Consider the following 112,043-nt stretch of genomic DNA (forward strand, 5'->3'; position numbering starts at 1 on the left):
CAAGGACGTGCTGAGAAGGCCTGATGAACAAGCAGAAGCGACTGGAAATTCTGACCCGGCTGCGCGACAACAACCCGCACCCGACCACCGAGCTGGTGTACACCACGCCATTTGAACTGCTGATTGCGGTGCTGCTGTCTGCGCAGGCCACCGACGTAAGCGTCAACAAGGCGACCGCCAAGCTGTACCCGGTCGCCAACACCCCCGCCGCCATGCTGGCGCTGGGGGTTGATGGCGTCAAGGAGTACATCAAGACCATCGGTCTGTTCAACAGCAAGGCCGAAAACGTGATCAAGACCTGCCGCATGCTGCTGGAGCTGCACGGCGGCGAAGTACCGGAGGATCGCGCCGCGCTGGAAGCACTACCGGGCGTCGGCCGCAAGACCGCCAACGTGGTGCTCAATACTGCCTTCGGCTGGGCGACCATCGCCGTCGACACCCATATCTTCCGGGTGTGCAATCGCACCCACTTCGCGCCGGGCAAGAACGTCGATCAGGTGGAAGAGAAGCTGTTGAAGGTGGTGCCCGCCGAATTCAAGGTCGATTGCCACCACTGGCTGATCCTGCATGGGCGCTACACCTGCATCGCGCGCAAACCGCGCTGCGGTTCCTGCATTATCGAAGACCTGTGCGAGTATAAAGAAAAGGTTTATCCGGAATCCTGAGCCTGTTGGGTGCGGCAAACAGCACCCGTCGCTTCCTCTCCCCCCGCCAGCGCCTCTTTTTTATCGGAAATGTGATATTGCGCAGCAGTAACCCCGGTGTTATCACGGTTTTCAGTGAAAAACTCAGTGCCGTGTTATTTTCAAGCGAAATATTAGTCGAAAATTGCGGTGAACGTCACGCTTTCAGGATCACAAGGCGTTCACAAATGCCAGCCCCGTTTTCTTAAATTTCTATAATTTTACAAAATGCGTCATATGCACAACATTCCAATGGATTAATAACCACGCATACACTGATGCGCTAAAAAATAGCAATTCAGCAGAATATATCCCTGTTTAAAATCCGTATAGCTTTTAATCAAAACAAAAAATCGGCAAATCATTAAAACCCGAAAGTTAATACTGCATAACATTTGCAACATCGCAGCATAATCCTGCGAGCGTTAAATGTAACCGAATATGACAAACTGCTTGCCACGTTGACAAAGATAGTGAACATTAACCGCCGTCCCCATCCTATAACAACGCAAAAGGATGCCGTTCCGCATCAACTTTTGTACTTTCCCGTCCTCCAAAGACGGGCTGCGAAAAAACAGAGGTACCAGTGTCAACAGCAAACAACCAACACCCGGAGAGCGTTAGCCTTAACGCGTTCAAACAACCGAAAGCGTTCTATCTGATCTTCTCGATCGAACTGTGGGAGCGTTTCGGCTATTACGGCCTGCAGGGCATCATGGCGGTTTATCTGGTCAAGATGCTCGGCATGAGCGAAGCCGACTCCATCACCCTGTTCTCTTCCTTCAGCGCCCTGGTATACGGCTTCGTCGCCATCGGCGGCTGGCTGGGCGACAAGGTGCTGGGTGCCAAACGCGTGATCGTGCTCGGCGCACTGGTGCTGGCCGCCGGTTACGCCATGGTGGCCTACTCCGGCCACGACATCTTCTGGGTCTACATGGGTATGGCGACCATCGCCGTGGGCAGCGGCCTGTTCAAGGCTAACCCGTCCTCCCTGCTGTCCACCTGCTATGAGAAAGACGATCCGCGTCTCGACGGCGCCTTCACCATGTACTACATGTCGGTGAACATCGGTTCCTTCTTCTCCATGCTGGCCACCCCGTGGCTGGCAGCGAAATACGGCTGGAGCGTGGCGTTCTCCCTGAGCGTGGTCGGCATGCTGATCACCCTGGTCAACTTTATGATGTGCCACAAGTGGGTGAAGGAAAACGGCTCCAAGCCTGACTTCAAGCCGCTGCATCTGCCGAAACTGCTGATGGTGCTGGTCGGCATCGTGGCGTTGATCGCCGTGTCCAGCTGGCTGCTGCACAACCAGGTGATCGCGCGCTGGGCGCTGGCCCTCGTTTCCGCCGGCATCGTGCTGGTGTTCGCCAAGGAAACCTTCGCCCTGCACGGCGCCGCACGCCGCAAGATGATCGTCGCCTTCCTGTTGATGCTGGAAGCGGTGGTGTTCTTCGTGCTGTACAGCCAAATGCCAACCTCACTGAACTTCTTCGCCATCCACAACGTGGAACACAGCATCTTCGGCATCGCCTTCGAGCCTGAGCAGTATCAGGCGCTGAACCCATTCTGGATCATGCTCGCCAGCCCGATTCTGGCCGCGCTGTATAACAAAATGGGCGATCGCCTGCCGATGCCGCACAAGTTCGCTTTCGGTATGATCCTGTGCTCCTGCGCCTTCCTGGTGCTGCCATGGGGCGCCAGCTTCGCCAACGAACAGGGCATTGTGTCGGTCAACTGGCTGATCCTGAGCTACGCGCTGCAGAGCATCGGTGAGCTGATGATTTCCGGCCTGGGTCTGGCGATGGTGGCACAGCTGGTGCCGCAGCGTCTGATGGGCTTCATCATGGGTTCCTGGTTCCTGACCACCGCCGCCGCCGCGCTGATCGCCGGTAAGGTTGCCGGTCTGACCGCCGTCCCAAGCGACATCAACGACGCGCACGCTTCGCTGGCCATCTACAGCCATGTGTTTATGCAAATCGGCATCGTCACCGCCGTCATTGCTATCCTGATGATGCTGACCGCGCCGAAACTGTACCGCATGACGCTGGATACCACCGAAGACGCCAATCAGAAAGCGCAGGAAGCCACCGCGGCTCACTGATCGTCGGCAGATTGGGCGTAAATAAAAACACCGAGGTTAACGCCCCGGTGTTTTTTTATGCCCGCAATAAACGGGTTTACGCTGATTTGGGTTTATCGCTCAGGTTGGCCCACATGAATTCGCTTACCAGTGCGCTGTGGAATGCCGCCTGTTGCTTGTCGGCGGCGGCGCTGTGCCCGCCTTCGGTATTTTCATAGAAATAAGCCTGCTGATACCCCATCGCCTGCATGCGCGCCGCCATTTTGCGCGCGTGGGCCGGGTTGACCCGATCGTCGCTGGTCGCGGTATAGAACAACACCGGCGGATAGGCCGTCTGCGTCTGAATGTTGTGGTACGGCGAGAAGGTCTTGATGTAGGCCCACTCCTCCGGCTTGCTCGGGTCACCGTATTCGGCGATCCACGACGCGCCGGCGGAAAGCTGCGTATAGCGCTGCATGTCCAGCAGCGGCACTTCGCAGACGATGCAGCCGAACAGCTGCGGATACAGCGTCAGCATATTGCCCACCAGCAGGCCGCCGTTGCTGCCGCCGCGCGCACCGAGATGCGGCGCCGAGGTCACCTGGCGTGCGATGAGATCTTCGGCCACGGCGGCGAAATCCTCGTAGGCGCGATGGCGGTTCTGCTTGAGCGCGGCCTGGTGCCAGGCCGGGCCGTATTCGCCGCCGCCGCGGATGTTGGCCACCACGTATACCCCACCGCGTTCCAGCCAGGCCGGCGCCTTGCCGCCGAGATAGCCCGGCAACAGCGGCACTTCAAACCCGCCGTAGCCATACAGCAGCGTCGGCGTGCTGCCGTCCGGTTTGAGATCTTTGGCGGCAATCTGGAAATACGGCACGCGGGTGCCGTCCTTGGAACGCGCAAAATGCTGGCTCACTTGGTAGCCTGACGCGTCAAAATCCTGCGGCGCTTGTTTCAGCAGCGTCGCCTCACCGCCGTCGAGGTTGCCCATATACAGCGAGGTCGGCTGCAGGAATCCGCTGATGGTCAGGAAATAGGCGTTGCTCTCTTCGTCGATGCCGCCGGCGGAGATGGTGCTGATGGCGCCGGGGTTGCCCAGCGGACGACGTTGCCAGCTGCCGCCCTGCGGCGTCAGCACTTCCAGACGGTTGACCACGTTATCCATGATACTGAGGATCAGATGATCGCGGGTACCGCTGTAGCCGCTCAGCGCCTGCTCCGCCGTTGGGGTAAACAGCAGTTGCAGCTCGCGCTTACCCGCCAGATAGTCATCGAAGTTGGCCGCCAGCAGCGCGCCGGACGGATAGCGCTTGCCGCCCACCTCCCAGTCGCTGCTCGGTTTGATCAGCAGCCATTCCCGATGCGTATCCAGCTCGGCGTCGGCCGGGATATCGATTTTTTTCTGCCGGCCGTCCTGCATCAGCAAGAAATAGTCGCGGCGGTAGAAGTCCAGGCTGCGGCCGACGAAATCGCGCTCAAAACCCGGTGTGCGGTCGTGATAGGCGAAGACCGCCATGTCCTCGGGCTGCGCTTCGTACAGCGTTTCGGCGGCGCTCAGCGGCGTGCCGCGCCGCCAGCGCTTGGCGATGCGCGCGTAGCCGGACTGGGTCATCGAGCCGGGGCCGAAATCGGTGGCGATGAACAGCGTATCCCGATCGACCCAGGAGACCCGACTTTTCGCCACCGGTACATTAAAACCGTCTTTGACGAAGCGTTTGGCCACCAGATCGAATTCGCGGATCTCGGTGGCGTCACCGCCGTCCGGCGACAGCTGCATCAGGCAATAACGGTATTCCGGCGCCAGCGGTTGCGAGCCCTGATAGACCCAATCCTTGCCCTCCGCTTTGCCCAACGCATCGATATCCAGCACCGTCTCCCAGGCCGGTTTGGCCTTGCGGTACTCGTCCAGCGTGGTGCGCCGCAGCAGGCCGCGCGGGTTGGCCTGATCCTGCCAGAAGTTGTAATAGTACTCGCCGCGCTTGCTCACCCACGGGATTTGGGTGTCTTTATTGAGGATATCCAGCACCTCGCGCTCAATGCGCTGAAAGTCTTCGCCCTGGCCGAAACGCGCCACGGTGCGCTGATTTTCCTGCTGCACCCATTGCAGCGCTTTTTTACCCTGCAGCTCCTCCAGCCACAGGAAGTCATCGCCGGCGGCCGCGCCGCCCTCCGCCGCCATCGCCAGGCGGATACTGTTAGGTAATGAAGTCATCGCGAATACGGCTCCTGCGGTTTGCGCACTGAGTTTAATGAACTGACGTCGATTGGTGACCGGCAAAATCAAGCTCCTTTTGAGTCGGCTACAACGCCGCCCCGTCATGGGCGACAGCCTGTGAAATAAGAGTCATTTTCAACAAGGTAGGCGTTTGGCGGCGCGGAGTCAAAGCCCGCGGCCACCGCGTTGAGTCAGGATTGAGGATAGTGGATCAGATCGTGGATGCGCACCGTTTGTGAACTGGCGTTGCGGTAGGCGTGCGGCCGATCGGCCTGAAAGCGCATCGCTTCGCCGGCCGCCAGGCTGTGCCATTCGCCGTCGATCGCCAATTCTAGTCGGCCGCTGATCACGATCACATGCTCGATCACGCCCGGCTCATGGGGCGACGATTCGCTGAGCGCGCCCGGTGCGAGATCGATGACGAACATATCGAAACCCAGCTGGCGGTCGTAGGGAAACAGCGGCACCACGCGCATATCAGCATTGTCCTGATCGTACACCGGCAGTTCACCGTAGCGGTGCAGCGTCGCCTGTTGCTGAGCGGGCGACGCCTCAAGAAAGGCGGAGAACGCCACGTTGAAGCCGGTGGCGATCTTCCACAGCGTCGCCACCGTCGGGCTGGATTCACCGCGTTCAATCTGCCCGAGCATCGCTTTGCTGACGCCGGTGTATTCCGCCGCCTGCGTCAGGCTCCAGCCGCGCTGTGTGCGCAGCGTGCGAAGGGTGTGCGCCAAATGGCCGGCAAGTTCCTGCATCCTGTTCTCCTCTGCGTATCGTGCCCGATTATACCCGCTTGTGCGCTATAGCGCACGGTGCTATGCTGATTTCTTGTCGTGCGTTATAACGCACAATTACCGATTGGAGCTCCTCATGCGCCCAGCCCTCTCCCTGCGCCATCTGACCCTGCCCGCCATCATGGCCGGCTTTGTCGCCGTTCTGGTGGGTTACACCAGCTCTGCCGCGATCATTTTCCAGGCCGCCGCCGCCGCAGGCGCCACGCCGGCGCAGATCGGCGGCTGGCTGAGCGCACTGGGGATCGCGATGGGTGTCACCTCGCTCGGGCTCTCGCTTTACTACCGCACCCCGATCCTCACCGCCTGGTCGACGCCCGGCGCGGCGCTGCTGGTCACCAGCCTGCCCGGCACGCCGATCAACGAGGCGATCGGCGTGTTTATCTTCGCTTCCGGTCTGATCCTGCTGTGCGGCGTCACCGGGCTGTTCGCCCGCCTGATGGACTACATCCCGCAGGCGATTTCTGCGGCGATGCTGGCGGGGATCTTGCTGCGTTTCGGGCTGGACGCCTTCGCTTCGCTGCAGCTCAATTTCCCCCTCAGCGCCGGCATGGGGCTGGCCTATCTGCTCAGCCGCCGTTATCAACCGCGCTACGCCATCGTGCTGACGCTGGCGGTTGGGCTGGCGATCGCCGCGCTGCAGGGCAATATCCAGCTAACGCAGCAAGCGCCGGCGTTCGCCATGCCGGAATTTATCGCGCCGCATTTCAATTGGCCGACGCTGCTCGGCATCGGCGTGCCCTTCTTCGTGGTCACCATGGCTTCGCAAAACGCCCCCGGCATCGCCACGCTGCAGGCGGCGGGCTACCGCGTCCCCACCTCACCGCTGATCGCCTGGACGGCGCTGACCGCACTGCTGCTGGCGCCGTTCGGCGGCTTCTCGGTGTGCATCGCCGCGATCACCGCCGCCATCTGCATGGGGCCGGACGTGCATCCCGATCCGCAGCGACGCTATATGGGCGCGGTGGCCGCCGGCGGTTTCTACCTGCTGGCCGGGCTGTTCGGCGGCGCCATCGGCCTGCTGTTCAGCGCGTTGCCGGTCGCCCTGATCCACACCATCGCCGGGCTGGCGCTGCTCGGCACCATCGGCGGCAGCCTGCAACGCGCCCTGCATGATGAAAAGCAGCGCGACGCGGCGCTGATCGCCTTCCTCATCACCGCCTCCGGCGTCACGCTGCTCGGCATCGGTTCGGCCTTCTGGGGCATTGTCGGCGGCGCCATCGCCCATCTGCTGCTGTCGCTGCCGCGGCGAACCACCGAGGCGTAACGGGCGGTCTACATTGACAAGCGACGCCGTGGCGCCTTCACTTTCTCTGTCGTCTGAATGTCAATCCACCTAATAAGTGACGCCGTCACCAAGGAAGCTTATGACCGAGAAAGCCGCGCTGTTGGCCCAGCGCCTGATACGCAATGTCGAACAGGTAGAGATGAAGCATGACCGGCGGCCGCCGCTGTATGACAGCGTCGGCGCTCGTCTCGGCACCGGCACCGCCGCCGACAAGCTGGGCGCTTCTTTCGATTGTGTGGCGCCGGGCATGCGCTCCTGCCCCTACCATTTTCACTACGCTCAGGAGGAAATGTTCATCATTTTGGAAGGCAGCGGTACGCTGCGCGTGGCCGGAGAAATGCTGCCGATCGTCAGCGGGGATGTCATTTTCATTCCGCCTGGCCCGGAATACCCGCACCAGATCATCAACACCTCCGATGCGCCGCTGAAGTACCTGTCCGTCAGCACGCGCGAACAGCCGGAAGTGGTGATGTATCCGGACTCAGGCAAATACCAGGCGATGGCGCGCGGCAATGACGGCGAACAGGTGCGTTATCTGCAACGCCCTTCAGCCTCGCTCGATTACTGGCAGGATGAACCCTGAATCGCCGGCCGGCAACGGGAGATCCAACGCGCGCGCCGCCAGCTCGGCCACGCGGAAGTCGATATCCGCCGCCTGCCCGTCTTCCATAAACCAGGCGGCGGAGAGCCCCGCCCAGGCCAGGATCCATTGCAGCAAGCGCCGGCGTTCCAGCCCGGCCAAGCGACAGACCTGTTCTACGCGCCGCTGGAAAATGGCCGGATCGGTGGCGATGCCGTAGTTGGGATTACAGAAGATATTGGCGTAATCGAAGCCCCGTTCGCCGTACAAACGCTTGGGATCGATCGCCAGCCAGCCGCGTTCGCCGAAGTCCAGCACGTTGTCATGGTGGATATCACCGTGCAGCACGCTTTCATCTCGCGGGCTACTCAGCAATTCCGCCGCCGTCGTGGCGCTGAGACGCAGCATGCCGCCGTGCGCCTGCGCCGCCGGCCACAGCGAGCTGAACCACTCTTGCAACGGGATCAATTCGGGCAGCGGTGCCGCGCGCGGCGCATGCAAGGCGGCGATCGCCCGGCACAGGATCGCCGTGGCCTGCTCATCGTCGCCGTCACGCACCAGCTGCGCCAACGAGCTTTCGCCCTGTGCGCGCTCCAGCAGAATGCCGTCTTCGTGCCACGCCAACACCTGCGCGGCGCCTTCCCCGCGCCACCAGCACATCAGCTGGCCGCCGAAGCGCTCCTCCTGCTCGCGGGCGATCTTCAGCATGGCGGCCTCGCCCCGGTAACGCACCGGCATCAGCAGGCTGCTGTGGGTTTCGAAGGCTTTACCGTCCTGTTCCAGTTGCCAGCGTTGCAGGTAGGGAGTAAAAAGCGGGTTCATCGTCTCATGCGTCCTTGTGGCCGATCTGCGCCGCACTGTCACATTCGGGTGAGAGACGACGTATAAAATAAAGAGGGATGATACGCTCATATATCATCGGTGTGCGGCGTCTGGCCGCCGTTTCCTCAGTATCCTAACCAAGTTTGTCGCTTTTATTAACCGGTCTTGCGCGGGGTTTGATCATGACATCATTAAAACGCACGAATTATCCGCAGTTGCCTACGCCGGGCGGCCCCTATGTGCATGCGGTGCGCCACGGCGATCGCCTGTATGTGTCGGGCTTGACGGCCTTCGCCACCGACGCGCAAGGCTTAAGCGCGCCGGAACAGACGCAGGAGATCCTCGAGCAATTGGCGACCATCGCCGCCAGCGAAGGCGTGAATCTCAAGGCCTTGATTAAAATCAGCGTGTTCCTGACCGACATCGCCGATCTGGCGGGCGTGCGCCCGGTGCTGTTTGACTATTTCGACGGCGCGCTGCCGGCCTGTTCACTGATGGCGGTCAGCGCGTTGTTCTCACCCGCAGTGTGTGTGGAAATTGAGGCGGTGATGGCGTTGCAATAAGGCGCGGCTAGAGCACAATGCTGATTCAGTTAAGCGTTTTTCTGCAGGCGTTCGTGACATTTTCGGTCGATAAAAGTGAGATGCCTCATGTGGCTCACGCACCTCGACCGAGCCAGGGGCCAAAGGCGCGGCCCCTGGCAACCCGCGCCTTTGCCCTATCAGACGGTTGGCTTTGCCAACTGCCCTCTCTCCGCCATAGCACATTGAGGCCGGTTGCGACAGGCGTCCCTGCCTGTCTCACCTGAAACCGCCGTCCATGGCGGTTTCTCCTAATGCGCTATGCCTGCGTTCGGCGTCTTCAAGGGCGCCCAACACCGCGCTCATCTCCAACTTCTCTGCCATAACCTCATCAGCGGCAGATTTCCCGGTAGCTGCCAGCTCGGGTGTTGACCTTTAACGCGCATCACCGGCTGCCGAGCAAGGCGGCGTTGTCAGGGGCAACCGGCCAGGGAAGGCCGGTTGAGGCGAGACTAACAGGGACGTTTGTCGCAGCCGACCCGCCCGACAATGCAGACACGGCGAGGGTATCCGCGCAGCGGACAGGCGGTGTTAAGCAAAGGCGCGGGTGTAGGGGCCGCGCCATCGGCCCCTACAATTGCCGTTCATGTTGGCCACAAAGAAATGCGGAACATTGACGGCAATTCCCCTGCACAGAACGCCCAGAGGCTGGATAAGAAAAATGCCACTCAGGCTTAAGTGAGCGGCATTGCGGCTAGAGCGCACCTTCATCCGGCATGCAGGGGCCGATCTTGAACCAGGCTTTGGCGATCTGCCCCTGTTCCACTTCGTAAATGGCGATGACATCCATTTTGCCGCGCCCCTGCGGGAAGTTGCGCGTCACCACTTCCTGATCGACCACCATATTCCCCACCGCCATGCGTTTTATCCGTTCGCCATACAGACTCGGCTCCTGGAAACGCACAAGATGTCGTTCACGGATCGCCGCCTTGCCGCTGGCCAGCAGCGTGTCGGGATGCTCGTAATACTGCGCGTCGTCCGCCCAGCAGGCCATAAAGGCCTCGATGTCGCGGGCGTTATAGGCGTCAAGCTGTTGTTGAACCACATCCTGCGGGCGTGCCGTTTTATCGTTCATCACATCCTCCTGCCGAAGTTAACCGCCGCATACGTCGAACCCATCACGTTAACCGCCCAGTGCTGCAGCTTGATGACACGGCGAGTTTTGAATAAAAAACCAAAAATAGCGAATAAATAACCTATCACGCCCGATGGTTAATTCAAGCGCCCGCGCATAAATTTTCTGCGCCGCGCCAGGGGCGATGAAAACCGCATAACGCCACGCGTTAATCTTTGCGGCGGTTAGGGAAATTCTGCTAATTTAGCGTGAACAGCCTGATGATAACGAAACGCTATGCAGCAAAAACCGGTGTTGGACGAAGCCAGACAGTTAAAACGACTCAACGCCGCCACGCGGCGCCAATCCCATATGTACAAATGGATCGCGCTGATTGCGGCGCTAGATGCGCTGTTGGTGTTTTGGTATGACCGGGATATGCGCAACGTCACCTTCTCGGGAGCGGTTGCGCTGGTGTGCGGCTATTTGTGGATCCGCGATCGCAACAAGGCCCGGGGTTACCGGCGCGAGTTCGACCGCAAATTCGGCAAGCGCAGCGGCGATTAAGGCTGCATTGCTTCCAGCACTTTAGCGCTGTCGACGATCTGCACGAACTTCACGATTTTTCCGGCGCGAAGCGTATAAATATGCGCAAAGGAGGCGCTGAAGGATTTGCCGGTGGCCCGGTAAGTGCCGTGATAAAAACCCTGAGCGATCACGTTGTCGCCGGCATCGTAAAAGTGATCGACGTCGGCGCGGTAACCTTGCCATTCGCTGCCCAGGCGCTGATGCACGTTCTTGATGATGTTCTCCGGGCCGATATAGGTACCGGCGTAAGGGAAACCCGCGGCTTCGGTCCACTCTGCATCGGGGGCCAGCGCCGCCAGCAGATTGCGGCCGTTTTCTTCGGAGCTGCCTTCATAGGTTGCGCGCACTATTTCAAGAGGGGTTGGCATGTCTCTTCTCCAAATGGCTGATGAGGATATTCCGGCCATCCCCGCGGACACAGGCTCTCACCAAGCGGAGACGGCGGAATGCGGCTATTCTAGGTTGCTTGTTTCGCTGCAAAAACCGCAGTTATGACAATAGTGGGTTGCACTTTAGTAAACAATAACCATTTTTCTGTCATTTTCCCGGCATCCGACACGGCTATGCTGATTGACCGATTTTCCCCAACAGGAGCTGAACGTGTCTTTACCCTCGCTGACGCAAGAGTTGTTACAACCGTTTTCCCCCTACCAAACGCTGGCGCAAACGCTGTTGCCGCTCACCCTCGAGTCGGACGACGGTTCGCATGACGTGGCGCACCTGCATCGAGTCTGGAAGAACTGCCGCCACATCAGCAAGCTGGAAGGCGGCGACCGGCGCATTCTCTGCGCGGCGGTGCTGCTGCATGACGCCGTGGCGGTGGAAAAAAACTCGCCGCAGCGCCATCTGGCCTCGCGCATGGCGGCGGAGCAAGCCACGCTGACGCTGACCCGGCTGGAATGGGCGCCGGCGGACATCGCGGCGGTAGCCCACGCCATTGAAGCGCACAGTTTTTCCGCTGGCATCCCCCCGCAAACGCTGGAGGCAAAGATCCTGCAGGACGCCGATCGTCTCGACGCCATTGGCCTGATTGGCGTGGCGCGCTGCTTCTATATCGGCGGCCGCATGCGCAGTGCGCTGTACGACGCCGCCGACCCGCGGGCCGAACATCGCCAATACGACGACAAACGTTTCAGCCTGGATCACTTCGAAACCAAGCTGTTCAAACTGCAAGACGGCTTCCAGACTGCCGCCGGGCGGCACATGGCCGAGCTTCGCACCGAACGCATGCGGCGTTTTGTCGATGATCTGCTGGAGGAGGTGTAATGCCGGCCTACGGGGCATTTTCGTTATGCCCATAACATTTTCGGTCACATAACACCGTTAAACTGAAAGCCAACTTCACCGAACGGGCGGCACAGATGAAAAAGTTGACGTTGAAAGAGATGACGGAAAGCGAGCAACGGGAAGTCAAAACCGAGCTGGACAAAGCGCGTAAAAGCCACGGCCGGCCGCTGACCAACGCCGAACAGCACAAGGTCAAGGATGAAGTGGTGGCGCGCATCATGGCCGCCAGAGCAAAGCTCGCCAAGGCAGAGCGTGCAGAACGCAAAGCCAACCGCTACCGGCCAAGCGGCGACACCTTCAGTTGGTCCGCCACTATCGGCTCCCGCCCGCCGCGCTGAGCCAGTCAAACCCTCCCCGCCGCGGCGGGGATTTTATTTATTAGCCAAACTCATCCCTGCTGATGAATCATGAATAACAATGTTATCAATCTGTTGTAAATTGACAGCCTGATGAAGAATATTCATTATCACCCCACTTCCCCTTTTCACGAGACTGCCATGGCCTACCCACGCAACGCTGATATTCTGATGACACCTGCGTTGTCCGTTGGCGGTTTGGCGGCGGTTAAATCGAAGAAACAGACGCTCATTTGACCGGGGCGCGCTGTCCCGTCAGATGAGCTGACTGGATGGCCTGCAACGCCCCGCCTTCAATTTTCTCATCTGGCTTCTCTGTCGGTCACACAGAAGGAATATTTTATGGCCTCATTTTCGGGTATTTGGGTGGCGATGGTTACCCCTTTCAATCAAGATGCCGTCGATCTGCCGGCGGTTAAACGCCTAGCGCGGCACCTGCTCGACGCCGGCATCGACGGCCTGGTGGTCTGCGGCTCTACCGGTGAAGCCGCCGCGCAGAGCAAGGAAGAACAGCTGGCGGTGCTCGACGCCGTGCTGGAGGTGGCGCCCGCACACCAGGTGGTGATGGGCCTTTCCGGCAATAACATGGCCGCCACGCTGCAGATGCAGCAGGCCATTCAGCTGCGCGACATCGCCGGCGTGCTGATCCCGGCGCCTTACTACATCCGCCCTTCGCAATGCGGCCTGATCGACTATTTCACCCAGTTGGCCGACGCCTCCACCGTGCCGGTGATCCTGTACAACATTCCGCAGCGCACCGGCATCGCCATGGAGCTGGCCACGCTGCGCCGGCTCGCACGTCACCCGCGCATCACCGCCATCAAGGACTGCGGCGGCAACCCTGACGCTACCATGGCGCTGATCGCCGACGGCGAAATCGATGTGATGACCGGGGAAGACAATCTGATCCTCACCACGCTGTGCCTCGGCGGCACCGGTGCCATTTCCGCCGCCGCGCATGTTCACCCGGAGCGTTTCGTCCAGCTGGTACAGCAAGTCGCCACCGGCGATCTGGCCGCTGCGCGCAGCAACTTCTATGAGCTGCTGCCGATGATCCACCAGATGTTCAGCTTCCCGAATCCGGCGCCGGTCAAGACGGTACTGGCCCAACAGGGGCTGATCGCCAATGAGTTACGTTCGCCCATGCAGGTGGCGCCGCAGGCGCTGCAACAGCAGATCGCCGCAACGCTGGCGCAGCTGCAGACAACCGAGGCGCTCATCGGTTAAATTTGTAAGCTAAGCCGCTGTAATTTTGGCGCTATGGGACTACGATGAGAGGTTAAGCATGCCCGTCATTCGTCATCAACAAGGAGCTTCCGATGAAACTGTTCTATAAAGCCGGCGCCTGTTCGCTGTCCCCGCATATCGTGCTGCGCGAGGCAGGGCTGGATTTTACGGCGGAGAAGGTCGATCTGGCGCAGAAGAAAACCGAGAGCGGCGCCGATTACCTCGCCATCAATCCCAAGGGACAGGTCCCGGCGCTGCTGCTGGACGATGGCAGCCTGCTGACCGAAGGCGTGGCGATCGTACAATACCTGGCGGACCGCGTGCCGGACCGCAACCTGATCCCGGCGGCGGGCACCCTGTCGCGCTACCACGCGATCGAATGGCTGAACTACATCGCCACCGAACTGCACAAAGGGTTCAGCCCGCTGTTCAACCCGAAGACGCCCGAGGAATACAAAACCATCGCGCGCGCCAGGCTGGAGCAGCAGTTCAGCTATCTGGATTCGGTGCTGGCGAAGCAGCACTTCCTGTTGGGGAGCCGTTTCAGCGTGGCTGACGCCTACCTGTTCACCGTGCTGCGCTGGGCATTCGCCCTGCAGTTTGACGTGCGCAAGCACGCCCATCTGGCGGCCTGGTTCGATCGCGTTGCGGCGCGCCCGGCGGTAGATGCGGCGCTGAACGCCGAAGGATTGAAGTAAACACTCGGCCCCGGTGGCTATCGCCGGGGCCCGTTGCACTTACAGTTTTACCGCTTTGAATTCGCTGCGCGGCTGCACGATCCGATCCTGCGCCGCCACCACCTGCAGCTCGTATTCCCCCATCTCCTGAGTCGTCAGCATCACCTCATACACGGCGGCGGTCACGTGCTCCAGCGCTTTATCCAGCGCCTCGCCCTTCAGTAGATCCACCAGCAGCAGACCGCTGGTCAAATCGCCGACGCCGACCGGCTGACGCGCGCCGAAGTCCACCAACGGCCGGCTGATGTGCCAGGCCTCGTCCGCTGTCACCAGCAGCATTTCGAAACAGTCGGCGTGATAGCCGGCGCGGGCCAGGTGCTTGACCAGCACCAGCCGCGGCCCTTTGGCGATCAGCACGCGGGCGGCCTGCACCGCATCGGCCACGTTGGCGACGGCCATCTGGCTCAGCATTTCCAGCTCCAGCAGGTTCGGCGCCACCATGTCGCTGCACGGCAACGCCTGGCGGCAGTGAAACTCGGCCACGCCCGGCGCCACGATGCAGCCTTTTTCCGGATGTCCCATCACCGGATCGCAAAAATACCAGGCGTTCGGGTTCGCCTGCTTAACCTGACGCACGATCTCCAGAATATGGTCACCCTGCTCCGGCGAACCGATATAACCGCTCAGCACCGCATCACAGCGCTTCAGTTGATCGATATTGGCGATTCCCTGCGCGATCTCAGTCAGGTGACTGGCCGGCATGACGCAGCCGGTCCACTGGCCGTATTGCGTATGGTTGGAGAACTGCACCGTGTTCAGCGGCCAGACGTTGACGCCCATGCGGCGCATCGGAAACTCAGCCGCACTGTTGCCGGCGTGACCAAACACCACGTGCGACTGGATAGAAAGAATGTTTTTCATCGACAGACTCGTTCTGAATACGGCAGCCGGGCGGCTGCCCAAAAATAAAGGGGCCTCCAGGGCCCCTTACCGTCATTATTCGCTTACTGCCAATCCACCAGGCAGTAGTGTTTCTTGCCGCGACGCAGCAGCGTGTAGCGGCCGAACAGACGATCTGAATCGCTGAAGCGGTATTCGGCATCGGACTGTTTCTCACCGTTGATGGTCACCGCGTTGGAGCCGATCATGGTGCGCGCCTGGCCGCGTGACGGCACCAGTTCGGCATTCACCAACGCCTGCTGCAGATCGGCGTCGCCATCCAGTTTGATGGTCGGCATACCGTCCTGCGCCAACTGGGCGAAGTCCGCTTCGGTCATGTCATGCAGCGCTCCGGAGAACAGGCTCTGGGTGATACGCTTGGCGGCCGCCAGGCCTTCCGCACCGTGCACCATGCCGGTCACTTCTTCCGCCAGCACGTACTGGGCGCGCGGCGCCTTGCCGCTGTTCTTGTCTTCTTCTTCCAGCGCGTTGATGTCTTCCAGGCTCATGAAGGTGAAGAACTTCAGGAAGCGGTAGACGTCGGCATCGGCGGTGTTGATCCAGAACTGGTAGAACTTGTACGGGCTGGTTTTTTCCGGCGCCAGCCAGACCGCGCCGCCTTCGGTTTTACCGAACTTGGTGCCGTCTGCTTTGGTGATCAACGGCACGGTCAGACCGAACACCTGCTTCTGGTGCTGGCGACGGGTCAGATCGATACCCGAGGTGATGTTGCCCCACTGATCGGAACCGCCGATCTGCAGCTCCACCTGGTGGCGGTTGTACAGCTCGGAGAAATCGAAGCCCTGCAGCAGGTTATAGGAGAACTCGGTAAAGGAGATACCGGAGTCATCGCGATTCAGGCGCTGCTTGACCGCTTCCTTGTTGATCATCTGGTTGACGGAGAAGTGCTTGCCGATGTCACGCAGGAAGGTCAGCACGTTCATGCCGCCGAACCAGTCGTAGTTGTTGGCCGCGATGGCGCTGTTGCTGCCGCAGTCGAAATCGAGGAACGGGGAAACCTGTTTGCGGATCTTCTCGACCCACTCGTTCACCGTATCGGTGGTGTTCAGCTTGCGCTCCGCCGCTTTGAAGCTCGGATCGCCGATGAGGCCGGTGGCGCCGCCCACCAACGCAACCGGCTTGTGGCCGGCCAGCTGGAAGCGCTTCAGGCACAACAGAGGAACCAGATGGCCCAAATGCAAGCTGTCAGCGGTCGGATCGAAACCGCAATACAGTGCAATTGGCCCTTGCGCCAGTCGCTCCGCTAACGCTTCCTCATCCGTAACCTGGGCAACGAGGCCCCGCTCTTGCAGTTGTTTAATCAAGTTGCTGCTTGCCATCAATGACTCCATGTATAAACGAATGCACCTTTGCCGGTACACGGCCTTTCGCCCAGTGGCGAAATAAAAATTCAGGGTAGCGCATAGAATAAAGCGCCGGCGGCGTCAGCACCAGCGCTTAGAGGGGATTTTACGTCTTCAAGGTGCCAGTCGGTCAATTTTCCAGTCATTCCCGTCCCGCTGATACAGGAAACGGTCATGCAGGCGATGGGCGCCGCCTTGCCAGAACTCGACGGAGTCAAATTTCACGCGGAATCCGCCCCAGAAACTCGGCAACGGCACTTCGCCCTGCTGGAACTTTTGCTTCAACTCGAGGAATTTGCTTTCCAGCACGCCGCGCGCGGAAATGCGCGACGACTGCTGCGACACCCAGGCGCCGATTTGGCTGTCCTTCGGCCGGCTGTTGAAGTACTTCAGCACGTCGAGGGTCGACAGGCGCTCCACCTGCCCCAGGAAAATCACCTGACGGTCGAGCATGTGCCAGGGGAACAGCAGGCTGATATGCGGATTGCGCGCCAATTGCTGCGCCTTACGGCTGCCGAGGTTGGTGTAGAACACCAGCCCCTGCTCATCGAAATGCTTCAGCAGCACGATGCGTTGATAAGGCTGGCCGTGTTCATCGACGGTCGCGACGCACATAGCGGTGGGATCGGCCAGGCGCGCGTCGCAGGCCTGTTTCAACCAACGCTCGAACAGTTCGAGCGGGCTGGCGGTCAGATCGTTGCGGCGCAGGCCGCCTCGGGTGTATTCACGGCGCAGGTCCGCAACATCAAACTCATTCTTTTCAATCATCTGGGTTATCGACCAACTGAAAAATCCGTCGTTACATTCTGCGCCTGCGGCGTCAGGAACTCAATCGCTCCGACGCCGCCGTGACCGTCACTCCGTCAACACGCAGTCGCTCATGACTACCTTGCCGTTGCGCTCAAGATAGGCGTTACGATCTTTCGACCAAAAAGTGTATTTACCGTCGCTGTATTTGGCACCGGTCAGCGCCAGCACCTGCTTAAGATGCAGCTGCTCGCCGTCCATCAGCAGGCTGACTTCGCTCGCCTTGCCGTCGAGCCCCACCGTCAGCGGCGTAGTGCCGCACTGGTAGTGCATCGTCTGGCTGCTCTGCGGCAGGATGTAGCTGCAGCCGGACAACGCCAGCGCGCCGGCGACGAAAATGACTTTTTTCATGCTGTTGCTCCTTAGAGAAATCCTTCACAGGTTATCCTAACAGAGCTAACGGCCCCTCAACGGCAAAACCGGATAAATCCCACCCAGCACCGTTTCACGGCTGGCGCCGGTGACCGAAGGCAGGTTGCCGGCCTGGCCGGACAGCGTGCGAAACGCCAGCCAGGCAAAGGCCAGCGCCTCCATGTCGTCTCCGCTGACGCCGCAATCGTCGGTCAGCCCGACCTCCGTGCCCGGCAACAGCGCCGACAGGCGCGCCATCAGCAGCGTGTTGCGCGCTCCGCCACCGCAGACCAGCAGGCGCTCGCACCCGCCGGCCAGTTGTACCTGTTCGCTGATGCTGACGGCGGTCAGCTCTGTCAGCGTGGCCTGCACGTCGACCGGCGCAATCGCCGGCAATCCGGCCAGCTGCCGCTCCAACCAGGCGATATTGAAATACTCTCGGCCGGTGCTTTTCGGCGCCGGTAGCGCAAAGTAAGGGTCCGCCAGCATTTGCTGCAACAGCGGCAAGCAGACTCGCCCCTGCATCGCCCAGCCGCCGTCCTGATCGTAAGGTTGCGCACGGTGACGCCAGACCCAGGCATCCATCAGCATATTGCCCGGCCCGGTATCGAAACCGCGCACCGGCGCACCGGGCAACAGCAGAGAAAGGTTGGCAATGCCGCCGACGTTCAGCACCATACGCCGCTCGACGGGATGCCCCAGCAGCGCCTGATGAAACGCAGGCACCAGCGGCGCGCCCTGCCCGCCGTAGGCCATATCGCGCCGGCGGAAATCGCCGACGGTGGTGATATTGGTCAGCGCGGCGATGCGGTTGTTGTCGCCGAGCTGCATCGAGAAACGCGCGTCGCCTTCCGGTTCGTGCCACACCGTCTGGCCGTGGCAACCGATGGCGGTGATCTGCTCGGCGTCGATGCCGGTTTGCTTCAGCAGGCCAAGCACCGCATCGCCAAACAGCGTGCCCAGCCGTGCGTCCAATCGGCCGACGGCGGCCAGCGTGGTCTGCTGCCCCTGGCACATCCCCAGGATCTCTTTTTTCAGCGCGATCGGCATCGGATGGCTATAGCTGGCCTGCTGCGCCACCATGCGATCGTCGATCGCGGCCAATACCACATCGATTCCGTCCAGACTGGTGCCGGACATGACGCCTATATAGCGGCCTGACTTCATAGCAACATCCTCTAACCCGCGCGGTAAGCAAATTTCATCCTGACAAATAAACCAGAATTGCCGGATTAACGCCATGAATTATGATGCTTTTTTTACAGGCCGTGAGCCAGGTGCGCCGCGGTGGCACATTTCATGTGTTAAACCGTGCGTTAACCGGCAACGGAATGTCGGTGAGGCTGTCATAAAGGTAAACCGCGGTTTATTATTGGTTGAACAGAGAAAAGTTAAGCTGCGTGCAGCGATGAGGCATGGCGCTGTATCAACTTTCAGCCATACTTTGTCTATCATTTTCACTGAATCTTGCCTGGTGAGCATTGCCAGGTTATGGACTACTACCATCAGGAGTTTTATATGATCAAGCGTCTTCTCGTCGTTGCCGTCGCCGCCGTTACGTTGGCTGGGTGTGCCAATGAATCCATGTCCGGCGATGTCTACTCGTCCTCGCAGGCCAAACAGGTGCAGAACGTCACCTACGGGACGCTGGTTTCCGTGCGTCCGGTGAAAATTCAGGGCGGGGAAGGTTCCAACGCCTTGGGGATGATCGGCGGCGCAGTGATTGGCGGGCTGTTGGGTAACACCGTTGGCGGCGGTACCGGTCGTACGCTGGCTACCGCGGCGGGCGCTATCGCCGGCGGCGCAGCAGGCAACAGCATCGGTGAAGTGGCCGGCCGTACCTCAGGCTACGAGCTGGAAATCAAAACCGACCAGAAAGAGAACATCGTCGTGGTGCAGAAAGCGGGCGACACCAAGTTCAGCCCGGGCCAGCGCGTGCGCATGGCGCGTATGGGCGACACCATCACCGTCTCTCCGCTGTAAGTCAGCCGGCGGCACACGGCAAACCGGAGGCAATCGCCTCCGGTTTTATTTCTGATGCTGTGAAACTGTAATCGTAGAAAATAAGAATATTATTATTTGTTCTGCAGTTCGGTGATATTTTGTTCTAACTTGCCAATCAGCCCTACCAACAGATGCACTTCGTCGGCGGTAATGCCGCTTAAAATCTCACTGCGCGTAGACGTGATCACACTATCGACTTCTCTGATGATCGGATCGGCCGCTTCGGTCAACTTGATGCGCTTCGCGCGGCGATCGTTGGCACAGGTGTGACGCGTGATAAGCCCCTTCTCCTCCAGTTGGTCCAGCGTGCGAACCAGTGACGGTTGCTCGATACCGATCGCCTTGGCCAGCTGGATTTGCGACTGCTCCGGCGGCAAGCGATTGATATTGTGCAACGTAACCCAATGCGTTTGGGTCAACTCCAACGGCTTGAGCCGGTGATCGATGAGCGCTCGCCAAACACGAACCAATCGTGCTAAATCTGAACCTAATGTTGACTCCACTTACCCCTCCTTATAATTAGCATGCTAACATTACCTCCCAGAGCTTAGACTATTTTGGGTAACTCACATTAAAAACACAAATGTATATAATGTATATTGTGGAAATAACCACTATTTTTAGCCGCTATTGTTTAATCGTTATGCAAATATTCAACATATTCACCCTTAGGGATTGTTAATGTGAATACATCATGGTTACACACCTCATCCCCCTTACCCGATTTGGTCCTGGGGGCATCGCTTTATTTTCCACCTATATTTAAAGCTTTTTTACTAGGACTGGTCTTATGGCTGCTGATTCATCAGCTGCTGAGAGACTGGATGTATTCCGGTGAAATCTGGCATCCCATGTTGATGGACCTGTCCATTTTCGTTCTGACCGTCAGCGGTTCCTTATGGATTTTAGCGAGTTGGTAACCCATGCAGCATAAAACATTAAAATACTTCTCTACGGTGATCGTCTGCGCCATTGCCGTCTGCGCCGGTTGGTGGCTCTGGAATTATTATATGCAATCCCCATGGACCCGTGACGGAAAAGTGCGCGCAGAACTCGTCAATATCACCCCTGAAGTCTCTGGAAGATTAGAGAAAATAAGCGCGAATGACAATCAGTTCGTACCTGCGGGAAGTCTGATTTTTACCCTCGACCCGGTGCCCTACCAGATTGCGCTGGACAATGCCGAGGCCGCGGTGGCAAAAGCGCAATCCGATCTGGCCAAAGCGGACCATGAGGCTGCCCGCCGCCGCGGTTTACCGCGTAACGTTATTTCCGCTGAAGACTTGGACGAGTCCAATTTAGCCGCTCAGGCAATGAAGGCCGCCTATAAAGCGGCCCTGGCCAACCTGGAACAGGCCAAATGGAATTTGAGCAAAACCAAAATTTATGCGCCAACCGACGGTTATATCACCAACCTGCAGGCACGCGTCGGAAACTACGCCAACGCCGGCACGCCCCTGGTGGCGTTGGTGGATGTGCATTCGTTTTATGTGCTCGGATATTTCGAAGAAACCAAGCTGAAGCATATAAAAGAAGGCAATAAAGCGGACATCGTTTTATATAACGGCAACACGCCGCTACAGGGGGAAGTAGAGAGCATCGGACGCGCCATTTACGATCAGAGCGTCGACAGCAGCAACGATCTATTAATGGACGTTAAGCCCAATGTTCCTTGGGTACGTTTGGCCCAGCGTGTGCCGGTGCGGATAAAATTGCTCAACGTGCCCGCCGATTTGACGCTGGTCGCCGGTACCACCTGCACCATTTCGATTCATCAGCGGAACTAAAGTGTGAACCTGCCTTTTCTGGAGTGGAGCCGTACCCCCTGGGGTAAGGCGACCGGCGGCCAATGGCGCTATGCGCTGCGCAACTCGCTGGCGATGTGTCTGGCGTTGTGGGTGGCGTTCGTGCTCGAGCTCGACGAACCCTATTGGGCGCTCACCTCCGCCGCGGTGGTGAGTTTCCCCACCATCGGCGGCGTGATCAGCAAAAGCATCGGCCGCATCTTCGGCAGCCTGGTGGGCGCCGCCGCCTCGGTAGCGATCGCCGGCCACTGTCTGAACGATCCCTGGCTGTTTACGCTGTTCATCGCCGCCTGGATCGGGCTGTGCACCTACGTCTCGAATCATTACCAAAACAACGTCTCTTACGCCTTCGCGCTGGCGGGCTATACCGCCGCCATCATCGCCTTCGGTACGGTCAACGTCACCGATACCCAGCAGATATTCGATATCGCTCAGGCGCGGGTTTGCGAAGTGATCACCGGTATTCTGTGCGGCGGGTTGATGATGATGATCCTGCCCAGCACCTCCGACGGCGAAGCCTTGCTGACCTCGCTGCGGCGCATGCAGCTACGCCTGCTGGAGCACGCCGCCATGCTGTGGCAGCCGGAGGTCACCGCGCAGATGCGCACCTCGCACGAGGGGGTCATCGGCCAGATCCTGACCATGAACCTGCTGCGCATTCAGGCATTCTGGAGCCACTACCGGCTGCGGCGGCAAAATAACCTGCTCAACTATCTGCTGCACCAGCAGCTGCGCATTACCAGCGTCATTTCCAGCCTGCGCCGCATGCTGCTGAACTGGCCGGATCGCCCTGCTAATCTGATGCCGGTGCTGACACAGCTGCTGGACGAGCTGCGCGATCCCGCCACCGATAAATATCGCTTGGCGCGTCTGCTCCAGCAGATCGCCCCGCAAGATGCGACGGACTACCGCCATCGCGCCTTCTGGCTGCGGTTGCGCGATTTCTGTTGGCTTTACCTGCGCTGCAACCGCTGGCTGCTGCGGTTGGAAAGCGCCACGGCGGTCAGCGATCTCCAGCCGCCGCACGTCACCTCACTGGCGCGCCACACCGACAGCTACGAAGCCGCCTATAACGGCCTGCGCACCTTTTTATGCATCGTGATCGGCTGCGCCTACTGGATCAACACGCAGTGGGACGCCGGCAGCGCGGCGCTAACGCTCACCGCCATCAGCTGCGTGCTCTACTCCTCCACGCCTTCGCCGATCAACAGCGTCAGCACCTTGCTCAAGGCGGTGCTGCTGCTCTCGGTCGCCTGCTTCGTGGTGAAATTCGGTTTGATGATCCAGATTGACGACTTCTGGGTGTTCTGCGCCTTCCTGTTCCCTATTCTGGTGACCATGCAGATGCTCAAGCTGCAGAATCCGCCTTATGCCGCGCTCTGGGGGCAGCTGATCGTCTTCATGGGCTCGTTTCTGACCGTCAGCAACCCGCCGAGCTATGACTACCAGTCCTTTATCAATGACAACATCGGTAAAATCGTCGGTGTATTGCTGGCCGGGTTGGCGTTTCAGATCCTGCGCCCCAGTTCGGACAAGCGAAAGAGCCGCCGTATTATCCGCGCGCTGCGGCGCGATTTTATCGATCAGTTGAGCAAAAAGCCGCAGCAGAGCGAAAGCCAGTTCGAATCACTGATCTACCATCGCATCAGCCAACTCAATCAGAGTCAGGATCAGGAGGCTCGCACCTGGCTGCTGCGCTGGGGCGTGGTGCTGCTCAACTGCAGCCATATCGTCTGGCAGCTGCGCGACTGGCAGACCCGTTCCGATCCGCTGTCGGCGGTGCGCAACGTCTGTATCCACTGCCTGCGCGGCATTATGACGGAGAAAGGCGTGCAGCACAGTTCGCTGGACGCCACGCTGCAGGAGCTGCTGCGCATGAGCAACGCGTTGGCGCACCACCCGGAACAGGCGGCGCGCGATCTGGCCGGCCTGATCTGGCGGCTCTACTGCTCACTGCAGCAATTGCAACAGGCGATGGGGCAGCCCGCCGCCGCACCGGCCGTTAGCGGCGGATGATCACTTGACCACGCCGCAGGCGAAGCGTTCGCCGCCACCGCCGAGCGGCTGTGGATGATCCGAATGGTTATCGCCGCCGGCGTGCACCATCAGCGCCTTGCCCTCTATTTCGCTGATTTTTTTCAGCCGCGGTGCCAGCACCGGGTAGTTTGCCATGCCGTCGGCGGTCACATAGATGGCCGGCAGATCGCCCAGGTGCCCGTCGGCGTACGGCCCGAGGTGTTTCCCGGTCTTTTGCGGGTCAAAATGCCCACCGGCCGCCAGCGCCGCCACCGCCTTGCCGTCCTTCATACCCGGCTCGCAGCTGCCTTTCTCATGCACGTGGAAACCGTGCACCCCGGCAGGCAACGCTTTCAGGCTTGGCGTGAACAGCAAGCCGTACGGCGTTTCGCTGATGACCACTTTGCCGATATCCTGACCGATACCCTGCCCGGTCACCAGATGCATCTCAACGTCAGCTGTCGCCGCCTGAGCCGCGCCACACGCCATCAAGCCGAGCGCCGCATACCAATAACGTTTCATCAATCAGTCTCCTTAATGACTACATCGAGCTATCAGTATAGGAGAGCCTGCGCCGGCACTGTTAACCAACGCACAATCTCGCTAATTTGATTCGCAGGCCTAATATTTAGCACTAATAATAATTCTACCGATGTTGGTCCTCTGACCAGCTGTCGTTCGGCTAACGTTGTTTCCCTGTTTCCACCGCCGACGCATGAGAGTTCACTCCCCGGCCAGGCGGCATACTTCATAAGGAACTGATATGGGCATCTTTAGCTATAAGGATCTGGACGAAAATGCGTCGAAGGCGCTGTTTTCCGACGCCTTGGCCATCTCTACCTACGCTTACCATAATATCGATAACGGCTTCGATGAAGGCTATCACCAGACCGGTTTCGGCCTCGGTCTGCCGCTGACGCTGGTCACTGCGCTGATCGGCAGTACCCAGTCGCAGGGTGGCCTGCCTGGCCTCCCTTGGAATCCCGACTCCGAACAGGCCGCGCAGGAGGCGGTAAACAATGCCGGCTGGTCGGTGATCAGCGCCGCGCAGCTCGGTTACGCCGGCAAAACCGATGCGCGCGGCACCTACTACGGCGAGACAGCCGGTTACACCACCGCGCAGGCCGAAGTACTGGGCAAATATGACAGCGAAGGCAATCTCACCGCCATTGGCATCTCATTTCGCGGCACCAGCGGCCCGCGCGAGTCGTTGATCGGCGATACCATCGGCGATGTGATTAACGATCTGCTGGCCGGGTTCGGGCCGAAAGGCTATGCCGACGGCTATACGCTGAAGGCCTTCGGCAATTTGCTGGGCGACGTGGCGAAATTCGCTAAGGCCCACGGGCTGAGCGGTGAAGACGTGGTGGTCAGCGGCCACAGCCTCGGCGGGCTGGCGGTCAATAGCATGGCGGCGCAGAGCGACGCCAACTGGGGCGGCTTCTACGCGCAGTCCAACTATGTCGCCTTCGCCTCGCCGACCCAGTACGAAGCCGGCGGTAAGGTGATCAACATCGGCTACGAGAACGACCCGGTGTTCCGCGCGCTCGACGGCACCTCACTGACCCTGCCGTCACTGGGCGTACACGATGCGCCGCACGCCTCCGCCACCAACAATATCGTCAACTTCAACGACCACTACGCGTCGGACGCCTGGAACCTGCTGCCATTTTCCATTCTCAACATTCCGACCTGGCTGTCGCACCTGCCGTTCTTTTATCAGGATGGCCTGATGCGGGTGCTGAACTCCGAGTTTTATTCGCTGACCGACAAGGACTCGACCATCATCGTCTCCAACCTGTCGAACGTGACGCGCGGCAATACCTGGGTGGAAGACCTGAACCGCAACGCGGAAACGCACAGTGGGCCGACGTTTATCATCGGCAGCGACGGCAATGATTTGATCAAGGGCGGCAAAGGCAACGACTATCTCGAGGGCCGCGACGGTGACGATATCTTCCGCGACGCCGGCGGCTATAACCTGATCGCCGGCGGCAAAGGCCACAATATCTTCGATACCCAGCAGGCGTTGAAAAACACCGAGATCGCCTACGACGGCAACACGCTTTACCTGCGCGATGCCAAGGGCGGCATTACGCTGGCGGACGACATCAGCACCCTGCGCAGCAAAGAAACCTCCTGGCTGATTTTCAGCAAAGAGGTGGATCACCAGGTGACAGCGGCCGGATTGAAATCGGATGCGGGCCTCAAAGCCTATGCCGCCACTACCACCGGCGGCGACGGCGATGATCTCCTGCAGGCTCGCGGCCACGACGCCTGGCTGTTCGGCAACGCCGGCAACGACACGCTGATCGGCCACGCCGGCGGCAACCTGACCTTCGTCGGCGGCAGCGGCGATGACATCCTGAAGGGCGTCGGCAACGGCAATACCTTCCTGTTCAGCGGGGATTTTGGCCGCGACCAGCTGTATGGCTTCAACGCCACCGATAAACTGGTGTTTATCGGTACCGAAGGCGCCAGCGGGAATATTCGCGACTACGCCACGCAGCAAAACGACGATCTGGTGCTGGCCTTCGGGCACAGCCAGGTCACGCTGATCGGCGTCTCGCTCGATCACTTCAATACCGATCAGGTGGTGTTGGCCTAAGGATCAGCATAAAAAAAAGCCGGGCGCTTTCGCCGCCCGGCTTTCCTCTTTCTGCTCCGCCTTAGGGCACGTCATACCCCAGCGCCGCCTTGCGAATGCGGAACCACTGCTGGCGGTTCAACACCAGTTTCTGCGCCTTCAGCGCCGAGCGCACCCGCTCAATCTTGCCGGAGCCGATAATCGGCAGCGGCGAAGACGGCAGGCGCATCACCCAGGCGTACACCACCTGCTCGATGGTCTCGGCGCCGATCTCTTGCGCCACCCGCTGCAGCTCGTCGCGCAGCGGCTGGAACTCAGCATCGTTGAACAAGCGGCCGCCGCCCAGGCAGGACCAGGCCATCGGCTTGATGCGCAGCTGCTGGCACTGGTCGAGCGTGCCGTCCAGGATCGCCGGTTGGTGAATCGGCGAGATCTCCACCTGATTGGTGACCAGCGAGAACGGCAGGCGCGACTGCAGCAGTTGGAACTGCGCAGGCGTAAAGTTGGAGACGCCAAAATGGCGCACCTTGCCGCTTTTGTGCAGCGCGACAAAGGCTTCGGCCACGTCGTCAGCGTCCATCAACGGATCCGGGCGGTGGATCAGCAACAGGTCCAGGTAGTCGGTATGCAGATGGCGCAGCGACTGTTCCGCGCTCTGTACGATATGATCGCGGTCGGTGATGTAGTGGCCGATCGGGTTGCCGGGCTTGGCGGTGGTGGCGATGCCGCACTTGGTCACCAATTCCAGCGACTGGCGCAGCGCCGGCTTCAGGCGCAGCGCATCACCGAACGCCTGTTCGCAGGCATAGCCACCGTAGATATCGGCGTGATCGGCGGTGGTGACGCCCAGTTCGACATGCTGTTCGATGAACGTCAGCAGCTGCTGCGGCGACATGCCCCACTCCATCAACCGCCAGTAACCGCAAATCATGCGGGAAAATTCAGGCCCCTGCGGCGCGAGACGAATACGTTCTACCATTGCGAAAACCTCATGACATTAGTTGTCAGTCAGCATACACAAGCCGGTGAGGCACAGGGAAGCGGTAAGCCACACGAACGTGCGGCAGATCAGGAAAGGTTAAAACAGCGACGGCTGCTCAGGCAGCGGCTCGTCAGGCGCTTTATTGGCACGCTGCAGCCGCAGGAAGCGTTGACGGCACAGGCGCAGCACCTCGCGCTTTTGCGCGTCGCTCATGTTCATCCAGCCGAAACGCTCCTCGCGGCTGCGTAGGCAGCCACGGCAGAATCCGCGATCGTCAGCCTGGCAAATGCCGCGACACGGGCTGGGAATGTCGAAAAACTCAAGCTGCTGCGCCACGGGGCTCCTCCTGCGTTCTCTTGCTAATTGAAGACGCCATCGCCGCCGCTGGCAAGTCCCTTTTCGCCATTGCGGCGAAAATAGTCGCGCAAATAGCGCAGCGCCTGGCGGCTTTTCTCCGGCATAGTGCGTTCGAGCGTCAGCGCGTTCAGCCGCAGCGGCGCCGGCCGCCACTCCGGCAACAGCAGCAACAGCTCGCCGCGCTGCAGCTCATCGCCAATTTCATACAGCGGCTGAACGGAAATGCCCAGCCCGGCACGGGTAAAGGCGCGCATTACGTTCATGCTCTCACTGACGATCTGCCCTTCCGCCAGCCGCAGCTTAACCTGCTGGCCGGACTGATGCAGCAAGTCCAGATGGGCCCCGCTGTAGCCGCTGGAGATCCAGCGGTGCTGCACCAAATCCTGCGGTTTTTCCGGCACCCCATGCTGGCTGAGATAACGCGGCGCGGCGCACAGCACCATCGGCCACGCCGTCAGCGGATGCGCGATCATATTGGCGTCCGCCAGTTGACGGTTGGCCCGCAGCGCGATGTCGACCCGCTGTTCTATCATGTCGACGATGCGATCGTCCGCCAGCACCCGCAGCGTCAGCTTGGGGTGCGCCTGCAGCAGCGGCGACAATGCCTCCGCCAACGAACGGCCGCCGATGCCGACCGGGGTGGCGATGCGCAGCTCGCCCACCAGCGTATCCCGCAGCTCCGCCAGCCGCTGCTCCGCCTGCTTCGCCTGTTGCAGCATCGCCTCGCAGCCGGGATAGAACGCGGCTCCCGCCTCGGTCAGCGCCAGACGGCGGGTGGAACGATGCAGCAATGGCACCCCGAGCGCCTTCTCCAGCGAGCGCATATGCTGACTGACCGCCGAAGGCGTCATGCCCAGACGCCGCGCCGCGCCGGCCAGCGATCCCTCCGCCACCACGGTGGCGAATACCGCCATTCGATTGAGTTTATCCACGATTATGAAGTTTTACTTAATCAAGAAAGCATGAATATGGCACTAATCACGGCTATTGTTAAGGACTAGAGTAGACACCACGCAGCAGGCACATCGGCCTGCCTTACGATACTGAACCTATCCCCGAAGGAGCATACAGATGAAAGTAGCCATTATTGGAGCAACCGGTTTTGTTGGCCGCCGCGTGGTAGATGAAGCGCTGGCTCGCGGTATTCAGGTAACGGCAATCGCCCGCCAGAAAAAAGATTTGCCGGAGCACGCCAATCTGACCATCGCACTGGGCGACGTCGCCGACACCGCCTGGCTGGCGGGGCAGTTGCACGGTCAGGATGCGGTGATCAGCGCCTACAATCCCGGCTGGGGCGAAGACAACCTGTATGAGAAGACTACGCGCGGCGCCCAGCAGATCCTTACCGCTGTCGGGCAGGCAGGCGTCAAGCGCCTGTTGGTGGTGGGCGGCGCAGGCAGCCTGGAAGTGGCGCCGGGCGTTGAACTGGTGGATACGCCGCAGTTCCCGGAAAATATCCGCCCCGGCGCGCAGGCGGTGCGCGATCTGCGCAATAAACTGCGCAACGAATCAGCACTCGACTGGACCTATCTCTCGCCGGCCGCCCTGCTGGAGCCGGGCAAACGCACCGGCCAGTTCCGCCTCGGCACCACGCAACTGCTGATGAACGGCGACGCGCCGGCCAGCATTTCGGTGGAAGATCTGGCGGTCGCTATCGTTGATGAGATTGAAAAACCTCAATTTATTCGCGCGCAATTCACCGCCGCCTACTAAACTGCCCCACCGCCAGGCCATAAGGCCTGGCGGTTTTCACGTATTCTCCGTCGCCAGTATTCTGAATTTCTAAGGTTTTCTTAAGTTTCATCCGGTAGATTTCACGACATTATCTACTTTCAGGATCCCGACATTGGCAATGTGGTTACGTCAACGCTTACAGTGCAACAGCCTCGGTTTTACCCTCGCCACCGCCCTGTTCTTCACTCTATTTCAAAACGCGTTATTCCTGCATCGCGCCTGGTCGTATATCACCTTCGATAGCGTCCACAGCGTGATTTTCGCGGCGAGCATGCCGGTGGTGATCTTCTGTGCGCTGAATATTATCTTCAGCGTGTTGACCGTGCCCTACCTGCGTAAGCCGTTGATCATCTTTTTCTTGCTCGGCAGCGCCGCAGCCAACTATTTCATGTTCAGCTATGGTGTGGTGATCGACGGCAACATGATGCAAAACGCCTTCGAAACCAACCCGCAGGAGGCGACCGCGCTGCTGACGCCGCGCATGGGATTGTGGCTGGCGCTGCTCGGCATTCTGCCGGCGGTAGCGGTCTGCTTCACCCAAATTCGCCAGACTCGCCCCTGGTGGTACATGGTCGGGCTGCGCGCCGCTAACGTCATGCTGTCGTTGGTGGTGATCCTGATCGTCGCCGCGCTGTTCTACAAAGACTACGCTTCGCTGATCCGCAACAATAAAAGCGTGGTGAAGATGTTGACGCCTTCCAACTTCGTGGCCGGCACCATCAAGTTTACCGAACAGCGTTACTTCACCCGCAATCTGCCGCTGGTCAAGATCGGTGAAGACGCGCGTAAAGGGCCGCTGATCGCCAAGCAGACCAAGAAAACGCTGGTGATCCTGGTGGTGGGCGAAACCGCCCGCGCCGAAAACTTCTCCCTCGGAGGTTACGGGCGCGAAACCAACCCGCGCCTGAAGCAGGACGACGTGGTCTACTTCAAGAACGCCAGTTCCTGCGGCACCGAAACGGCGATCTCCGTACCCTGCATGTTCTCCAACATGCCCCGCAAGGAGTACGACGCGACTCAGGCAACGCATCAAGAAGGCATGCTCGACGTGCTGGCGCATGCCGGCGTCAATGTGCTGTGGCGCGATAATGACGGCGGCTGCAAAGGTGCCTGCGACCGGGTGCCGCACGTGGACATGACCAAGCTGAAACTGCCGCAGGACTGTGACGGTGAGGTTTGCATGGACAACGTGCTGCTGTACAAGCTGAACGACTACATCAATAGCCTGAAAGACGACGGCGTGATCGTGCTGCACCAGATGGGCAGCCACGGCCCGGCTTACTACCGCCGCAGCACACCAGAATTCCAGACGTTTTCGCCAACCTGCAACAGCAACCAGATCCAGGATTGCAGTCATGAACAGCTGGTGAACACCTACGACAACTCAATCCTGTATACCGACGCAATGCTCGATGCCACCATCAAGCTGCTGCGGCAGTATGACGATCGGTTCAATACCGCACTGGTCTATTTATCCGATCACGGCGAATCGCTGGGGGAAAACGGCATGTATCTGCACGGCACGCCTTATGTCTTCGCGCCGAGTCAGCAAACGCACGTGCCTTTCCTGATGTGGATGTCTGCCGACTATCAGCGCAATTTCGGCATTGATCGCCAGTGCCTGAACACGCTGGCGGAAAAGGACGACGTGTCGCAGGACAACCTGTTCCACACCCTGTTGGGCATGCTGAACGTACAGACCCGCGAATATCAATCCCAGTTGGATATCCTGCAGCGTTGCCGCAACGCGGCGTAGCGCTTAACTTCCGTGTGCCACTGGGGCACAATAGTTTGCAGACAACCGGCGTTTTGTGCGCCGGTTTTTTTATTCCCATTGACCTAGACCAATCGGTCTATTATGCTCGGCGCCATGATGACCAAATCAACGCATTGCAACGTGGATACACGTGAACATCTGCTCGCCACCGGCGAAACCCTCAGCCTGCGCCTGGGCTTTACCGGCATGGGGCTGAGCGAACTGCTGGCTACCGCGGGTGTGCCGAAAGGCTCGTTCTACCACTATTTTCGCTCGAAGGAAGCCTTCGGCGAAGCGATGCTGCAACGCTATTTCACGCATTATGATGCACAGATGCAGGCGCTGTTTGCCGACAGACGCGGCGATGCCCGCCACCAGCTGCTCGGCTATTACGCCCAGGCTATCAGCTATCACTGCCGCAGCGAATGCCATAACGCCTGCCTGGCGGTGAAGCTTTCCGCCGAGGTGAGCGATCTGTCGGAACCGATGCGCCATGCGCTGGAAACGGGCACCGCTCGCGTGATCGGCCACCTGCAGGAAGCCATCGAGCGCGGTATCGCCGAGGGCTCGCTGTCGGTGGCCATGAGCCCCGCGGCGACCGCAGAAACGCTGTATTCACTGTGGCTCGGCGCCTCGCTGCGCGCCAAGATCCGCCATTCGCTGGCGCCGTTAACCAGCGCGCTGGAAAGCATCGAGTTGCTGCTGCGCCCGCCGCAGCAGCCGTAACACCACCGTCTTTTTTCGTGAAAATGCAGTTCGTGTTTTTTTATCGCCCACCACTAGACGACCGGTCTATTAAATACAGGATGCACTATGAAGACTGAAAAATTGCTCTCTCCGCTGAAGGTTGGCGCCGTCACCCTGCCCAACCGCGTGTTTATGGCTCCGCTGACGCGTCTGCGCAGCATCGAACCGGGCGATATTCCTACGCCACTGATGGCGGAATATTATGCGCAGCGCGCCAGCGCCGGCCTGATCGTGACCGAAGCGACGCAGATCTCCTTCCAGGCGAAAGGCTACGCCGGTGCGCCAGGCCTGCATACCCCGGAACAGATCGCCGCGTGGAAACACATCACGCAGGCGGTACACGACAAAAACGGCCACATCGCCGTACAGCTGTGGCATGTAGGCCGCATCTCCCACGCCAGCCTGCAGCCGGGCGGGCAAGCGCCGGTCGCGCCTTCGGCCATCAACGCCGACACCCGCACCACCGTGCGTGATGAAACCGGCGCCTGGGTACGCGTACCGACCTCTACGCCGCGCGCGCTGGAAACCAGCGAGATCCCGGGCATCGTTAACGATTTCCGCCAGGCGACCGCCAACGCGCGTGACGCCGGCTTCGACTTCATCGAACTGCATGCGGCCCACGGCTATCTGCTGCACCAGTTCATGTCACCGGCTTCCAACCAACGTACCGATCAATACGGTGGCAGCATTGAGAACCGCACCCGCCTGACGCTGGAAGTGGTCGATGCCACCATTGCCGAATGGGGTTCCGAGCACATCGGTATTCGTATCTCGCCGCTTGGGCCGTTCAATGGGCTGGACAACGGTGAAGATCAGGAAGAAGCGGCGCTGTATTTGGTGGAAGAGCTGAATAAGCGCAACATCGCTTACCTGCACATCTCCGAACCGGACTGGGCCGGTGGCAAGCCGTATTCCGACGCCTTCCGCGACTCGGTGCGCGCCCACTTTAAAGGGGTGATCGTCGGCGCTGGCGCCTACACCGCCGAAAAAGCCGAAGCGTTAATCGAAAAAGGCTTCATCGACGCGGTGGCCTTCGGCCGCAGCTATATCGCCAACCCGGATCTGGTCGAGCGTTTCCGTCAGCACGCCCCGCTGAACGAACCTAAGCCAGAAACCTTCTACGGCGGCGGTGCCGAAGGCTATACCGACTATCCGTTTCTGGCGAAGTAACCCGTCCTGACCCCAACGGCCACGCAATCGCATGGCCGTTTTTTATGCGCCGCGCGCAAAAAGGCCCGCACAAGGCGGGCCGGGGTTCCCTGGTGTTGTTTATGCTGCAGTTCAATTTCTACACGGTTATGTGGGGAATTGATAATTGATTGTGCAGATCAATTACTTCGTATCGATCGGTACGCTCGATCAATATTTAAACACCACCGCTCCAACCCCGACAGGTGACATTGTCACTCATTCGTCACATTGAATTCCCTTGTAGGACAAGGCTATACTCGCTTGTGCTTCAATCCACCCGCCGTCTGCCACGGCACAGTCAATTCAGAGGAATTATGCGCTTACTCCATACCATGATCCGCGTCGGTGACCTGCAACGTGCCATCGACTTTTACACCAAGGTATTAGGCATGCGTCTGCTGCGCACCAGCGAAAACCCGGAGTACAAATACTCCCTGGCTTTCGTCGGCTATACGGAAGAGAGCGAAGGCGCGGTTATCGAACTGACCTATAACTGGGGCACCGACAGCTACGACATGGGCACCGCCTTCGGCCACCTGGCATTGGGCGTAGACGACGTTGCCGCCACCTGCGACAGCATCCGTCGCGCAGGCGGCAAGGTCACCCGCGAAGCCGGCCCGGTGAAAGGCGGCACCACGGTGATCGCCTTCGTCGAAGATCCGGACGGCTACAAAATTGAGCTGATCGAAAACAAACACGCCGGTCAGGGCCTCGGCCATTAAGCCACCCCTTCAGGGCGCGCTGGCGCCCTGCTGATTCTCCGCGCGATAGCGCCTGCAACCGGGCGCAAAATTTGCCATAATGCGCGCTGCATTCGATGAAGATAAGAAACTGATGGCCGAAAAAAGTGATCTTAACGCCCTGAGTGGTCGTTTTCGTGGGTTTTATCCCGTAGTAATAGATGTTGAAACCGCCGGCTTCAACGCCAATACCGATGCGTTGCTGGAGATCGCCGCCGTGACGCTGAAAATGGATGAAGATGGCTGGCTGCAGCGGGACGAGACCCTGCACTTCCACGTGGAGCCTTTCGAGGGCGCCAACCTGCAGCCGGAAGCGCTGGCGTTTAACGGCATCGATCCGCACAACCCGTTGCGCGGCGCGGTCAGCGAATACGACGCGCTGCACGCCATTTTCAAAGCGGTGCGCAAAGGGCTCAAGGACCGCGGATGTAACCGGGCCATTATCGTGGCGCACAACGCCAACTTCGATCACAGCTTCCTGATGGCCGCGGCCGAACGTGCCGGCCTGAAGCGCAATCCGTTCCATCCGTTCGCCACCTTCGACACCGCTGCGCTGAGCGGCCTGGTGCTGGGCCAAACGGTGTTGGCGAAAGCCTGCATCGCCGCCGGTATGCCGTTCGACAGCAGCCAGGCGCACTCTGCGCTGTACGACACCGAGCAAACCGCCCTGCTGTTTTGCGAGCTGGTTAACCGCTGGAAACGTCTCGGCGGCTGGCCGCTGCCCGCCGGCGATCTCGCTGAATAAGCCCAACAAAAAAGGCGGCCCAGTTTGCACTGGCGCCGCCCGTTACGCGATAACCACAAGCCTGTCGATTAAGACTGCTGGTCTTCCTGCGCTTTATACTTTTCTGCCGTTTCTTTGATCAGCTGCTGCAGTTCGCCGCGCTGATACATTTCGATGATGATATCGCAACCGCCGACCAGCTCACCGTCTACCCACAGCTGCGGGAACGTCGGCCAGTTGGCGTATTTTGGCAATTCGGCGCGGATGTCCGGGTTTTGCAGAATATCCACGTAGGCGAAACGCTCGCCGCAGGCGGACAGCGCTTGCACTGCCTGCGCGGAGAAGCCACAGCTCGGCAGCTTTGGCGAACCTTTCATGTACAGCAGAATCGGGTTTTCAGCGATCTGGTGCTGAATTTTTTCAAGTGTCGTCGTCATTTATTGCTTCCTCAAGCCACATTTCATGGCTACAACATGCATCACGCGGGCTATTGTAGCGGCTGGAACAGTCGCAAGAAAACGCCATCTTTTGCAAGGATATTCGCCCGCCGCCGATCGCGTTTCACCGGCCACGTCATTCCGGTCAAAACATACGTTGAGAATAACATTTTTAATCCGACCATTTCACTAATATATTGCGCCGCGATGACGGCGCGACTTAATTATATCCGCCACCGCCGACTGGCGCTTTTTTATACACCAACAGGCTGATTTTGAAACAAAAAAAATGTCATTAACGTTTTCTCACAATATGGATTATTATTTATGAGTTCTTCGCTGTTTTATATGGCGAAATTCGGGAATACTGTAACTCTTTCGATATCCGCTTCGGGGCCAAGGTTGGTGACGTCGACATGCGTTTAATTCTTACGCTCTTTGCGCTGCTGTTTACGCAGCTCTTCTTCAATTTGGCGCACGCTGCGCCACAGGCGCGTGTTGCCGCCGAGCAGCGTAAAAGCCATGCTAATGAAGCGCGGCCCGATGACCGCAGAAAAAAGAAAGCGGACAAAGCCGCTAAAAAAGCCAAAGTGACGGCCCCCGCGAAAAAAACCAAGACCGCCAAGGCGAAAAGCGAGAAAAGCGCGAAAAAGATCGCCAGCGCAAAACCCAAGGCCAAAGCGCAGAAAACTGCCAAGATTAAAGTCACCCCGCCGAAGAAGGGCTATAAAAAAGGCTATGGTCGCCACCGCGAAGCCGGTATGGCCACCGCTAAACTGGTGCGTGACGAGAAGCCGTTAAAACTTAGCCCGGCGCACAAAAAACGCTACCAACACGCCAAGCAGACCGCGATGGCCAAGCTGATGGATCAGATGGGCAAGCCTTATCGCTGGGGCGGCAGTTCGCCGCGCACCGGCTTCGACTGCAGCGGCCTTATCTATTACGCCTATAAAGACGTGGTGAAAATCAAAATGCCGCGCACCGCCAACGAGATGTATCACCTGCGCGACGCGGCGCCGATCAAGAAAAGCGAACTGGAAAGCGGCGATCTGGTGTTCTTCCGCATCAACAACCGCGGCGTGGCGGACCATGTTGGCGTCTACCTCGGCAACGGCAAATTCATCCAGTCACCGCGCACCGGTGAAGAGATCCGCATCAGCCAGCTCGACAACGACTATTGGCAGAACCACTACATCGGCGCACGCCGCGTAGTAACGCCGAAAACTATCCGTTAATTCCCTGCTCTGTGCGGTTGCGGCCCCGGTCGCAACCGCCTGCTCAAGCTATCGCCCATCGCACCTCCCCACGCGCATTTCTCGCTTTTCTTCCTGTTTTTTATGATGAAAATTGTTAAGATTGAATGACCACAATAAAAAACGGCCCATATGACTCTCGCCCGGCGAGAGGCGAATGGCGCTGTAAAGGAGGAAGCAATGTCGTTTGAATTACCTGCATTACCGTATGAGAAAAACGCGCTCGAGCCGCACATCTCCGCCGAGACCCTGGAATACCACTACGGCAAGCACCACAACACCTACGTGGTTAACCTGAACAACCTGGTGAAAGGCAGCGAGTTCGAGGGCAAATCGCTCGAAGAGATCATCAAGACCTCTAACGGCGGCGTCTTCAACAACGCCGCGCAGGTGTGGAACCACACCTTCTACTGGCACTGCCTGTCACCACAGGGCGGCGGTGAACCGCAGGGCGAACTGGCGGCAGCGCTCGTCAAATCCTTCGGCTCTTTCGCTGCGTTCAAAGAGCAGTTCACCGATGCCGCAGTGAAAAACTTCGGTGCCGGCTGGACCTGGCTGGTGAAAAAACCGGACGGCGCGCTGGCGATCGTCAACACCTCCAACGCGGCCACCCCGCTGACCGGTGAAGACAAACCGCTGCTGACCGTTGACGTGTGGGAACATGCGTATTACATCGATTACCGCAATGCGCGTCCAAAATACCTGGAAAACTTCTGGGCGTTGGTCAACTGGACCTTCGCAGCGGAAAACCTGGCGTAAGCGCAGGTTCTGAGGTGATGAGGCGCAGCCTGGCTGCGCCTTTTTTATAACCGGGGGTAAATCAGTTCAACGCGGCAACGAAGCTGAAAGCGATAATGACCGCCAGCGCGCAGACGGTAGTGAACAGCGACATCTTCAATTCGGTATCCATGACAACTCCTTTAAAATGGGCTTTCCTAAGGATAAAAGGCGCACAATTAGTACGTCAAATCATTTTCCCACAGTTCGCCGATAAAATCTTGTTATCATTTCCCGGTTTATAATCTCGATTACCTCTTCCACTTTTGTTCAATATGCGACAAAATTCGCAGTTCACAACTGCGTACCGGCATTCATGCCCCTCCTGATTAAGCGCTGAAGACTTCAACACACTAAAAACTCAGTTTTCGCTTCTCTGGAGAAGGATCTACGTAGGCAAACGATTAACATCACACTTACATGCTGTAAACATGTGAGTTCAGGAGTCATTCCTTACATGGCAACGATTAAAGATGTGGCCAAACGCGCGGGCGTTTCCACCACCACCGTTTCGCACGTCATCAATAAGACTCGTTTCGTCGCCGAAGAGACCAAAGCGGCCGTGTGGGCCGCCATTAAAGAGCTGCACTACTCGCCGAGCGCCGTGGCGCGCAGCCTGAAAGTCAATCACACCAAGTCGATCGGCCTGCTGGCCACCTCGAGCGAAGCCCCCTACTTTGCCGAAGTGATCGAGGCGGTGGAAAACAGCTGCTACAGCAAAGGCTACACCCTGATCCTGTGCAACTCGCACAATAATCTCGACAAGCAGCGCGCCTACCTGGCGATGCTGGCGCAAAAGCGCGTCGACGGCCTGCTGGTCATGTGCTCCGAGTATCCGGATCAGCTGCTGGGCATGCTGGAAGACTACCGTAACATCCCGATGGTGGTGATGGACTGGGGCGCCGCGCGCGGCGACTTCACCGATACCATCATCGATAACGCGTTCGAAGGCGGCTATCTGGCCGGCCGTTACCTGATCGAGCGCGGCCACCGCGATATCGGCGCCATTCCCGGCCAACTGTCACGCAACACCGGCGGTGGCCGTCACCAGGGCTTTATGAAGGCGCTGCAGGAAGCGAATATCGACATTCGCGAAGAGTGGATCGTCCAGGGTGACTTCGAGCCGGAGTCCGGCTATAAGGCGATGCACCAAATCCTGTCGCAAAAACAGCGGCCGACCGCGGTATTCTGCGGCGGCGATATCATGGCGATGGGGGCCATCTGCGCCGCCGACGAGCTGGGCCTGCGCGTGCCGCAGGATATTTCCGTGATCGGCTACGACAATGTGCGCAACGCCCGCTACTTCACCCCGGCGCTGACCACCATTCACCAGCCGAAAGAGCGCCTGGGCGAAATGGCCTTCACCATGCTGCTAGATCGCATCATCAGCAAGCGCGAAGAGTCGCAGGTGATCGAAGTGCATCCGAAGCTGATCGAACGCCGCTCGGTCGCCGACGGCCCGTTCATCGACTACCGCCGCTAATCCCCCGCGCCGGAAGCCTGCGCAGCTTCCGGCTCCACCTCACTCAGCCACTCCTGATTCAGCGTCTCCCCATCGCCCAGATACGCCAGCAGCCAGCTCATCGCCGGTGACGGTTTATCCTGCTGCCAGGTCAGGCAGCACGGGCTGGCGGGAAACGGCTGCTGCAGCTGCAACGCCTTCAACTCACCGCGCTGCACCCGCGGCAGCGCCAGATGCGCCGGCATCATACCGACGCACAGCCCGGCGCACAGACAGTCGAACGCCGAGGTCCAGTCCGGCACCACCAGCCGCCGCTGGTTATCCAGCGTCCAAGTGACACGCTTGGGCAGATTGCGCGAAGTGTCCTCCAGACAAAGCGCAGGGTACGGCCTAAGCCGATCGTCATTCAACGCCCCTGCCAATTGCGCCAGCGGGTGCTGCGGGCTGACCACGCACAGCCAGTTCATATCCCCCATGTCGCGAAAGGCGAAGCCGCCGCCGACCGGCACCGCGCGGGTGGCACCGATCGCCATATCCGCCCTGCCGTCCACCAACGCATCCCACACGCCGTTAAACACCTCGGGTTGCAACATCAGTTCAACGTCGGGGAAATGGCGGTAGAAATCCAGCACCAGTTGGCGGCTGCGCTGCGGTTTGACGATGATGTCCACGGCGATATTCAGCTGACCGCGCCACCCGTTAGCCACCTGCTGACAATGGCGGCGTGTGTCGAGCATTTTTTTGATAACAGCTCGCGCATCCTTGATAAATAACGCGCCGGCCGGCGTCAGCTCCACATCACGGTGACGCCGCTCAAACAGCGGCACCGCCAGCCATTGTTCCAACTGCCGCACGGTGTAGCTCACCGCCGACGGCACCCGGTGCAGCTCCTGCGCCGCCGCGCTGAAACTGCCGGTGCGCGCCACCGCGTCAACCACTTCAAGAGAATATTCAGACCACATCGCTTTGCCTTCAATTTTTTTAACAGCACTTTGCAAATATTACCGTTTCACAAGCAGAGATCCAGCCGGATACACTGGCCGGCGCTAAAAACCTGCGACACTAAAATATTAACGAGAAATACCATGCGAAACTCCTTTGGTTTTATGTTCTATCTCGCCGGCCTGAGCATGCTGGGTTATCTGGCGACCGATATGTACCTGCCCGCCTTTGGCGCCATGCGGGAGGAACTGCAAATTTCCGCCGGCGCGGTCAGCGCCAGCCTGAGCATATTTCTGGCCGGCTTCGCCTTCGCGCAGCTGCTGTGGGGGCCGCTCTCCGACCGGCTGGGCCGCAAACCGGTATTATTGATTGGCCTGACGCTGTTCGCGTTCGGCTGCCTGGGCATGCTGTGGGTGGAAAATGCCGTGCAGCTCTGGATACTGCGCTTTATTCAGGCCGTCGGCGTCTGTTCCGCCGCCGCCATCTGGCAAGCGCTGGTGGTCGACCGCTATCGCGAAGGCCAGGCCAATCGCGTATTCGCCACCATCATGCCGCTGGTCGCGCTGTCGCCGGCGCTGGCGCCGCTGCTTGGCGCCTGGCTGCTTAACCACGCCAGCTGGCGTGCGATCTTCGCCGTGTTGCTGGCCATCACCGCCCTGCTGCTGCTGCCGACGTTGCTGCTCAAAGATCGCGCCAAAACTCAACCCGCCGCCGATGCGCCAAAAAGCAGCGTCAGTTTTTGGCAATTATTGAAATCCCCGGTGTTCAGCGGCAACGTCGCCATGTACGCCGCCTGCTCGGCCGGCTTCTTTGCCTGGTTGACCGGCTCGCCGTTCATCCTCGGTGATATGGGCTATGGCCCAAGCGACATTGGTCTGAGCTATGTGCCGCAGACGCTGGCTTTCCTGCTGGGGGGCTATGGCTGCCGCGCCGCGCTCAAACGCATCAATGGCAAAACCCTGCTGCCGTGGCTGCTGGTAGCTTATGGTGTCAGCATGGTGGCGCTGTATCTGGTGGCGACCGTAACCACTCCGACGCTCACCACGCTGCTGATCCCGTTCTGCGTGATGGCGCTGGTCAACGGCGCGGGCTACCCGATCATGGTGGCGAATGCGCTGATGCCGTTCCCGGAAAGCAGCGGCAAAGCCGCCGCGCTGCAAAATACGCTGCAGTTGGGGCTGTGTTTTGTGGCGAGCATGCTGGTGTCGGCGTTTATTGCCCAGCCGCTGCTGGCGACGGTGACGGTGATGGTGTCTACGGTGATCCTCGCCGCGCTGGGCTATTTCCTCCAGCGGGGAAAAGCGGGCGATGCGCAGCAAAAGGCGCAGCGGAAACATGCTAACTCAGCGTCATAATTGCCAAGCTTAATAATCACTTAAAGAATATGCGCGCCGAGTGCGATTTACAGTTGAGTCAACGCCTCGGCACGCCTATACTCAAAAACAACTTTATAAAGTAACACCTTATAATCTCTATATCTCAATTAGCTCTTGTGTACGCGTCTTGCGTCACACTCTTTTTTAAAGAGGCGTTTATCCTGCGCCATTTGCGTCGGGTCGTTTCTTTAAATTTCCTCTGTTCATAGTCGGATATCAGACGCCGCGGGCTTATTTCCCGTCGGTATACGTATGCACCCGCAGAAATTGTCTAAGCTGTTTCCTAACGGGTCATCAGTCAGAAGAAGGTGATGGAGAAGCTATGAGTTCATCGTGTATAGAAGATCTGAGCATCCAGGATAACCAGTGGTATCGCATCGCGCACGAAATGCTCGGTCTGGCCGGTATCGAAATCAATGGATCGCGCCCTTTCGATATTCAGGTTAAAAATCCCGAATTCTTTAAACGCGTTTTGCAACAAGGGTCACTGGGCCTCGGCGAAAGTTATATGGACGGTTGGTGGGAGTGCGAACGGCTGGATATATTCTTCCAGCGCGTGGTCAGCGCCGGGCTGGAGAAGAAACTTCCCCACCACCTGAAAGATACCCTGCGGATCGCCGCCGCGCGCCTGACCAACCTGCAATCGAAAAAGCGCGCCTGGATCGTCGGCAAAGAACATTACGATCTCGGCAACGATCTGTTTACCCTGATGCTCGATCCTTACATGCAGTATTCCTGTGGCTATTGGAAAGACGCCACCACGCTGGAGGAAGCGCAGGAAGCGAAGCTGCGGATGATCTGCGAAAAACTGCAGCTGCAGCCGGGCATGCGCTTGCTGGACATCGGCTGCGGCTGGGGCGGCCTCTCCGCCTATGCGGCGAAGCATTACGGCGTGTCGGTGGTCGGCGTGACCATTTCCGCCGAACAACAGAAGCTGGCCCAGGCTCGCTGCGCCGGGCTGGATGTGCAGATCCTGCTGCAGGATTATCGCGATCTTCATCAGCAGTTTGATCGCATTGTCTCGGTCGGCATGTTCGAGCACGTCGGGCCGAAAAACTACCGCACCTATTTCAATGTGGTAGAACGCAATTTAGCGCCGCACGGCCTGTTCCTGCTGCACACCATCGGTTCCAACAAAACCGACATGAACGTCGATCCGTGGATCAACAAATATATCTTCCCGAACGGCTGCCTGCCTTCAGTGAGCCATATCGCCGAAGCCAGCGAAGGCCATTTCGTGATGGAAGACTGGCACAACATCGGCGCCGACTACGATCGCACGCTGATGGCCTGGTTCGAGCGCTTCAAACAGGCGTGGCCGCAGCTTGCCCCGCGCTACTCCGAACGCTTCGAGCGGATGTTCAGCTATTACCTGAACGCCTGCGCCGGCGCGTTCCGGGCGCGCGATCTGCAACTGTGGCAGGTGGTATTCAGCCCGAAAGGCGTTGAAGGCGGCATCCGCGTCGCCCGCTAAGCCACTTGCCCGACAAAAAAGGCCCCGGTAGTCACATCGCCGGGGCCTTTTTTGCTCGTTCGAAGCGTACGGCTTAGCCGCAGTAAACGCGGATGATTTTATCGTCGCTGTCGCCAAGGAAGTTCAGGCGGCGCAGGTTGAAATCCATGGTGACGGCAGAGTTGTACGGAATGGCTCGCACCTTGGCGTCGATCCGTACGCCTTCCAGCGAGGTCATCGGTTTGCCGACGAAGTTTTGATACTGTGATGCGCCACAGGTATCGTCCGCATCGGCCATTTGCGCGCCCGCGCCCTGCTCAGGCGAACTGCTGCAGGCGCTCAGCGCCAGCAACGCGGTTAACAACAACGTTTTCCCATAAAACTTCACGCGTTTCTCCTCTCTGCTTATGATTCGATTCCGGCGGCAACGCCCGAATCGCTGTCAGTCTTTGTGCGCCGGCGCCACCGCCGCCGCCAGCGTCGCTTCCCGGTTGGCCAGCACGCGCTCGACGGTGTCCACCACCGCCTGCGTTTGCGGATCGATCTCGATGTTCACCTTGTCACCGAGGCGTTTTTTACCCAGCGTGGTGCGATCCAGCGTTTCCGGGATCAGGTGCACGCAGAAACGGTTATTCACCACTTCGCCGATGGTCAGGCTAATGCCGTCGATGCCGATGAAACCTTTGTGCAGCACATATTTCATCAATTCCGCATCCGGCATGCGCAGCCATACCTGGCGGTTATTTTCCGAGGTATAAATCTTGGCCACCTCCGCCGTGCAGATAATATGGCCGGACATCAAATGGCCGCCAATTTCATCATTGAACTTCGCCGCGCGCTCGATATTGACGATGTCGCCCAGCGCCAGATCGCCGAGGTTGGTCAGGCGCAACGTTTCTTTGATCAAATCGAAGCTGACGCGGTTGCCTTCCACCGCGGTGACGGTCAGGCAGCAGCCGTTATGGGCCACCGACGCGCCCAGCTCCAGCCCCGGCAGCAGCTCGGTAGGCATTTCGATCACGTGGGTGCGGAAATTGGGTTTCTCATCAATGGCGACCAGCGGCGCGGTGCCTTGTACGATACCGGTGAACATATGTGCCTCTTCTTGCTAAATAGGTTAAAACGCTACCGGCAGTTTGCCCCAGTTGGCGCTGAAAACCAAATCCGCGACGGTAAAAAAGGAATGGCTGCGCATTTAATAACTATTTATCTGCGGCGTTTGCTTAACGACGCCGAGCAGGTACAATCTTTTTGACAAAATTCCGCTATTTTAATTGTTGTCCTCTCGCGGCAGCCCTCCCTCCCACATATATAAATAGAAAAGGTGTATGCGTGCAGAAGTACTTAATTGAAGCGCGTAGTTTATTGGCTCTCGCTATCCCGGTCATTATCGCGCAAATATCGCAAACCGCTATGGGCGTGGTGGATACCATCATGGCCGGCGCTTACAGCGCCACCGACATGGCGGCGGTGGCGGTCGGCACCTCAATCTGGCTGCCGGCCATCCTGTTCGGCCACGGTCTGCTGCTGGCGTTGACCCCGGTTATCGCTCAGCTCAACGGTGCCGGCCGCCGCGATCGTATCGGCCATCAGGTGCGCCAGGGTTTTTGGCTGGCCTCCGGCGTCTCCGTACTGCTGATCGTCGTGCTGTATAACTGCAAGTTCGTCATCGACATGATGCACAACATCGATCCGCAGCTGGCGGATAAAGCCGTCGGCTACCTGCACGCCATCATGTGGGGGGCGCCGGGCTACCTGTTCTTCCAGGTGATGCGCAACCAGTGCGAGGGGTTGTCTAAAACCAAGCCCGGCATGGTGATCGGCTTCCTCGGCCTGCTGGTGAATATCCCGATCAACTACATCTTCATCTACGGCAAGTTCGGCATGCCGGAACTCGGCGGCGTCGGCTGCGGCGTCGCCACCGGCAGCGTCTACTGGATCATGTTCCTGATGATGCGCTGGTACGTGAAGCGCGCGCCGTCGCAGCGCGACATCAAACGCCAGGCCGGCGATCTCGGCGGCCCGGACTGGGCAGCGCTGAAGCGCCTGATCGGCATCGGCATGCCGGTGGCGCTGGCGCTGTTCTTCGAAGTCACGCTGTTCGCCGTGGTGGCGTTGCTGGTTTCGCCGCTCGGGATCGTCGCGGTCGCCGGCCACCAGATCGCGCTTAACTTCAGCGCGCTGATGTTCGTGCTGCCGCTGTCGCTGGGCGTCGGCGCCACCATCCGCGTCGGTTATCGTCTGGGGGAAGGCTCGGTCGAAGGCGCGCGCGTCGCCGCCTATTCCGCCATCGGCGTCGGCATCACCATGGCCGTCTGCACCGCGCTGTTTACCGCCACCTTGCGCGAACCGATCGCCCTGCTGTACAACGACAGCCCGGCGGTGGTGGCTATGGCCTCGCAGCTGATGCTGTTGGCGGCGCTGTACCAAATTTCGGACTCGATCCAGGTGATCGGCAGCGGCGTGCTACGTGGTTATAAAGACACCCGAGCGATCTTCTTCATCACCTTTATCGCTTATTGGGTATTGGGCCTGCCGAGCGGCTATCTGCTGGCGTTAACCGACGTGGTGGTGCCGGCAATGGGGCCAAGCGGCTTCTGGATCGGCTTTATCATTGGCCTGACCTTCGCCGCCATCATGATGGCGCTGCGTATGCGCTGGCTGCAGAAACAGCCGACCGCCGTCATCCTGCAGCGATCCACGCGCTGAATTCGCTCCCGGCCGGTTTCATCCCCGGCCGGGCTGCGGTTTGCGGAAAAAAACGCCGGACTGCGCACAACCTCAGCAATCGCGTGAAATACCGAATAAAATTGCGCTTTTCCCCTTGCCAGCGCGCAGGTAGCTCGTTAATATTCGTCCCCGCTGTCAGCCATGACAGACAGGAAAAGATGCGTCCGTAGCTCAGTTGGTTAGAGCACCACCTTGACATGGTGGGGGTCGGTGGTTCGAGTCCACTCGGACGCACCAAATTCCAGAAGCAGTACAGTGCGTCCGTAGCTCAGTTGGTTAGAGCACCACCTTGACATGGTGGGGGTCGGTGGTTCGAGTCCACTCGGACGCACCAAATTCCAGAAGCAGTGCAGTGCGTCCGTAGCTCAGTTGGTTAGAGCACCACCTTGACATGGTGGGGGTCGGTGGTTCGAGTCCACTCGGACGCACCATATTGCTGATTTATCTCTCCCCCTATCGCGTTATACTTCCCGTTGTTTCGTCTCTGCTCGACCGCTCGATTTCTCATGTCGATTGCGCCGAACTACCGCCATCCACCATCAGGAACGCCACATGACCACCTTCACCGCCAAAACCGCCTTTTTACCGCTCGACAATGGCCTTGCCCGCCGTGAAGGGGTGATGAGCGACGGTTCGCCGGCGGCGGAAGTGCGTTTCGAGGCCGGCGCCTTTGGCCAACTGCAAAAGCCCCCGCATGCGCTGCAAACCCGGGTGATATCGGGTGAATTCGAGTTCACCCTCGGCGGCGATACGCGGACAGTACGGGCCGGCGAGAGCCTGATCCTGCCGGCCAACGTCGCCAGCGGCTGCTTCTGCCTGAGCGCCGGCGTGCTGCTGGAAATCCCGCAAACGCGCTAAGCCGTATTTACAGCAAGGTTATTTGCGCAACAAGCTGTACGCAACGCGTTGCATTTGCGCCACATTTGCCCCCGTTTTGACATATCCGCCACACCGCTGCGGTTTTTTATTTTGTTTCCCGCCGCTTAGCCTTTATAATGCGCAACGTCTATCAGTTGAATGGTTTCAGCCCTTGATCTGCGAAAACGCAATAACAACACGATTTCATCTCACCCCGTTGCGCAGCATCTCCGCGCCCCCGCGCGGGCTGAATTTTTCCGCCCCACTTCAACTGTCGTCACCTATCCTTAACTATGTTTTTCACCACCAGGCACGGCTCAAATTCCCTATCGGCGTAAATAGCGCCGGTCAAGTTCGTTTTTTATCCATCACAACTTGTAGAAAACTCCGCCATGAAAAAGACCAAAATTGTTTGTACCATCGGTCCAAAAACCGAATCGGAAGAAATGCTGACCAACCTGCTCAATGCGGGCATGAACGTGATGCGTCTCAACTTCTCTCACGGCGACTATGAAGAGCACGGCAACCGCATCAAGAACATGCGCGCCGTGATGGCGAAAACCGGTATCAACGCCGGCATCCTGCTGGATACCAAAGGCCCGGAAATTCGCACCATGAAATTGGAAGGCGGTAAAGACGCCTCGCTGGTCGCCGGCCAAACCTTCACCTTCACCACCGACCAGAGTGTGATCGGCAACAGCGATCGCGTAGCGGTCACCTACGCCGGCTTCGCCGCCGACCTGAAGATCGGTAACACCGTGCTGGTTGACGACGGCCTGATCGGCATGGAAGTCACCAACGTGACCGAGAACGAAGTCGTTTGTAAGGTGCTGAACAACGGCGATCTGGGCGAGAACAAAGGCGTCAACCTGCCGGGCGTGTCCATCCAGTTGCCTGCGCTGGCCGAAAAAGACAAACGCGACCTGATCTTCGGCTGCGAGCAAGGCGTCGACTTCGTGGCGGCGTCCTTCATCCGTAAACGTTCCGACGTGCTGGAGATCCGCGAGCACCTGAAAGCGCACGGCGGCGAGCAGATCCAGATCATCTCCAAGATCGAGAACCAGGAAGGCCTGAACAACTTCGACGAAATCCTCGAAGCGTCCGACGGCATCATGGTTGCCCGCGGCGATCTGGGCGTGGAGATCCCGGTCGAAGAAGTGATCTTCGCCCAGAAGATGATGATCGAAAAATGCAACCGTGCGCGTAAAGTGGTGATCACCGCCACCCAGATGCTCGATTCCATGATCAAAAACCCGCGCCCTACCCGTGCGGAAGCCGGCGACGTTGCCAACGCCATCCTGGACGGCACCGATGCTGTCATGCTGTCCGGCGAGAGCGCCAAGGGCAAATATCCGCTGGAAGCGGTCAACATCATGGCGACCATCTGCGAGCGCACCGATCGCGTGATGCCAAGCCGCATCGACTCCCTGAACGATCGCCGCAAGCTGCGCATCACCGAAGCGGTGTGCCGTGGCGCGGTTGAAACCGCCGAGAAACTGGACGCGCCGCTGATCGTCGTCGCCACCAGCGGCGGCAAGTCAGCGAAATCCGTGCGTAAATACTTCCCGAACGCGGTGATCCTGGCGCTGACCACCAATGAGACTACCGCGCATCAGCTGGTGCTGAGCAAGGGCGTCATCCCGCAGATGGTCAAGGAAATCGCTTCTACCGACGACTTCTACCGCATCGGTAAAGAAGCCGCGCTGGCCAGCGGCCTGGCGCAAAAAGGCGACGTCGTGGTGATGGTTTCCGGCGCGCTGGTGCCGAGCGGCACCACCAACACTGCCTCGGTACACGTGCTGTAATATAAAACGTGACATAATTGCCTTGATCAAAACGCCGCTTTGCGGCGTTTTTTTTATCAGCAGTAACCTATTTTTCTCAAAACGCAACCGCGGACCGCTCATTATTTAGCTAATAAAGAATCGGAGTAGTCCCATGGAAGCCGGCTGTTTTCCCTCGTTTTTTTAACTAATTTGTAAAACCAGATGCAAGTTTGAGCGAACGATCAAAATAAAGCACCTCAACACTAAAAAATTATTCTCTTTCGAAAAAAGTTTGTGTAATACTTGTAACGCTACATGGAGATTAACTCAATCTAGAGGGTGTTATAATGAATCGTACTAAACTGGTACTGGGCGCGGTAATCCTGGGTTCCACTCTGCTGGCTGGCTGCTCTAGCAACGCTAAAATCGATCAACTGTCTTCTGACGTTCAGACTCTGAACGCTAAAGTTGATCAGCTGAGCAACGACGTGAACGCAATGCGTTCTGACGTTCAAGCTGCTAAAGACGACGCAGCACGCGCTAACCAGCGTCTGGACAACCAAGCTCACGCTTACAAAAAGTAAGATAGCTTTGGTTATTGAAAACGGCGCACATTGTGCGCCGTTTTTTTTCGCCTGTATCCTGGACTGATTTTTCCTGCATAGCGGGCAAAAAAAGAGGTTCAGCACGCTGAACCCCTCTTCGACCGCTCAATCTTGCAAACTTAGTTCACCGAACTGATTGGCGCTGCCTTGAATGGGCTCTTATTCGCCGCAGGCGCCGCTGCAGGCGTTAAACTCACCTCAGACGGACTCTCTCCTACGTTGACCAGCACCGGCATGCCAGAACGGCGTACAACCGCGCTATCGAACACGGCGCGATCGGTCTGACCATCCGCAGCAAAGGCTTTCTCCGCTTTAGACAACGCGATCGGCATGGTCTGCGGATCGTCGCTTTCTACCCGCGACAGCGGCTGGTGCACTTCCACATAGCGTTTGCCGTCCGGCTCAACCGAAATCTTCACCGGATCGTTGATCACCTGCACCCGTGTACCACGCGGCACCTGATTGAACAGCGCTTCGATGTCCGTCGGACGCAGGCGAATACAGCCGGAGCTGACGCGCATGCCGATACCGAAGTTGGCGTTGGTGCCGTGGATCAGGTATTCACCGCGCCCCATCGCCAGACGCAGGGCGAACAGCCCCATCGGGTTCTCAGGCCCGGCCGGCACCACTGCAGGCAGCGTCACGCCCTGGGACTGATAGCGCTTGCGGATGTTGGCGGTGGGCGTCCAGGTCGGGTTAGGGATCTTCTGGCTGATGGAGGTCACTTCCAGCGGCGTGTGCATCCCGGTCTGGCCGATGCCGATCGGATAGACGATCACTTTGTTCTCGCCTTTCGGGTAGTAGTAAAGACGCAGCTCGGCCAGATTGACGATAATCCCTTCACGCTTAGTGTCAGGCAGCAGCATTTGGGTCGGAATGGTCAGCACCGTGCCTGGCTTGGGCAGGAACGGGTCGGTGCCAGGGTTGGCTTCCAGCATGCCCAGCAGGCCAATCTTGTAGTCGGCGGCGATCGCCTCCAGCGGACGGCCGTCGTTTGGCACGGTATAAGTGGTGTTTTCACCGATCAGACGGCTGTCTGGCGGCGGCAGCGGGTACTCGGTCGCACTGGCGGCCTGCGTGCCGGCCAGTACGGTGGCGAAGACCATGCCCATTAAACTCAACGCACGTTTCATTATCATCCCTATATTTTTTATGACGGTTCGCCCCCAAGGCTAACGAGCGCCCGACGGTGGGTAAATCAGACAATACCTGATTAATACTAGCAATGCTGGCATCAAAGGCAATAAGTTCTCTAAAAATCAACACGTTATAACGTAATCGCCGTCGTTGATTGTCAACGAAACGTCAATAGGTAAGCTGCTGAAATATCACTGAATTGGGGGATGGTTCCTGGGGAAAACAACGGATTGTAAAGACTCATTGACAAAGCGAATATATCAATGAGCCTTGAGGAGAAAGGCGTTAAGGATCAGGCCAGCTGCGCCGCTTTACTGCGAATGGCACGGATCATCGCCTCCAGCCCCTGCGAGCGTGAAGGCGTCAGATGTTGGCTGAGCGCCAGTTCGCCGAAAAACGGCCGCACATCGAGATCGACGATCTGTTGTGGCGTTAATTGACGATAAAGAATAAACACCACCGCCAGCAACCCTTTGACGATCGCCGCATCGCTGTCGCCGTGAAACTCGACCTGCCCCTGCTCATCGAGACGCATCACGATCCACACCTGGCTCTGACAGCCGGAAATCAGGTTGCCGGCCTGCCGCTCGGCCTCGTCCAGCGGCGGCAACTTGGCGCCAAGTTCAATCACGTACAGGTATTTCTCCTCCCAGTTCAGACAGCGGGAGAAATTACGCACCAATTTATCTTTGTCCGGCAAATTCGCCATGGGGATCCTTTTGTACCGCCGGGGACGCGCCCCGGCCTAACCTAATAGCTGATGAATGCGTTGCAGCCCGGCCACCAGCCGGTCCACCTCTTCGCGGGTATTATATAACGCCAGCGAAGCGCGGCACATGCTCGGCACCTGATAAAACGCCATCAGTGGCATGGCGCAGTGATGGCCGGTGCGAATGGCGATGCCATACTGATCGAGGAAGCTGCCGACGTCATAGGCGTGGTGTTCTCCCAAATTAAAGGCGATCACCCCGGCCCGATGTGCCGGACCATAGATTTTCAGCGTCGGCACCTGCGTGAGCGCCTCGAGCGCGTAGTGCATCAGCGACTGTTCATAATCGTGGATCGCATTCAGACCCAGGGCTTCGACGTAATCGAACGCCGCCCCCAGCCCCATGATGCCGGCGGTGTTCGGCGAACCCGCCTCGAAGCGCCACGGCGGATCGGCGAAGGTGGTGCCCGCCGTCAGGCTGACCTGGCGGATCATCGAGCCGCCCCCTTCCCACGGTGGCATCTGCTGCAGCAGCGCCTGGCGGCCATACAGCATGCCGATACCGGAAGGGCCGTACAGCTTGTGGCCGGAAAACACGTAAAAATCGCAGTCTAGCGCCTGGACATCGACGCGCTGGTGCATCACCGCCTGCGCGCCGTCCACCAGCACCGTCAGATCCGGCGCCAGGCCTCTGGCGCGGGCGATGATGTCGCGCACCGGGTTGACGGTGCCCAGCACATTGGAGACCTCGGTCAGCGCCAGCAGTTTGCAGGACGCGTCGACCAGCTCCGGCAACCGCGCCAAATCCAGCGTGCCGTCGGGCTGCAGCGGCCAAACCCGCAGCTGCAACCCACGCTCCTGCGTCAGCATCTGCCAGGGCACGATGTTGGCGTGGTGTTCCATCTCGGTGATGAGAATCGCATCGCCCGGCTGCAGCAGGTGGCGGCCAAAGCTGTTGGCCACCAGGTTGATGCCTTCGGTGGTGCCCTTGACGAACACCATCTCTTCCGCCGAGGCGGCGTTGATAAAGCGCGCCGCCTGTTCCCGCACCGCTTCCATCTGCTGAGTCGCCTCGGCGCTCAAGGTGTGAATGCCGCGATGCACCGCGGCATAGCCGTGGCGATAGAAATCCAGCTCGCGGTCGATCACCACCTGCGGTTTCTGCGCGCTGGCGGCGCTGTCGAGATAGGCCAGCGGTTGGCCGTTCACCTCACGCGCCAGCAGCGGGAAATCGCCGCGCACGCGTTCAATCGGATAACTCATGCAGCCTCCCCCGGCAGGCGCTGGGCGATGCGTGCCAGCACCCGCTCCCGGATGATGTCGTTGGCGATGCCTTCGGTCAGCTCGGCGGCGAAGGCGAAGATGATCATCTGCTGTGCCGCGTGCTTGTCGATACCGCGCGACTGCAGATAGAACAGCTGCTCTTCATCGATGCGCCCTACGGTGGCGCCGTGGCTGCACTTGACGTCGTCGGCGTAGATCTCCAGCTGCGGCTTGGTGTCCACTTCCGCCACCTTACCCAACAGCAGGTTATGGTTGGTCATCTGGCCGTCGGTTTTAATCGCGTGCTTGGCCACTTTGATCATGCCGTTGAACACCGCCTTGCCGCGATCGCTGACCACGGTTTTATGCAGCTGGCGGCTTTCGCAATAGCCCTTGTTGTGCTCCAGATAGGTACGGGTATCGCAGATCTCTTTGCCCACCGGCAGCACCAGGCTATTGATCACCAGGTTCGCGCCTTCGCCGTTCAGCTGCGCGCTGGTGTTATGCCGCGTCAAGCCGGCGCCCAGCAGGAAGCTGTCGCTTTTCACCCGCGCGTCGCGGCCAATGACCAAATCGTTATGGGCAAAGTGGTAGCTTGGCTGGCTCTCAAACGCCAGCTTGCAATGCAACAGTCCGGCGTTGTCCGCCACGTTGGCGGTCAGGCGTGCACCGGTGAAGTGCGCGGCCTCGCCCAGGCTGACATAGTGTTCGAGCACTTCCGCCTCGGCCCCGCGCCCAATCTCCAGATGATGGCGGTGATGCACGGTGTTCACTTCCCCGCTGGCGCCGCGTCCGCTGCTGATATGCAGCAGGTACAGCGGACGAGCCGGGGCCTTGTCGGCCGGCAGGCGAATCAGGCTGGTTTCCTGCGCCAGGCTTTCGGTCAGGTGCAGGAAAATTTCCGGTTGGATCGCCTCCGGCAGCGCCTGTGGCGTGCCGTAGGCGGTCAACTCGAACTGGTAATCACCCAGATCGTCATCGCTCAGCGCGGCGCTGTAGCGGCCGTCGATAAACACCAGCCGGCAGGCATCGATGCCGAGCGCCAGCGCCTCGAGCTGCTCTGCGCTCACCAATGCGGGCTGCGGCTCGAGGAACTGCTGCTCCAGCAGGCTCTCCAGCGGCGTGTATTTCCAGTTTTCATGCTTGCGCGTCGGCCAGCCGAGGCGCAGCGCCTGCTGCCAGTGCGCCAGCGCATGCGGCGAACGCTCGCCACCGCGGCCTTCGAACAGGCGATACAGCTGCTGCAGCGCGTTTGAATTACTGTTGGTCGGTAAGCCAGCCATAGCCCTGCTCCTCCAACTGTTTTACCAGCGAGAAATCGCCGGATTTGACGATGCGCCCCTGCGACAGCACGTGTACGTAATCCGGTTGGATGTAGTCCAGAATGCGCTGGTAGTGGGTGACGATGATAAAGGCGCGCTTGCCGTCCCGCAGCGAGTTGACGCCGTTGGCGACGATCTTGAGCGCATCGATGTCCAGACCGGAGTCGGTTTCATCGAGAATGCACAGATCCGGCTCCAGCGCCGCCATCTGCAGAATGTCGTTGCGCTTTTTCTCACCGCCGGAAAAGCCGACGTTGACCGAACGGGTCAGCAGGTCGGCCGGCATGTCCAGCAGCGCGATTTTCTCTTCGATGAAATCGGCGAAGTCAAAACGATCCAGCGGCTCCTGCTCGCGGTATTTGCGCACCGCGTTGACCGAGGTCTGCAGGAAGAAGTGGTTGCTGACGCCGGGGATCTCCACCGGGTACTGGAAGGCCAGAAACACGCCCTCGCCGGCGCGGTCTTCCGGATCAAGCTCCAGCAGATCCTTGCCCTTGAAGGTGACTTCCCCTTCGGTCACTTCGTACTCTTCACGCCCGGCCAGCGTGGCGGACAGCGTGCTCTTGCCCGAGCCGTTCGGCCCCATGATGGCATGCACTTCGCCCGGTTTGATCTCCAGATCCAATCCCTTGAGGATCTCGTTGCCTTCCACGCTGACTTTCAAATTCTTGATGCTTAACATGCTGTGTCCTCAGATAGCGCCGACGGCGCTAAAAATGCGGCGATTAACCCACGCTGTGTTCCAGGCTGATGGCCAGAAGTTTCTGCGCCTCGACGGCGAACTCCAGCGGCAGCTCGGAGAAAACGTCCTTGCAGAAACCGTTGACGATCATCGAAATGGCGTCATCCTCGCTGATGCCGCGCTGCAGGCAGTAGAACAGCTGGTCGTCGCCGATCTTCGAGGTGGTGGCTTCGTGCTCCAGCTGAGCGCTGTTGTTGCGCGCTTCAACGTAAGGGAACGTGTGGGCACCGCTGTCCGGCCCGATCAGCATCGAGTCGCACTGGGTAAAGTTACGGGCGTTTTCCGCCCCCGGCAGGATTTTCACCAGGCCGCGATAGGTGTTCTCGCTGTGGCCGGCGGAGATGCCTTTGGCGATGATGGTCGACTTGGTGTTTTTGCCGATGTGGATCATCTTGGTGCCGGTGTCCGCCTGCTGATGGCCGCTGGTCAGCGCCACCGAGAAGAATTCGCCGATCGAATTGTCGCCCTGCAGGATCACGCTCGGGTATTTCCAGGTGATGGCCGAGCCGGTTTCCGACTGGGTCCAGGACATTTTCGAGCCGGCGCCTTCGCACAGCGCGCGCTTGGTGACGAAGTTGAGGATACCGCCCTTGCTCTCACCGCCGGAGAACCAGTTCTGCACCGTCGAGTATTTCACTTCGGCGTCTTTATGCAGGATCACTTCCACCACCGCCGCGTGCAGCTGATAGCTGTCGCGCACCGGGGCAGAACAGCCTTCGATATAGCTGACATAGCTGCCTTCGTCGGCGATCAGGATGGTGCGCTCGAACTGGCCGGTTTTGGCGGCGTTGATACGGAAATAGGTCGACAGCTCCATCGGGCAGCGCACGCCTTTCGGCACATAGACGAAGGTGCCGTCAGAGGCCACCGCGGCGTTCAGCGCAGCGAAGAAATTATCGTTGGACGGCACTACGCGCCCCAGGTACTGACGCACCAGATCCGGGTATTCCTGAATCGCTTCGCCGAACGAGCAGAAGATCACCCCGCTCTCCGCCAGTTTTTCACGGTAAGTGGTAGCGACCGATACTGAGTCGAAGATGGCGTCCACCGCCACTTCGCTGCCCTCGCGCACCGGCACGCCGAGCTGATTGAACGCCAGCTCCACTTCGCTGGTCAGGTAATCTTTTTCCGTCGCCGCGCCCGGTTGCTGCTCGGCGCCGGGTTGCGAACCGCAGGCATCGTCGCAGCTGCCGCAGGACGGCGCCGAATAGTAACTGTAGTCCTGGTAGTTAAGGCGTTCGTAATTGGCCTTCAGCCAGTGCGGCTCTTCCATCTGCAGCCAGGCGCGGTAGGCCTCGAGGCGGAATTCCAGCATCCACTCGGGTTCGTTGCGCTTGGCCGAGATGGCGCGAACCACCTCTTCGTTGATGCCTTTGGCCAACTCATCGGTTGCAAGCTGGGTGAAGAAACCTTCTTTGTAGCGACCTTCGCTGACCCAAGCCTGCACTTCATTAGGCATTTCTACATTGCTTCGTGTCATGTTGATTGCATCGCTCAAACGCCAAAGCTCTCGCCGCACCCGCAGGCATGCTGAGCTTTAGGGTTGTTGAATTTGAATATCTGATTCAGCCCTTCGCGGACGTAATCTACCGTGGTGCCATCGATGAACGGCATGGCCTTCAGCGGCACATAGAGTTTGGCGCCGTCGCGCTCAAACAGCAGATCGTCATCGGCGGGTTCGCGGGTCAGATCCAGCACATAGGCAAAGCCGGCGCAGCCGGATTGTTTCACCCCTAGCTGCAGCCCTTTCACCTGCGGATCCTGCTGCATCAGTTTCGTTATTTGTCGTACGGCGCTGTCGCTGAGCGAAATGCCTTGCCAGACATTTTCATCCAGAGAAAAAGTGCCGACATTTTCCGTTTGCATAGGGTCTACCTCACACTCGTGTTTGGCCACAGCCAATCTGGGTTGCTTATATGTTAGTGATAACGATTATCACTTCAACCGTTTGTTTTGCGGGGGTATCCGCCGCCAGCGCGGTTTTTCGCTGCGGCGTGCGGCAAGCCAGCGGGACATTCGTGGCGGCTTGCGGCGTCCGGCGGCAAGGTGTGCATGCTATCCCTATGAATTTATTATCTATCCTGCATCACCGTACCGCACTCCCCGGTGGCCCGTCAGCGTTACAGCGCTGCGGTGCGTTGCCGATCTAAACATTCATAGAAAATACCTATTTCTGCATTCTGTCTGTCGTAAATGTGCGTTTATCGGCATTTCGTGGCGCTGCGCAAGCGCGCAGCCCTCAGGTTAAAGTTTAGTCGCTCAGGATTAAGTTGGGGCGGCGGCGGTCTTTTACCCTTCCGCGCAATAAAAAAACGCCACGCCGGGGATTGATCGGCAACGCGGCAGTTTATATGATAATGATTATCATTCAATTTGAATTTGAGCGCGAAGCCAATGACTCTTTCGATCAACGCATGGTTACTGGGCAAGATTGATGACTACAAATTCAGCGTGCGCGACGCCACGGTGGACTTTTATATGGCCGAAGCGGCGCTGCGGCGCCCGGAATGCAATATCGACCACCTGAAGCGGTACAACAGCGTCAGCCTCACCATGGCCAATCTGTGCCTGGAGAACGGCGACGATGACAGCTACCTGCACGCGCTCAGCAAGCTGCACAACCGGCTGATCGTCGAGATCAACAATCCGCAGCGCTGCCAGCTGTTTCGGGTGCAAAGCTATCACTTCGCCCGCCACACGCTGACGCTGATCTGCCAAAAGTATGCGATGGAAGGCACCTGGGAGAAGGCGAACGCGTTTCAGAAGGACTTCGTTAAACGCGTGCCGTTTCAGCTGTAAAGCGAAAGGCTCCGCAGGCCGGCAGCCTGCGGAAACCGGCGAGAATCAGTCGATAACCGCCGTGGTCAGACGCGAGGTGCAGCACAGCCGATCGCGCGCATCGAAGATCTCGATTTGCCACACCTGATGGCGACGGCCGACGTGCAGCGCGCGGCACACCCCGCGCACCTGGCCATCGAACACCGCGCGCAGGTGGTTGGCGTTGATCTCCAGCCCCACCACTTTCTGCTCGCCCTCACTGCACAGGTAACCGGCCATCGATCCCATCGATTCCGCCAGCACCACCGACGCCCCGCCGTGCAACAGCCCGAACGGCTGGCGGGTACGGCCATCGACCGGCATGGTGGCCTCGAGGAAATCCTCGCCCAATTGGGTAAACTCGATGCCCACATGGCTGACCATGCAGCCGTCGCCGGCGCGGTTCAGCTGCTCCAGCGATGTTTCACGTTTCCACAATTTCACTCAATCATCTCCAGAAGTGCCTGTAATGGGTGGCGCACGCCATTGCCCTCGATGCGTTTCACCTGGCTGCGGCAGGAATAGCCGGTCGCCAGGCAGCGCTGCCTTGGCAAACGCTGCAGTGTCGGGTGCCATGATAACTCATAAATGCCGAGCGAGTTTTGCAGGTTCTTGGCTTCGTGGCCGTAAGTCCCCGCCATGCCGCAGCAGCCGACGCTGACGTTTTCCAGTTTGGCGCCGAAGCGGGCGAAGATCGCCGCCCACTGTTGGCCGCTGGCCGGCAGCGCGGTGGTTTCGGTGCAGTGGCCGAACAGATACCACGGCTCGCCGGTCGCCGGCTGTTCGGCGCGATCCGCGATCCGCTGCTGCAACCATTCATGCACCAGCTGCACCTGGAAATCGCCGCGCTCGGCGCCGAGGATCTCGCGGTATTCGTCGCGATAGCACAGCACCAGCGCCGGATCGACACCCACCAGCGGCATGCCGAGCTGCGCCACGCGGTTGAGGAAATCGGCGGTTTTGCGCGCGGTGCGGGCAAAGCGCGTCAGGAAGCCCTTCACATGCTGCGCCTTGCCGTTCGGCGAGAACGGCAGCAGCACCGGTTTATAGCCGAGCTTTTCCACCAGCCGAACGAAATCCGCCACCACTTTGGCGTCGTAATAGCTGGTGAACGGATCCTGAACGATCAGCACGTGTTCTTCGCGTTGCTCGGCGTTCAACCCTTCCAACTGTTCCAGCGTCAGCGTGGTCGCGCGGTGGCCGGACAGCTGCTGACGCAGCGTCGGGCTGGACAACAGCGGCAGATCGACCATGCCGACGGCGTTGCGGCTCATCTCCCGCAGCCACGGCTGGCGGAAGAAGAAGTTGAACACCTTCGGCGCGCGGGCCATCAACGGGGTATAGCTCTCCACGCCGGCGACCATGTAGTCGCTCACCGGGCGCAGGTAGCGGGTATGGTAAAGCTGCAGGAAGCGCGAACGGAACCCCGGCACGTCAATTTTGATCGGGCACTGGGTGGAACAGGCCTTGCAGGCCAGACAGCCGGACATCGCCTCTTTCACTTCGTGCGAAAAGTCGTACTCGCCCTTGCCGGCATGCCAGCTGTTGCGGGTTTTCTCGATTAGACCGCGCAAGCTAAGGCGCTGCTGCGGCAGCTGTTTCTCCAGCGCCAACGGATCGACGCCCTGCTCGGCCAACAGACGCAGCCACTCGCGCACCAGCGTCGCCCGCCCTTTCGGCGAATGGATGCGGTTGCCGCTGATCTTCATCGACGGGCACATCGGGCTGCGCACGTCGAAGTTGAAGCACAGACCGTTGCCGTTACACTCCAGCGCGCCGCGGAACGAGGTGCGCACCTCGACCGGGATCTGACGATCGAAGGTGCCGCGTTTGACCGCGTCTACCTCCATCATCGGTGCATCTACCGCCAGTGGCGAACAGATCTTGCCCGGGTTCAGCCGGTTATCCGGATCAAACGCCGCCTTGATGCGGCGTAGCTCTTCATACAGCGTTTCCCCGAAGAACTCAGGGCTGTACTCGGCACGGAAGCCCTTGCCGTGCTCCCCCCACAACAGACCGCCGTATTTGGCGGTCAGCGCCACCACCCGATCGGAGATCTGCTTCATCAGCACTTCCTGCTGCGGGTCGCACATGTCGAGCGCCGGACGCACGTGCAGCACCCCGGCGTCGACGTGGCCGAACATGCCGTAGCTCAGGTTGTGGTCGTCAAGCAGTTGACGGAATTCGACGATATAGTCCGCCAGGTGTTGCGGCGGCACACAGGTATCCTCGGCAAACGGAATCGGCTTGGCGCGCCCCTTGGCGTTGCCCAGCAGCCCGACCGCCTTCTTGCGCATGTTGTAAATGCGCTCGATGCCAGCCAGATCGCCGCAGATCTGGTACCCGATCACGCCGCCCTGCCGCTGCGCGATCAGTTCATCCAGCCGTTGGCACAGAGCCTCCATCTGGCCGTCGATCAGCGCCCGATCGTCGCCGGCGAACTCGACGATGTTCAGCCCGAGCATTTCTTTATCCGGCACGTCGGCGATCAGTTCGTTCACCGAGTGCCAAACAATGTCTTCACGCGCCAGATTCAGCACCTTGGAATCGATGGTTTCCACCGACAGCGCCTTGGCCTCGACCATAAAGGGCGCATTGCGCAGCGCCGAGTCGAAGGAGTCGTACTTCACGTTGACCAGGCGGCGCACTTTCGGCAGCGGCGTGATATCCAGCCGCGCCTCGGTGATAAACGCCAGCGTGCCTTCGGCGCCGGTCAGGATGCGCGTCAGATCGAAGGTTTGCAGATCGTCGCTCAGCACGTGGCGCAGATCGTAACCGGTGAGGAAGCGGTTGAGCTTGGGGAATTTCTCCAGGATCAGTGCGCGCTGCTCACGGCAGCGATTGAGCACCGTGCGGTAAATGCGCCCTTCCGCGGTCTCTTCCAGAGCAATCGTTTCCGCCAGCGCCGTCGGCATGGCACGGGTATCGATCATCTCGCCGCCCAGCAGCACCGCCCGCAGGCCCAACACGTGATCGGAGGTTTTGCCGTATACCAGCGAACCTTGGCCGGAGGCGTCGGTGTTGATCATGCCGCCCAGCGTGGCGCGGTTGCTGGTGGACAGTTCCGGCGAGAAGAAGTAGCCGAACGGCCGCAGGTATTGATTCAGCTGATCCTTGATCACGCCGGCTTCGACTTTCACCCAGCCTTGTTCGACGTTGATCTCCAGAATGCGGTTCATATGGCGCGATATATCGACCACGATGCCGGTATTGAGCGACTGGCCGTTGGTGCCGGTGCCGCCGCCGCGCGGGCTGAAGGTCAGCGTATTGAATCGCTCTTCCCCGGCCAGACGCGCAATCAGCGCCACGTCAGCGGTGGAACGGGGGAACACCACCGCATCGGGCAACAGCTGATAGATACTGTTGTCGGTGGCCATCGTCAGGCGGTCGGCGTAGCTGGTGGCGGTATCGCCGTTGAATCCGTTTTGCTTCAGTGCTTCCAAAAAGTCGAGCACCCGTTGAACGAGGCCGGGCGCCTGAGAAATCTGTGGGATCATTCGCTTTTTTGACCCTGTCCGTCTATTTTTTATGCGCTGATGTACGCTGAATCGGGCCTTTAATTCAGACCCACCCTATTTTTTAGTGACACTAAAAACTAACATACTCGTTTAGTGAAGGCATTCACATTATTACCGCGCTGCGAGCGCCGCCACAGGCGGCCGCCCGGCGGCGATAAACCGACCGACAGGCACCCCGATTCGCCGGTGCCAGGGATTTAATTGACCAGGATGAGAAGCCACTGATGCCACTCCCGCAATCGCGTTACGACTTACCGCGAATTATTTTCGGCGTGCTGTTTATCGCCATCATGATCGTTGCCTGTTTTTGGGTGATCCAACCGTTTATTCTCGGCTTCGCCTGGGCGGGCATGGTGGTAATCGCCACCTGGCCGTTGCTGCTCAAACTGCAAAAGCTGCTGTGGGGCCGTCGCTCGCTGGCGGTGTTGGTCATGACCCTGCTGCTGATCCTGCTGTTCATTCTGCCGATTTCCCTGCTGATCAGCAGCGTGGTGGATAACAGCGCGCCGCTGATCGCCTGGGCCAGTTCACCCGGCAAGCTGCACATTCCCGATCTCGCCTGGCTGCAGTCCGTGCCGATGATCGGCGACAGGCTCTATACCAGCTACCACACATTGGTTAACGCCGGCGGCGCTGCGCTGCTGGCGAAGGTACAGCCGTACTTCGGTCAAACCGCCACCTGGTTCGTGGCGCAGGCGGCGCATATCGGTCGTCTGCTGCTGCACTGCGCGCTGATGCTGCTGTTCAGCGCCTTGTTGTATGCGCGCGGCGAGCAGGTGGCGCTGGGTATCCGTCACTTTGCGGTACGCCTCGGTTCCAAACGCGGCGATGCGGCGGTGCTACTGGGCGGCCAGGCGATCCGCGCCGTCGCGCTGGGCGTGGTGGTGACGGCGTTGGTGCAGTCGGTGCTGGGCGGCATCGGTCTGGCGGTGAGCGGCATACCAGCCGCCACCCTGCTGACGATGCTAATCTTTATCTGCTGCGTGGCACAATTGGGGCCGCTGTTGGTGCTGGTGCCGGCCATCATCTGGCTGTACTGGCACGGCGACACCACCTGGGGCACCGTACTGCTGGTCTGGAGCTGCGTGGTAGCCACGCTGGATAACGTGCTGCGCCCGGTGCTGATCCGCATGGGTGCCGACCTGCCGCTGCTGCTGATCCTGTCCGGCGTTATCGGCGGCTTGCTGGCCTTCGGTATGATTGGCCTGTTCATCGGCCCGGTGGTATTGGCGGTATCTTATCGCCTGCTGACCGCCTGGATGGATGAAGCGCCGGAGCCGACCACCGCGCCGGAGCAAGTCATCGAAGATCTGGAAAAACGCTAATTCCCCCCCTTCCGCCCGCATCGTCGGGCGGAACATTTCACTCAGGTCATTATTCCTACCTCATTCGAGTAATATCTCCGCCAAATATAATGCCGCCCTATATTGATTACGGTACAGCGAATGAAAGGTGCAATGTAAATCCCTGTTTGTTGCAAGCGGCAAAAAGAGATAACTCCCACAAATAAAATGTGATGGCGCTATCGATTAGGATGATTCTTAATGACTAGTCGCGTTCAAAAATCTAGTATTATGGCCATCTATTGCTTCAAATCACTGATTTTAAAGCAACCTTTCTGAACAATGTAATGCCATACATGTGAATTGCTGTGTGTAGTCTTTGCCCATCTCCTACGGTGGGCTTTTTTTTATTCTTTTTTCGTCGAATTGATTATTTTACGCGCCGTTATTTACATTCGGAAATAAAAAGGCCGCAGCGTTAACTGCGGCCCGGCGTTAATGCCTCAGCGAGGCCGAGACATTATTTCTTTTTCGACAAATTGATCCAGGTCTGCACCACGGTGTCTGGGTTGAGCGACAGGCTATCGATGCCCTGCTCCATCAGCCACTCGGCGAAGTCTTCATGGTCAGACGGGCCCTGGCCGCAGATGCCGACGTATTTGCCGTGGCGTTTGGCCGCCTGAATCGCCATCGACAGCAGCGCTTTCACCGCCTCGTTGCGCTCGTCAAACAGCTCCGACACCACGCCGGAGTCACGATCCAGCCCCAGCGCCAGCTGGGTCATGTCGTTGGAACCGATAGAGAAGCCGTCGAAGTGCTCGAGGAACTGATCCGCCAACAGCGCATTGGACGGGATCTCGCACATCATGATCACTTTCAGCCCGTTTTCACCGCGCTTCAGCCCCTGACGCGCCAGCTCCGCCACCACCGCTTCCGCCTGGGCCACGGTGCGCACGAACGGTACCATGATTTCGACGTTGGTCAGCCCCATTTCGTTACGCACGCGTTTCACCGCCTCGCACTCCAGCGCGAAGCAATCGCGGAAGCTGTCGGCCACGTAACGGCCGGCGCCGCGGAAGCCCAGCATCGGGTTCTCTTCGTGTGGTTCATACTTATCGCCGCCCACCAGGTTGGCGTACTCGTTGGATTTGAAGTCGGACAGGCGCACGATCACACGCTTCGGCCAGAAGGCGGCACCCAGCGTCGCGATCCCTTCTGTCAGGCGGCCAACGTAGAACTCGACCGGGTGGTCGTAACCCTGCATTAACGCGCGAATTTCGTTTTGCAGCGCCGGCGTCTGCTGGTCGAACTCCAGCAGCGCGCGCGGGTGCACACCGATCATGCGGTTGATGATAAATTCCAGCCGCGCCAGGCCCACGCCTTCATTTGGCAAACGCGCAAAGTCGAAAGCGCGATCCGGGTTGCCGACGTTCATCATGATCTTCAGCGGCAGATCCGGCAGCTCGGTCACTTCGGAGCTCTGCACGCTGAAATCCAGCATGTCGCTGTAAACGAAACCGGTGTCGCCTTCCGCACAGGAAACGGTGACTTTCTGGCCGTCTTTCAGCACATCGGTGGCGTGGCCGCAGCCTACCACCGCCGGGATGCCCAACTCACGGGCGATGATCGCCGCGTGACAGGTGCGCCCGCCGCGGTTGGTGACGATCGCGGCGGCCTTCTTCATGATCGGCTCCCAGTCCGGGTCGGTCATGTCGGTCACCAGCACGTCGCCCGGCAGGATGCGATCCATTTCGCTGATGTCGTGGATCACTTTCACCGGACCGGCGCCGATGCGATGACCGATGGCGCGGCCTTCCACCAGCACCGGGCTAGTGCCATTCAGCTGGTAGCGTTCCATGGTTTGTTCGTTGGAGCGAACGGTTTCCGGACGCGCCTGCACGATCAGCAGCTTGCCGGTATGGCCGTCTTTCGCCCATTCGATATCCATCGGGCGGCCGTAATGTTTTTCGATCAGGATCGCCTGCTGCGCCAGCGCCTGCACTTCGTCATCCGTCAGCGAGAAACGGCTGCGCTGCGCTTCCGGCACGTCTTCGATGCGCACCTGCTTGCCGTGATCCTGCGACGGTGCGTACACCATGCGGATCTTTTTCGAGCCCAGGTTGCGGCGCACGATCGCCGGCTTGCCTTTTTGCAGCGTCGGTTTGTGCACGTAGAACTCATCCGGGTTCACCGCGCCCTGCACCACCATTTCACCCAGACCGAAGGCGGAGGTGATGAACACCACCTGATCAAAGCCGGACTCGGTATCGATGGTGAACATCACGCCCGAGGAGGCCAGATCCGAGCGCACCATGCGCTGTACGCCCGCCGACAGCGCCACGCCGCGGTGGTCATAGCCCTGGTGCACGCGATAAGAGATGGCGCGGTCGTTGAACAGCGAGGCGAACACGTGCTTGATCGCCACCATTACGGCGTCGATGCCCTGCACGTTGAGGAAGGTTTCCTGCTGGCCGGCGAAGGACGCGTCCGGCATGTCTTCCGCCGTGGCGGAGGAGCGCACCGCAAAGGAAGCTTCCGGTTCGCCGTCGGCGAGCTGTTGGTAAGCCTGATGAATTTCACGCTCGAACTCGGCGTGGAACGGCGTGTCGATCACCCATTGGCGGATCTGGGCGCCGGCCTTGGCCAGTTGGGCAACGTCGTCAACGTCGGTCTGATCCAGTAGCTGATAGATGCGCTGGTTAACACCGCTTTGTTCGAGGAAATCGTTAAACGCCTGTGCGGTGGTGGCAAAACCGTTCGGCACGGCCACGCCCAAATCGGAAAGATTGGTGATCATTTCACCGAGGGAGGCGTTTTTGCCGCCGACACGGTCAACGTCGTGCATGCCAAGCTGGTTGTACCAAAGCACATTACGCAAGTCTGGGCCATTGTTGGACATCGAGACAATCCTTATTGCTATCAGTAGGGTAAAGACGGATTTAATTCGCTTGCTTTACGGCGCCGCTAACACGGAGCCGAATCAGACTAGCACACTGATCTGGGGAAAATGGAAAGGTGAATCGATCAACCCACTGAAGAAAGTGGTTTTTAAGAGAATGTCCTAACCGGCTGATTTGGCAGGGAACCGTTCCCAATCGCACGAAAAGCTTAGTTCTCAACAAATTACGTTCTTTTTAAACTTCTGTTTTAATGACCGCGCAAACGCTACCGTTTTTGGTGAAAATAACGGCAAATTTACGTTTCGGGTCGAAAAACCTCGTTGCGCCACAATTTTTACCGCCGGCAAAACGCGCTTTTCTTCACGCGCCGGCGCAAAGCGCTTTACCGTCCCGCCGTCACAATTTTTTCCCTCCCCCCTTTACCGACGGATCGTCCGCGGCCCATGATATTGACAGTGATGACAGCAGGAACACCGTTTTCAGGTAAGGAGCCTCGGGTGGAAAGAAGCGTTTTTTATATTTCGGATGGTACGGCGATCACCGCCGAAGTGTTGGGGCACGCGGTGCTGTCGCAGTTTCCGGTCACGGCGACCACCTTTACCCTGCCGTTCGTCGAAACCGAGGCGCGCGCGCGCGCAGTTCGCCAGCAAATCGATGATATTTATAATCAAACCGGCGTGCGGCCACTGGTGTTTTACTCCATCATCTCGCCGGAAGTGCGCGATGTGATCGTGCAGAGCCAGGGCTTCTGCCAGGATATCGTGCAGGCGCTGGTCGGCCCGCTGCAGGGCGAGCTGGAAGTGGAACCGACGCCAGTACCGAACCGCACCCACGGCCTGACCGCCAGCAACCTCGGCAAGTACGACGCGCGCATTGCCGCCATCGACTATACCCTGGCGCATGACGACGGCATTTCGCTGCGCAACCTCGATCAGGCGCAGGTGATCCTGCTCGGCGTGTCGCGCTGCGGCAAAACCCCCACCAGCCTTTATCTGGCGATGCAGTTCGGCATTCGCGCCGCCAACTATCCGTTTATCGCCGACGATATGGATAATTTGCACCTGCCGGCCTCGCTGAAACCGTTTCAGCATAAATTATTCGGCCTGACCATCGATCCGGAACGCCTGGCGGCGATCCGTGAAGAGCGGCGTGAAAACAGCCGTTACGCTTCATTACGCCAGTGCCGCATGGAGATCGCCGAGGTCGAGGCGCTGTTCCGCAAAAATCAGATCCGCTACCTCAATACCACCAATTATTCTGTCGAAGAGATTTCCACCAAAATCCTCGACATCCTCGGTATGAGTCGCCGCATGTTCTGATCATTTTCTCGCGGGGCCGCCGTGCCCCGCCGCCTGCCGTTTATTTCAACAGCAGCTGATTTTTTTGTGCTTTTTTTCGCGGTTTTGATCAACAGAACACAATCTCTACGGTTGAATTCAGCGCTTTTTGCGTTATTGTGATCGCCATCACTTCCCGGCACTCCTGCCGCAGAGAAGAACAGTTTCCAGGGAACAACATGCACAAAACAGATGAACTGCGGACCGCGCGCATCGACAGCCTCGTCACGCCGCAAGCGTTGGCAGACAAGCTGCCGATCTCGGCGGCCGTCGCCGACAACGTGACAGCGTCACGAAAACGCATTGAAAAAATCCTCACCGGTGAAGACCGCCGCCTGCTGGTGGTGATCGGCCCCTGCTCCATCCACGATCTCGACGCCGCCGTCGATTACGCTGGCCGGTTGAACGCCCTGCGCGAACGCTACCAGGATCGTCTGGAAATCGTGATGCGCACCTACTTCGAAAAACCGCGTACCGTCGTCGGCTGGAAAGGCCTGATCTCCGATCCGGCGCTGGACGGCACCTTCCAGGTCAACCGCGGCATCGAAATGGCGCGCCGCCTGCTGCTGGAAGTGAACCAGCTCGGCCTGCCGACCGCCACCGAATTCCTGGACATGGTCGTCGGCCAATACATCGCCGATCTGATCAGCTGGGGCGCCATCGGTGCGCGCACCACCGAAAGCCAGATCCACCGTGAAATGGCCTCGGCGCTCTCCTGCCCGGTCGGCTTCAAAAACGGCACCGACGGCAACACCCGCATCGCCATCGACGCCATTCGCGCGGCGCGCGCCGGGCACATGTTCCTGTCGCCGGACAAACATGGCCAGATGACCATCTACCAGACCAGCGGCAACCCGTACGGCCACATCATCATGCGCGGCGGAAAAACGCCGAACTACCACGCCAGCGACATCGCCGCCGCCTGTGACAGCCTGCGCGAGTTCGATCTGCCTGAACACCTGGTGATCGACTTCAGCCACGGCAACTGCCAGAAAATGCACCGTCGCCAGCTGGAAGTGGCCGACAACGTCTGCCAGCAGATCCGCGCCGGCTCCGCCGCCATCACCGGCGTAATGGCGGAAAGCTTCCTGGTGGAAGGCACGCAGAAAATCGTCGCCGGCCAGCCGCTGACCTATGGCCAGTCGATCACCGATCCTTGCCTGAGCTGGTCCGACAGCGAGCAGCTGCTGGCGATGCTGGCGGATGCGGTTGATAGCCGTTTCTAACCCAGTAGAGGCCGGGGCCACGCCCCCGGCTTTATTCCTTCTGCCCCGCTCATCTATACTGATTGCAACGCTTTAGCGCCCGCCGAAACGCACTGGGAGCCCCGGCATGATTCACTCTCTGTTATCCATCCCCTGCGTCACGCTGCAGGGCGAGCAAAAAACGCTGGGCGATTTCCCGGCGCGCGCTTACCTGGTGGTCAACACCGCCAGCAAGTGCGGCTTCACCCCGCAATACCGTGGGCTGGAAAATTTGTGGCAATACTATCGCGAACGCGGCCTGGTGGTGCTCGGCTTCCCCTGCAACCAGTTTGGTTCTCAGGAGCCGGGCAGTCCGCTGGAGATCGCCAACTTTTGCAGCCTCAACTACGGCGTCAGTTTCCCGCTGTTCAGCAAGATAGACGTTAACGGTCCCGGCGCGCACCCGCTGTTCAATGAGCTGAAACGCCTGGCACCCGGCATTCTGGGCAGCCGCCGCATCAAGTGGAATTTCACCAAATTCCTGCTCACCGCCGACGGCCAGCGCATCACGCGCTTTGCGCCGATCACTAAGCCCGAGCGTTTGTTTGACCGCATCGAAACCCTGCTGAAATAACGCCCCTTTTTTACGGGCCGAGTGCGCTCGGCCCGCCGCCGGATGTCCGTTCGACAAAAAGGTTCCATCGGTAAGAAAATTTTCCTTGATGTAACCTTTCCTTCACATGATAATGATTCTCAGTTTGATATTAATTACCATTTAATGGTCTGTTTTATAAGCACAATGATGATGGATACTGCCAACACGCCTACCCCCGCCGCCGCGGCCCCGACCGAGCACAGCGCAAACGCGCCGCCCAGCTACGACAGCGCACAGCTGCTCGGCACCGACGGCATCGCGTTCATTACCCATCAGGGCCAGCGCTATCAGCTGCGGCAGACCAAAGCCGGGAAATTGATCCTGACCAAATAACCACAGAATCCTCAAACGCCAGCCACCCCGATCTTTTGATCCAGGCAGCCAGCAAATCTATTGATATGTTTTATTACATACGGAGAGTTGCACCATGCCTCTGACATTTTCCACCCGGCTGCGTTTTTCCGCTTTGAGTCTGGCGATTGCCTGCGCTCTGCCTACGGTGGCCTTGGCACAAAACACCAGCACAACATCCTCTTCCAACGCGGCGCCGGCTAAAAAAGCCAAAGCCGCCGACGAGACCATGACGGTGGTCGCCACCGGTAACCAACGCAGCAGCTTTGAAGCGCCGATGATGGTCACGGTCATCGAAGGCAATTCGCCAGAAAGCCAAACTGCAGGCACCGCCGCCGATATGCTGCGCCGCGTGCCGGGCATTACCGTCACGGGTTCCGGGCGCAGCAATGGGCAAGATCTCATGATGCGCGGTTACGACCGACGCGGCGTGCTGACGTTGGTTGACGGCATCCGCCAGGGGACCGATACCGGCCATATTAACGGCACATTTTTGGATCCTGCGTTAGTGAAACGCATTGAAATCGTGCGCGGCCCCTCCGCGTTGCTGTACGGCAGCGGCGCGTTGGGCGGCGTAGTGTCTTATGAGACCGTCGATGCCGCCGATCTGCTGCTGCCGGGCCACGATACCGGGTTCCGCGTCTACGGCACCGCCGGCACCGGCGATCACAGCCTGGGGATGGGCGCCAGCGCCTACGGCAAGACCGATAACCTCGACGGCCTGCTGTCGTTCGGCACTCGCGACGTCGGCGATCTTCGTCAGGGCAACGGCTTCGATGCGCCTAACGACGAAACCATCAGCAACGTGCTGGCCAAAGGCACCTGGAAGATCGACGATAGCCAGTCGCTGAGCGGCAACCTGCGTTACTACAACAACAGCGCCCAGGAGCCGAAAAACCCGCAAACTCCAGCCAGCTCCAGTGGAAACTTAATGACCGATCGTTCGACGATTCAACGCGACGCGGCACTGAGTTACAAACTGAAACCGGCCGGCCAAGATTGGCTGGATGCAGAAGCGAAAGTGTATTATTCAGACGTAAAAATTAACGCTCACGCCAATGGCAGCGAAGATGAAGCACGCAAACAAACCACGAAAGGCGCCAAACTCGAAAACCGAACGCGCCTGTTTGCGGATACTTTCGCCTCTCACCTGCTGACCTACGGCACCGAGGCTTACAAACAGGAACAAACGCCGGGCGGCGCTACCGAAAGTTTCCCGCAAGCAAAAATCAATTTCGCTTCAGGCTGGCTGCAAGATGAAATCACGCTGCGCGATCTGCCTGTCACTCTGCTCGCCGGCACCCGCTATGACAATTACAAGGGCTCAAGCGACGGTTATGCCGATGTGGATGCGGATAAATGGTCCTCTCGCGGTGCGGTCAGCATTACGCCTACCGACTGGTTGATGCTGTTCGGCTCCTATTCTCAGGCGTTCCGCGCGCCGACGATGGGTGAGATGTACAACGACTCCAAACACTTCTCAATTCCAATGGGGCCAACCACCATCACCAACTATTGGGTGCCTAACCCGAATTTGAAACCGGAAACCAACGAAACCCAAGAGTACGGGTTTGGTCTGCGTTTCGATGATTTGATGCTGGCCGATGATAGTCTGCAGTTCAAAGCCAGCTATTTCGATACCAAAGCCAAGGACTACATCACCACCGATGTCACAATGGAACTGGGACGCGGTCCGCGAGGCCCTTATTGCATCAGTTGCACCACATTCTCGACCAATATCGATCGCGCCAAAATCTGGGGATGGGATGCTACGCTCAGCTATAAAACACCGTGGTTCGGCTGGGATTTGGCTTATAACCGCACCCGTGGCAAAAATGAAGCGACCGGTGACTGGTTAAGCAGCATCAATCCAGACACTGTCACCAGCTCGCTGGACGTGCCGCTGGGCGAAACCGGTCTGTCCGCCGGCTGGGTCGCCACCTTCGCCGAACGCGCGACGCGCGTGGAGACCGGCACGGCCGAACAAGCCGGCTATGGCGTCAACGACTTCTATCTGAGCTACAAGGGTCGCGATCGGCTGCAGGGCATGACCACCACCGTGGTGCTGGGCAACGCCTTCGACAAAGAATATTACTCGCCGCAGGGCATCCCGCAGGATGGACGCAACGCCAAACTGCTGGTCAGCTACCAGTGGTAATCATTTGACTATCTGGCGGACAACCCGGTTGTCCGCCGTTCGCATTACAGCGCAGGAGAATCCCGCATGAGCAACACCCTATACGAACGCTACCAACAGGCCAAAATCGACCACCCAGGCAAATACGCCCGCGATCTGGCGGCGATCCTTGGCGTCAGCGAAGCGGAGCTGACGCACGCCCGCGTCGGCCACGACACCCGCCGCCTGCAGGCCGACGCGCGCACCCTGCTGACCGAGCTTGAGCAGGTGGGCGTCACCAAGTCCATCACCCGCAACAGCTATGCGGTGCATGAGCAGATGGGCCGCTACCGCAACCAGCACCTCAACGGCCACGCCGGGCTGATCCTCAACCCGCGCGAGCTGGATCTGCGCCTGTTCCTCAACCACTGGACCAGCGTCTTCGCCATGAGCGAAACCAACAAGCGCGGCGTGCGCCACAGCATCCAGTTCTTCGACCAACAGGGCGATGCGCTGCACAAGGTCTACACCACCGACGAAACCGATCTGCCGGCCTGGATGGCACTGGTGGAGCGCCACCTGAGCGAAGAAAACCCGGCGCTGGCGCTGCAGCCCGCCGAGGCGAGCACCGCGGATGAAACGACGCAGGATCATGCCAAAATCGACGGTGAATGGCGCGCGATGACCGACGTTCACCAGTTCTTCCAGCTGCTCAGCCGCAACAAACTGACGCGCCAGCAGGCGTTCCGCGCCGTCGGCGACGATCTGGCCTATCAGGTGGACAACAGCGCGCTGTCGCAGCTGCTGGAAGCGGCGCAGCAGCAGCAAAACGAGATCATGATCTTCGTCGGCAACCGCGGCTGCGTGCAGATCTTCACCGGCCAGATCGAACGTTTGATGCCGCAGGAAGGCTGGATCAACGTGTTCAACCGTCGCTTCACGCTGCACCTGATCGAAGACGCCATCGCCGAAAGCTGGATCACCCGCAAACCGACCAAGGACGGCATCGTCACCAGCCTGGAGCTGTTCGCCGCCGATGGCACGCAGATTGCGCAGCTGTATGGCCAGCGTACCGAAGGGCAGCCGGAACAAACCCAGTGGCGCGAGCAGGTTGCCGCGCTCGCCGCCAAGGACATCGCCGCATGAAATCTTCCTTGATCCGCCGCCTGACGCTGATGATGACGCTGGCGCTGCCGCTCACCGCGGCGGCGGCGCAGCGCATCGTCTCGATCGGCGGCGACGTGACGGAAATCGCCTTCGCGCTCGGCGCCGGCGACGACGTGATCGCCCGTGACAGCACCAGTCTGCATCCGGAGGCGGTGAAAAAGCTGCCGGACGTCGGCTACATGCGCCAACTGAACGCCGAAGGCATTTTGGCGCTCAAACCGACGCTGGTGCTGACGACCGAGCTGGCGCAGCCGGCGCTGGTGCTCAAACAGCTGGCGGACAGCGGCGTCAACGTGGTCAGCGTGCCGGGTGACACCACCCTGCAGGCGGTGCCGCAGAAAATCGCCGTGATCGCCGCCGCGCTGCAGCGTGATGAGCAAGGCAAACAGCTGAGCGAGCGCTATCAACAACAGCTGGCGGCGGTCGACACCTCTCCGCTGCCGGTCAAGGTGCTGTTTGTGATGAGCCACGGCGGCATTACGCCGATGGCCGCCGGGCAACACACGGCCGCCGACGCGGTGATCGCCGCCGCCGGATTGAAAAACGCCATGCAGGGTTTTGACCGCTATCGTCCTCTGTCGCAGGAAGGCGTCATCGCCAGCGCGCCGGACCTGTTGCTGGTCACCACCGACGGCGTGCGCACCCTCGGCGGCGAACAGCAGCTATGGACGCTGCCGGGCCTGGCGTTGACGCCAGCAGGCAAGCAGCGCCGCGTACTGATCGTCGATGACATGGCGCTGCTGGGCTTCGGTCTGGAAACGCCGGCGGCGCTGGCCAAACTGCGCCACGCGGCGGAGCAAAAGTAATGCGCTGTCGCACCTCGCCTCAGTTGGCCATCATCGGCCTGCTGGTGCTGCTGACGTTGCTGGCCCTGGTCGCCGCCAACCTGGGCGCGCTGACGCTGTCGTTTCGCACCCTGTGGCGCGAACCCTTCAGCGACGCCGCCTGGCACATCTGGCTGAACATTCGTCTGCCGCGCGTGCTGCTGGCAGTAGTGATCGGCTGCGCATTGGCAGTGTCCGGCGCGGTGATGCAGGGGCTGTTCCGCAACCCGCTGGCGGATCCGAGCCTGCTGGGCATCAGCAGCGGCGGCGCGCTGTTTGTCGCCCTGTTCATCGTGATGCCGCTGGCGTTGCCGGTGACGATCGCGCTATACGGCCATATGCTGGCGGCGTTCCTCGGCAGCCTGCTGGTATCGCTTTTGATCTACGGCATCAGCCGCAGCGGGCACGGCAATCTGTCGCGGCTGCTGCTGGCGGGCATCGCCATCAACGCCCTGTGCATGGCGGCCATCGGCGTGCTCTCCTACGTCAGCAGCGATCAACAGCTGCGCCAGTTCTCGCTGTGGATGATGGGCAGCCTCAGCCAGTCGCAGTGGCCGACGCTGGCCGTTTCCGCCTCGCTGATCCTGCCTACGGCGCTGCTGACGCTGTTGCAGGCGCGCCGGCTGAATCTGTTGCAGCTGGGGGACGAAGAGGCCCACTACCTCGGGGTGAACGTCCAGCGCGCCAAGCTGCAGCTGCTGTTGCTGAGCGCCCTGCTGATCGGCGCGGCGGTAGCGATGAGCGGCGTGATCGGCTTCGTCGGTCTGGTGGTACCACATCTGGTGCGCATGCGCCTTGGCGGCGATCACCGCTGGCTACTGCCCTGCTCCGCGCTGGGCGGCGCCTGTCTGCTGCTGGTCAGCGATACGCTGGCGCGCACACTGGTGGCGCCGGCCGAAATGCCGGTAGGCTTGATGACCAGCCTGATCGGCGGTCCTTACTTCTTATGGCTGGTGATGCGCCAGCGGGAGCGAACCGGTGGATAACGCCGCCTGCCTGACAGCCCGAGAGCTGCGTTACAGCCTCGGTACGCGCCGCTTGATCAACGACGTTTCGCTCAGCCTCGCCAGCGGTGAGATGGTGGCGATTATCGGCCCTAACGGCGCCGGCAAATCGACGCTGCTGCGCTTGCTGACCGGCTATCTGACGCCGGACTGCGGCGAATGCCGGCTGCTCGACCGCCCGCTGGAACACTGGGCGCCGCAGCAGTTGGCCAAAGTCCGAGCCGTGATGCGCCAATACAGCGATCTGGCGTTTCCCTTCAGCGTGGAAGAAGTGGTCAGCATGGGGCGATCGCCGCACGGCAAACGCGACGAGCATCAGGCGATCCAACAGGTGATGGAACAAACCGACTGCCTGGCGCTGGCGCAGCGCGATTACCGCCGGTTGTCCGGTGGCGAACAGCAGCGGGTGCAGTTGGCGCGGGTGTTGGCGCAGCTGTGGCAACCGCAACCGTCTCCCGCCTGGCTGTTTCTCGACGAGCCGACCTCGGCGCTGGATCTGTATCACCAGCAGCACACCCTGCGCCTGCTGCGCTCGCTGACACGTCAACAGCCGCTGGGCGTCTGCTGCGTGCTGCACGATCTCAATCTGGCGGCGCTGTACGCCGATCGGATCCTGCTGTTGCATCAGGGCCGCCTGGTGGCGAGCGGCACGCCGCAAGAGGTCCTGCAGACGGAGATCCTCACCCGCTGGTATCAGGCCGATCTCGGCGTGGTGCATCATCCCGAAGTGTCTCTGCCGCAGGTCTATCTACGCCAATAACATCAAGGGCGCCATGAGGCGCCCTTTTTCATCTCAACTGGAGCAGGAAATCTCCAGATGTTTGCCCCAATCCGGCGGCAGCGCAGCAAGATCGTCATACTCCGGCGCATCGTCGAACGGCCTCAGCAGAGCCTGATGCAACCGCCGCAAACGGCCCACGTCGTCTTTCTCCGCATCCTCAATCGCCTGCTGCGCCAGATAGTTGCGCAGGATCAGGCGCGGGTTCACCGCCTTCATCGCCCGTTGCCGTTCCGCATCGCTGACCTGTTCCTGTTGCAAGCGCTGACGATACTGTTGATACCAGGCGTCGAACGCCGCACGGTCGATAAACTCGTCGCGCAGCGGCGACTGCGCCTGCTGCTGTTCGGTCTCGCTCAACAAGCGGAACGTGCGGGTATAGTCCCGCCCTTCCTGCGCCATCAGGCTCAACAGACCGGTGAGCACGTCATTATCCTGCGCCGTCGGCGTGAAGAAGCCGAGTTTGGCGCGCATCTGTTCACCGTAGGCGCGCATCAGCGCCGGCTCATACGCCGACAGCGCCTGCTGCAGCTGCTCGGTGGTCATCAACCCAGACAGGGTTTGTGCCAGGCGATGCAGGTTCCACAGCGCCACCGCCGGCTGATTGTCGAAGGCGTAACGCCCCTGGTGATCGGAGTGGTTGCAGATATAGCCGGGCTGGTAGTCGTCCAGGAAGCCATAAGGGCCGTAATCGATGGTGATACCGAGAATCGACATATTGTCGGTGTTCATCACGCCGTGGGCGAAACCGACGGTTTGCCAATGGGCGATCAAACGCGCCGTGCGTTCGACCACGTCGGTAAACCACAGCAGGTAACGCTCAGCCAGATCCTGCAACTGTGGCCAGTGACGGGCGATGACGAAATCCGCCAGCTGCCGCACTTGCTCCGGCTGTTTACGGTAATAAAAGTGTTCGAAGTGGCCGAAGCGCACATGGCTTTCCGCCACTCGCATCAGCATGGCGCCGCGTTCTGGCTGCTCGCGATATACCGGTTGCTGGCTGGTGACGATAGTCAACGCTCGGGTGGTGGGGATCCCCAGATGGTGCAGCGCCTCAGAGGCAAGAAACTCGCGGATAACCGAACGCAGCACCGCGCGGCCATCCCCCATGCGTGAATATGGCGTTAGCCCGGCCCCCTTCAAGTGCCAATCGCGGTGGCTGCCATCCGCCATGACCTGTTCGCCCAGCAAAATGCCGCGGCCATCACCCAGTTGCCCGGCCCACACGCCGAACTGGTGGCCGCTGTACACCTGTGCCAGCGGCTGCATACCGGGCAGCAGCGATTCTCCCGCCCAAATGGGGGTTTTATCCTGGGTAAACCAGCTTTCATCCAGCCCCAGCTCGCGTGCCAGCGGCTCGCTATGGTACAGCAGGCGTGCATCCTTGAGCGGTGTCGGGTTCAGGGCGGTGTAGAAACCGGGTAACTGTTGGTAGTAAGCGTTATCGAACTGCGGCATAGGCCCTCCGTTTCAGCGTAGTGTAGAGCCTGAACGGGCGGATTAACACCGAAGGAATGCAGGGAGAACGCATCCGCCTGTCACCAGGGCGGATGCGGGGAGTTTGGCGTTGCCCCTCAGCTGAGGAAACGCGCTTTAACGTCGGCTGACAAACGCAGTTATCAGCATAAAGCGATGGCGAATAACGGCGACGGGATCACAGTAACCTCACCCCGTGCATTATTTACCTCATTGTGTGTAGTTTTTTATATCACTTCTTAATTATTGAACTCGCTGGGCCTCGCCAGCAAAGCTTGCAGATTATCCACACCAACGCTGGGCCATAAAAAACCTTGCAGGCCTAAAACACCGGCGTATCTGAGTTTATTAAAGTACTCTTTTTTCTCTATTCCTCCGACGATTACGCCTTTACATAACAGGTTGATATTCTTTAACAACGAGTCGATGACCACGTCATATCCCTGATGGGTAAACAGCTGCCAGTAAAAACGCTTATCTATCTTTACATAGTCAAACAAACCATCGTATAGCGCGGTCAACGTGGCTTTACCGGAACCGAAATCATCGAGCCACAGCGAAAACATTTCGCTTAATCGCCGCACGCTCGGGTTGTTCTTCCCGGCCGAAAGATTCGGAAAACTCTCACTGATTTCAAATGCAATAAAAGGATATTGCCCGATCCGTTGACATAACGCCGAATCAGAAAGAATAAGTTCGACGATGGTTTCTTCGATATTGATGGTCAACTGCACGTTGTTACCGGTAAACCAAGCCGCATGCTGCTCCGCAAGTTTCAATTGCTCATTAAATAACTCAATCCTTTGTTCAGACGTCAATAAATTAATCCCAATTTCGGCCGGCATGGCTAAATCACCGTCGAGACTGTTGAAACGGCTCAACATTTCAACCGCCAACAGCCCGCCCTCCATTGAGTAAACAGGTTGCAAAACATAGCTACTAATAAAGTCAGCTTCGAGTTGGATGTTCATTTTAATGCCACAGGATGAATGGCTAGCATATCATCGTATATCAATATATTTTATCGATCAATCCCTCTGGGATTAATCGGAAATATCAATGTAAATACCCATGAAATATCATTTAATTGATAGATTAAAGCTATACGACAATCGTGAAAGGCGCAAAGAAAAGCAGCCTGACTTATGCCATAGCGACCGCCAAACGCGTTATGTGGAAAGGTATTTGGCTTAAGTTGAATGGATTGGCGGCTAAATTTGACTTATCTCCCTTGTTTTATTTAAGAAAAATCTTAAATAAAGTAAAATAATCTTTCCTCCTTAACGCGGATTTTTCCTACCGTTAACGACGACTGATTAAATTTAATAACGCATCAATTCCGCCCGTTATTCTCGGCATTGAAAATGTAAAAAAGTGCCCATCTTGATTTTCAGAAAATCTGCGCTACGCCCCTGCTAAACGCCGATTTCAGCGATAAAAAAAGGGATGAGCACGCTCATCCCCTTCACCATTCCCACTCCGGCTAACGGATCGTTTCGCTCAGCCATTGCCGCAACTCGGCTAATTCGGCCGCCTGTTGAGGATACTCCGCCATCAGTCGGTCACAGCAGGCGGCGACGGGCTCACTGCGGTACGCGCAGCCCACCAGCATGTCCGCCAACCGCTGCAGCGGAGCGGGATTCAGGCTATCGGTGAACACCTGCGCGCGAACAATCGCCCCCTTCTCCACATCGAAGAACAAGTCTACGCCGCCCCAGACGAAACGCTCGTTAAGCAAGTGGCTGAACGCCGGCGCCTTGCCAAAATTCCATTCCCAACTGCTCTGTTTGGCGAACTGCGCGGCAAAATCGGGCAGATCGGGGAACACGTCCGGCGAAATAATCTCCGGCTCGACCGTCTCGCCATAGTGGGCGAAGAAGGCCTGTACGATGGCGTCGCATACCTGCGCATGGCTGATATCCGGCAAAAACTCCGCCAGATTCGCGACGCGCGAACGCACCGAGGTAATCCCCTTGGCCTGCAGCTTTTTGGGATCCGGATTAAGATAGTCCGCCAACCGTTCCAGATCGGCATTCAGCAGCAGCGTACCGTGATGGAAACCGCGATCCTGCGTTTCTCGATAGGCCGAGCCGGATATTTTGCGCGGCCCGTCGGCGGTTTCCATCACCAGATCGTTACGCCCCGATGCGCTGGCCGCCACGCCCAGCTCCCGCAGCGCTTGCAGAATGATGTCGGTCGAGACGCTCTTGTCGTAGCCCGGCTTGCCGGCCATAAAGGTGAAGCAGGTATTGCCCAGGTCGTGAAATACCGCCCCGCCGCCGCTGCTGCGCCGCGCCAGCCGAATGCCATCCTGCTCCATGCGCCGGGTATTGCACTCTTTCCAGGGGTTCTGCGACTGACCAATCACCACCGTTTCGGCATTGCGCCACAGGAAGAGAATTTTTTGCGTGGTCATTTCGCGGAAGATGCACTCTTCCACTGCCAGGTTGAACCAGGGATCGTAGGAGTCGGAGATCAGTAAACGCAGGCTGTTCATGGCAGGCACCGTTCAAAACACGAGATGCCGCCATGATACACCAAATCAACGGGTTAAGGTTAAATGCGTCGCGCCTGCCAATACACCCGCTTCCAATAGACGTTATCGAGCGAGGAGCGGATCACCCCGCGGCTGGTCGAAGCGTGGATAAACTGGTCATTGGTATCGTAAATGCCGACATGCAGGCCGTTCTCACCGCCGCCGGTTTTGAAAAACACCAGATCGCCCGGCATCAACTCATCGCGTGAGACCTTGGTACCCAGTGAGGTCTGTTCTTCGGTCGAACGCGGCAGTTGCATGTCGAAGCGATCGCGGAACGTGCGGTAAACAAAGCCGGAGCAATCTACGCCGCCGCGATCCAGGCCGCCGTAACGGTATGGCGTACCGTACCACTGGCGCAGTTGTTCATTGAGTTGGGCCACCACCACGATAGAATCCGCCAGGCGGCCGCTGGGCGGCGGCGCATGGCTGCTGCAACCGGCGAGGATCAAACTGGCTAATAAAAACCACACACGCATCCGCATAATATCCCTTCATTGAACACGTTGCCGCATTATGCCATCCGGTACACCACCACACCGCCTGCGAGGCAAAGCCGGCACCACGTAAGGAGAGCGCTATTTGGCGTTAATTTATCTCCCGCACGGGGAAAAAGGCAAGCGCCATGAGGGAGATAATAGCAGGATCGCCGGTTTAGCCCCTATTCCGGCGATTTTGTCTCGGATTTGCTGTTAATCAGCCCGACGCCGAACAGAATAAACAGCGTGCCCAACGTTTTCAGCAGCGTAGCGGACTCGTTAAACCACGGCAGGATCACCGCCGCCAGGTAGACCAGCGCGTAGCTAACGCTCAACAGAGGATAAGCACGATTTAACGGCAGATGGCGCAGCGCGAAAAACCAACACAGCATCGACAGCGCATAGCCGAAGATGCCGCCGCCCACCGCCAGCAGCGGTAGCCAGTAATTGCCGATCAACGCCAACGAGACATCGGCGAACGACATCAGCGGGATCTGCACCATGCCCCACTTCATCAGCAACTGCGCCAGCGTCACCAGCAGTACGCTGGCGGCGCCCCAGGCATAGCCCTTCATGAATGCACGCTCATCAGCAGGATCCCCAGCATAATCGACGCCACGCCGCACCAGTGGCGAGCGGTCGTCGGCTCATGAAACAGCCAGCGCGCCGCCAGCGTCACCATCACGAAGTTAAGGCTGAGCATCGGGTAAGCCAGGCTGAGCGGCAGACGTTGCAGCACATTGAGCCACACCGCCATGCCCAGCCCCAGCAGCAGCACCGCCAGCGCCAGCCAGCGCAGCGTCTGTTTCAGCCGCGCCTCGCCCGCCCGTTCCCAACAGTGCGCCGCCTGTTTCTGGCACAGCTGCCCACCACAGGTGAGCAGACTGACCACTATCACCAACAGAAAACCGATCATGGTTGCTGTTTATACCACATCAGCACCAGGCGGTTCATGCGATCCACCTTGTCTGCGGCAGGCAGTTCCTGCGGCAGCGCTTCGCCACGTGACAGTTGCAGCACCAACGATACGTTCCCCTGCTTACGTGCCTGCGCCAGCCACTGCGGGAAATCGGCATCGCTGATCAGGTGGCCTTTGGCGTCCGGATACTCCAGACCATAGGCCACCTCGCCTTTCTGGCTGTACATCAGCACGTCGCTGCGCTTCAGCTCCCAGGCCAGGCCGGCCGCCAGCCCAACGCTGTCGCTTAGCACGTAACGACTGTCGCCCAGCTCGGCCATCGTGGCGCGGGCGAAGTTTTGCGGCAGTTTGGAATCGGTCACCTGTTGCGGAATGGCGTAACCGATCACCAGGCACAGCAGCACCGGGCAAGCCGCCGCCCAGCGCCATTGGCGGCCGTTATCGCGTGCGGAAACCAATGCGAACAGCAGCCAACCACCGAAGGCGATCAGGCCGAGCACCACTTTCGGCCACTCTTGGGGAGTAAACAGATGCGCTTTCGGCAGCAGACCGGAGCTCAACACCACCAGCGCCACGATGCCAATCAGCCCGAACAGGCCGTTCAACCAGGCATTGGCCTTGAACAGCTTGGCGCGCAGCGTGGCGGCATAGTCTTCCGCATAGGCGGTCATCAGCAGCGCCAGCGGCGCCATGCACGGCAGAATGTAGGTCGGCAGCTTGCCTTTGGCGATGCTGAAGAAGATCAACGGCATCATCGCCCAACTCAGCAGGAAGAACAGCTCCGGGCGCTGCACGCGCTCGCGCCAACCTTTGAGCAGCGCGCCGGGCAGCAGCGCCAGCCAAGGCAGCACCGCCGCCAGCAGAACCGGCAGGTAATACCAGAACGGCGCCTTGTGTTGAGCATTATCTTCGGCGAAACGCTGAATATGCTCGACCCAGAAGAAATAATTCCAGAAGTCGGGTTCGCGTTGCGCGATCGCCAGCGCCCACGGCAGGCTGAGCAGCGTCGCGGTCACGATCGCCACCGGGCCATAGCACAGCAGATCCTTGATGCGGCGTTGCTGGATAACGATCGGGATCACCGCGATCACCGGCACCGCCAGTGCCAGGAAGCCCTTGGTCATAAAGCCCATGCCGCAGGCCAAGCCCAGCAGTGCGTAAGCGCCCAGTTTTCCCTTGACCGAGGAGGCCTTCAGCGTCAGGTAATAACTGACCATCGCCGCCGCCAGCCACAGCGAGATCATCGGATCCAGCACGCTGTAGGTGCCGATGCTGAACACCAGCACCATCGACAGGAACATCAGCGCCGCCAGGCTGGCGCGGCGCGCATTGCGCCACATCAGCATCGCCAGCGCGAACACCAGCAGCGCGGTCATGCCGGTGCTGAACACCGAGCCGAAACGCACCGCAAAGTTGTTTTCGCCAAACAGCCACTGGCTGATGTTATTGAACCAGTAACCCGCTACCGGCTTTTCGAAATAACGCAGCCCCAGCAGGTGCGGCACCACCCAATCGCCGCGCTGCAGCATTTCACGACTGATCTCGGCATAACGCGTCTCATCCGGCTGCCACAGCAGGCGGCCGTTAAGCGGGATCAGGTAAACCAGAGCAAAAAAAACGGCCAGCAGAATGGCCCAGGATCCTTTTAGCGCCTTCATGTAACGTCCTTCACATCGGTTTGACAGCCCAGCCAACCTTCGCGGCCGGGGAAAGGAGCACGCTTGATGCGGCCCAACGGCAGTGACGCCAAATCTTGTGGTAACAGCGCGCTAAGCGGACAGAATTCGATGCCCTGCTGCCGTGCGCGTTGCAATAACTGTTCGAACATCGCCGCTTGCGACATGCCTTCCACTTCGGTGTGAATGGTGTACACCGGCACGCCGCGATCGTTCTCGATGGCGCGCAGAATGTAGTCGTTGAAGTCGGCCATGCTGACTTCGCTGCCGATCACTTCGTCGAAGGTCGGCAACGTCACCGGGATCTGCACCGTGCCGTGGCGCCCGTCGCTCAGCACAGGACGGAACGGATGGGTGCCGCGGCAATCGCTGTTGTAATGAAAGCCGAAGCGCTGCTTGACCTCCAGCACGCGCGTATCGGCACGCCAGCCCGCCACGGCGGAGCATTTCACCGGCTGGCCGGTGCAGGCGCTCAGGGCGTCGACGCCCCGCTGCACCTGTTCGGTCAGCTGCGCTTCGCTCCACTTGCCAACCTTGGCCTGCCACCCTTGGTGATCCCAGGCGTGCAGCCCGACTTCATGGCCGGCTTCGGCGGTGCGCTTCATCAGCGGCCCCAGCGCGCGTGAAATGTTGCGCCCCGGCCAGGCGGTACCGGCCAGCAGAATATCCAGCCCATACAGCGAGGCGGCGTTCGAACGCAGCATTTTCCACAGAAATTTCGGACGCAAAAGGCGCCAAAGATGGCGCCCCATGTTGTCCGGTCCCACGCTGAAGAAGAAGCTGGCCTGAATGTCGTACTTGTCGAACAGGTCCAGCAACTGCGGCACCCCTTCACGGGTGCCGCTGAAGGTATCTACATCAACCCGCAGACCGACTTTCTTCATGCACCGTTCCCTTCCTGAACGGTAGTGCGCAAGAAGTAGTCCAGCGTATCGGTGACGGTTTGCTTCATCTCGATGGTTGGCTGCCAGCCCAGCAGGCGGTGAGCGTTCTTGATGCTCGGCGTGCGGTGCTCGACGTCCTGGTAACCTTTACCGTAGTAGCTGCTGCTCTCCACGTCCTTGAAGCCGGCAAACGGCGGGAAGCGGTCGCGCAGCGGGTGGTTGTTGAAGCTTTCCAGCAGCATTTCCGCCAGCTCGCGGATGCTCGCTTCGTTGGTCGGGTTGCCGATGTTGACGATCTGGCCGTCGCACAGGCCATCGCGGTTCTCAATGATGCGGAACAGCGCTTCGATGCCGTCGTTGATGTCGGTGAAGCAACGTTTCTGTGCGCCGCCGTCCATCAGTTTGATCGGCGAACCTTCCACCAGGTTGAGGATCAGCTGGGTGATGGCGCGGGAAGACCCGATGCGCGCGGCGTCCAGGTTATCCAGACGCGGCCCCATCCAGTTGAACGGACGGAACAGCGTGAACTTCAGGCCTTCTTTGGCGCCGTAAGCCCAGATCACCCGATCCAGCAGCTGTTTGGAGACCGAGTAGATCCAGCGCTGTTTGTTGATTGGCCCGACGATCAGACGCGAATGGTCTTCGTCGAACTCTTTGTCGTCGCACATGCCGTACACTTCTGAGGTGGACGGGAAGATGATGCGCTTGTTGTATTTCACGCAGTCGCGAACGATCTTCAGGTTCTCTTCGAAGTCAAGCTCGAACACGCGCAGCGGGTTACGGGTGTATTCGATCGGCGTCGCGATCGCCACCAGCGGCAGCACCACGTCGCATTTCTTGATGTGATACTCGATCCACTCGGAGTGGATGCTGATGTCGCCTTCCACGAAGTGGAAACGCGGGTTGTCGAGGAAGCGGCTGATGGCGTCAGAGCCGATATCCAGGCCGTAGATGTCGTAGCGATCGTCACGCAGCAGGCGTTCGGTCAGGTGGTTACCGATGAAGCCGTTAACCCCGAGGATCAGCACGCGAGTGCGGCGTTTCATCACGGCATTCGGCTTGGCGGCCAGGCGCACGTCGGTGACGATGCCCATTTCTTGCGCCAGGCGGCTGCCCTGCACGTACAGACCGCTGTCGTTCTGGCCGGCGACGATCTCCAGCGCGCCTTCGCCACAGGCGATGACCAGCGGCGAGGTGCTCAGCACGGTGCCCGGTTGTTTATCATGTTGGGTATCCAGCACGCGGGAGCGCCAGACGATCAGCTTGCGCTGGCCGAGGTAGCTGAATGCGCCCGGGTACGGTTCGGTGACGGCGCGTACCAGGTTGTTGATCTCTTTGGCGGACTTGTGCCACAGGATCTCGCCGTCCGCTGCGGTGCGGCGGCCGAAGTAGCTGGCCTGAGACTCATCCTGCTTGGTGAAGGTGGCGGTGCCGTTCTTCAGCTTCGGCAGCTGCTCTTGCAACACGACCTGCGCGGCTTCCAGCACTTTTTTGTGCAGCGTCAGCGCGGTGTCGTTGTCTGCGATGGTCACTTTCTGCTGACCGACGATGTCGCCGGCATCCGGGCGTTTCACCATCTTGTGCAGCGTGGCGCCGGTTTCGGTTTCGCCATTCACCAGCGCCCAGTTCACCGGGGCGCGGCCACGGTAGTGCGGCAGCAACGAACCGTGCAGGTTGAAACCGCCCTGCGGCGCCAGCGACAAGATCTCGTCGCTCAGCATGTGGCGGTAGTAGAACGAGAAGATCACGTCCGGCTGCAGTGCGCGGATGCGGTCAACCCATAGCGGGTGATTTACGTCTTCCGGCGCATAGACCGGCAGATCCAATTCGGCGCCCAAACGGGCCACGGAGGAGAAGAAATTGTTCTCACCAGGGTCGTCGGTGTGCGTGAATACGGCCTGCACGTCATAACCCGCCTCAGTCAGCGCTTTCAGACCTGCGCAGCCAATATCGTGGTAAGCAAATACAATAGCTTTCATCATTCTTCTTCCTGAGTATTGTGGTCCTGCTGTGCACCGACCACTTTCTGAACAAAATAGCGAGGACGCGCACGCACGTCGGTATAGATGCGGCCGATGTATTCACCCAGTAGCCCCATGCCAACAAACTGGGCGCCGATAAAGGTGAACAGCACGGCGAAGAGGGTGAACACGCCGCCGGCGGCCCATTCAGGGCCGAGCAGCAGACGCAGCGCAATCAGCACCAGTGCCAATACAAACCCGGACAGCGCCACGATGCTGCCGACCACGCTGAGCAAACGCAGCGGCGTAGTGGTCAGGCAGGTGATCAGGTCGTACATCAGGTTGATCAGCTTCATCAGGCTGTACTTGGAGTCGCCAAACTCACGTTCGGCGTGACGCACGTCGATCTCGGTCGTGCGACGGGCGAAGGTGTTCGCCAGAATCGGGATAAAGGTACTGCGCTCATGGCAGTGCAGCATCGCCTCAACGATATGACGACGGTAGGCACGCAGCATGCAGCCATAGTCCCCCATCGACTTGCCGGTGGCGCGTTGAATCATCATATTGATCACGCGCGAGGCGCTTTTGCGGAACCAGGAGTCTTGACGGTTGGCGCGCACGGTGCCCACCACGTCATAGCCCTCTTCCGCCACGCTGACCAGACGAGGGATCTCCTCCGGCGGGTTCTGCAGATCGGCGTCCAGCGTAATCACCAAATCGCCGGTCACCTGATTGAAACCGGCCATAATGGCCGAGTGCTGGCCATAGTTGCGGTTCAGCAAGACAGCGACCACGTTGCTGTCCGGCTTTTCCGCCGCCGCAGTCAGCATGTCGGCGGAATTGTCGCTGCTGCCATCGTCGACGAGGATGATTTCATAGGGTTGAGATAACTGCTTACAGGCGGCAGTAGTGCGTTCCAGCAACGCCGGCAAGCTTTCCTGCTCGTTGTATACCGGGATGACTATCGACACTTTTTTAATCGGTTCAACGCGAGACACGTAAAGACTCCACAACAGAAGACAAGGCATTGACCACGCGATCCACGTCGGCGTCGGTCATATCAGGGAATAGCGGTAAGGTGCACAGCCGCGCCGAGTTCCACTCGGTATTCGGCAAAGAAAGCTGCGGATAGCGCTCACGGTAGAATTTCTGGGTGTGCGCGGCACGGAAATGCAGCCCGGTGCCGATGCCAACCTCTTTCAGGCGCTCCATCAGTTGGTCGCGATCGAGGCCGCAGCGCTCGGGATCGACGCGCACCATAAACAGGTGCCAGGCGTGGTCATGCGGATAATCCGGCACGCCCAACGGTTGGAACGGCGAGCCTTCCAGCGCGCTCAGGTAGCGCTGCGCCAGCGCCTTGCGACGCGCGTTCAGCTCGGCGAAGCGCGAAAGTTGCACCACGGCGATCGCCGCGTGAATGTCGGACAGATTGTATTTGTACCCCGGTTCCACCACTTCGGCCTGCGGTTTGCGGCCAAGCTGCTGGCGATCGAAGGCATCGACGGCCAGACCGTGGAACTTCAGGCAACGCAGGCGATCCGCCAGCGCATCGTCGTCGGTGGCGATCAGGCCGCCTTCGGCGCAGGTCACGTTTTTGATCGCATGGAAAGAGAAAATCGCCGTGCCGCGCGCGCCGACCCATTCGCCGTTGTAGCGCGTGCCGACCGCGTGGGCGGCGTCTTCGATCAGCGGCAGACCATGGCGTTCGGCCACGGCGCGCAGCGCATCCATCTGCAGGGGGGCACCGGCGTAATGCACCGGAACAATCGCTTTGGTATTCGGGGTGATGGCAGCCTCGACGTCGGCGGCGCTGACCATCAACGTATCGCGGTCAACATCGATCATCACCGGCGTGGCGCCCAGCAGCTCGATCATGTTGAGGGTGGAGACCCAGGTTTGCGAAGGGGTGATGACTTCGTCGCCAGGGCCGACGCCAAGCGCCATTAACGTGATGTGCATGCCCGCCGTGGCGGAACTGACCGCGATGGCGTGCTTACAGCCGAAGGTGGAACAGAAGTCGCTTTCCAGTTGCTGGTTTTGCGGCCCGGTGGTGATCCAACCGGAGCGCAACACTTTCTCTACCGCGGCGATTTCTTCATCGCCGATGGCCGGACGAGAGAAAGGCAAAAATTGATCCATAGTTAACCCCAAACGTATCGAGCTGCTTTTGATGACACTGTAAATCCCTTTCGTTTAACGAATATTAAACGCCAGAGAAGAATCGTTTCCGTGGATTAACTGACAATGTAAGGCCGCAAGCTTAACTAAACCTTAAGACGAGACTCGTCATCAGTGGGAGAACTGATAGGAAGGTGCCGTCATCATTAATTTAAATTTATTATTAAAATCAATTTCTTATATTTATTAATAATTATTTACTTATTTTATTTTTGCCGAATCAAGCGTAGCACGTCATCGACGTTTTTCAAGAAAATCCACGAGAAAATGAGAGGCAGCACAATAATAGCCGATGATTACCCGGATATTTATATTCACTACGTTTAGTTTTCGTTTACATTTATGCCGCCGGGGCGAATTAAGCCGTGCGGGTCATGATCCAACGCTGGTTCCCCACCCATTGCAGGTGGAAATCCACTTCATAGATCTGCGACAACAGTGCGGGCACCATCACCTCACGGGTGATGCCCTGCGCGACCAACTGCCCAGCGTGCAACAACCAAACCCGATCGGCCTGCTGCAGGGTATGATTCAGATCGTGCGCACACACTAGCGCGCTGCGCCCACTTTGGCAAAATTCGCGCAGCAGGCGATCCAGCGCAACCTTTTGCGCCACATCCAGGCTATTGGTCGGTTCATCCAGCAACAACAATCGGCTATGCGGGTTGACGCTGGGCCACACCTGCAGCAATACCGCCGCCAGTCGCACCCGTTGCCATTCTCCGCCGGAAAGCTGCGCCAGCATGCGTGACAGTTTATCCACCAGCTTCAACCGCTGGCACAGATAGAGGATGGCTTGCTCCACCTCGGTTTGCGCCGCGCCGGCAGGCCGGTGCAACGCCAAATACTGAAACACCGGCATGAGCGACACCGGCGGCTGTTGCTGGCTGAGATAACCGCGTCGGTGCGCCAGCTCGTCGCCCGAATAACCGGACAGCGCGCGTCCGTCCAGGCAGACTTCGCCCTGCCCCGGCAGCATGCCCGCCGCCCGGGCCAGCAAGGTGCTCTTCCCTGCGCCATTTGGGCCGATCAGGTGAACCTGCAACCCGCCGTCAATCTGTGCCGTAAAAGGCGCCAGGCGCCCCGCCACCCCAACCTCAACGAGTTGCAGCATCCGTATTATCCCGCCAGCGCTTGTTTCACCGCCGCCACCAGCGCCGGATCCTCTGGCGTGGTGTCAGGCGAGAAGCGCTGGATCACCGTGCCGTCGCGTGCGATAAGGAATTTCTCGAAGTTCCACAGAATATCGCCGGTGTGCTTCGGCGCACGCCCTTTGCTGGTCATCCGCGCCAGGAACTCGCTGCCTTCCGGGGCGACAGCTTCCGGCTGGGCGGCAATCAACGCCTGATACAGCGGATGACGGCCTTCGCCGTTCACCTCAATCTTGGCGAACATCGGGAATTGCACGCCGAAGGTTCCGCGGCAAAACGCCAGGATCTCTTCGTTGCTGCCCGGCTCCTGACCCAGAAATTCATTGGACGGGAACCCCAGAACTTCCAGCCCCCGATCGCGATAGGTTTCGTACAGCGCTTCCAGCCCTTCGTACTGCTTGGTCAGGCCGCACTCCGAGGCTACGTTGACCACCAGCAGCACCTTGTCCTGATAGCTCCCCAGCGTGGTGGCCTGATTCTCGATAGTCTGTAACGGCAGATTGTAGATTGGCTTACTCATCGGTTGTCATCCTTTGGTTTTTTAATGGCAGGTGAATAAAGAAAACTACCTTACGCCCTTTGTCCGGGTCAGTAACCAGATAAATAGCGGCGCCCCCAGCGTGGCGGTCACCACGCCGATCGGCAGCTCGGCCGCCAGCAGCGCAACGCGGGCCACCACATCGGCCACCAGCAACACGCCGGCCCCCGCCAGCGCGCAGGCCGGCAACAGATAGCGCTGGTCAGTCAGGCCCGTAAGCCGCAAAATATGCGGGATCACCAGGCCGACGAAGCCGATCACCCCGGCCAGCGCCACGCTGACACCGACCAGCCAGCCGATCGCCAGCACCAGCAGATTGCGCCACAGATGCAGCGACAGCCCGAGCTGTCGCGCCTGCACCTCGCCCAGCGCCATCAGATTGAGCACCCGCCCCTGGCCACACAGCCACAGCAACACCGGCAGCAGCGCCAGCACCAGCCACTTTTGGCGCCAGTCTACGCCACCGAAGCCGCCCATCATCCAGTACATCAGCTGCCGCAGATCGAGACTGGTACTGAAATAAACTGCCCAGGTCATCAGCGCGCTACACACGATGCCCAGCGCCACGCCGACCAGCAACAACCGCGCATTGGTCAAGCGTCGCCGGCGAGCAAAGCCCAACAGCAAGAAAGTCATCGCCAGCGCACCGACTATCGCGGCGGCGCTCAACAGCGCCACCGGCAACAAACCGTGCCCCAACAACACCGTCAGCACCAGCGCGACACCGGCGCCGTTAGCGACGCCCAGCAGACCGGGCTCCGCCAGCGGGTTTTCAAACAGCGCCTGCATCACCGCGCCCGCCACCGCCAGGGCAGCGCCGACCAGCATCACCGCCAGCGCGCGCGGCAAGCGCAGTTGCCAAACGAACAGTTGCGCCCGTTCGCTGAACCATTCTGACGGCCATATCCATTGGTCGCCGGCGCAAAGGCTGAACAGTAAAGCCACCGCCACGCCCAGCGCCAACAGACTGACCTGGCGTTTATCGCAGTAACGTTGATGTTGCAACAGTAAGGTGAAGGTACGGCTGGTTGGCATGGCGCGGCGATTCCCTGCCGGCCGCTGTCGTGGCCGGATAATTGACGTCTGAGTCGAATATTAGGGGGTTAACGCCGCAAGGGGAAGCCTTGCGTAGGCGATGGCGCAGGAAAGCAGCAGCTGGTCCTGCCCGTCATCGCAACGATGATGGCAAAACCAGCCGCCGATAAACTCAGGGATTAACGATGCGGGCCGGCGTTGCCCGGTGGATAAGGCTGACCGCGGGCGTCATCACGGCGGTCATGGTCACCACGATCGTCATGACGGCGGTCGTGGTCGCGATTATCGCGATCGCCGTGGAACGGATTGCCGCTGCGTGCCGGCTGGCGATGTTCATAGCCACGCGGCGGCGAAGGTTGCCAGCGTCCGCCGTCCCAGTACAGACCGCGCGCATTGCGCTCCCCCAGACCTCGGCCCTGGTGCGCATGCCACCACTGCGGTGGGCGCCAGTCGTAGCCATCCCAGTAGTAGCCGCGGCGGTCCTGATCCCCCAGGTGCAGAGAAACGCCCGGCACGTTGATATCGACGGACACATCGGCCTGCGCCGCCAGCGGCAGCGACAGCGGGATACACACCAGCAACAGGATTTTTTTCATTTTACCTTCTCACTCTATTTTTCTTGCTGCAGTGGTTATATCAGCGCATTTATTTAACGACTATCTCATCGATACCTATTTTCAGATCGTTTTCGACGGCCTTACACAATCCCTACACTGTTTGCCGCCGCCTTTAATTATCATAGCCACTGACAAGGCTTAACGAATTGCTGACATCGCTTAAGCGACGCGACAATTATAATTAACCGGATTCCCATCGGAGGATAATAAAATGATTAAACGTATAGGTAGGTTGTTAGCCGTTGTAGCCTTGGCCTCAAGCCTCAGCGCCTGCTGCTGGGGCCCTCACTGGGGCGGCGGCCACCGCGGCGATGGCCCTGGCCATTATTACGGCCGTTACTGAGGAGAGAAAATAGATTCACTCATCAACAATAATAAGATATAAGAATATTCCGCAACTGAGGTTAAATTAATCCCTCCATACCGACTTAACGAACAAATTTAATAGTCGCCTTGATAATTAGGAATAAACTGAATTTTGTCCCAGAAAAGAAAAAGGCCGCGCAAGCGGCCTTTTTTGATGTCACGTCACTCACCCTTTCGGGCTGGCGTTTTCTACCCGGCTTTTCAGCTTCTGCCCCGGACGGAAGGTCACCACGCGGCGCGCCGTAATCGGAATGTCTTCGCCGGTCTTCGGGTTACGCCCCGGACGTTGGTTCTTGTCACGCAGATCAAAGTTGCCAAAACCCGACAGTTTTACCTGTTCGCCATTCTCAAGGGCCCGGCGGACCTCTTCAAAGAACAGTTCCACCAGGTCTTTGGCGTCCCGTTTGCTAAGCCCAAGCTTCTCAAACAGGTGTTCTGACATTTCAGCTTTAGTAAGCGCCATAGGTTCAATCCCTCAAGGATGCTTGGAATCGCTGTTTTAGAGCCTCTACGCATTTTGCAACGGTAGCGGCTATCTCCTCTTCTTCCAGTGTACGAGCGGTATCCTGCAATACCAGACTGATAGCCAGGCTCTTGTCACCTTCTGCCACGCCCTTGCCACGGTACACGTCAAACAAGTTTACGCCAACTACCTGATTTGCGCCAACTTTCTTACACTCGGCCAAAATATCTTCTGCTGGGACGTTTTCAGCCACCACAACAGCGATATCACGGCGGTTTGCCGGGAAGCGCGAAATCTCCCGCGCCTGAGGCACGGCGCGGCTCGCAAGCTTGTTCCACTCCAGTTCAAACACCACGGTGCGGCCGTTAAGATCCAGTTTACGTTCAAGTTCCGGGTGAACCACACCGATGAAACCAACGCGTTCGCCGTGCAAATAAATCGCCGCACTTTGCCCTGGATGCAGGGCCGGATTGGCTTCCGCCCGGAACTGAATTTCGGATAATTTACCGGTCAGCTCGAGGACAGACTCCAGATCCCCTTTTAAATCATAGAAGTCGACGGGCTTGCGCGCCAGATCCCAATGTTCATCGTGCGTATGGCCGGCGATCACGCCTGCCAGCATGACGTCCTGACGGATACCCAGATTTGCCGCACTATCAGGCACAAAGCGCAGGCCGCTTTCGAACAGGCGCAGACGCGTCTGCTGGCGGTTCTGGTTGTACACTACCGCGGACAGCAGGCCGGTCCACAGCGACAGGCGCATGGCCGACATTTCGACCGAAATCGGGCTCGGCAGGATCAGCGCTTCTTCATTCGGATGCAGCAACGCCTGCACTTTCGGATCGACGAAGCTATAGGTGATCGCTTCCTGATAACCGTGATCGACCAGCATGGTCTTCACGCGCTTGAGCGTCAGATCGGCTTCGCGATGCTGGGTCATCACCAGATCGGCACGCACCGGCACATCCGGGATGTTGTCGTAGCCGTAAACACGCGCCACTTCTTCCACCAGATCCTCTTCGATCTCCATATCAAAACGCCAGCTCGGCGCGATCGCTTGCCAGCTGTCGCCCTGCTCGGTCACCTGGCAACCCAGGCGGCGCAGAATGTCGCTGACCTGCTCGCTCGGCACCACGTGGCCGATCAGGCGATCCAACTTCTCGCGGCGCAGCGTGATGGTGGCGCGCTTCGGCAGTTCGTTTTCATCGGTCACGTCAATAATCGGACCGGCCTGGCCGCCACAGATGTCGAGCAGCAGGCGCGTGGCGCGCTCCATCGCTTTGTACTGCAGCGCCGGATCGACACCGCGCTCATAGCGATGAGAAGCATCGGTGTGCAGGCCGTGACGGCGCGCGCGACCGGTGATCGATAGCGGACTGAAGAAAGCGCACTCCAGCAGCACGTCCTGGGTTTCCCCGTTGACGCCGGAATGCTCGCCACCGAAGATGCCGCCCATCGCCAACGCTTTTTGATGATCGGCGATCACTAAGGTGTCGGCGTTCAGTTTGGCTTCGTTACCGTCCAGCAGCGTCAAGGTTTCCCCTTCTTCCGCCATGCGCACCACGATGCCGCCGTCGATGCGGCTCAGATCGAAGGCGTGCATCGGCTGGCCAAGTTCCAACAGCACATAGTTGGTGACGTCGACGACGGCATCGATAGAACGGATACCGCAACGACGCAGTTTTTCACGCATCCACAGCGGGCTTGGCGCCTTGACGTCGATGCCTTTCACCACGCGGCCCAGATAACGCGGGCACGCCTGCGGCGCGTCAACGCGGATCGGCAGCGTGGCGTCGATAGTGGCAGCCACCGGGCTCATATCCGGCTCGGTCAGCGCAACCTGGTTCAGTACGCCCACGTCACGCGCAACGCCGATGATGCCCAGGCAGTCGGCGCGGTTCGGCGTGACGCTGATCTCGATGGTGTTGTCGTTCAGTTTCAGATAGTCGCGGATGTCGGTGCCGATCGGCGCATCCAGCGGCAGCTCAATGATGCCGTCATGATCGTCGGAAATGCCCAGCTCGGAGAATGAGCACAGCATGCCTTCCGAAGGCTCGCCGCGCAGCTTGGCGGCCTTGATTTTGAAGTCGCCCGGCAGCACCGCGCCCACGGTGGCGACCGCCACTTTCAGGCCGGTGCGGCAGTTCGGCGCGCCGCAGACGATGTCGAGCAGGCGATCGCCGCCTACGTTAACCTTGGTGACGCGCAGTTTGTCGGCGTTCGGGTGTTGGCCGCACTCGACCACTTCGCCCACCACAACGCCGTTAAACGCGCCGGCAACCGGATCCACGCCGTCCACTTCCAAACCGGCCATGGTGATTTGATCGGATAATGCTTCGCTGCTGATGGCCGGGTTTACCCACTCGCGCAACCAGAGTTCACTGAATTTCATGTGATATTCCCGCCTTACTTAAACTGTTTGAGGAAACGCAGATCGTTTTCGAAGAATGCGCGCAGGTCGGTGACGCCGTAACGCAGCATCGTCAGGCGCTCCATGCCCATACCGAAGGCGAAGCCGGAGTAAACTTCCGGATCGATGCCCACGTTGCGCAGCACGTTCGGATGCACCATGCCGCAGCCCAGCACTTCCAGCCATTTGCCGTTCTTGCCCATCACGTCCACTTCAGCGGACGGTTCGGTGAACGGGAAGTAGGACGGACGGAAACGAACCTGCAGGTCTTCTTCAAAGAAGTTATTCAGGAAATCGTGCAGCGTGCCCTTCAGGTTGGTGAAGCTGATGTCTTTATCGACGATCAGCCCTTCCATCTGGTGGAACATCGGGGTGTGAGTCTGATCGTAGTCGTTACGATAAACGCGGCCCGGCGCAATGATGCGGATCGGCGGCTGCTGGTTCTTCATGGTGCGGATCTGCACGCCGGAGGTCTGAGTGCGCAGCAGGCGCGTGGCGTCGAACCAGAAGGTATCGTGGTCGGCGCGCGCCGGGTGATGCCCTGGAATATTCAGCGCGTCGAAGTTATGGTAATCGTCTTCAATCTCCGGGCCGGTAGCGACGGAGAAGCCCAGCTCGCCGAAGAAGGTTTCGATGCGGTCGATGGTGCGGGTCACCGGGTGCAGGCCGCCGTTTTCCATGCGACGGCCCGGCAGAGAGACGTCGATGGTTTCAGCCGCCAGGCGCGCGTTCAGCGCGGCGCTTTCCAGCGCGTTCTTGCGCGCATTCAGGGCGTCTTGCACCTCTTGCTTGGCCTGGTTGATCACCGCGCCGGCCGCCGGGCGGTCTTCCGCCGGTACGTCGCGCAGAGACTGCATCTGCAAGGTGAAATGACCTTTCTTGCCAAAATATTCGACGCGCACCAAATCTAACGCGGCAACATCCTGGGCATCTTCTACGGCTGCCTTGGCATTGGCAACCAGCTCTGCGAGATGTGGCATTGCTTTCCTCTTCCTCTGGCCGGGATGGCCCTAAGTAATTGTTATCTATTATTCGAACACGCCTTTGAGCAATCTTCAAAGACTTTTCAATGCGTTGTCGGCCGGATGGCTCACCTGCGCGGCACAGGGCCGGCTGAGTACCCGCCGTTCTCACCGCAACGCTTTGCAAGGCGAGCCGATGGCCAAAAACAAAAAAGCCTCCACGAGGGAGGCTTAGGCGCTACTTTTCGTTTCTTTTCTTACGCGCAAAGCCTCCTGAAGTCAGGCGCTAAAGTAAAAAAAGAAACGAAAAATAGCTGCGTGCATGATTGCGGTACCTTGTCGATGATTGACCACCAGTGATATAGCGGCGGGCAATGAAAGTCAATATTTGTCGCTGAAAACAAAGATTAAAAGAGGGAGCAAGCTCCCTCTTCTACTGACTTACGCCAGAGCTGCTTTCGCTTTCTCAACCAGTGCGCCGAAGGCCACTTTGTCGAAGACTGCGATGTCAGCCAGGATCTTACGGTCAATTTCGATCGACGCTTTTTTCAAGCCGTTGATGAACTTGCTGTAAGACAGACCGTTCTGACGAGCAGCTGCGTTGATACGTGCAATCCACAGCTGACGGAACTGACGCTTACGTTGACGACGGTCACGGTAAGCATACTGGCCTGCTTTGATTACTGCCTGGAAGGCAACACGATATACGCGCGAACGGGCACCGTAGTAACCTTTCGCCTGCTTCATAATTTTCTTGTGACGTGCGCGTGCAATTACACCACGTTTTACGCGAGCCATATGCTCTCTCCTAAAGTCTTATTCTAAATTCAAAAAAAATGGCTTATGCGTACGGCAGGCACGCGGTAACCAGGACCAGATCGTTTTTAGACACCATGCCTTTCGGACGCAGGTGACGTTTACGCTTGGTTGCTTTTTTGGTCAGAATATGACGCAGGTTGGCATGTTTACGCTTAAAACCACCGCTGCCGGTTTTTTTGAAGCGCTTGGCTGCACCACGTACAGTTTTAATCTTTGGCATTTTAATTAAATCCACTTCGCATTGTTAAACAACGAATCAGTTGGGCGAATAAAACCCACACAGCGCAAGCGCCGCGCGGGTTCCATTACTTGTAAGCCTTACTGTTTCTTCTTAGGAGCGAGCACCATAATCATCTGGCGGCCTTCGATCTTCGTAGGGAAGGATTCGACCACTGCCAGATCCATATCTTCACACAGGTCTTTACGGACGCGGTTAAGCACTTCCATACCGATCTGCTGGTGCGCCATCTCACGCCCACGGAAACGCAGGGTGATTTTGGCTTTATCGCCATCTTCCAGAAAGCGAATCAGGTTGCGTAGTTTGACCTGATAGTCGCCATCATCGGTGCCAGGACGGAATTTGATTTCCTTAACCTGGATAACTTTTTGCTTCTTCTTCTGTTCTTTCGTCGACTTGCTCTTCTCGTAGAGGAATTTGCCGTAATCCATGATTCGGCAAACTGGCGGTTCGGCATTTGGGCTGATTTCTACTAAATCAACGCCCGCTTCCTCAGCTTTTTCAAGAGCTTCATTCAGACTGACAATACCAATCTGCTCGCCATCGACGCCGGTTAGGCGAACTTCTTGCGCGCGAATTTCTCTGTTAATGCGATTAGGACGCGCCGGTTGAACTCGTTTTCCGCCTTTAATACTTTATTCCTCCAGTTGATGAAGACTACGGCTGCGAATCTCTTTCAGCAGCTTGTCTACGACTTCGTTTACGTCCAGGCTTCCCAAGTCTTTGCCACGGCGGGTACGAACGGCAACTTTGCCTGCTTCGACCTCTTTGTCACCGCACACCAACATGTAAGGGACTCGACGTAAAGTATGTTCGCGAATTTTAAAGCCAATCTTCTCATTTCTCAAGTCCGCTTTCACGCGAATACCTGCATCCTGCAGTTTTTTGGTCAATTGCTGGACGTAATCAGACTGGCTATCGGTGATATTCATCACCACCACCTGCACCGGAGCGATCCAGGTCGGGTAGAACCCGGCATATTCTTCGGTAAGGATACCGATGAAGCGTTCCATGGAGCCCAAAATGGCGCGGTGAATCATTACCGGCACGACGCGATCGTTGTTTTCGCCAACGTACGATGCGCCCAAACGGCCCGGCAAGAAGAAATCGAGCTGCACGGTACCACATTGCCATGCGCGATCCAAACAATCATGCAGGGTAAATTCAATTTTCGGTCCGTAGAAGGCGCCCTCACCCGGCTGATATTCAAACGGAATGCCGTTCTCGGTCAGCGCGGCGGCCAGGTCTTCTTCCGCACGGGTCCACATGTCGTCGGTGCCGATGCGTTTTTCCGGACGCGTGGACAGCTTGACGGCGATCTTGTCGAAGCCGAAAGTGCCGTACACGTCATACACCATGCGGATACATTCGTTCACTTCGGCGCGCACCTGCTCTTCGGTACAGAAGATGTGGGCGTCATCCTGCGTGAAGCCGCGCACGCGCATCAGGCCGTGCAGGGAACCCGAAGGCTCGTTGCGGTGGCAACTGCCGAATTCACCCATGCGCAGCGGCAAATCACGGTACGACTTCAGGCCCTGGTTGAAGATCTGCACGTGACCCGGGCAGTTCATCGGCTTGATGCAGTATTCGCGGTTTTCCGACGCGGTGGTGAACATGGCGTCTTTGTAGTTTTCCCAGTGGCCGGTTTTTTCCCACAGCACGCGGTCCATCATGAACGGACCTTTCACTTCCTGGTACTGATACTCTTTGAGCTTCATGCGCACGAAGGCTTCCAGCTCGCGGAAGATAGTCCAACCGTCGTTGTGCCAGAACACCATACCCGGCGCTTCTTCCTGCATGTGATACAGGTCGAGCTGTTTGCCGATCTTGCGGTGATCGCGCTTGGCCGCTTCTTCCAGGCGTTGCAGGTAGGCGTTCAGCTGCTTCTTGTCTGCCCAGGCGGTACCGTAGATACGCTGCAGCATTTTGTTTTTGCTGTCGCCGCGCCAGTAAGCGCCGGAGGTTTTCTGCAGTTTGAAATGGTGGCAGAAACGCATGTTCGGCACGTGCGGGCCGCGGCACATGTCGACGTATTCTTCGTGGTGATACAGACCCGGACGATCGTCATGGCTGATGTTCTCATCCAGGATCGCCACTTTATAGATTTCGCCGCGCTCAGCGAAGGTGTCACGGGCTTCTTGCCAGCTGACCTTCTTCTTGATGACGTCGTAATCCTTATCGGCCAACTCGTGCATCCGCTTTTCCAGCAGATCCAGGTCTTCCTGCGTCAGGGTCCGGTCGATGTCCACGTCATAATAAAAACCGTTGTCGATCACCGGACCGATCGCCATTTTGGTATCCGGCCACAGCTGCTTGATCGCATGACCCAGCAGGTGCGCGCAGGAGTGGCGCATGATTTCCAGACCGTCTTCATCTTTGATGGTGATGATGGCCAACTGCGCATCCGATTCGATCAGATCGCCGGCGTCAACCAGCTCGCCGTTGACGCGGCCGGCGATACAGGCTTTCGCCAGGCCAGGGCCGATATCGCGCGCGACATCCATCGGGGAAACGGGGTGGTCGAAATGACGCTGACTTCCGTCAGGAAGGGTAATAACAGGCATTAATAATTCCTTATCTACAGTGGTGACCCACACGACAGATCACATGCAGTACGAAAATTGGATTTTGGGTTTGGTCAGCCAGGTTTCAGATCTCGCCCACAATTGCCAGATTGAAACCTCACTGGGTATACAGAATGGAACGCATACCTTCTCAGCCGCATTCGGCTAAGCGAATAGTATCACTAAAATTGTTCCGGATAAATAAAGTGCCACCGCCCTCACACTTTCGCCTCATTCGATGCCAAAACGCCTTTCAGATAGCTGAGGGTAGCCAACAGACACAGGCCGTAGCCCAACAGTTCGCACCCCTCTTCCACCATGTTTTTCACCACTCGGTTGTAGCCGTCCAGCATCAGCGTTTGCCACAGCGCGCTCATGCCGAACAGGCGTGAAAACACCAGAATGCACAGCAGGCCGGCGCACATCATGCCGTAGCCGGGATGCGTCACGAAATAGACCAGACCGCGCACCGTGGCCGCAATATGCCGTGCCGCATGCCACAGGCAGGCCAAGGCGACCGCCAGTGCGAACCACACCCAGGCGCCATGCCACAACGCATCGAACGCGAAGTCCATCTCGCGGATCAGCATGCAGAGAAAGAAGCCGCCAACCAGCAGCCAGGCGGAACGCCGTTCAGCCTGTCGCCGGGCCGCGGCGAAAAAACCGCCGGAGATGGCGAGCAGCAACAGTTCCTGTGCCGCTTCGGTCAGCGAGGTTTCATGAACGAAGTTATGCAGCCAGTGCACATCGATAAACACCAGGCCGACCAATGCAGCCATGAAGGCGGCGGAAAGCGCGAATGCGCCGATTTTCCCCAGTAAAAGATGCAGTTCTTGTTTCATAATCACACTCATTATTATTTACAGCGCATCTATGGTATCCACCTGTTCTCAGGGATCGTGGCAATTGGTGCCTAATGCCCTGAGCCACGCGAAAGGTGGTCGTTAATTACGCCGAAACAATAAAAAACCCCGGCACCTGGGCCGGGGTGAGGCCAGTCTTTCCTGGCAGTCACTTCATCGTCGTCAAGATTCCTGGCTCTCATCCCTCTATCATCGAGACGCGCAAAGGAACCTGAAGATTACGCCTGCGCAGGTGATACCGCGATACGGCGAACATTGGTGTTAACGCCCCACAAGCCGGCCAACGCACTGACCACTGCGCCAATCAACAGCGCAAAGAATGACCATAATGCGGCCCGCGACAATTCGTCTGCAGCAGCGGCAGCCTGTTCGCGCGCCTTCTGTTTCAGCTCCACATACTCCTGTTTTGCCTGATTGATTTTTGCTTCGGCGTCATCCAAACGCTGATTAACCAGCTGCGCAGTTTTATTTTTGGCTTCGACCAAATTCTTCACCGTCTGGTCCACTTCCTGCGGCGTCATATCGGTATTTTCTGCCAAGGCCTTTTTCAGGGCGTCTTGATCCACATCTTGCGAGATGGCCTCACCCTGTTTTTTAAGCTTGGCGACCAGTTGATTAATAATGGCGTCGCTATTGTCAGGCTGAAGTGCCAGGGCTTTTACTGCGTCCGCCAAATCAGTTTTGGCCGCATTCAACTGCTGTTGCATGAATTCAGGCTGCAATGACGGGATACCGCTTTTTTTAAGCGCCGTAACCACATCGCCTTGCAGCTGTTCAGGTTCCAAGGTTGTGTCAATGCCCAACTTGTCAAACACTTTACCGCCGGCGTCCGCCAATCCGGATGCCCCTTTGCCAATCGCTGAACCGGCGCCGGAGAGCAAGCTGCCGGAGGTCGAAGCGATAGCGCCCAGCGCATTGCCGGTCGCCTTCACTGCAGACCCGACCAGCATCCCACCCAGTACCGCAGCCACAATCAGTGACGTAGCCCAGACCAGGAAGCCATGAATAAGTCCGTCATTAGCAGCCAAACGCCCAGCAATAAAAGCGCCGGCGGCCAAACTAATAATGATTGAAACAGCGGACCAAATCACTACGGTGGTACCGGCGCCGTTTATCGGATCGTCTGATGTCGGATCCACGATGGAGAATCCAAGACTGGTGCCTAACGTCGACAGCAGCAGTGAAACAGCCAATACGGTGATCACGCCGCCGATGACGCTGCCCCAGGAGATTTTTTTCGCCGCTACCCATTCTTTTGCCACTTCCATAGTAAAACTCCTTTTAAGTTTTCGATTATAAAGAAATGCCAGAAAGCCTTACCATTATAGACTCGCTTCATCAATCAGGCGGTTAAAGGGTGAAAACAGTTAAAAATAATTAATGATAATAACATCAAGAGTGCGTCTACTCTCAGCGGCGATACGCTGACAGACCGTCTTAGCATCACTATTCTTACGCTATCCACCAGTGAACAGGGCCTTAGCGCACAACATGAACCGGTTACTCGCAGCCCTCATCGTGGCGTGCGCGGCATTGGCGACGTTATATGGGCTGGTGCATTTTGGCGCACGTTCGGTGCCGCGCGCGATCGCGGTCAACGAAGCGCCGCTGGGGTGTGAGGATGAACCTGAGCTCGCCGGCGAGTGCGGCGATGACGATGAGTCTCCCGCCGACCAATTTCGCCGGCCGGCGGCACTGAACGCCCGGGCCGACGGTTAATTAACGTTACGAGCTATCCCCATTGCCGCCAGGCGTACGGCAGGCTAGGCTGTTCAGCTCATGGGCCGCCGTTTGGCGGCTTGAACGTTGCACAGGGAGTCTATTTTATGACGGGTATTTTGCAGTTATTCCAGGCCATCGGACTGGGTTTGGTGCTGCTGTTGCCGCTGGCCAACCCGCTGACCACGGTGGCGTTGCTGCTCGGGTTGTCCGGCAATATGACGCGCGAAGAGCGTAATCAGCAGTCGCTGATGGCCTCGGTTTATGTGTTCTGCATCATGACGGTGGCGTTTTACGCCGGGCAGGTGGTGATGAACACCTTCGGCATTTCGATCCCCGGCCTGCGCATCGCCGGCGGCCTGATCGTCGCCTTCATCGGTTTTCGCATGCTGTTCCCGCAGCAGAGCCCCGAAGACGCGCCGGAGGTGGAGAGCAAGTCGCACGAGCTGCGCCACAAGACGTCGGCCAACATCGCCTTCGTGCCGCTGGCCATGCCGAGCACCGCCGGGCCGGGCACCATCGCGATGATCATCAGCTCGGCATCGAGCGTCAAAGCGAACTCGCTGGGCTTTGAACCCTGGGTGTTGGCCGTGGCGCCGGTCGCCATCTTCCTGACGGTCGCGGTGATCCTGTGGGCCTGCCTGCTCAGTTCCGGCGCCATCATGCGGTTGGTGGGGAAAAGCGGCATCGAGGCGATCTCGCGCCTGATGGGGTTCCTGCTGGTGTGCATGGGCGTTCAGTTCATCATCAACGGCGTGCTGGAGATCATCTCCACCTATACACCGACCGCCTGATCATACAAAACGGGCGCGACATCGCGCCCGTTGCCGTTATTTCCCCGCCGGCGCCTGCGCGCCCAAAATGCCTTTGCCTTCCGGCACTTCGGTAAAGCGACTGAGGATCTCGCTGTAGGTCTTGGCCGGATCCAAATCCGGGAACTGCGCCGGATAGATAAACTTCGCCAGATACTCCAGCCCGACGATGTTGTACGGGTGGTTGTAGAAGTTATGGTAGATGCCGTAGAACCGCCCTTCCTTCACCGCCGACACCTGTGAGAACCCTGGGCGCTGCTTCATGCGGTTGAAGGCCTCATCCACCTGCTGCTGCGTCACGCCATAGCCGAACGGCACCGCGGCATTGGTCTTGCTGGCCCACTGCGAGCCGGAAACGATATACGCATCCGGTTTCATACTGATCACTTTTTCCAGCGCCACGTCGCCGGTCGCACCCGGCAGCAGCGCAGAACCGATGTTACGCGCGCCGACCGCTTCGACCAACGCGCCCCAGCCGACGTGCGCATGGGTGAAGCAGCAGGATTCCAGGCCATTCAGACCGGCCTTGGCTTCGAAGAACACCAACGGTTTGGGTGCCACCGCCTGCGTTTTGGCCAGAATGGCCTGATAATGCTGCTGATAATAATCGGTATATTGCTTGGCTTCGCTTTCACGGTTGAGGGTTTCCCCCAACAGCGTCACGCTTTTCGGCGTGTTTTCCACCGGCTTGAGCATGGTATCGATAAACAGCACCGGCACGTTCAGCGCCTTCAGCTTATCCAGCACGCCGGTTTGGCTCAGCGAAGGCTTGGAGCGCAGCTGGGCGATCATCAGATCGGGGCGCTTGGCGATCACGCTCTCCAGATTCACTTCGCCTTTATCGCTGAATCCCATGTCGATGATGTTTTTCGCCGCCGGCCATTTGCTCTGCAAGATATCCCAGGTCGCCGCGTCGCTTTTCTTCAGCAGGTTATTCCAGGCCACCAGCCGGCCGAACGGGTTGGCGCGATCGAGCAGCGCCAGCGTGAGAATGTCGCGCCCGTCCTGCACCACGATGCGTTTCGGCTCCTGCTGGAGGGTAACCGTCTGGCCGGAGGTGTCGGTCAGGGTCAACGGATAGGTAGTGGCCATCGCCGGAGAGGCGAGCAAGGCGGCGCAAACCAGCGCCGGCAAAGTGATTCGACGGTGCACGAAAAACTCCTTGGTCATGAATACATTCAGGAAATACTAATGAGAATGGCTTGCATTATCAAAGATAACGCCCGGCATGTCGGCGATTAATTGCAAAGGGATGTGTAAAGGAAGGATAAGAGGCGCACCGGAGCCGGCGCGCCCAAGGGATCACATCAGGCCGTAGATCAGCGCCGACAGCGCAATCAGGCCCATCACCAGCACGAAGACGTTGCTCGCCGCGCGGTACTGGCGCATGGCCGGCACCGCACGCACGGCGTACATCGGCAGGATAAACAGGATCGCCGCAATCAGCGGGCCGCTGATGGTTTCGATGATGTGCAGCGCGCTGGGGTTCCACACCGTCGCCGCCCAGGTGAGCAGGAACAGTGCCACCGCCGAGATGCGGTGCGTCATGCGCGAGGTGAGCGGCTTGCCGACCGCGCGCGTGACGCCGTCGATCAGGCTGGTCGCCCCTTCCGTCACCCCCAGCGAGGTGCCGAGATAGGATTTAGCCATTGCCAGCATTGCCATCACCGGGCCGAGATAGGCGATCAGCGGGTTGGAAAACTTGTTGGCCAGCGTGGTCAGCACCGTGATGTTCTGATCTTTCGCCTGCTGCATGTCTTCATGGGACAGGCTCAGCACGCAGCTGAACACGAAAAACAGCACGGTAACGCAGATCAGCACATAGCTGTAGCGCATGATGCGCGCGCAGCGGCGCTCCGCCTTGTCGCCATACAGGCTCTTCTGGGTCGAGGCGAAGGAGGAGATGATCGGCGCATGGCTGAAGGAAAACACCATCACCGGCACCGCCAGCCACAGTGAATGCCACAGCCCCGGCGTGTCGAAGCGGGTGGTGGCCAGGCCGTGCACGAAGTTGGCGGTATTCCAGCTCGGCATCAGGTACAGCGAAATACCCATCAGGAACACCAGCAGCGGGAACACCAGCATGCCCATCGCCGCCACGATGCTGTCTTTGCCACGCAGCAGCACCAGATTGAGCACTACGACCACCGCCAGACTCAGCCAGATACGCGGCAGCGGCGCCACGTGGAACTGGTGGATCAGGAAGCTGTCCAGCGCGTTGGTGATCGAAATGCTGTACACCAGCACGATCGGGAAGAACGCCATCAGATACAGCATCATGATGATTTTTCCGGCCAGCACGCCGAAGTGTTCCACCACCACATCGTGAATATTGCCGTCGCGGCTGGAGCCAGAAAGCACGAAGCGGCTGAGCGCGCGGTGCGGCAAATAGGTCAACGGGAAAGCGAACAGCGCCATCAACAGCAGCACCAGCGGGCCGTTCAAACCGGCGTTGATCGGCAAGAACAATGTGCCGGCGCCCACCGCGGTGGCATAGAGACCGAACATCCAGACGGTGTCGGTTTTGTTCCATTTGGCAGGCTGAGCGGCCGTCAGCGTGCCTGAATCGGGAGAAATCGTACTCATGAGACAGTCTACCTTAATCTGCAGCGCCAACGATTGCGCCTAACGGGATATCCTTCTCCGCGAATTTTTTAATAGTAATCAGTGAATTAAAGCGATATTTCATACTTACGCCTGATGAAAGGACGGCAAAGGATAATGAAAAATCCGCTGCGGGTCTATGTTTTATCGGCTGAACGGATGATTTGCGAACAGAAAATGCTGAAAAAACCGGCACGGGCAGGAAAAACTAAGGGCTCCTTGCGGAGCCCTTAAGCGGTTTACTTCTTCGCGTCCGGATGGTCCGGCACCTCGGCGCTGCCCATCTCCTTCTCGTCGCGGATCATCGAGCGGTCTTTACGCACGTCGGCCACGTCGGAGGCGCTCACCGGTTTGGCGCTGTTGCCCCAGCTGGTACGGATGAAGTTCACCACGTCCGCCACCTGCTGATCGTTCAGACGCCAGCCAAACGGCGGCATGGTGATGTTGGACACCGCGCCCTGCACCGCCGGCGTGGTGTTACCGGTCAGCACGATGTGGATCAGCGAGGTCGCGTCCTCGGTCTGCACCACCGGGTTGCCCTTCAGCGACGGGAAGGCGCGCTTATAGCCCACGCCGTCGGTGCGGTGGCAGGCCGCGCAGTTATCGACATACAGCGCCGCGCCGGGCTTGCTGTCGTCACCGCGCCACAGATCCTTGGCCACGCTGTCTTTGACCGGTGCCGCCTGCTGCTTGCCGTCTTTCGGCGGCAGCGATTTCAGGTAGCGTGCGATGGCGGTCAGATCGTCGTCGCTCAGGTATTGCAGGCTGTGCTCCACCACGTCGCTCATGCCGCCAAACACGATCGCCTTGTCGTTACGGCCGGTTTTCAGGAACTCGGTCAGCTCGGCTTCGCTCCAGCTGCCCAGGCCATCCTTACGGTCGCTGCGCAAGCTGGAAGCCACCCAGCCGTCGATCGGCGCGTTGCTGCCGGACAGGTAGTCGTCGCTTTCGCTGTTGCTCAGCGCTTTTTCCTGCATGGTGATGCTGCGCGGGGTATGGCAGGCACCGCAGTGGCCCAGGCCTTCCACCAGGTAGCGGCCGCGCTCAATCACCGGATCGGCCTTGGCGTCAGCGACGAAATCCGCCGGCGACGGCGCGAACATGCCGCGCCAGATGCTCAGCGGCCAGCGCATCGACAGCGGCCACGGGATGTCGGAGTCCTTGTTGGCCTGCTCCACCGGCTGCACGCCGTGCATGAAATAGGCATACATGGCGCGCATGTCGTCCTCTTTCACCAGCGCGAACGACGGGTACGGCATCGCCGGGTACAGGGTGCTGCCGTTTTTGGCTACGCCCTTACGCACCGCGTTGTCGAAATCCTCGAAGCTGTAATCGCCGATGCCGGTTTTCTTGTCCGGCGTGATGTTGGTGGAGTAAATGGTGCCGATCGGCGTCTCCATCGCCAGACCGCCGGCGAAGGTTTTGCCGCTCTTGCCGTCGGTGTGGCAAGCCACGCAGTCGCCGGCGCGCGCCAGGTATTCACCGCGCTTGATCAGCTCGCTGCTGACGGTGGCGTCCTGCGCCCAAACGGAAAAACTCACTGCACTGAGAACCAGTGCCGGTACAAATGCTTTCATCGTTCGCCGTCCTTATGCCTGCACCAATGGGCCTGGGTTTTTCAGATACTGCTCGCGAATGGCGCGGGCAGACCAGTAAGCCAGCGCCGCCACGGTGCCGGTCGGGTTGTAGCCCAGCCCTTGCGGGAAGGCCGATGCGCCGATCGAGAACACGTTGTGCACGTCCCAGCTCTGCAGATAGCGGTTGACCGCGCTGGTCTTCGGATCTTCCCCCATTACCGCGCCGCCGTTCATATGGGTGGTCTGGTAGCTGGTGGTGTCGAAGTGGCTGTTGGCGTTTTTCGGGCTGCCGGCGATCAGTTTCGGGTTCATCGCCTTGGCGATCGGCGCCATCTTGTCGTACATGAACTGCGCCATCTTGATGTCGTTTTCCTGCCAGTCGAACGTCATGCGCAGCAGCGGCTGGCCAAAGACGTTCTTGTAGTTGGGATCGAGATCCAGATAGTTGTTGCGGTACGACTGGTGCGCGCCGTGGGCGTCCATCGAAACGTGGTGGGTGTAGGCATCCGCCACCGCCGCTTTCCATTTGCTGCCCCAGGCCGGGGTGCCCGGAGGCGTCGGCAGGCCGGAGATCGGCTTGGTGCCCGCCTGGTTGACCCAGAACGGCGAACCGCCGACGAAGCCTTCTTTGGCGTGGTCGAAGTTATCGGCGTTGAAGTCGTCCACGCCCACGCCGTTGCCGCCGGCGCCGATGAACGGGTTGGTGAACACGTCTTTATCGAAGAACGCCTTGATGGTGGTCATGTTCTGGTAGGCGAAGTTGCGCCCGACCACGCCTTCGCCGGTCACCGGATCGTAAGGCTTGCCGATGCCGGACAGCAGCATCAGGTGCACGTTGTGGAACTGGAACGCGCCCAGGATCACCAGATCGGCCGGCTGTTCAATCTCGCGGCCCTGCGCATCGACGTAGTTCACGCCGGTGGCGCGGGATTTGTCGTCGGTCAGGTTGACCTTCAGCACGTTGGCGTTGGTGCGCAGCTCGAAACGTTTCTCCATGCGCAGCGCCGGCAAGATGTTGACGTTCGGCGAGGCCTTGGAATACATGTAGCAGGCGTAGCCGCTGCAGAAACCGCAGAAGTTGCACGGGCCCATCTGCGCGCCGTACGGGTTGGTGTAAGAGTCCGAGGTGTTGGCGGACGGCAGGTTGTAAGGGTGATAACCCACCTCCAGCGCCGCTTTCTCGAACAGCTGGGCGGAGTAGGTATTTTTCTGCGCCGGCAGCGGGAAGTCGCTGGAACGATCCGCCGCAAAGCGGTTGCCGCCCTTCTGCGCCACTTTCTGCCCTTTGATGGTCCAGGCGGTGCCGGAGGTGCCGAACACTTTCTCCGCTTTATCGAAGAACGGTTCCAGCTCGTCGTAGGTCACGCCGAAGTCCTGGATGGTCATGTCCTTCGGAATGAAGTTTTTGCCGTAGCGCTCTTCATAGTGGCTGCGCATGCGCAGTTCGATCGGATCGACGCGAAAATGCACGCCCGACCAGTGCAGGCCGGCACCGCCAACGCCGGTGCCCGGCAGGAACGCCGCCAGCTGGCGGTAAGGCACCGCGGTCTGGCTGCTGTTGTGGCGAATGGTGACGGTGCTTTTCGACAGATCCTGGAACAGTTTGCGGCGGATGTTATAGGTCAGCTCGTCGATCACCTGCGGATAAGAACCGTCCGGATAGGTGTCGCGCATCGGGCCACGCTCCAACGCCACCACGTTGAGGCCGGCCTCGGTCAGCTCTTTGGCCATGATCGCGCCCACCCAGCCGAAACCGACGATCACCGCATCTACTTTTTTCATTACCGTTGCCATGATCAGCCCCTCTCCCCACGAATCGAGACCGGCGGGAAGGGATAACGCTCCCCTCGCTCAACCCAGTCCATAAAATCGGCGCGCGCGCCCGGAAAATTAATCAGCTTCCAGCCCACCATGTCTTTGTTGCCGCCATGGATAGGATCGCTGAAGAAACCTTCGCGGGTGTTTTGCAACAGATAGGAGAAGAACAGTTTCGACGGCAGCTGCTGGAACTCCGCCTCGCCGGACTCGAACTTTTGCAGCATGGCGTCTTGCTGTGCGCCATCCAGTTCGGCGAAGGGCTTGCCGGCGGTTTTCTTGCTGTAGGCGTCGGCGTCACTGATGCCGAGGTTGTAGATTTGCTTGGGCACCAGCGGCAGCTGATAACCCATCTCCTTCGGCACATCGGGGTTGAATGGCCCCTGCATGTACCAGATGGAGCCGGTGGCGTATGGGGTATTCATCTGGCGATCGATAAACTCCGGCACGCCGGCTTCCAGTGCGCCAGGGCCGCGTTCGTCGGCCGGGATCAGGCGCGCGACGGCGGCCCTGATGAAGGCCCACTCTTCCGGGGTGAAAAAGGTCGGTTGGTAATCGTTCTGCGTTGAAGTGTTCGGGGCCGCGACCGCTGGTGCCGGTGCCGTCAGCGCGCCAACGCCACTGCCACCAATTACCGCCGCAGGAATTAAGGTCATCGATTTCAACAAGAAATCGCGCCGCGAATTGTTGGTTTTATGATTCGACATGTCACATTCCATCCAAAGATAGTCACAACTATTTAACCGCAACCTTGCGATCGATACGGGTTTTTAAAATAATTTGTTACTTATTTGTCTATTTATTGAAGGTCAGAATGCGAGCAAATGCAAAAATGTTACCGGTAACTTATTGAATGAACGTAAAGATTTATCTGCTAACGTAAATTTAACTTTTTGTGCGGTTTTTCTGATAACCGGCGAGGAAATAACGAAAAATGAGAGGTGCGTCGTGCTCTTAAGCGGCGCCATAAACAAAATCGGCCGCGTTCAGCGGCCGATTCGACAAAAGAGAGGGTTACTGCGACATCGCCTGGTAGGCGGTGGTCACCTTCCACAAATAGCGCGGCGCCTGCGGTGCCGGGTGCTTTTTCTGGATGTGCTGATAAAACTCGTCCGGACTCATCTGATTGATGCGATTCACCGCCACACGCTTGTCCGAGGAGAAGGTGCGTAACATGGCACCCGCCCCGTTCACGTACGAAACGATGGTGGCATAACGCAGAGTCTGAGGGTTGTTGATCCCGGCTAGCTGCTGGCTTTGAAGAATATTGATATAGGCCGTTCCCAGATCAATATTGACCGCCGGATCCTTCAGCTCACGCGAGCTGGGTTGCCCGTTTCGTCCTTTCATGCGATAGGCGTCGCGGCCGGCGGTAGAAGCCTTAAGCTGCATCAATCCCACTGCGTTCGAGGTGCTGACCACGTTCGGGTTAAACCCGGACTCCACCTGAATAATCGCTTTAATCAGCGTTTCGTCAACGCCGTAGTTGCTGGCGGCCTGACGAATGTAATCGTTATAAGCAACCGGGGTGCCTGTGCGGTTTACCGGTGCCTGCGGAGGGGGTTTTAACCAACCGCCGCGCGTTGTGCCACTGCCTGAAATATTGCTTGCCGTTTGTGGGTCTTTGGCGCACCCCGACAAAAGCAAAATTGCCGTAAGGCAACCTATTTTTGTTTTCACAGAATCCCTCACTCCTTTCAATGAGTTGCGTAGCATATACAACTTGTAAGGACACCTGCAGTAATTTTTTGGGCTAATCTCAAGCTATCCATATACCAAGAGGTGATTTATGAGTCAATCTGCAACAAACTGCTTTGTGGTGACTTTTCGCTATCAGGAAGCGGGATTAACCGACCTGGCGAAGCTGACCGGGCAATTGACGCGCGAAGGTTTTGTCACGTCGGTGACAGACGAAAATGGCGTTCACCATGAGCTCGGCAGCAACAGTTTCGCGTTCATAACCGTGCTGGATCAAGAGGATGTACTGCGCCTGGCGCAGGGGTTCGGGCAGTTGGCATTGGGAAAACAGCCGGAGGTGACGATATGCGCCTGTGAGGACTACCTTCAGCGGTTACATACTGATACATAAAATGCTATAACTCCCCGGACGGTATTATTTTTTCAGTTGGAGAAATACCCCGCCGGCGGTGGGCAAGTGACGCTTGACTTCGCTTCAATTGATATTGATAATCATTTTCATTTGAACCAGGAGACGTCATCATGCCATTGATAAGTTGCGCTTTTCGTCGCAGTCGCCCTTCCCGCGCTGCCGCACTGTTACGCCCTTTCACGCTCGCCTGCCTGCTGCTCGGCACCGCCTTGGTCAGTCAACACGCGCTGGCGGATAAAAAGCTGCGCGTGGTGACGACCTTTACCATCATTCAGGACATTGCCCAGAACGTGGCCGGTGACGCCGCCGTGGTGGAATCCATCACCAAGCCGGGCGCCGAGATCCACGACTATCAACCGACTCCGCGCGACATCGTCAAAGCGCAGCACGCCGACCTGATCCTGTGGAACGGCATGAACCTGGAACGTTGGTTCCAGCGCTTCTTCGAAAACATCAAACAGGTGCCGGCGGCGGTTGTGACCGAAGGCATCACTCCGCTGCCGATCCGCGAAGGGCCGTATAACGGCAACCCGAACCCGCATGCCTGGATGTCGCCAAGCAACGCGCTGGTGTACATCGAGAACATTCGCAAAGCCCTGGTGGAGCACGATCCGGCACATGCGGAAACCTATAACCGCAACGCCAAAGCCTACGCAGAGAAAATCGGCGCACTGGACGCCCCACTGCGCGAACGCCTGGCGCGCATTCCGACCGCACAGCGTTGGCTGGTGACCAGCGAAGGCGCTTTCAGCTACCTGGCGCAGGACTATCAGCTGAAAGAAGTCTATCTGTGGCCGATCAACGCCGATGAGCAAGGTTCGCCGCAGCAGGTGCGCCGGGTAATCGACGCGGTGCGCGCCCACCATATTCCGGTGGTGTTCAGCGAAAGCACCATTTCCGACAAGCCGGCCAAGCAGGTAGCGAAAGAAACCGGCGCCAAATACGGCGGCGTGCTGTACGTGGATTCGCTGTCCACCCGCGACGGCCCGGTGCCGACCTATATCGACCTGCTTAACACCACCGTGCAAACCATCGCCAAAGGATTCGATCAATGACCCATGAACCGTTTGTCCGCCCTGAATTGAACGTGGACGACGTCACCGTGACCTACAACAACGGACACACCGCCATTCACAACGCCAGCTTTACCCTGAGCGGCGGTTCGATCTGCGCACTGGTCGGCGTCAACGGCAGCGGTAAATCGACGTTGTTCAAAAGCATCATGGGCCTGGTCAGGCCCACCAGCGGCCGGGTGTCGCTCAGCGACAAACCGGTAGCGGACGCGCTGAAAAAGAACCTGATCGCCTACGTGCCGCAGACCGAGGACGTCGACTGGAACTTCCCGGTGCTGGTGGAAGACGTGGTGATGATGGGCCGCTACGGCAAGATGAATTTCCTGCGCATTCCGTCGCGAGAGGACCGGTTGCGGGTTGACAAGGCGCTGGAGCGGGTCGGCCTCAGCGAGCTGCGCGGTCGGCAGATCGGCGAGCTGTCCGGCGGCCAGAAAAAGCGCGTGTTTCTGGCGCGCGCGCTGGCGCAACAGGGCACCGTGCTGCTGCTGGATGAACCGTTCACCGGCGTGGATGTGAAAACCGAGAATGCCATTATCGAGCTGCTGCGCGCATTGCGCGACGAGGGGCATCTGATCCTGGTCTCCACCCACAACCTCGGCAGCGTGCCGGAGTTTTGCGATCGGGTGATCCTCATCAACCGCACGGTGCTGGCCGCCGGCCCAACCGAAACCACCTTCACGCAGAGCAACCTGGAGCAGGCATTCGGCGGCGTGCTGCGCCATATCAACCTCTCAGGCCCGGACCTGCACGACGACAACGATCCGCGCACCGTTACGGTGTTGACCGACGATGAGCGCCCGGCGGTGTTCTACGGCCACACCAAGAGCGATCCGCCGGCCAACAGCCAGGCCAGGGAGAAACAATCCTGATGCTGGACCTTCTGCTGCAACCTTTCAGTTATAACTACATGGTGAAAGCCATCTGGGTCAGCGCCATCGTCGGCGCCGCCTGCGCGTTCCTGTCCGCCTATCTGATGCTGAAGGGATGGTCGTTGATGGGCGATGCGCTGTCGCACTCGGTGGTGCCCGGCGTGGCCGGCGCCTACGCCCTCGGCCTGCCCTACGCCGCCGGCGCCTTCTTTACCGGCATGCTGGCGGCGCTGGCGATGACGCTGGTGCGCCACATCACCCGCCTGCGCGAAGACGCCATCATCGGCTTCATCTTCTCCACCTTCTTCGCCGTCGGCCTGCTGATCGTGTCGCTCAACCCCACCTCGGTCAACGTACAGTCGATCATCTTCGGCAATATCCTCGGCATCGCCGACGAAGACGTGCTGCAGGTGGAAATCATCATCGGCGTTTCGCTGCTGATCCTGTGTCTGGTGTGGAAAGACCTGCTGGCGGTGTTCTTCGACGAAAGCCACGCGGTATCGATCGGCCTGTCGCCGCTGAAGCTGAAGATCCTGTTCTTCACCCTGCTCAGCGCCTGCACCGTCGCCGCGCTGCAAACCGTCGGCGCCATTTTGGTGATCGCCATGGTGATCACGCCGGGCGCCACCGCCTATCTGCTGACCGACCGCTTCAGCCGGCTGGTGATCATCGCCATCATCATCGGCGCATTGACCAGCGGCATCGGCGCCTACCTGAGTTTCTTCCTCGATGGCGCCACCGGCGGGGTGATCGTCACCCTGCAAACGCTGGTGTTCCTGGCGGCGTTCTTCTTCGCGCCGAAACACGGCCTGCTGGCGTCCCGGCGCCGTGTGGCGCATTCGCAAACCGGAGGCCGCTGATGGACACCCTGTATCAACTGCTCAGCGAACCCTTCGCCTACCCGTTCATGCAGCGGGCGATCGTCGCCGCCATCGTCACCGGCGTAGTGTGCGCCGTGCTCTCCTGCTATCTGGTGCTCAAAGGCTGGTCGCTGATGGGCGACGCCATCTCGCACGCGGTACTGCCCGGCATCGTGGTGGCGTTCGTGGTCGGCATCCCGCTGGCGATCGGCGCCTTCCTCTCCGGCATCTTTTGCGCGGTGGCCACCGGCTACCTGAAAGAGAACAGCCGGGTGAAAGAAGACACGGTGATGGGCATCGTCTTTTCCGGCATGTTCGCCTTCGGCCTGGTGCTGTTCTCGCGCATCGACACCGACCAACACCTAAGCCACATTCTGTTCGGCAACATGCTGGGCATCACCGACGGCGAGCTCAAGCAAACCCTGCTGATTGCCGGCATCACCCTGGCGGTGGTGTTGCTCAAGCGCAAAGACTTCATGCTGTACTGTTTCGACCCGCACCACGCCCGGGTGATTGGCCTGCCGGTCAAGCTGCTGCACTACGGGCTGCTTTGCCTGCTGGCGATGACCATCGTCGCCTCGCTGCAGGCCGTGGGGGTGATCCTGGTGATCGCCATGCTGATCGCCCCCGGCATCATCGCCTTTATGCTGTGCCGCCGGTTTGATCGCATGCTGATGGTGGCAACGGTGGTGTCGGTGTTCTCTTGCGTGCTCGGCACCCTGATCAGCTTCCACATCGACGGCGCCACCGGGCCCTGTATCGTCATCGTGCAGGCCGTGCTGTTCGTTGTCGCCTTGTTGTACAGCAAGCTGCGCCCGTTACAGGGTAACCAAAACGCCCCGATGGGCAGTTAAACGCCCCTCTGATGCGGCGGTGTGCCCGCCGCATCCTATTCCTCCGCTGGCTTATCCGTTGTCATCAAGTTGCAATCGGTATTGCGCTTAAATTAATCAATAGGGTATATACTTTGAGCTGGCGAGGCGCTGAAAAAATCGCCGCCTTTGACGCCGGCTGTGCGCCGCGTCGTGTTTTCACCACGGGAAAGACGCTAACCTAATGAATTATCAGGCAGCACAGAGGGGGAAATACCATGTGGCAAGCCGTTAGCCGTCTGTTAAGTGAACATCTTGGCAGCGCAGAGATACGCGAAAGGATTGAACTGCCCGGGGGCGACATTCACCCGGCGTGGCGCGTGAGTTACGGTGACAACGAGGTGTTCGTGAAATGCGACGCCCGTGAGCAACTGCCGATATTCACCGCCGAGGCCGATCAGCTGGCGTTGCTGGCGCGCAGCAAAAGCGTGCGGGTACCGGAAGTGTATGGCGTCGGCAGCGATCGCGACTACAGCTTCCTGCTGCTGGAGTATCAGCAGTTGAAACCCCTCGACGCCC

The 112,043-nt window shown here is 58.9% G+C and carries 111 protein-coding genes, 3 tRNA genes, 1 other RNA gene and 1 other annotated feature (2 of these 116 cut by a window edge); of the genes, 54 read left to right on the top strand and 61 right to left on the bottom strand.

Annotated features, from left to right (window positions below; translation table 11 throughout):
- From ACJ8J5_RS11895 to dtpA, 3 genes are all read left to right on the top strand, one after another.
- A protein-coding gene (locus ACJ8J5_RS11895) for an electron transport complex subunit E (RefSeq protein WP_025302682.1) crosses the window boundary here: on the top strand, positions 1-24 show its end. The gene continues 675 nt to the left of window position 1, outside the view; 24 of the gene's 699 nt are visible here — the last part of the coding sequence; its start codon lies beyond the left edge, outside the window; its stop codon occupies positions 22-24.
- Positions 24-665 (top strand): endonuclease III, encoded by a 642-nt coding sequence (nth, locus tag ACJ8J5_RS11900; protein WP_019455952.1) that lies wholly within the window; start codon positions 24-26, stop codon positions 663-665. Before ACJ8J5_RS11895 ends, nth begins: the two co-directional genes overlap by 1 nt.
- 604 nt (positions 666-1,269) lie before the next feature.
- Positions 1,270-2,784, top strand: coding sequence for a dipeptide/tripeptide permease DtpA (dtpA, locus tag ACJ8J5_RS11905; protein ID WP_025302681.1), 1,515 nt, complete (start codon positions 1,270-1,272; stop codon positions 2,782-2,784).
- Positions 2,785-2,860: 76 nt separating this feature from the next.
- Here the strand turns inward: dtpA and ACJ8J5_RS11910 are convergent, their stop codons facing one another.
- Positions 2,861-4,954, bottom strand: coding sequence for a prolyl oligopeptidase family serine peptidase (locus tag ACJ8J5_RS11910; protein ID WP_197811019.1), 2,094 nt, complete (start codon positions 4,952-4,954; stop codon positions 2,861-2,863).
- 194 nt (positions 4,955-5,148) lie between these two features.
- Positions 5,149-5,712 (bottom strand): helix-turn-helix domain-containing protein, encoded by a 564-nt coding sequence (locus ACJ8J5_RS11915; RefSeq protein ID WP_025302679.1) that lies wholly within the window; start codon positions 5,710-5,712, stop codon positions 5,149-5,151.
- A gap of 115 nt (positions 5,713-5,827) precedes the next feature.
- Here ACJ8J5_RS11915 and ACJ8J5_RS11920 point away from each other — a divergent pair, with 115 nt between their 5' ends.
- Together ACJ8J5_RS11920 and ACJ8J5_RS11925 are read left to right on the top strand one after the other, a co-directional pair.
- Positions 5,828-7,015: a benzoate/H(+) symporter BenE family transporter gene (locus ACJ8J5_RS11920; RefSeq protein ID WP_049295487.1), complete on the top strand. Its 1,188-nt coding sequence runs from the start codon at positions 5,828-5,830 to the stop codon at positions 7,013-7,015.
- Between the two features lie 100 nt (positions 7,016-7,115).
- Complete coding sequence (locus ACJ8J5_RS11925) at positions 7,116-7,619, top strand: cupin domain-containing protein (protein ID WP_033652588.1); 504 nt, start codon at positions 7,116-7,118, stop codon at positions 7,617-7,619.
- On the opposite strand, the gene ACJ8J5_RS11930 is transcribed toward ACJ8J5_RS11925, so the two are convergent.
- Positions 7,584-8,438, bottom strand: coding sequence for an aminoglycoside phosphotransferase family protein (locus ACJ8J5_RS11930; RefSeq protein WP_025302676.1), 855 nt, complete (start codon positions 8,436-8,438; stop codon positions 7,584-7,586). The two genes, ACJ8J5_RS11925 and ACJ8J5_RS11930, sit on opposite strands and share 36 nt — an antisense overlap.
- Positions 8,439-8,620: 182 nt before the next feature.
- Between ACJ8J5_RS11930 and ACJ8J5_RS11935 the strand changes: the two genes are divergently transcribed.
- A complete protein-coding gene (locus ACJ8J5_RS11935; protein WP_028128181.1) occupies positions 8,621-9,001 on the top strand; it encodes a RidA family protein in 381 nt (126 codons plus the stop codon).
- Positions 9,002-9,713: 712 nt separating this feature from the next.
- On the opposite strand, the gene ACJ8J5_RS11940 is transcribed toward ACJ8J5_RS11935, so the two are convergent.
- Positions 9,714-10,094 carry a nuclear transport factor 2 family protein gene (locus ACJ8J5_RS11940; protein WP_025302674.1) on the bottom strand — a complete coding sequence of 127 codons (381 nt, stop codon included), beginning with the start codon at positions 10,092-10,094 and terminating at the stop codon, positions 9,714-9,716.
- Positions 10,095-10,370: 276 nt separating this feature from the next.
- Here ACJ8J5_RS11940 and ACJ8J5_RS11945 point away from each other — a divergent pair, with 276 nt between their 5' ends.
- Positions 10,371-10,640, top strand: a complete 270-nt coding sequence (locus ACJ8J5_RS11945; RefSeq protein ID WP_004938382.1) for a hypothetical protein — start codon at positions 10,371-10,373, stop codon at positions 10,638-10,640.
- On the opposite strand, the gene ACJ8J5_RS11950 is transcribed toward ACJ8J5_RS11945, so the two are convergent.
- Entirely contained in the window at positions 10,637-11,029 is a 393-nt protein-coding gene (locus tag ACJ8J5_RS11950) for a nuclear transport factor 2 family protein (RefSeq protein ID WP_004938379.1), read from the bottom strand. The two genes, ACJ8J5_RS11945 and ACJ8J5_RS11950, sit on opposite strands and share 4 nt — an antisense overlap.
- Before the next feature lie 202 nt (positions 11,030-11,231).
- On the opposite strand from ACJ8J5_RS11950, the gene ACJ8J5_RS11955 reads away from it, so the two are divergent.
- The 4 genes from ACJ8J5_RS11955 to gstA all read left to right on the top strand — a co-directional run bounded on the left by ACJ8J5_RS11955 (position 11,232) and on the right by gstA (position 14,229).
- Positions 11,232-11,927, top strand: coding sequence for an HD domain-containing protein (locus tag ACJ8J5_RS11955; RefSeq protein ID WP_049204298.1), 696 nt, complete (start codon positions 11,232-11,234; stop codon positions 11,925-11,927).
- Between the two features lie 95 nt (positions 11,928-12,022).
- Positions 12,023-12,286 carry a DUF3811 domain-containing protein gene (locus tag ACJ8J5_RS11960; protein ID WP_004938373.1) on the top strand — a complete coding sequence of 88 codons (264 nt, stop codon included), beginning with the start codon at positions 12,023-12,025 and terminating at the stop codon, positions 12,284-12,286.
- Positions 12,287-12,646: 360 nt separating this feature from the next.
- The gene (dapA, locus tag ACJ8J5_RS11965; RefSeq protein WP_414104665.1) at positions 12,647-13,531 is read left to right on the top strand and encodes a 4-hydroxy-tetrahydrodipicolinate synthase; all 885 of its coding nucleotides are present in this window, start codon (positions 12,647-12,649) and stop codon (positions 13,529-13,531) included.
- Positions 13,532-13,623: 92 nt separating this feature from the next.
- Positions 13,624-14,229, top strand: a complete 606-nt coding sequence (gene gstA, locus ACJ8J5_RS11970; protein ID WP_025302671.1) for a glutathione transferase GstA — start codon at positions 13,624-13,626, stop codon at positions 14,227-14,229.
- A gap of 39 nt (positions 14,230-14,268) precedes the next feature.
- Here the strand turns inward: gstA and pdxY are convergent, their stop codons facing one another.
- The 5 genes from pdxY to anmK all read right to left on the bottom strand — a co-directional run bounded on the left by pdxY (position 14,269) and on the right by anmK (position 18,836).
- Entirely contained in the window at positions 14,269-15,129 is an 861-nt protein-coding gene (gene pdxY / locus ACJ8J5_RS11975) for a pyridoxal kinase PdxY (protein WP_043141216.1), read from the bottom strand.
- Positions 15,130-15,212: 83 nt separating this feature from the next.
- Positions 15,213-16,487, bottom strand: coding sequence for a tyrosine--tRNA ligase (gene tyrS, locus ACJ8J5_RS11980; RefSeq protein ID WP_025302669.1), 1,275 nt, complete (start codon positions 16,485-16,487; stop codon positions 15,213-15,215).
- Between the two features lie 138 nt (positions 16,488-16,625).
- Positions 16,626-17,279, bottom strand: a complete 654-nt coding sequence (gene pdxH, locus ACJ8J5_RS11985; RefSeq protein WP_141969088.1) for a pyridoxamine 5'-phosphate oxidase — start codon at positions 17,277-17,279, stop codon at positions 16,626-16,628.
- A gap of 87 nt (positions 17,280-17,366) precedes the next feature.
- On the bottom strand, positions 17,367-17,669 hold the full coding sequence (locus ACJ8J5_RS11990) for an MliC family protein (protein ID WP_043141183.1): 303 nt from the start codon (positions 17,667-17,669) through the stop codon (positions 17,367-17,369).
- A gap of 45 nt (positions 17,670-17,714) precedes the next feature.
- On the bottom strand, positions 17,715-18,836 hold the full coding sequence (gene anmK, locus ACJ8J5_RS11995; RefSeq protein ID WP_414104666.1) for an anhydro-N-acetylmuramic acid kinase: 1,122 nt from the start codon (positions 18,834-18,836) through the stop codon (positions 17,715-17,717).
- Between the two features lie 351 nt (positions 18,837-19,187).
- On the opposite strand from anmK, the gene ACJ8J5_RS12000 reads away from it, so the two are divergent.
- Entirely contained in the window at positions 19,188-19,652 is a 465-nt protein-coding gene (locus ACJ8J5_RS12000) for a glycine zipper 2TM domain-containing protein (RefSeq protein WP_025159710.1), read from the top strand.
- A gap of 92 nt (positions 19,653-19,744) precedes the next feature.
- Here ACJ8J5_RS12000 and slyA read toward each other — a convergent pair whose 3' ends face one another.
- On the bottom strand, positions 19,745-20,176 hold the full coding sequence (gene slyA, locus ACJ8J5_RS12005; RefSeq protein ID WP_004931301.1) for a transcriptional regulator SlyA: 432 nt from the start codon (positions 20,174-20,176) through the stop codon (positions 19,745-19,747).
- 180 nt (positions 20,177-20,356) lie between these two features.
- Here slyA and ACJ8J5_RS12010 point away from each other — a divergent pair, with 180 nt between their 5' ends.
- The 3 genes from ACJ8J5_RS12010 to ACJ8J5_RS12020 are packed head-to-tail and all read left to right on the top strand — an operon-like array spanning position 20,357 to position 23,494.
- Positions 20,357-20,593 carry a DUF1656 domain-containing protein gene (locus tag ACJ8J5_RS12010; RefSeq protein ID WP_004931303.1) on the top strand — a complete coding sequence of 79 codons (237 nt, stop codon included), beginning with the start codon at positions 20,357-20,359 and terminating at the stop codon, positions 20,591-20,593.
- 3 nt (positions 20,594-20,596) lie between these two features.
- Entirely contained in the window at positions 20,597-21,460 is an 864-nt protein-coding gene (locus ACJ8J5_RS12015; protein ID WP_004931305.1) for an efflux RND transporter periplasmic adaptor subunit, read from the top strand.
- Positions 21,461-21,463: 3 nt separating this feature from the next.
- A complete protein-coding gene (locus tag ACJ8J5_RS12020; RefSeq protein ID WP_025302666.1) occupies positions 21,464-23,494 on the top strand; it encodes an FUSC family protein in 2,031 nt (676 codons plus the stop codon).
- Here the strand turns inward: ACJ8J5_RS12020 and sodC are convergent, their stop codons facing one another.
- Positions 23,495-24,016, bottom strand: a complete 522-nt coding sequence (sodC, locus tag ACJ8J5_RS12025) for a superoxide dismutase family protein (RefSeq protein WP_197815030.1) — start codon at positions 24,014-24,016, stop codon at positions 23,495-23,497.
- Between the two features lie 241 nt (positions 24,017-24,257).
- Here sodC and ACJ8J5_RS12030 point away from each other — a divergent pair, with 241 nt between their 5' ends.
- Positions 24,258-26,102 carry a polyurethane esterase gene (locus tag ACJ8J5_RS12030; RefSeq protein ID WP_404758622.1) on the top strand — a complete coding sequence of 615 codons (1,845 nt, stop codon included), beginning with the start codon at positions 24,258-24,260 and terminating at the stop codon, positions 26,100-26,102.
- 61 nt (positions 26,103-26,163) lie between these two features.
- Here ACJ8J5_RS12030 and ACJ8J5_RS12035 read toward each other — a convergent pair whose 3' ends face one another.
- From ACJ8J5_RS12035 to ACJ8J5_RS12045, 3 genes are all read right to left on the bottom strand, one after another.
- A complete protein-coding gene (locus ACJ8J5_RS12035; RefSeq protein WP_025302663.1) occupies positions 26,164-27,060 on the bottom strand; it encodes an aldo/keto reductase in 897 nt (298 codons plus the stop codon).
- Positions 27,061-27,159: 99 nt separating this feature from the next.
- Positions 27,160-27,399, bottom strand: coding sequence for a DUF1289 domain-containing protein (locus ACJ8J5_RS12040; RefSeq protein WP_015377731.1), 240 nt, complete (start codon positions 27,397-27,399; stop codon positions 27,160-27,162).
- Positions 27,400-27,422: 23 nt separating this feature from the next.
- Positions 27,423-28,352, bottom strand: coding sequence for a LysR substrate-binding domain-containing protein (locus tag ACJ8J5_RS12045; protein WP_025302662.1), 930 nt, complete (start codon positions 28,350-28,352; stop codon positions 27,423-27,425).
- Between the two features lie 139 nt (positions 28,353-28,491).
- Here ACJ8J5_RS12045 and ACJ8J5_RS12050 point away from each other — a divergent pair, with 139 nt between their 5' ends.
- The 6 genes from ACJ8J5_RS12050 to rnt all read left to right on the top strand — a co-directional run bounded on the left by ACJ8J5_RS12050 (position 28,492) and on the right by rnt (position 34,333).
- Positions 28,492-29,133, top strand: coding sequence for an NAD(P)-dependent oxidoreductase (locus tag ACJ8J5_RS12050; protein WP_025302661.1), 642 nt, complete (start codon positions 28,492-28,494; stop codon positions 29,131-29,133).
- Positions 29,134-29,272: 139 nt separating this feature from the next.
- Entirely contained in the window at positions 29,273-30,910 is a 1,638-nt protein-coding gene (gene eptA / locus ACJ8J5_RS12055) for a phosphoethanolamine transferase EptA (protein ID WP_049209378.1), read from the top strand.
- Positions 30,911-31,012: 102 nt separating this feature from the next.
- Complete coding sequence (locus tag ACJ8J5_RS12060; RefSeq protein WP_394853078.1) at positions 31,013-31,636, top strand: TetR/AcrR family transcriptional regulator; 624 nt, start codon at positions 31,013-31,015, stop codon at positions 31,634-31,636.
- 87 nt (positions 31,637-31,723) lie between these two features.
- Complete coding sequence (locus ACJ8J5_RS12065) at positions 31,724-32,827, top strand: alkene reductase (RefSeq protein WP_025302658.1); 1,104 nt, start codon at positions 31,724-31,726, stop codon at positions 32,825-32,827.
- Positions 32,828-33,162: 335 nt separating this feature from the next.
- The gene (gloA, locus tag ACJ8J5_RS12070) at positions 33,163-33,570 is read left to right on the top strand and encodes a lactoylglutathione lyase (RefSeq protein ID WP_004931325.1); all 408 of its coding nucleotides are present in this window, start codon (positions 33,163-33,165) and stop codon (positions 33,568-33,570) included.
- Positions 33,571-33,649: 79 nt separating this feature from the next.
- Positions 33,650-34,333 (top strand): ribonuclease T, encoded by a 684-nt coding sequence (rnt, locus tag ACJ8J5_RS12075; RefSeq protein ID WP_016927925.1) that lies wholly within the window; start codon positions 33,650-33,652, stop codon positions 34,331-34,333.
- 68 nt (positions 34,334-34,401) lie between these two features.
- On the opposite strand, the gene ACJ8J5_RS12080 is transcribed toward rnt, so the two are convergent.
- The gene (locus ACJ8J5_RS12080; RefSeq protein WP_004931329.1) at positions 34,402-34,749 is read right to left on the bottom strand and encodes a Grx4 family monothiol glutaredoxin; all 348 of its coding nucleotides are present in this window, start codon (positions 34,747-34,749) and stop codon (positions 34,402-34,404) included.
- Positions 34,750-35,165: 416 nt separating this feature from the next.
- On the opposite strand from ACJ8J5_RS12080, the gene ACJ8J5_RS12085 reads away from it, so the two are divergent.
- Entirely contained in the window at positions 35,166-35,984 is an 819-nt protein-coding gene (locus tag ACJ8J5_RS12085; RefSeq protein ID WP_043141154.1) for a C40 family peptidase, read from the top strand.
- 198 nt (positions 35,985-36,182) lie between these two features.
- Complete coding sequence (sodB, locus tag ACJ8J5_RS12090; protein ID WP_241169096.1) at positions 36,183-36,761, top strand: superoxide dismutase [Fe]; 579 nt, start codon at positions 36,183-36,185, stop codon at positions 36,759-36,761.
- 61 nt (positions 36,762-36,822) lie between these two features.
- Here the strand turns inward: sodB and cydH are convergent, their stop codons facing one another.
- On the bottom strand, positions 36,823-36,912 hold the full coding sequence (gene cydH, locus ACJ8J5_RS12095) for a cytochrome bd-I oxidase subunit CydH (RefSeq protein WP_019455989.1): 90 nt from the start codon (positions 36,910-36,912) through the stop codon (positions 36,823-36,825).
- A gap of 324 nt (positions 36,913-37,236) precedes the next feature.
- Here cydH and purR point away from each other — a divergent pair, with 324 nt between their 5' ends.
- Complete coding sequence (gene purR, locus ACJ8J5_RS12100; protein WP_025302656.1) at positions 37,237-38,262, top strand: HTH-type transcriptional repressor PurR; 1,026 nt, start codon at positions 37,237-37,239, stop codon at positions 38,260-38,262.
- Here the strand turns inward: purR and punR are convergent.
- A complete protein-coding gene (punR, locus tag ACJ8J5_RS12105) occupies positions 38,259-39,203 on the bottom strand; it encodes a DNA-binding transcriptional activator PunR (RefSeq protein WP_025302655.1) in 945 nt (314 codons plus the stop codon). The genes purR and punR overlap by 4 nt on opposite strands.
- 123 nt (positions 39,204-39,326) lie before the next feature.
- Between punR and punC the strand changes: the two genes are divergently transcribed.
- Together punC and cfa are read left to right on the top strand one after the other, a co-directional pair.
- On the top strand, positions 39,327-40,538 hold the full coding sequence (gene punC, locus ACJ8J5_RS12110) for a purine nucleoside transporter PunC (RefSeq protein WP_049204292.1): 1,212 nt from the start codon (positions 39,327-39,329) through the stop codon (positions 40,536-40,538).
- Between the two features lie 343 nt (positions 40,539-40,881).
- Positions 40,882-42,033: a cyclopropane fatty acyl phospholipid synthase gene (gene cfa / locus ACJ8J5_RS12115; protein WP_043141148.1), complete on the top strand. Its 1,152-nt coding sequence runs from the start codon at positions 40,882-40,884 to the stop codon at positions 42,031-42,033.
- A 73-nt stretch (positions 42,034-42,106) separates the two neighbouring features.
- Here the strand turns inward: cfa and ACJ8J5_RS12120 are convergent, their stop codons facing one another.
- Together ACJ8J5_RS12120 and ACJ8J5_RS12125 are read right to left on the bottom strand one after the other, a co-directional pair.
- Positions 42,107-42,400 carry an I78 family peptidase inhibitor gene (locus tag ACJ8J5_RS12120; protein WP_016927929.1) on the bottom strand — a complete coding sequence of 98 codons (294 nt, stop codon included), beginning with the start codon at positions 42,398-42,400 and terminating at the stop codon, positions 42,107-42,109.
- 54 nt (positions 42,401-42,454) lie between these two features.
- Positions 42,455-43,105 (bottom strand): riboflavin synthase, encoded by a 651-nt coding sequence (locus tag ACJ8J5_RS12125; protein ID WP_025302652.1) that lies wholly within the window; start codon positions 43,103-43,105, stop codon positions 42,455-42,457.
- A 239-nt stretch (positions 43,106-43,344) separates the two neighbouring features.
- Between ACJ8J5_RS12125 and ACJ8J5_RS12130 the strand changes: the two genes are divergently transcribed.
- From ACJ8J5_RS12130 to ACJ8J5_RS12160, 7 genes are all read left to right on the top strand, one after another.
- Positions 43,345-44,721 carry an MATE family efflux transporter gene (locus ACJ8J5_RS12130; protein WP_043141143.1) on the top strand — a complete coding sequence of 459 codons (1,377 nt, stop codon included), beginning with the start codon at positions 43,345-43,347 and terminating at the stop codon, positions 44,719-44,721.
- A 181-nt stretch (positions 44,722-44,902) separates the two neighbouring features.
- A tRNA-Val gene (locus ACJ8J5_RS12135) sits at positions 44,903-44,979 on the top strand.
- Positions 44,980-44,999: 20 nt separating this feature from the next.
- Positions 45,000-45,076: transfer RNA gene (locus tag ACJ8J5_RS12140), tRNA-Val, on the top strand.
- Positions 45,077-45,096: 20 nt separating this feature from the next.
- A tRNA-Val gene (locus ACJ8J5_RS12145) sits at positions 45,097-45,173 on the top strand.
- 121 nt (positions 45,174-45,294) lie between these two features.
- Positions 45,295-45,600, top strand: a complete 306-nt coding sequence (locus ACJ8J5_RS12150) for a cupin (RefSeq protein ID WP_025302650.1) — start codon at positions 45,295-45,297, stop codon at positions 45,598-45,600.
- A 392-nt stretch (positions 45,601-45,992) separates the two neighbouring features.
- Complete coding sequence (pykF, locus tag ACJ8J5_RS12155; protein ID WP_025302649.1) at positions 45,993-47,405, top strand: pyruvate kinase PykF; 1,413 nt, start codon at positions 45,993-45,995, stop codon at positions 47,403-47,405.
- A 308-nt stretch (positions 47,406-47,713) separates the two neighbouring features.
- Complete coding sequence (locus ACJ8J5_RS12160) at positions 47,714-47,950, top strand: major outer membrane lipoprotein (protein WP_004931354.1); 237 nt, start codon at positions 47,714-47,716, stop codon at positions 47,948-47,950.
- Positions 47,951-48,090: 140 nt separating this feature from the next.
- Here ACJ8J5_RS12160 and ACJ8J5_RS12165 read toward each other — a convergent pair whose 3' ends face one another.
- The 7 genes from ACJ8J5_RS12165 to sufA all read right to left on the bottom strand — a co-directional run bounded on the left by ACJ8J5_RS12165 (position 48,091) and on the right by sufA (position 55,010).
- Complete coding sequence (locus ACJ8J5_RS12165) at positions 48,091-49,104, bottom strand: L,D-transpeptidase family protein (protein WP_025302648.1); 1,014 nt, start codon at positions 49,102-49,104, stop codon at positions 48,091-48,093.
- 296 nt (positions 49,105-49,400) lie between these two features.
- Positions 49,401-49,817, bottom strand: a complete 417-nt coding sequence (sufE, locus tag ACJ8J5_RS12170; protein WP_025302647.1) for a cysteine desulfuration protein SufE — start codon at positions 49,815-49,817, stop codon at positions 49,401-49,403.
- A 36-nt stretch (positions 49,818-49,853) separates the two neighbouring features.
- On the bottom strand, positions 49,854-51,080 hold the full coding sequence (sufS, locus tag ACJ8J5_RS12175) for a cysteine desulfurase SufS (protein WP_414104667.1): 1,227 nt from the start codon (positions 51,078-51,080) through the stop codon (positions 49,854-49,856).
- Positions 51,077-52,363 (bottom strand): Fe-S cluster assembly protein SufD, encoded by a 1,287-nt coding sequence (gene sufD / locus ACJ8J5_RS12180; RefSeq protein ID WP_414104668.1) that lies wholly within the window; start codon positions 52,361-52,363, stop codon positions 51,077-51,079. The genes sufS and sufD overlap by 4 nt, the downstream gene beginning before the upstream one ends.
- A complete protein-coding gene (gene sufC, locus ACJ8J5_RS12185; RefSeq protein WP_016927936.1) occupies positions 52,338-53,084 on the bottom strand; it encodes a Fe-S cluster assembly ATPase SufC in 747 nt (248 codons plus the stop codon). The genes sufD and sufC overlap by 26 nt, the downstream gene beginning before the upstream one ends.
- A 43-nt stretch (positions 53,085-53,127) precedes the next feature.
- On the bottom strand, positions 53,128-54,624 hold the full coding sequence (sufB, locus tag ACJ8J5_RS12190) for a Fe-S cluster assembly protein SufB (protein ID WP_025302644.1): 1,497 nt from the start codon (positions 54,622-54,624) through the stop codon (positions 53,128-53,130).
- Between the two features lie 14 nt (positions 54,625-54,638).
- Positions 54,639-55,010, bottom strand: a complete 372-nt coding sequence (sufA, locus tag ACJ8J5_RS12195; protein ID WP_004931368.1) for a Fe-S cluster assembly scaffold SufA — start codon at positions 55,008-55,010, stop codon at positions 54,639-54,641.
- 528 nt (positions 55,011-55,538) lie between these two features.
- Between sufA and ACJ8J5_RS12200 the strand changes: the two genes are divergently transcribed.
- Positions 55,539-55,943, top strand: coding sequence for a hypothetical protein (locus ACJ8J5_RS12200; RefSeq protein ID WP_004931369.1), 405 nt, complete (start codon positions 55,539-55,541; stop codon positions 55,941-55,943).
- 45 nt (positions 55,944-55,988) lie between these two features.
- On the opposite strand, the gene menI is transcribed toward ACJ8J5_RS12200, so the two are convergent.
- Together menI and ydiJ are read right to left on the bottom strand one after the other, a co-directional pair.
- Complete coding sequence (gene menI, locus ACJ8J5_RS12205) at positions 55,989-56,405, bottom strand: 1,4-dihydroxy-2-naphthoyl-CoA hydrolase (protein ID WP_016927938.1); 417 nt, start codon at positions 56,403-56,405, stop codon at positions 55,989-55,991.
- Complete coding sequence (ydiJ, locus tag ACJ8J5_RS12210; RefSeq protein ID WP_414104669.1) at positions 56,402-59,458, bottom strand: D-2-hydroxyglutarate dehydrogenase YdiJ; 3,057 nt, start codon at positions 59,456-59,458, stop codon at positions 56,402-56,404. Before ydiJ ends, menI begins: the two co-directional genes overlap by 4 nt.
- A 245-nt stretch (positions 59,459-59,703) precedes the next feature.
- Between ydiJ and ydiK the strand changes: the two genes are divergently transcribed.
- Together ydiK and rprA are read left to right on the top strand one after the other, a co-directional pair.
- Complete coding sequence (ydiK, locus tag ACJ8J5_RS12215; RefSeq protein ID WP_025302642.1) at positions 59,704-60,804, top strand: AI-2E family transporter YdiK; 1,101 nt, start codon at positions 59,704-59,706, stop codon at positions 60,802-60,804.
- A 259-nt stretch (positions 60,805-61,063) separates the two neighbouring features.
- Positions 61,064-61,173, top strand: an RNA gene (gene rprA / locus ACJ8J5_RS12220) — antisense sRNA RprA.
- Positions 61,174-61,282: 109 nt separating this feature from the next.
- Here rprA and ppsA read toward each other — a convergent pair.
- A complete protein-coding gene (ppsA, locus tag ACJ8J5_RS12225; protein WP_049209411.1) occupies positions 61,283-63,661 on the bottom strand; it encodes a phosphoenolpyruvate synthase in 2,379 nt (792 codons plus the stop codon).
- Between the two features lie 459 nt (positions 63,662-64,120).
- Here ppsA and ppsR point away from each other — a divergent pair, with 459 nt between their 5' ends.
- The 9 genes from ppsR to ACJ8J5_RS12270 all read left to right on the top strand — a co-directional run bounded on the left by ppsR (position 64,121) and on the right by ACJ8J5_RS12270 (position 73,060).
- Entirely contained in the window at positions 64,121-64,981 is an 861-nt protein-coding gene (gene ppsR / locus ACJ8J5_RS12230) for a posphoenolpyruvate synthetase regulatory kinase/phosphorylase PpsR (protein ID WP_161781785.1), read from the top strand.
- Positions 64,982-65,178: 197 nt separating this feature from the next.
- Positions 65,179-66,225, top strand: coding sequence for a 3-deoxy-7-phosphoheptulonate synthase (locus tag ACJ8J5_RS12235; RefSeq protein ID WP_004931381.1), 1,047 nt, complete (start codon positions 65,179-65,181; stop codon positions 66,223-66,225).
- A 106-nt stretch (positions 66,226-66,331) separates the two neighbouring features.
- Positions 66,332-66,817 (top strand): glutathione peroxidase, encoded by a 486-nt coding sequence (locus ACJ8J5_RS12240; RefSeq protein WP_025302639.1) that lies wholly within the window; start codon positions 66,332-66,334, stop codon positions 66,815-66,817.
- A gap of 171 nt (positions 66,818-66,988) precedes the next feature.
- Entirely contained in the window at positions 66,989-67,171 is a 183-nt protein-coding gene (gene hemP, locus ACJ8J5_RS12245) for a hemin uptake protein HemP (RefSeq protein ID WP_043141213.1), read from the top strand.
- A 94-nt stretch (positions 67,172-67,265) separates the two neighbouring features.
- Positions 67,266-69,347 (top strand): TonB-dependent hemoglobin/transferrin/lactoferrin family receptor, encoded by a 2,082-nt coding sequence (locus ACJ8J5_RS12250; RefSeq protein ID WP_060432956.1) that lies wholly within the window; start codon positions 67,266-67,268, stop codon positions 69,345-69,347.
- A 66-nt stretch (positions 69,348-69,413) separates the two neighbouring features.
- The gene (locus tag ACJ8J5_RS12255) at positions 69,414-70,451 is read left to right on the top strand and encodes a hemin-degrading factor (protein ID WP_060432955.1); all 1,038 of its coding nucleotides are present in this window, start codon (positions 69,414-69,416) and stop codon (positions 70,449-70,451) included.
- On the top strand, positions 70,448-71,278 hold the full coding sequence (locus ACJ8J5_RS12260) for a heme/hemin ABC transporter substrate-binding protein (RefSeq protein ID WP_060432954.1): 831 nt from the start codon (positions 70,448-70,450) through the stop codon (positions 71,276-71,278). Before ACJ8J5_RS12255 ends, ACJ8J5_RS12260 begins: the two co-directional genes overlap by 4 nt.
- Positions 71,278-72,282 carry a FecCD family ABC transporter permease gene (locus ACJ8J5_RS12265; protein ID WP_016927948.1) on the top strand — a complete coding sequence of 335 codons (1,005 nt, stop codon included), beginning with the start codon at positions 71,278-71,280 and terminating at the stop codon, positions 72,280-72,282. Before ACJ8J5_RS12260 ends, ACJ8J5_RS12265 begins: the two co-directional genes overlap by 1 nt.
- Positions 72,275-73,060, top strand: a complete 786-nt coding sequence (locus ACJ8J5_RS12270; protein ID WP_025302633.1) for a heme ABC transporter ATP-binding protein — start codon at positions 72,275-72,277, stop codon at positions 73,058-73,060. The genes ACJ8J5_RS12265 and ACJ8J5_RS12270 overlap by 8 nt, the downstream gene beginning before the upstream one ends.
- A 33-nt stretch (positions 73,061-73,093) precedes the next feature.
- Here the strand turns inward: ACJ8J5_RS12270 and ACJ8J5_RS12275 are convergent, their stop codons facing one another.
- The 25 genes from ACJ8J5_RS12275 to ACJ8J5_RS12395 form a co-directional block, all read right to left on the bottom strand.
- Positions 73,094-74,536 (bottom strand): protein adenylyltransferase SelO, encoded by a 1,443-nt coding sequence (locus ACJ8J5_RS12275; RefSeq protein ID WP_060432953.1) that lies wholly within the window; start codon positions 74,534-74,536, stop codon positions 73,094-73,096.
- Positions 74,537-74,793: 257 nt separating this feature from the next.
- Entirely contained in the window at positions 74,794-75,525 is a 732-nt protein-coding gene (locus ACJ8J5_RS12280; RefSeq protein ID WP_043143424.1) for an EAL domain-containing protein, read from the bottom strand.
- Positions 75,526-76,037: 512 nt separating this feature from the next.
- Entirely contained in the window at positions 76,038-77,051 is a 1,014-nt protein-coding gene (locus ACJ8J5_RS12285; RefSeq protein ID WP_025302630.1) for a lipoate--protein ligase A, read from the bottom strand.
- A 59-nt stretch (positions 77,052-77,110) separates the two neighbouring features.
- Positions 77,111-77,575: an NlpC/P60 family protein gene (locus ACJ8J5_RS12290; RefSeq protein ID WP_016927954.1), complete on the bottom strand. Its 465-nt coding sequence runs from the start codon at positions 77,573-77,575 to the stop codon at positions 77,111-77,113.
- 176 nt (positions 77,576-77,751) lie between these two features.
- Positions 77,752-78,144, bottom strand: coding sequence for a 4-amino-4-deoxy-L-arabinose-phosphoundecaprenol flippase subunit ArnF (arnF, locus tag ACJ8J5_RS12295; protein WP_049205166.1), 393 nt, complete (start codon positions 78,142-78,144; stop codon positions 77,752-77,754).
- Complete coding sequence (gene arnE / locus ACJ8J5_RS12300; RefSeq protein WP_025302628.1) at positions 78,141-78,485, bottom strand: 4-amino-4-deoxy-L-arabinose-phosphoundecaprenol flippase subunit ArnE; 345 nt, start codon at positions 78,483-78,485, stop codon at positions 78,141-78,143. The genes arnF and arnE overlap by 4 nt, the downstream gene beginning before the upstream one ends.
- Positions 78,482-80,146: a lipid IV(A) 4-amino-4-deoxy-L-arabinosyltransferase gene (gene arnT / locus ACJ8J5_RS12305; protein WP_025302627.1), complete on the bottom strand. Its 1,665-nt coding sequence runs from the start codon at positions 80,144-80,146 to the stop codon at positions 78,482-78,484. The genes arnE and arnT overlap by 4 nt, the downstream gene beginning before the upstream one ends.
- Entirely contained in the window at positions 80,143-81,048 is a 906-nt protein-coding gene (gene arnD / locus ACJ8J5_RS12310) for a 4-deoxy-4-formamido-L-arabinose-phosphoundecaprenol deformylase (RefSeq protein WP_025302626.1), read from the bottom strand. Before arnD ends, arnT begins: the two co-directional genes overlap by 4 nt.
- Positions 81,045-83,027, bottom strand: a complete 1,983-nt coding sequence (gene arnA, locus ACJ8J5_RS12315) for a bifunctional UDP-4-amino-4-deoxy-L-arabinose formyltransferase/UDP-glucuronic acid oxidase ArnA (protein WP_147823435.1) — start codon at positions 83,025-83,027, stop codon at positions 81,045-81,047. The genes arnD and arnA overlap by 4 nt, the downstream gene beginning before the upstream one ends.
- A complete protein-coding gene (arnC, locus tag ACJ8J5_RS12320; protein ID WP_025302624.1) occupies positions 83,027-84,007 on the bottom strand; it encodes an undecaprenyl-phosphate 4-deoxy-4-formamido-L-arabinose transferase in 981 nt (326 codons plus the stop codon). The genes arnA and arnC overlap by 1 nt, the downstream gene beginning before the upstream one ends.
- The gene (gene arnB / locus ACJ8J5_RS12325) at positions 83,994-85,148 is read right to left on the bottom strand and encodes a UDP-4-amino-4-deoxy-L-arabinose aminotransferase (protein ID WP_025302623.1); all 1,155 of its coding nucleotides are present in this window, start codon (positions 85,146-85,148) and stop codon (positions 83,994-83,996) included. The genes arnC and arnB overlap by 14 nt, the downstream gene beginning before the upstream one ends.
- Before the next feature lie 397 nt (positions 85,149-85,545).
- The gene (gene btuD, locus ACJ8J5_RS12330; protein ID WP_049205168.1) at positions 85,546-86,301 is read right to left on the bottom strand and encodes a vitamin B12 ABC transporter ATP-binding protein BtuD; all 756 of its coding nucleotides are present in this window, start codon (positions 86,299-86,301) and stop codon (positions 85,546-85,548) included.
- Positions 86,302-86,306: 5 nt separating this feature from the next.
- Entirely contained in the window at positions 86,307-86,858 is a 552-nt protein-coding gene (locus ACJ8J5_RS12335) for a glutathione peroxidase (protein ID WP_025302621.1), read from the bottom strand.
- 45 nt (positions 86,859-86,903) lie between these two features.
- Positions 86,904-87,911, bottom strand: coding sequence for a vitamin B12 ABC transporter permease BtuC (btuC, locus tag ACJ8J5_RS12340; protein WP_060432948.1), 1,008 nt, complete (start codon positions 87,909-87,911; stop codon positions 86,904-86,906).
- A gap of 179 nt (positions 87,912-88,090) precedes the next feature.
- Entirely contained in the window at positions 88,091-88,507 is a 417-nt protein-coding gene (locus ACJ8J5_RS12345; RefSeq protein WP_197826565.1) for a DUF2502 domain-containing protein, read from the bottom strand.
- A gap of 553 nt (positions 88,508-89,060) precedes the next feature.
- Positions 89,061-89,357 carry an integration host factor subunit alpha gene (ihfA, locus tag ACJ8J5_RS12350; RefSeq protein WP_004931414.1) on the bottom strand — a complete coding sequence of 99 codons (297 nt, stop codon included), beginning with the start codon at positions 89,355-89,357 and terminating at the stop codon, positions 89,061-89,063.
- 4 nt (positions 89,358-89,361) lie between these two features.
- Entirely contained in the window at positions 89,362-91,749 is a 2,388-nt protein-coding gene (pheT, locus tag ACJ8J5_RS12355; protein ID WP_049205172.1) for a phenylalanine--tRNA ligase subunit beta, read from the bottom strand.
- Positions 91,750-91,763: 14 nt separating this feature from the next.
- Positions 91,764-92,747, bottom strand: coding sequence for a phenylalanine--tRNA ligase subunit alpha (gene pheS / locus ACJ8J5_RS12360; protein WP_004931416.1), 984 nt, complete (start codon positions 92,745-92,747; stop codon positions 91,764-91,766).
- Positions 92,748-92,934: 187 nt separating this feature from the next.
- Positions 92,935-93,057: a sequence feature (Phe leader region), on the bottom strand.
- The gene (gene pheM / locus ACJ8J5_RS12365; RefSeq protein WP_121626058.1) at positions 93,009-93,053 is read right to left on the bottom strand and encodes a pheST operon leader peptide PheM; all 45 of its coding nucleotides are present in this window, start codon (positions 93,051-93,053) and stop codon (positions 93,009-93,011) included. It overlaps the preceding feature by 45 nt.
- Before the next feature lie 113 nt (positions 93,058-93,170).
- Positions 93,171-93,527, bottom strand: a complete 357-nt coding sequence (rplT, locus tag ACJ8J5_RS12370) for a 50S ribosomal protein L20 (protein WP_004931417.1) — start codon at positions 93,525-93,527, stop codon at positions 93,171-93,173.
- A 43-nt stretch (positions 93,528-93,570) separates the two neighbouring features.
- Entirely contained in the window at positions 93,571-93,768 is a 198-nt protein-coding gene (gene rpmI, locus ACJ8J5_RS12375; RefSeq protein WP_004931418.1) for a 50S ribosomal protein L35, read from the bottom strand.
- 98 nt (positions 93,769-93,866) lie between these two features.
- Positions 93,867-94,418, bottom strand: a complete 552-nt coding sequence (infC, locus tag ACJ8J5_RS12380; RefSeq protein WP_048233542.1) for a translation initiation factor IF-3 — start codon at positions 94,416-94,418, stop codon at positions 93,867-93,869.
- A gap of 3 nt (positions 94,419-94,421) precedes the next feature.
- Positions 94,422-96,350 carry a threonine--tRNA ligase gene (gene thrS, locus ACJ8J5_RS12385; RefSeq protein WP_025159696.1) on the bottom strand — a complete coding sequence of 643 codons (1,929 nt, stop codon included), beginning with the start codon at positions 96,348-96,350 and terminating at the stop codon, positions 94,422-94,424.
- 218 nt (positions 96,351-96,568) lie between these two features.
- Positions 96,569-97,192 carry a hypothetical protein gene (locus tag ACJ8J5_RS12390; RefSeq protein ID WP_261425730.1) on the bottom strand — a complete coding sequence of 208 codons (624 nt, stop codon included), beginning with the start codon at positions 97,190-97,192 and terminating at the stop codon, positions 96,569-96,571.
- 239 nt (positions 97,193-97,431) lie between these two features.
- Positions 97,432-98,481, bottom strand: a complete 1,050-nt coding sequence (locus ACJ8J5_RS12395) for a YrzE family protein (protein ID WP_033642876.1) — start codon at positions 98,479-98,481, stop codon at positions 97,432-97,434.
- 223 nt (positions 98,482-98,704) lie between these two features.
- Between ACJ8J5_RS12395 and ACJ8J5_RS12400 the strand changes: the two genes are divergently transcribed.
- The gene (locus ACJ8J5_RS12400; protein ID WP_065424057.1) at positions 98,705-98,932 is read left to right on the top strand and encodes a hypothetical protein; all 228 of its coding nucleotides are present in this window, start codon (positions 98,705-98,707) and stop codon (positions 98,930-98,932) included.
- Positions 98,933-99,039: 107 nt separating this feature from the next.
- Positions 99,040-99,726, top strand: coding sequence for a MarC family NAAT transporter (locus ACJ8J5_RS12405; protein ID WP_025302613.1), 687 nt, complete (start codon positions 99,040-99,042; stop codon positions 99,724-99,726).
- 36 nt (positions 99,727-99,762) lie between these two features.
- On the opposite strand, the gene ACJ8J5_RS12410 is transcribed toward ACJ8J5_RS12405, so the two are convergent.
- The 6 genes from ACJ8J5_RS12410 to ACJ8J5_RS12435 all read right to left on the bottom strand — a co-directional run bounded on the left by ACJ8J5_RS12410 (position 99,763) and on the right by ACJ8J5_RS12435 (position 107,420).
- The gene (locus ACJ8J5_RS12410; RefSeq protein ID WP_414104670.1) at positions 99,763-100,896 is read right to left on the bottom strand and encodes an ABC transporter substrate-binding protein; all 1,134 of its coding nucleotides are present in this window, start codon (positions 100,894-100,896) and stop codon (positions 99,763-99,765) included.
- A 150-nt stretch (positions 100,897-101,046) separates the two neighbouring features.
- A complete protein-coding gene (locus tag ACJ8J5_RS12415; RefSeq protein WP_414104671.1) occupies positions 101,047-102,330 on the bottom strand; it encodes an HAAAP family serine/threonine permease in 1,284 nt (427 codons plus the stop codon).
- A 257-nt stretch (positions 102,331-102,587) separates the two neighbouring features.
- Entirely contained in the window at positions 102,588-103,925 is a 1,338-nt protein-coding gene (locus ACJ8J5_RS12420) for a c-type cytochrome (protein WP_414104672.1), read from the bottom strand.
- Positions 103,926-103,937: 12 nt separating this feature from the next.
- Complete coding sequence (locus ACJ8J5_RS12425) at positions 103,938-105,719, bottom strand: GMC family oxidoreductase (RefSeq protein ID WP_025302609.1); 1,782 nt, start codon at positions 105,717-105,719, stop codon at positions 103,938-103,940.
- Between the two features lie 2 nt (positions 105,720-105,721).
- Positions 105,722-106,447, bottom strand: a complete 726-nt coding sequence (locus tag ACJ8J5_RS12430; protein ID WP_025302608.1) for a gluconate 2-dehydrogenase subunit 3 family protein — start codon at positions 106,445-106,447, stop codon at positions 105,722-105,724.
- 307 nt (positions 106,448-106,754) lie between these two features.
- Positions 106,755-107,420, bottom strand: a complete 666-nt coding sequence (locus ACJ8J5_RS12435; protein WP_025302607.1) for a transglycosylase SLT domain-containing protein — start codon at positions 107,418-107,420, stop codon at positions 106,755-106,757.
- Between the two features lie 109 nt (positions 107,421-107,529).
- Here ACJ8J5_RS12435 and ghoS point away from each other — a divergent pair, with 109 nt between their 5' ends.
- From ghoS to ACJ8J5_RS12465, 6 genes are all read left to right on the top strand, one after another.
- Complete coding sequence (gene ghoS, locus ACJ8J5_RS12440) at positions 107,530-107,829, top strand: type V toxin-antitoxin system endoribonuclease antitoxin GhoS (RefSeq protein WP_025302606.1); 300 nt, start codon at positions 107,530-107,532, stop codon at positions 107,827-107,829.
- 131 nt (positions 107,830-107,960) lie between these two features.
- On the top strand, positions 107,961-108,905 hold the full coding sequence (locus tag ACJ8J5_RS12445; RefSeq protein WP_025302605.1) for a metal ABC transporter substrate-binding protein: 945 nt from the start codon (positions 107,961-107,963) through the stop codon (positions 108,903-108,905).
- Positions 108,902-109,792 carry a manganese/iron ABC transporter ATP-binding protein gene (locus ACJ8J5_RS12450; protein ID WP_043143367.1) on the top strand — a complete coding sequence of 297 codons (891 nt, stop codon included), beginning with the start codon at positions 108,902-108,904 and terminating at the stop codon, positions 109,790-109,792. The genes ACJ8J5_RS12445 and ACJ8J5_RS12450 overlap by 4 nt, the downstream gene beginning before the upstream one ends.
- Positions 109,792-110,652, top strand: a complete 861-nt coding sequence (gene yfeC, locus ACJ8J5_RS12455) for an iron/manganese ABC transporter permease subunit YfeC (protein ID WP_015377686.1) — start codon at positions 109,792-109,794, stop codon at positions 110,650-110,652. Before ACJ8J5_RS12450 ends, yfeC begins: the two co-directional genes overlap by 1 nt.
- Entirely contained in the window at positions 110,652-111,506 is an 855-nt protein-coding gene (locus ACJ8J5_RS12460; protein WP_025302603.1) for a metal ABC transporter permease, read from the top strand. Before yfeC ends, ACJ8J5_RS12460 begins: the two co-directional genes overlap by 1 nt.
- A gap of 236 nt (positions 111,507-111,742) precedes the next feature.
- Positions 111,743-112,043, top strand: the 5' end (the start) of a protein-coding gene (locus tag ACJ8J5_RS12465) for a fructosamine kinase family protein (protein WP_033642864.1). Its footprint extends 569 nt past the window's final position; the window shows 301 of its 870 coding nt (coding positions 1-301); its start codon is at positions 111,743-111,745; the stop codon falls past the right edge of the window.

The sequence above is a fragment of the Serratia sp. CY43202 genome (assembly GCF_052168755.1).
In the GTDB taxonomy this organism is placed as follows: Bacteria; Pseudomonadota; Gammaproteobacteria; order Enterobacterales; family Enterobacteriaceae; genus Serratia; species Serratia bockelmannii.

What these genes read in the sequence shown, in the direction of transcription:
- tyrS (WP_025302669.1), bottom strand. Translation starts at nt 16,487, where the DNA reads ATGGCAAGCAGCAACTTGATTAAACAACTGCAAGAGCGGGGCCTCGTT.
- ACJ8J5_RS12345 (WP_197826565.1), bottom strand. Translation starts at nt 88,507, where the DNA reads ATGAAAAAAATCCTGTTGCTGGTGTGTATCCCGCTGTCGCTGCCGCTG.
- rnt (WP_016927925.1), top strand. Translation starts at nt 33,650, where the DNA reads ATGCGCGCTGCATTCGATGAAGATAAGAAACTGATGGCCGAAAAAAGT.
- arnF (WP_049205166.1), bottom strand. Translation starts at nt 78,144, where the DNA reads ATGAAGGGCTATGCCTGGGGCGCCGCCAGCGTACTGCTGGTGACGCTG.
- ACJ8J5_RS12080 (WP_004931329.1), bottom strand. Translation starts at nt 34,749, where the DNA reads ATGACGACGACACTTGAAAAAATTCAGCACCAGATCGCTGAAAACCCG.
- ydiK (WP_025302642.1), top strand. Translation starts at nt 59,704, where the DNA reads ATGCCACTCCCGCAATCGCGTTACGACTTACCGCGAATTATTTTCGGC.
- ACJ8J5_RS11920 (WP_049295487.1), top strand. Translation starts at nt 5,828, where the DNA reads ATGCGCCCAGCCCTCTCCCTGCGCCATCTGACCCTGCCCGCCATCATG.
- ACJ8J5_RS12420 (WP_414104672.1), bottom strand. Translation starts at nt 103,925, where the DNA reads ATGAAAGCATTTGTACCGGCACTGGTTCTCAGTGCAGTGAGTTTTTCC.
- ACJ8J5_RS12260 (WP_060432954.1), top strand. Translation starts at nt 70,448, where the DNA reads ATGAAATCTTCCTTGATCCGCCGCCTGACGCTGATGATGACGCTGGCG.
- sufS (WP_414104667.1), bottom strand. Translation starts at nt 51,080, where the DNA reads ATGAGTTATCCGATTGAACGCGTGCGCGGCGATTTCCCGCTGCTGGCG.
- ACJ8J5_RS12125 (WP_025302652.1), bottom strand. Translation starts at nt 43,105, where the DNA reads ATGTTCACCGGTATCGTACAAGGCACCGCGCCGCTGGTCGCCATTGAT.
- ACJ8J5_RS12425 (WP_025302609.1), bottom strand. Translation starts at nt 105,719, where the DNA reads ATGGCAACGGTAATGAAAAAAGTAGATGCGGTGATCGTCGGTTTCGGC.
- cydH (WP_019455989.1), bottom strand. Translation starts at nt 36,912, where the DNA reads ATGGATACCGAATTGAAGATGTCGCTGTTCACTACCGTCTGCGCGCTG.
- arnB (WP_025302623.1), bottom strand. Translation starts at nt 85,148, where the DNA reads ATGGATCAATTTTTGCCTTTCTCTCGTCCGGCCATCGGCGATGAAGAA.
- yfeC (WP_015377686.1), top strand. Translation starts at nt 109,792, where the DNA reads ATGCTGGACCTTCTGCTGCAACCTTTCAGTTATAACTACATGGTGAAA.
- cfa (WP_043141148.1), top strand. Translation starts at nt 40,882, where the DNA reads ATGAGTTCATCGTGTATAGAAGATCTGAGCATCCAGGATAACCAGTGG.
- ACJ8J5_RS12085 (WP_043141154.1), top strand. Translation starts at nt 35,166, where the DNA reads ATGCGTTTAATTCTTACGCTCTTTGCGCTGCTGTTTACGCAGCTCTTC.
- hemP (WP_043141213.1), top strand. Translation starts at nt 66,989, where the DNA reads ATGGATACTGCCAACACGCCTACCCCCGCCGCCGCGGCCCCGACCGAG.
- thrS (WP_025159696.1), bottom strand. Translation starts at nt 96,350, where the DNA reads ATGCCTGTTATTACCCTTCCTGACGGAAGTCAGCGTCATTTCGACCAC.
- ACJ8J5_RS12460 (WP_025302603.1), top strand. Translation starts at nt 110,652, where the DNA reads ATGGACACCCTGTATCAACTGCTCAGCGAACCCTTCGCCTACCCGTTC.
- sodB (WP_241169096.1), top strand. Translation starts at nt 36,183, where the DNA reads ATGTCGTTTGAATTACCTGCATTACCGTATGAGAAAAACGCGCTCGAG.
- ghoS (WP_025302606.1), top strand. Translation starts at nt 107,530, where the DNA reads ATGAGTCAATCTGCAACAAACTGCTTTGTGGTGACTTTTCGCTATCAG.
- ACJ8J5_RS12050 (WP_025302661.1), top strand. Translation starts at nt 28,492, where the DNA reads ATGAAAGTAGCCATTATTGGAGCAACCGGTTTTGTTGGCCGCCGCGTG.
- ACJ8J5_RS12335 (WP_025302621.1), bottom strand. Translation starts at nt 86,858, where the DNA reads ATGAGTAAGCCAATCTACAATCTGCCGTTACAGACTATCGAGAATCAG.
- ACJ8J5_RS12405 (WP_025302613.1), top strand. Translation starts at nt 99,040, where the DNA reads ATGACGGGTATTTTGCAGTTATTCCAGGCCATCGGACTGGGTTTGGTG.
- ACJ8J5_RS12430 (WP_025302608.1), bottom strand. Translation starts at nt 106,447, where the DNA reads ATGTCGAATCATAAAACCAACAATTCGCGGCGCGATTTCTTGTTGAAA.
- arnD (WP_025302626.1), bottom strand. Translation starts at nt 81,048, where the DNA reads ATGAAGAAAGTCGGTCTGCGGGTTGATGTAGATACCTTCAGCGGCACC.
- pdxY (WP_043141216.1), bottom strand. Translation starts at nt 15,129, where the DNA reads ATGAAAAACATTCTTTCTATCCAGTCGCACGTGGTGTTTGGTCACGCC.
- ACJ8J5_RS11950 (WP_004938379.1), bottom strand. Translation starts at nt 11,029, where the DNA reads ATGCCAACCCCTCTTGAAATAGTGCGCGCAACCTATGAAGGCAGCTCC.
- dapA (WP_414104665.1), top strand. Translation starts at nt 12,647, where the DNA reads ATGGCCTCATTTTCGGGTATTTGGGTGGCGATGGTTACCCCTTTCAAT.
- anmK (WP_414104666.1), bottom strand. Translation starts at nt 18,836, where the DNA reads ATGAAGTCAGGCCGCTATATAGGCGTCATGTCCGGCACCAGTCTGGAC.
- sodC (WP_197815030.1), bottom strand. Translation starts at nt 24,016, where the DNA reads ATGAAACGTTATTGGTATGCGGCGCTCGGCTTGATGGCGTGTGGCGCG.
- btuD (WP_049205168.1), bottom strand. Translation starts at nt 86,301, where the DNA reads ATGCTGCAACTCGTTGAGGTTGGGGTGGCGGGGCGCCTGGCGCCTTTT.
- sufA (WP_004931368.1), bottom strand. Translation starts at nt 55,010, where the DNA reads ATGCAAACGGAAAATGTCGGCACTTTTTCTCTGGATGAAAATGTCTGG.
- ACJ8J5_RS11925 (WP_033652588.1), top strand. Translation starts at nt 7,116, where the DNA reads ATGACCGAGAAAGCCGCGCTGTTGGCCCAGCGCCTGATACGCAATGTC.
- ppsA (WP_049209411.1), bottom strand. Translation starts at nt 63,661, where the DNA reads ATGTCCAACAATGGCCCAGACTTGCGTAATGTGCTTTGGTACAACCAG.
- ACJ8J5_RS12290 (WP_016927954.1), bottom strand. Translation starts at nt 77,575, where the DNA reads ATGCGGATGCGTGTGTGGTTTTTATTAGCCAGTTTGATCCTCGCCGGT.
- eptA (WP_049209378.1), top strand. Translation starts at nt 29,273, where the DNA reads ATGTGGTTACGTCAACGCTTACAGTGCAACAGCCTCGGTTTTACCCTC.
- ACJ8J5_RS12255 (WP_060432955.1), top strand. Translation starts at nt 69,414, where the DNA reads ATGAGCAACACCCTATACGAACGCTACCAACAGGCCAAAATCGACCAC.
- ACJ8J5_RS12235 (WP_004931381.1), top strand. Translation starts at nt 65,179, where the DNA reads ATGCACAAAACAGATGAACTGCGGACCGCGCGCATCGACAGCCTCGTC.
- sufE (WP_025302647.1), bottom strand. Translation starts at nt 49,817, where the DNA reads ATGGCGAATTTGCCGGACAAAGATAAATTGGTGCGTAATTTCTCCCGC.
- ACJ8J5_RS12415 (WP_414104671.1), bottom strand. Translation starts at nt 102,330, where the DNA reads ATGAGTACGATTTCTCCCGATTCAGGCACGCTGACGGCCGCTCAGCCT.
- ACJ8J5_RS12165 (WP_025302648.1), bottom strand. Translation starts at nt 49,104, where the DNA reads ATGAAACGTGCGTTGAGTTTAATGGGCATGGTCTTCGCCACCGTACTG.
- pheS (WP_004931416.1), bottom strand. Translation starts at nt 92,747, where the DNA reads ATGCCACATCTCGCAGAGCTGGTTGCCAATGCCAAGGCAGCCGTAGAA.
- ACJ8J5_RS11960 (WP_004938373.1), top strand. Translation starts at nt 12,023, where the DNA reads ATGAAAAAGTTGACGTTGAAAGAGATGACGGAAAGCGAGCAACGGGAA.
- ACJ8J5_RS12035 (WP_025302663.1), bottom strand. Translation starts at nt 27,060, where the DNA reads ATGGTAGAACGTATTCGTCTCGCGCCGCAGGGGCCTGAATTTTCCCGC.
- rpmI (WP_004931418.1), bottom strand. Translation starts at nt 93,768, where the DNA reads ATGCCAAAGATTAAAACTGTACGTGGTGCAGCCAAGCGCTTCAAAAAA.
- ACJ8J5_RS12065 (WP_025302658.1), top strand. Translation starts at nt 31,724, where the DNA reads ATGAAGACTGAAAAATTGCTCTCTCCGCTGAAGGTTGGCGCCGTCACC.
- ydiJ (WP_414104669.1), bottom strand. Translation starts at nt 59,458, where the DNA reads ATGATCCCACAGATTTCTCAGGCGCCCGGCCTCGTTCAACGGGTGCTC.
- ACJ8J5_RS12150 (WP_025302650.1), top strand. Translation starts at nt 45,295, where the DNA reads ATGACCACCTTCACCGCCAAAACCGCCTTTTTACCGCTCGACAATGGC.
- ACJ8J5_RS12400 (WP_065424057.1), top strand. Translation starts at nt 98,705, where the DNA reads ATGAACCGGTTACTCGCAGCCCTCATCGTGGCGTGCGCGGCATTGGCG.
- ACJ8J5_RS11945 (WP_004938382.1), top strand. Translation starts at nt 10,371, where the DNA reads ATGCAGCAAAAACCGGTGTTGGACGAAGCCAGACAGTTAAAACGACTC.
- ACJ8J5_RS11940 (WP_025302674.1), bottom strand. Translation starts at nt 10,094, where the DNA reads ATGAACGATAAAACGGCACGCCCGCAGGATGTGGTTCAACAACAGCTT.
- ACJ8J5_RS12285 (WP_025302630.1), bottom strand. Translation starts at nt 77,051, where the DNA reads ATGAACAGCCTGCGTTTACTGATCTCCGACTCCTACGATCCCTGGTTC.
- ACJ8J5_RS11990 (WP_043141183.1), bottom strand. Translation starts at nt 17,669, where the DNA reads ATGAAAAAAGTCATTTTCGTCGCCGGCGCGCTGGCGTTGTCCGGCTGC.
- nth (WP_019455952.1), top strand. Translation starts at nt 24, where the DNA reads ATGAACAAGCAGAAGCGACTGGAAATTCTGACCCGGCTGCGCGACAAC.
- ACJ8J5_RS12390 (WP_261425730.1), bottom strand. Translation starts at nt 97,192, where the DNA reads ATGAAACAAGAACTGCATCTTTTACTGGGGAAAATCGGCGCATTCGCG.
- sufC (WP_016927936.1), bottom strand. Translation starts at nt 53,084, where the DNA reads ATGTTAAGCATCAAGAATTTGAAAGTCAGCGTGGAAGGCAACGAGATC.
- ACJ8J5_RS11930 (WP_025302676.1), bottom strand. Translation starts at nt 8,438, where the DNA reads ATGAACCCGCTTTTTACTCCCTACCTGCAACGCTGGCAACTGGAACAG.
- arnA (WP_147823435.1), bottom strand. Translation starts at nt 83,027, where the DNA reads ATGAAAGCTATTGTATTTGCTTACCACGATATTGGCTGCGCAGGTCTG.
- ACJ8J5_RS12200 (WP_004931369.1), top strand. Translation starts at nt 55,539, where the DNA reads ATGACTCTTTCGATCAACGCATGGTTACTGGGCAAGATTGATGACTAC.
- ACJ8J5_RS11915 (WP_025302679.1), bottom strand. Translation starts at nt 5,712, where the DNA reads ATGCAGGAACTTGCCGGCCATTTGGCGCACACCCTTCGCACGCTGCGC.
- ACJ8J5_RS12275 (WP_060432953.1), bottom strand. Translation starts at nt 74,536, where the DNA reads ATGCCGCAGTTCGATAACGCTTACTACCAACAGTTACCCGGTTTCTAC.
- rplT (WP_004931417.1), bottom strand. Translation starts at nt 93,527, where the DNA reads ATGGCTCGCGTAAAACGTGGTGTAATTGCACGCGCACGTCACAAGAAA.
- ACJ8J5_RS12250 (WP_060432956.1), top strand. Translation starts at nt 67,266, where the DNA reads ATGCCTCTGACATTTTCCACCCGGCTGCGTTTTTCCGCTTTGAGTCTG.
- gloA (WP_004931325.1), top strand. Translation starts at nt 33,163, where the DNA reads ATGCGCTTACTCCATACCATGATCCGCGTCGGTGACCTGCAACGTGCC.
- ACJ8J5_RS12450 (WP_043143367.1), top strand. Translation starts at nt 108,902, where the DNA reads ATGACCCATGAACCGTTTGTCCGCCCTGAATTGAACGTGGACGACGTC.
- purR (WP_025302656.1), top strand. Translation starts at nt 37,237, where the DNA reads ATGGCAACGATTAAAGATGTGGCCAAACGCGCGGGCGTTTCCACCACC.
- pheT (WP_049205172.1), bottom strand. Translation starts at nt 91,749, where the DNA reads ATGAAATTCAGTGAACTCTGGTTGCGCGAGTGGGTAAACCCGGCCATC.
- btuC (WP_060432948.1), bottom strand. Translation starts at nt 87,911, where the DNA reads ATGCCAACCAGCCGTACCTTCACCTTACTGTTGCAACATCAACGTTAC.
- ACJ8J5_RS12015 (WP_004931305.1), top strand. Translation starts at nt 20,597, where the DNA reads ATGCAGCATAAAACATTAAAATACTTCTCTACGGTGATCGTCTGCGCC.
- ACJ8J5_RS12060 (WP_394853078.1), top strand. Translation starts at nt 31,013, where the DNA reads ATGCTCGGCGCCATGATGACCAAATCAACGCATTGCAACGTGGATACA.
- punR (WP_025302655.1), bottom strand. Translation starts at nt 39,203, where the DNA reads ATGTGGTCTGAATATTCTCTTGAAGTGGTTGACGCGGTGGCGCGCACC.
- sufD (WP_414104668.1), bottom strand. Translation starts at nt 52,363, where the DNA reads ATGGCTGGCTTACCGACCAACAGTAATTCAAACGCGCTGCAGCAGCTG.
- punC (WP_049204292.1), top strand. Translation starts at nt 39,327, where the DNA reads ATGCGAAACTCCTTTGGTTTTATGTTCTATCTCGCCGGCCTGAGCATG.
- arnE (WP_025302628.1), bottom strand. Translation starts at nt 78,485, where the DNA reads ATGATCGGTTTTCTGTTGGTGATAGTGGTCAGTCTGCTCACCTGTGGT.
- ihfA (WP_004931414.1), bottom strand. Translation starts at nt 89,357, where the DNA reads ATGGCGCTTACTAAAGCTGAAATGTCAGAACACCTGTTTGAGAAGCTT.
- gstA (WP_025302671.1), top strand. Translation starts at nt 13,624, where the DNA reads ATGAAACTGTTCTATAAAGCCGGCGCCTGTTCGCTGTCCCCGCATATC.
- ppsR (WP_161781785.1), top strand. Translation starts at nt 64,121, where the DNA reads ATGACAGCAGGAACACCGTTTTCAGGTAAGGAGCCTCGGGTGGAAAGA.
- ACJ8J5_RS12280 (WP_043143424.1), bottom strand. Translation starts at nt 75,525, where the DNA reads ATGAACATCCAACTCGAAGCTGACTTTATTAGTAGCTATGTTTTGCAA.
- ACJ8J5_RS12160 (WP_004931354.1), top strand. Translation starts at nt 47,714, where the DNA reads ATGAATCGTACTAAACTGGTACTGGGCGCGGTAATCCTGGGTTCCACT.
- ACJ8J5_RS12240 (WP_025302639.1), top strand. Translation starts at nt 66,332, where the DNA reads ATGATTCACTCTCTGTTATCCATCCCCTGCGTCACGCTGCAGGGCGAG.
- ACJ8J5_RS12395 (WP_033642876.1), bottom strand. Translation starts at nt 98,481, where the DNA reads ATGGAAGTGGCAAAAGAATGGGTAGCGGCGAAAAAAATCTCCTGGGGC.
- arnT (WP_025302627.1), bottom strand. Translation starts at nt 80,146, where the DNA reads ATGAAGGCGCTAAAAGGATCCTGGGCCATTCTGCTGGCCGTTTTTTTT.
- ACJ8J5_RS12445 (WP_025302605.1), top strand. Translation starts at nt 107,961, where the DNA reads ATGCCATTGATAAGTTGCGCTTTTCGTCGCAGTCGCCCTTCCCGCGCT.
- ACJ8J5_RS11910 (WP_197811019.1), bottom strand. Translation starts at nt 4,954, where the DNA reads ATGACTTCATTACCTAACAGTATCCGCCTGGCGATGGCGGCGGAGGGC.
- pdxH (WP_141969088.1), bottom strand. Translation starts at nt 17,279, where the DNA reads ATGATTGAAAAGAATGAGTTTGATGTTGCGGACCTGCGCCGTGAATAC.
- ACJ8J5_RS11935 (WP_028128181.1), top strand. Translation starts at nt 8,621, where the DNA reads ATGACATCATTAAAACGCACGAATTATCCGCAGTTGCCTACGCCGGGC.
- sufB (WP_025302644.1), bottom strand. Translation starts at nt 54,624, where the DNA reads ATGACACGAAGCAATGTAGAAATGCCTAATGAAGTGCAGGCTTGGGTC.
- ACJ8J5_RS12265 (WP_016927948.1), top strand. Translation starts at nt 71,278, where the DNA reads ATGCGCTGTCGCACCTCGCCTCAGTTGGCCATCATCGGCCTGCTGGTG.
- pykF (WP_025302649.1), top strand. Translation starts at nt 45,993, where the DNA reads ATGAAAAAGACCAAAATTGTTTGTACCATCGGTCCAAAAACCGAATCG.
- ACJ8J5_RS12000 (WP_025159710.1), top strand. Translation starts at nt 19,188, where the DNA reads ATGATCAAGCGTCTTCTCGTCGTTGCCGTCGCCGCCGTTACGTTGGCT.
- ACJ8J5_RS12030 (WP_404758622.1), top strand. Translation starts at nt 24,258, where the DNA reads ATGGGCATCTTTAGCTATAAGGATCTGGACGAAAATGCGTCGAAGGCG.